Origin of the sequence: Flavobacterium soyangense, from assembly GCF_015277675.1 — a bacterium.
GTDB classification, from domain to species: domain Bacteria; phylum Bacteroidota; class Bacteroidia; order Flavobacteriales; family Flavobacteriaceae; genus Flavobacterium; species Flavobacterium soyangense.
Genome location: NZ_JADHEC010000004.1, coordinates 1 through 115343 on the forward strand (window position 1 = coordinate 1; position 115343 = coordinate 115343).

The 115343-nt window shown below is 34.1% G+C and carries 112 protein-coding genes, 4 tRNA genes and 2 pseudogenes (1 of these 118 running past the window's edge); 63 read left to right on the plus strand and 55 right to left on the minus strand.

The genetic code is table 11. The features are described from left to right. The first annotated feature begins 434 nt into the window (after positions 1–434). The 5 genes from IR213_RS02685 to IR213_RS02705 all read left to right on the plus strand — a co-directional run bounded on the left by IR213_RS02685 (position 435) and on the right by IR213_RS02705 (position 2428). Complete coding sequence (locus IR213_RS02685) at positions 435–1094, plus strand: BRO-N domain-containing protein (RefSeq protein ID WP_194310772.1); 660 nt, start codon at positions 435–437, stop codon at positions 1092–1094. Then, complete coding sequence (locus tag IR213_RS02690) at positions 1091–1366, plus strand: hypothetical protein (RefSeq protein ID WP_194310773.1); 276 nt, start codon at positions 1091–1093, stop codon at positions 1364–1366. Before IR213_RS02685 ends, IR213_RS02690 begins: the two co-directional genes overlap by 4 nt. After that, entirely contained in the window at positions 1363–1611 is a 249-nt protein-coding gene (locus tag IR213_RS02695) for a hypothetical protein (RefSeq protein ID WP_194310774.1), read from the plus strand. The genes IR213_RS02690 and IR213_RS02695 overlap by 4 nt, the downstream gene beginning before the upstream one ends. Positions 1612–1683: 72 nt before the next feature. Beyond that, a complete protein-coding gene (locus IR213_RS02700) occupies positions 1684–2145 on the plus strand; it encodes a hypothetical protein (protein WP_194310775.1) in 462 nt (153 codons plus the stop codon). 64 nt (positions 2146–2209) lie between these two features. Further along, a complete protein-coding gene (locus IR213_RS02705) occupies positions 2210–2428 on the plus strand; it encodes a hypothetical protein (RefSeq protein ID WP_194310776.1) in 219 nt (72 codons plus the stop codon). A 124-nt stretch (positions 2429–2552) separates the two neighbouring features. Here IR213_RS02705 and IR213_RS02710 read toward each other — a convergent pair whose 3' ends face one another. From IR213_RS02710 to IR213_RS02745, 8 genes are all read right to left on the minus strand, one after another. After that, the gene (locus tag IR213_RS02710) at positions 2553–3719 is read right to left on the minus strand and encodes a phage head morphogenesis protein (RefSeq protein ID WP_194310777.1); all 1167 of its coding nucleotides are present in this window, start codon (positions 3717–3719) and stop codon (positions 2553–2555) included. Positions 3720–3838: 119 nt separating this feature from the next. Beyond that, complete coding sequence (locus tag IR213_RS02715; RefSeq protein ID WP_194310778.1) at positions 3839–5104, minus strand: phage portal protein family protein; 1266 nt, start codon at positions 5102–5104, stop codon at positions 3839–3841. A 1-nt stretch (position 5105) separates the two neighbouring features. Then, positions 5106–5603 (minus strand): phage morphogenesis protein, encoded by a 498-nt coding sequence (locus IR213_RS02720; RefSeq protein WP_194310779.1) that lies wholly within the window; start codon positions 5601–5603, stop codon positions 5106–5108. Beyond that, complete coding sequence (locus IR213_RS02725; protein ID WP_194310780.1) at positions 5593–6024, minus strand: phage protein Gp36 family protein; 432 nt, start codon at positions 6022–6024, stop codon at positions 5593–5595. The genes IR213_RS02720 and IR213_RS02725 overlap by 11 nt, the downstream gene beginning before the upstream one ends. Positions 6025–6026: 2 nt before the next feature. After that, positions 6027–6512, minus strand: a complete 486-nt coding sequence (locus IR213_RS02730; protein ID WP_194310781.1) for a hypothetical protein — start codon at positions 6510–6512, stop codon at positions 6027–6029. Next, the gene (locus tag IR213_RS02735) at positions 6509–8065 is read right to left on the minus strand and encodes a hypothetical protein (RefSeq protein WP_194310782.1); all 1557 of its coding nucleotides are present in this window, start codon (positions 8063–8065) and stop codon (positions 6509–6511) included. Before IR213_RS02735 ends, IR213_RS02730 begins: the two co-directional genes overlap by 4 nt. Continuing rightward, on the minus strand, positions 8058–8546 hold the full coding sequence (locus IR213_RS02740; protein ID WP_228479072.1) for a terminase gpP N-terminus-related DNA-binding protein: 489 nt from the start codon (positions 8544–8546) through the stop codon (positions 8058–8060). The genes IR213_RS02735 and IR213_RS02740 overlap by 8 nt, the downstream gene beginning before the upstream one ends. Continuing rightward, positions 8530–8817 (minus strand): oxidase, encoded by a 288-nt coding sequence (locus tag IR213_RS02745; protein WP_194310783.1) that lies wholly within the window; start codon positions 8815–8817, stop codon positions 8530–8532. The genes IR213_RS02740 and IR213_RS02745 overlap by 17 nt, the downstream gene beginning before the upstream one ends. A gap of 176 nt (positions 8818–8993) precedes the next feature. On the opposite strand from IR213_RS02745, the gene IR213_RS02750 reads away from it, so the two are divergent. The 20 genes from IR213_RS02750 to IR213_RS02845 all read left to right on the plus strand — a co-directional run bounded on the left by IR213_RS02750 (position 8994) and on the right by IR213_RS02845 (position 27914). Next, positions 8994–9983: an HK97 family phage prohead protease gene (locus IR213_RS02750; RefSeq protein ID WP_194310784.1), complete on the plus strand. Its 990-nt coding sequence runs from the start codon at positions 8994–8996 to the stop codon at positions 9981–9983. 29 nt (positions 9984–10012) lie between these two features. Then, positions 10013–10855: a hypothetical protein gene (locus tag IR213_RS02755; RefSeq protein ID WP_194310785.1), complete on the plus strand. Its 843-nt coding sequence runs from the start codon at positions 10013–10015 to the stop codon at positions 10853–10855. Between the two features lies 1 nt (position 10856). Next, the gene (locus tag IR213_RS02760) at positions 10857–11096 is read left to right on the plus strand and encodes a hypothetical protein (protein WP_194310786.1); all 240 of its coding nucleotides are present in this window, start codon (positions 10857–10859) and stop codon (positions 11094–11096) included. Beyond that, positions 11096–11506: an N-acetylmuramoyl-L-alanine amidase gene (locus IR213_RS02765; RefSeq protein WP_194310787.1), complete on the plus strand. Its 411-nt coding sequence runs from the start codon at positions 11096–11098 to the stop codon at positions 11504–11506. The genes IR213_RS02760 and IR213_RS02765 overlap by 1 nt, the downstream gene beginning before the upstream one ends. After that, positions 11499–11996: a hypothetical protein gene (locus tag IR213_RS02770; RefSeq protein WP_194310788.1), complete on the plus strand. Its 498-nt coding sequence runs from the start codon at positions 11499–11501 to the stop codon at positions 11994–11996. The genes IR213_RS02765 and IR213_RS02770 overlap by 8 nt, the downstream gene beginning before the upstream one ends. A gap of 1 nt (position 11997) precedes the next feature. Continuing rightward, the gene (locus IR213_RS02775; protein ID WP_194310789.1) at positions 11998–13173 is read left to right on the plus strand and encodes a DUF2586 family protein; all 1176 of its coding nucleotides are present in this window, start codon (positions 11998–12000) and stop codon (positions 13171–13173) included. Position 13174: 1 nt separating this feature from the next. Next, positions 13175–13591: a hypothetical protein gene (locus IR213_RS02780; RefSeq protein ID WP_194310790.1), complete on the plus strand. Its 417-nt coding sequence runs from the start codon at positions 13175–13177 to the stop codon at positions 13589–13591. Positions 13592–13681: 90 nt separating this feature from the next. Continuing rightward, the gene (locus tag IR213_RS02785) at positions 13682–14227 is read left to right on the plus strand and encodes a hypothetical protein (RefSeq protein ID WP_194310791.1); all 546 of its coding nucleotides are present in this window, start codon (positions 13682–13684) and stop codon (positions 14225–14227) included. A gap of 219 nt (positions 14228–14446) precedes the next feature. Continuing rightward, complete coding sequence (locus tag IR213_RS02790) at positions 14447–16198, plus strand: tape measure protein (protein ID WP_194310792.1); 1752 nt, start codon at positions 14447–14449, stop codon at positions 16196–16198. After that, a complete protein-coding gene (locus tag IR213_RS02795; RefSeq protein WP_194310793.1) occupies positions 16198–16797 on the plus strand; it encodes a DUF6046 domain-containing protein in 600 nt (199 codons plus the stop codon). Before IR213_RS02790 ends, IR213_RS02795 begins: the two co-directional genes overlap by 1 nt. Then, entirely contained in the window at positions 16797–17771 is a 975-nt protein-coding gene (locus IR213_RS02800; protein ID WP_194310794.1) for a late control protein, read from the plus strand. Before IR213_RS02795 ends, IR213_RS02800 begins: the two co-directional genes overlap by 1 nt. Beyond that, on the plus strand, positions 17771–18283 hold the full coding sequence (locus IR213_RS02805; RefSeq protein ID WP_194310795.1) for a hypothetical protein: 513 nt from the start codon (positions 17771–17773) through the stop codon (positions 18281–18283). The genes IR213_RS02800 and IR213_RS02805 overlap by 1 nt, the downstream gene beginning before the upstream one ends. Continuing rightward, positions 18284–18652: a hypothetical protein gene (locus IR213_RS02810; RefSeq protein WP_194310796.1), complete on the plus strand. Its 369-nt coding sequence runs from the start codon at positions 18284–18286 to the stop codon at positions 18650–18652. Next, positions 18630–18923 (plus strand): hypothetical protein, encoded by a 294-nt coding sequence (locus tag IR213_RS02815; RefSeq protein WP_194310797.1) that lies wholly within the window; start codon positions 18630–18632, stop codon positions 18921–18923. Before IR213_RS02810 ends, IR213_RS02815 begins: the two co-directional genes overlap by 23 nt. Next, complete coding sequence (locus IR213_RS02820) at positions 18923–19756, plus strand: nucleotidyltransferase (RefSeq protein WP_194310798.1); 834 nt, start codon at positions 18923–18925, stop codon at positions 19754–19756. The genes IR213_RS02815 and IR213_RS02820 overlap by 1 nt, the downstream gene beginning before the upstream one ends. Beyond that, positions 19746–20222: a hypothetical protein gene (locus tag IR213_RS02825; RefSeq protein ID WP_194310799.1), complete on the plus strand. Its 477-nt coding sequence runs from the start codon at positions 19746–19748 to the stop codon at positions 20220–20222. Before IR213_RS02820 ends, IR213_RS02825 begins: the two co-directional genes overlap by 11 nt. Further along, complete coding sequence (locus IR213_RS02830) at positions 20219–21004, plus strand: phage baseplate protein (protein WP_194310800.1); 786 nt, start codon at positions 20219–20221, stop codon at positions 21002–21004. The genes IR213_RS02825 and IR213_RS02830 overlap by 4 nt, the downstream gene beginning before the upstream one ends. Then, positions 21004–23544, plus strand: a complete 2541-nt coding sequence (locus IR213_RS02835; RefSeq protein WP_194310801.1) for a hypothetical protein — start codon at positions 21004–21006, stop codon at positions 23542–23544. Before IR213_RS02830 ends, IR213_RS02835 begins: the two co-directional genes overlap by 1 nt. Before the next feature lie 4 nt (positions 23545–23548). Beyond that, positions 23549–26395 carry a hypothetical protein gene (locus IR213_RS02840; RefSeq protein WP_194310802.1) on the plus strand — a complete coding sequence of 949 codons (2847 nt, stop codon included), beginning with the start codon at positions 23549–23551 and terminating at the stop codon, positions 26393–26395. A 181-nt stretch (positions 26396–26576) separates the two neighbouring features. After that, on the plus strand, positions 26577–27914 hold the full coding sequence (locus IR213_RS02845; RefSeq protein ID WP_194310803.1) for an aminotransferase family protein: 1338 nt from the start codon (positions 26577–26579) through the stop codon (positions 27912–27914). A 72-nt stretch (positions 27915–27986) separates the two neighbouring features. On the opposite strand, the gene IR213_RS02850 is transcribed toward IR213_RS02845, so the two are convergent. Next, complete coding sequence (locus IR213_RS02850) at positions 27987–28844, minus strand: T9SS type A sorting domain-containing protein (RefSeq protein ID WP_194310804.1); 858 nt, start codon at positions 28842–28844, stop codon at positions 27987–27989. A gap of 214 nt (positions 28845–29058) precedes the next feature. On the opposite strand from IR213_RS02850, the gene IR213_RS02855 reads away from it, so the two are divergent. Then, on the plus strand, positions 29059–30063 hold the full coding sequence (locus tag IR213_RS02855) for an FAD:protein FMN transferase (RefSeq protein ID WP_194310805.1): 1005 nt from the start codon (positions 29059–29061) through the stop codon (positions 30061–30063). Positions 30064–30416: 353 nt separating this feature from the next. On the opposite strand, the gene IR213_RS02860 is transcribed toward IR213_RS02855, so the two are convergent. From IR213_RS02860 to IR213_RS02880, 5 genes are all read right to left on the minus strand, one after another. Next, positions 30417–31958 (minus strand): acyl-CoA carboxylase subunit beta, encoded by a 1542-nt coding sequence (locus IR213_RS02860; protein ID WP_194310806.1) that lies wholly within the window; start codon positions 31956–31958, stop codon positions 30417–30419. A gap of 3 nt (positions 31959–31961) precedes the next feature. After that, entirely contained in the window at positions 31962–33404 is a 1443-nt protein-coding gene (locus IR213_RS02865) for an acetyl-CoA carboxylase biotin carboxylase subunit (RefSeq protein ID WP_194310807.1), read from the minus strand. A 4-nt stretch (positions 33405–33408) separates the two neighbouring features. After that, entirely contained in the window at positions 33409–33894 is a 486-nt protein-coding gene (locus tag IR213_RS02870) for an acetyl-CoA carboxylase biotin carboxyl carrier protein subunit (RefSeq protein WP_194310808.1), read from the minus strand. 233 nt (positions 33895–34127) lie between these two features. After that, positions 34128–36245: an ATP-binding protein gene (locus tag IR213_RS02875; protein WP_194310809.1), complete on the minus strand. Its 2118-nt coding sequence runs from the start codon at positions 36243–36245 to the stop codon at positions 34128–34130. Positions 36246–36399: 154 nt separating this feature from the next. Further along, a complete protein-coding gene (locus IR213_RS02880) occupies positions 36400–38592 on the minus strand; it encodes a B12-binding domain-containing radical SAM protein (protein WP_194310810.1) in 2193 nt (730 codons plus the stop codon). Positions 38593–38688: 96 nt separating this feature from the next. On the opposite strand from IR213_RS02880, the gene IR213_RS02885 reads away from it, so the two are divergent. Further along, positions 38689–41961, plus strand: a complete 3273-nt coding sequence (locus IR213_RS02885; RefSeq protein ID WP_194310811.1) for an Ig-like domain-containing protein — start codon at positions 38689–38691, stop codon at positions 41959–41961. Between the two features lie 8 nt (positions 41962–41969). Here IR213_RS02885 and IR213_RS02890 read toward each other — a convergent pair whose 3' ends face one another. After that, positions 41970–43253 (minus strand): MFS transporter, encoded by a 1284-nt coding sequence (locus IR213_RS02890; RefSeq protein WP_194310812.1) that lies wholly within the window; start codon positions 43251–43253, stop codon positions 41970–41972. 102 nt (positions 43254–43355) lie between these two features. Here IR213_RS02890 and bshC point away from each other — a divergent pair, with 102 nt between their 5' ends. The 5 genes from bshC to IR213_RS02905 all read left to right on the plus strand — a co-directional run bounded on the left by bshC (position 43356) and on the right by IR213_RS02905 (position 46375). After that, entirely contained in the window at positions 43356–44948 is a 1593-nt protein-coding gene (gene bshC, locus IR213_RS02895; RefSeq protein ID WP_194310813.1) for a bacillithiol biosynthesis cysteine-adding enzyme BshC, read from the plus strand. Positions 44949–45009: 61 nt separating this feature from the next. After that, a complete protein-coding gene (locus tag IR213_RS16530; protein ID WP_317173112.1) occupies positions 45010–45240 on the plus strand; it encodes a DUF5009 domain-containing protein in 231 nt (76 codons plus the stop codon). Next, the gene (locus tag IR213_RS16535; protein ID WP_317173108.1) at positions 45237–45509 is read left to right on the plus strand and encodes a hypothetical protein; all 273 of its coding nucleotides are present in this window, start codon (positions 45237–45239) and stop codon (positions 45507–45509) included. The genes IR213_RS16530 and IR213_RS16535 overlap by 4 nt, the downstream gene beginning before the upstream one ends. Before the next feature lie 142 nt (positions 45510–45651). Continuing rightward, the gene (locus IR213_RS16540) at positions 45652–45780 is read left to right on the plus strand and encodes a hypothetical protein (protein ID WP_317173109.1); all 129 of its coding nucleotides are present in this window, start codon (positions 45652–45654) and stop codon (positions 45778–45780) included. Between the two features lie 175 nt (positions 45781–45955). Continuing rightward, positions 45956–46375, plus strand: a complete 420-nt coding sequence (locus IR213_RS02905; protein ID WP_194310814.1) for a nucleoside-diphosphate kinase — start codon at positions 45956–45958, stop codon at positions 46373–46375. Between the two features lie 129 nt (positions 46376–46504). Here the strand turns inward: IR213_RS02905 and IR213_RS02910 are convergent, their stop codons facing one another. Beyond that, positions 46505–46801: a DUF721 domain-containing protein gene (locus IR213_RS02910; RefSeq protein ID WP_194310815.1), complete on the minus strand. Its 297-nt coding sequence runs from the start codon at positions 46799–46801 to the stop codon at positions 46505–46507. Beyond that, complete coding sequence (locus IR213_RS02915; protein ID WP_194310816.1) at positions 46782–47225, minus strand: lipocalin family protein; 444 nt, start codon at positions 47223–47225, stop codon at positions 46782–46784. The genes IR213_RS02910 and IR213_RS02915 overlap by 20 nt, the downstream gene beginning before the upstream one ends. A 191-nt stretch (positions 47226–47416) precedes the next feature. Here IR213_RS02915 and IR213_RS02920 point away from each other — a divergent pair, with 191 nt between their 5' ends. After that, complete coding sequence (locus tag IR213_RS02920) at positions 47417–48487, plus strand: serine hydrolase domain-containing protein (protein ID WP_194310817.1); 1071 nt, start codon at positions 47417–47419, stop codon at positions 48485–48487. 189 nt (positions 48488–48676) lie between these two features. Here IR213_RS02920 and ftsY read toward each other — a convergent pair whose 3' ends face one another. The 12 genes from ftsY to IR213_RS02980 form a co-directional block, all read right to left on the minus strand. Next, complete coding sequence (gene ftsY, locus IR213_RS02925; RefSeq protein WP_194310818.1) at positions 48677–49630, minus strand: signal recognition particle-docking protein FtsY; 954 nt, start codon at positions 49628–49630, stop codon at positions 48677–48679. Positions 49631–49789: 159 nt separating this feature from the next. Further along, positions 49790–49942, minus strand: coding sequence for a DUF4295 domain-containing protein (locus IR213_RS02930; protein ID WP_194310819.1), 153 nt, complete (start codon positions 49940–49942; stop codon positions 49790–49792). Positions 49943–50012: 70 nt separating this feature from the next. Beyond that, positions 50013–50201 carry a 50S ribosomal protein L33 gene (rpmG, locus tag IR213_RS02935; RefSeq protein WP_194310820.1) on the minus strand — a complete coding sequence of 63 codons (189 nt, stop codon included), beginning with the start codon at positions 50199–50201 and terminating at the stop codon, positions 50013–50015. A 23-nt stretch (positions 50202–50224) separates the two neighbouring features. Continuing rightward, on the minus strand, positions 50225–50461 hold the full coding sequence (gene rpmB / locus IR213_RS02940) for a 50S ribosomal protein L28 (RefSeq protein ID WP_103806174.1): 237 nt from the start codon (positions 50459–50461) through the stop codon (positions 50225–50227). A gap of 71 nt (positions 50462–50532) precedes the next feature. Further along, on the minus strand, positions 50533–51786 hold the full coding sequence (locus IR213_RS02945; RefSeq protein ID WP_194310821.1) for a competence/damage-inducible protein A: 1254 nt from the start codon (positions 51784–51786) through the stop codon (positions 50533–50535). A gap of 89 nt (positions 51787–51875) precedes the next feature. Beyond that, the gene (locus IR213_RS02950; protein WP_194310822.1) at positions 51876–52220 is read right to left on the minus strand and encodes an Hpt domain-containing protein; all 345 of its coding nucleotides are present in this window, start codon (positions 52218–52220) and stop codon (positions 51876–51878) included. Continuing rightward, positions 52220–52831, minus strand: a complete 612-nt coding sequence (locus IR213_RS02955; protein WP_194310823.1) for a fumarylacetoacetate hydrolase family protein — start codon at positions 52829–52831, stop codon at positions 52220–52222. Before IR213_RS02955 ends, IR213_RS02950 begins: the two co-directional genes overlap by 1 nt. Positions 52832–52900: 69 nt before the next feature. Beyond that, the gene (locus tag IR213_RS02960) at positions 52901–53671 is read right to left on the minus strand and encodes a 3'-5' exonuclease (protein ID WP_194310824.1); all 771 of its coding nucleotides are present in this window, start codon (positions 53669–53671) and stop codon (positions 52901–52903) included. 135 nt (positions 53672–53806) lie between these two features. Continuing rightward, the gene (locus tag IR213_RS02965; RefSeq protein ID WP_194310825.1) at positions 53807–55117 is read right to left on the minus strand and encodes a dihydrolipoamide acetyltransferase family protein; all 1311 of its coding nucleotides are present in this window, start codon (positions 55115–55117) and stop codon (positions 53807–53809) included. A gap of 146 nt (positions 55118–55263) precedes the next feature. Continuing rightward, positions 55264–56397, minus strand: a complete 1134-nt coding sequence (locus tag IR213_RS02970; RefSeq protein WP_194310826.1) for a glycosyltransferase family 2 protein — start codon at positions 56395–56397, stop codon at positions 55264–55266. A gap of 85 nt (positions 56398–56482) precedes the next feature. Further along, a complete protein-coding gene (locus IR213_RS02975; RefSeq protein ID WP_194310827.1) occupies positions 56483–57172 on the minus strand; it encodes an OmpA family protein in 690 nt (229 codons plus the stop codon). Positions 57173–57185: 13 nt separating this feature from the next. Beyond that, on the minus strand, positions 57186–57677 hold the full coding sequence (locus IR213_RS02980; RefSeq protein WP_194310828.1) for a lipocalin family protein: 492 nt from the start codon (positions 57675–57677) through the stop codon (positions 57186–57188). A gap of 180 nt (positions 57678–57857) precedes the next feature. Between IR213_RS02980 and htpG the strand changes: the two genes are divergently transcribed. Next, positions 57858–59759: a molecular chaperone HtpG gene (gene htpG, locus IR213_RS02985; RefSeq protein WP_194310829.1), complete on the plus strand. Its 1902-nt coding sequence runs from the start codon at positions 57858–57860 to the stop codon at positions 59757–59759. Between the two features lie 170 nt (positions 59760–59929). Here htpG and IR213_RS02990 read toward each other — a convergent pair. The 5 genes and pseudogenes from IR213_RS02990 to IR213_RS03010 all read right to left on the minus strand — a co-directional run. Next, positions 59930–60219 (minus strand): annotated as a pseudogene (locus IR213_RS02990) (hypothetical protein); the annotation flags it as partial. A 196-nt stretch (positions 60220–60415) separates the two neighbouring features. Continuing rightward, the gene (locus IR213_RS02995) at positions 60416–63523 is read right to left on the minus strand and encodes a PAS domain S-box protein (protein WP_194310830.1); all 3108 of its coding nucleotides are present in this window, start codon (positions 63521–63523) and stop codon (positions 60416–60418) included. 3 nt (positions 63524–63526) lie between these two features. Further along, positions 63527–64069, minus strand: a complete 543-nt coding sequence (locus IR213_RS03000; protein WP_194310831.1) for a heme NO-binding domain-containing protein — start codon at positions 64067–64069, stop codon at positions 63527–63529. 321 nt (positions 64070–64390) lie between these two features. Further along, positions 64391–69010: a PAS domain S-box protein gene (locus IR213_RS03005; protein ID WP_194310832.1), complete on the minus strand. Its 4620-nt coding sequence runs from the start codon at positions 69008–69010 to the stop codon at positions 64391–64393. Then, positions 69007–70149, minus strand: coding sequence for an FIST signal transduction protein (locus IR213_RS03010; protein WP_194310833.1), 1143 nt, complete (start codon positions 70147–70149; stop codon positions 69007–69009). Before IR213_RS03010 ends, IR213_RS03005 begins: the two co-directional genes overlap by 4 nt. Positions 70150–70948: 799 nt before the next feature. On the opposite strand from IR213_RS03010, the gene IR213_RS03015 reads away from it, so the two are divergent. From IR213_RS03015 to IR213_RS03150, 27 genes and pseudogenes are all read left to right on the plus strand, one after another. Then, positions 70949–72301, plus strand: coding sequence for a UDP-glucose dehydrogenase family protein (locus tag IR213_RS03015; RefSeq protein WP_194310834.1), 1353 nt, complete (start codon positions 70949–70951; stop codon positions 72299–72301). A gap of 46 nt (positions 72302–72347) precedes the next feature. After that, on the plus strand, positions 72348–73289 hold the full coding sequence (locus IR213_RS03020; protein ID WP_194310835.1) for a UDP-glucuronic acid decarboxylase family protein: 942 nt from the start codon (positions 72348–72350) through the stop codon (positions 73287–73289). Positions 73290–73424: 135 nt separating this feature from the next. Continuing rightward, a complete protein-coding gene (locus tag IR213_RS03025) occupies positions 73425–73805 on the plus strand; it encodes an Hpt domain-containing protein (protein ID WP_194310836.1) in 381 nt (126 codons plus the stop codon). 26 nt (positions 73806–73831) lie between these two features. Then, positions 73832–74200, plus strand: a complete 369-nt coding sequence (locus IR213_RS03030; protein ID WP_317173110.1) for a response regulator — start codon at positions 73832–73834, stop codon at positions 74198–74200. A gap of 54 nt (positions 74201–74254) precedes the next feature. Further along, on the plus strand, positions 74255–75454 hold the full coding sequence (locus IR213_RS03035; RefSeq protein ID WP_194310837.1) for a sugar transferase: 1200 nt from the start codon (positions 74255–74257) through the stop codon (positions 75452–75454). 12 nt (positions 75455–75466) lie between these two features. Next, positions 75467–76219, plus strand: coding sequence for a TolC family protein (locus IR213_RS03040; RefSeq protein ID WP_194310838.1), 753 nt, complete (start codon positions 75467–75469; stop codon positions 76217–76219). A 4-nt stretch (positions 76220–76223) separates the two neighbouring features. Then, entirely contained in the window at positions 76224–78602 is a 2379-nt protein-coding gene (locus IR213_RS03045; RefSeq protein ID WP_194310839.1) for a GumC family protein, read from the plus strand. Positions 78603–78614: 12 nt separating this feature from the next. Next, complete coding sequence (locus IR213_RS03050) at positions 78615–80003, plus strand: lipopolysaccharide biosynthesis protein (RefSeq protein ID WP_194310840.1); 1389 nt, start codon at positions 78615–78617, stop codon at positions 80001–80003. Next, positions 80003–81481: an O-antigen ligase family protein gene (locus IR213_RS03055; RefSeq protein WP_194310841.1), complete on the plus strand. Its 1479-nt coding sequence runs from the start codon at positions 80003–80005 to the stop codon at positions 81479–81481. Before IR213_RS03050 ends, IR213_RS03055 begins: the two co-directional genes overlap by 1 nt. Before the next feature lie 461 nt (positions 81482–81942). Next, positions 81943–82863: a glycosyltransferase family 2 protein gene (locus IR213_RS03060; protein WP_194310842.1), complete on the plus strand. Its 921-nt coding sequence runs from the start codon at positions 81943–81945 to the stop codon at positions 82861–82863. Positions 82864–82981: 118 nt separating this feature from the next. Then, entirely contained in the window at positions 82982–84166 is a 1185-nt protein-coding gene (locus tag IR213_RS03065; RefSeq protein ID WP_194310843.1) for a glycosyltransferase, read from the plus strand. Positions 84167–84232: 66 nt separating this feature from the next. Next, a complete protein-coding gene (locus IR213_RS03070) occupies positions 84233–85390 on the plus strand; it encodes a glycosyltransferase family 4 protein (protein WP_194310844.1) in 1158 nt (385 codons plus the stop codon). Further along, the gene (locus IR213_RS03075; protein WP_194310845.1) at positions 85383–86597 is read left to right on the plus strand and encodes a glycosyltransferase; all 1215 of its coding nucleotides are present in this window, start codon (positions 85383–85385) and stop codon (positions 86595–86597) included. The genes IR213_RS03070 and IR213_RS03075 overlap by 8 nt, the downstream gene beginning before the upstream one ends. After that, positions 86588–87202, plus strand: a complete 615-nt coding sequence (locus IR213_RS03080; protein WP_194310846.1) for an acyltransferase — start codon at positions 86588–86590, stop codon at positions 87200–87202. The genes IR213_RS03075 and IR213_RS03080 overlap by 10 nt, the downstream gene beginning before the upstream one ends. Before the next feature lie 33 nt (positions 87203–87235). Next, positions 87236–88246 (plus strand): acyltransferase family protein, encoded by a 1011-nt coding sequence (locus IR213_RS03085; RefSeq protein WP_194310847.1) that lies wholly within the window; start codon positions 87236–87238, stop codon positions 88244–88246. Positions 88247–88296: 50 nt separating this feature from the next. Next, positions 88297–89487 carry a glycosyltransferase family 2 protein gene (locus tag IR213_RS03090; protein WP_194310848.1) on the plus strand — a complete coding sequence of 397 codons (1191 nt, stop codon included), beginning with the start codon at positions 88297–88299 and terminating at the stop codon, positions 89485–89487. 40 nt (positions 89488–89527) lie between these two features. Continuing rightward, positions 89528–90100 carry a gluconate 2-dehydrogenase subunit 3 family protein gene (locus tag IR213_RS03095; protein WP_194310849.1) on the plus strand — a complete coding sequence of 191 codons (573 nt, stop codon included), beginning with the start codon at positions 89528–89530 and terminating at the stop codon, positions 90098–90100. Between the two features lie 7 nt (positions 90101–90107). Beyond that, the gene (locus IR213_RS03100) at positions 90108–91793 is read left to right on the plus strand and encodes a GMC oxidoreductase (RefSeq protein WP_194310850.1); all 1686 of its coding nucleotides are present in this window, start codon (positions 90108–90110) and stop codon (positions 91791–91793) included. Further along, positions 91790–92836 (plus strand): YncE family protein, encoded by a 1047-nt coding sequence (locus tag IR213_RS03105; RefSeq protein WP_194310851.1) that lies wholly within the window; start codon positions 91790–91792, stop codon positions 92834–92836. Before IR213_RS03100 ends, IR213_RS03105 begins: the two co-directional genes overlap by 4 nt. 252 nt (positions 92837–93088) lie before the next feature. Continuing rightward, positions 93089–93493 carry a DUF2721 domain-containing protein gene (locus IR213_RS03110; protein WP_194310852.1) on the plus strand — a complete coding sequence of 135 codons (405 nt, stop codon included), beginning with the start codon at positions 93089–93091 and terminating at the stop codon, positions 93491–93493. A 12-nt stretch (positions 93494–93505) separates the two neighbouring features. Then, positions 93506–94156 carry a cation transporter gene (locus tag IR213_RS03115; protein ID WP_194310853.1) on the plus strand — a complete coding sequence of 217 codons (651 nt, stop codon included), beginning with the start codon at positions 93506–93508 and terminating at the stop codon, positions 94154–94156. Between the two features lie 485 nt (positions 94157–94641). Next, positions 94642–95349: an aquaporin Z gene (gene aqpZ / locus IR213_RS03125; protein WP_194310855.1), complete on the plus strand. Its 708-nt coding sequence runs from the start codon at positions 94642–94644 to the stop codon at positions 95347–95349. Between the two features lie 271 nt (positions 95350–95620). Then, positions 95621–95734: pseudogene (locus IR213_RS16220) on the plus strand (alpha-ketoglutarate-dependent dioxygenase AlkB); the annotation flags it as partial. Positions 95735–95781: 47 nt separating this feature from the next. Further along, on the plus strand, positions 95782–96609 hold the full coding sequence (locus IR213_RS03135; protein ID WP_194310856.1) for a sterol desaturase family protein: 828 nt from the start codon (positions 95782–95784) through the stop codon (positions 96607–96609). A 125-nt stretch (positions 96610–96734) separates the two neighbouring features. Then, positions 96735–97013: a DUF2805 domain-containing protein gene (locus tag IR213_RS03140; RefSeq protein ID WP_194310857.1), complete on the plus strand. Its 279-nt coding sequence runs from the start codon at positions 96735–96737 to the stop codon at positions 97011–97013. Positions 97014–97137: 124 nt separating this feature from the next. Beyond that, positions 97138–98997, plus strand: a complete 1860-nt coding sequence (locus IR213_RS03145; protein ID WP_194310858.1) for a M61 family metallopeptidase — start codon at positions 97138–97140, stop codon at positions 98995–98997. Positions 98998–99211: 214 nt separating this feature from the next. Next, entirely contained in the window at positions 99212–99922 is a 711-nt protein-coding gene (locus tag IR213_RS03150; protein ID WP_194310859.1) for a DUF4369 domain-containing protein, read from the plus strand. A gap of 76 nt (positions 99923–99998) precedes the next feature. Here IR213_RS03150 and IR213_RS03155 read toward each other — a convergent pair whose 3' ends face one another. The 5 genes from IR213_RS03155 to IR213_RS03175 form a co-directional block, all read right to left on the minus strand. Further along, on the minus strand, positions 99999–100481 hold the full coding sequence (locus IR213_RS03155; RefSeq protein ID WP_194310860.1) for a hypothetical protein: 483 nt from the start codon (positions 100479–100481) through the stop codon (positions 99999–100001). 122 nt (positions 100482–100603) lie between these two features. Next, positions 100604–100686: transfer RNA gene (locus tag IR213_RS03160), tRNA-Leu, on the minus strand. Between the two features lie 49 nt (positions 100687–100735). After that, positions 100736–100808, minus strand: a tRNA-Lys gene (locus IR213_RS03165). A 42-nt stretch (positions 100809–100850) separates the two neighbouring features. After that, positions 100851–100923, minus strand: a tRNA-Lys gene (locus tag IR213_RS03170). 37 nt (positions 100924–100960) lie between these two features. Next, a tRNA-Lys gene (locus tag IR213_RS03175) sits at positions 100961–101033 on the minus strand. A gap of 126 nt (positions 101034–101159) precedes the next feature. Here IR213_RS03175 and IR213_RS03180 point away from each other — a divergent pair. Next, a complete protein-coding gene (locus tag IR213_RS03180) occupies positions 101160–101678 on the plus strand; it encodes a shikimate kinase (protein ID WP_194310861.1) in 519 nt (172 codons plus the stop codon). On the opposite strand, the gene IR213_RS03185 is transcribed toward IR213_RS03180, so the two are convergent. Next, a complete protein-coding gene (locus IR213_RS03185) occupies positions 101670–102170 on the minus strand; it encodes a phosphoribosyltransferase family protein (RefSeq protein ID WP_194310862.1) in 501 nt (166 codons plus the stop codon). The two genes, IR213_RS03180 and IR213_RS03185, sit on opposite strands and share 9 nt — an antisense overlap. 98 nt (positions 102171–102268) lie before the next feature. After that, a complete protein-coding gene (locus tag IR213_RS03190; protein ID WP_194310863.1) occupies positions 102269–102661 on the minus strand; it encodes an RNA-binding S4 domain-containing protein in 393 nt (130 codons plus the stop codon). A gap of 78 nt (positions 102662–102739) precedes the next feature. On the opposite strand from IR213_RS03190, the gene IR213_RS03195 reads away from it, so the two are divergent. Further along, positions 102740–103816, plus strand: coding sequence for an FKBP-type peptidyl-prolyl cis-trans isomerase (locus IR213_RS03195; RefSeq protein WP_194310864.1), 1077 nt, complete (start codon positions 102740–102742; stop codon positions 103814–103816). 84 nt (positions 103817–103900) lie between these two features. Here IR213_RS03195 and IR213_RS03200 read toward each other — a convergent pair whose 3' ends face one another. The 14 genes from IR213_RS03200 to glgA form a co-directional block, all read right to left on the minus strand. Continuing rightward, the gene (locus tag IR213_RS03200) at positions 103901–104854 is read right to left on the minus strand and encodes a transketolase family protein (protein WP_194310865.1); all 954 of its coding nucleotides are present in this window, start codon (positions 104852–104854) and stop codon (positions 103901–103903) included. 87 nt (positions 104855–104941) lie between these two features. Continuing rightward, the gene (locus tag IR213_RS03205; protein ID WP_194310866.1) at positions 104942–105793 is read right to left on the minus strand and encodes a transketolase; all 852 of its coding nucleotides are present in this window, start codon (positions 105791–105793) and stop codon (positions 104942–104944) included. A 198-nt stretch (positions 105794–105991) separates the two neighbouring features. Further along, positions 105992–106306 carry a rhodanese-like domain-containing protein gene (locus IR213_RS03210; RefSeq protein WP_194310867.1) on the minus strand — a complete coding sequence of 105 codons (315 nt, stop codon included), beginning with the start codon at positions 106304–106306 and terminating at the stop codon, positions 105992–105994. Positions 106307–106313: 7 nt separating this feature from the next. After that, positions 106314–106598, minus strand: a complete 285-nt coding sequence (locus tag IR213_RS03215) for a rhodanese-like domain-containing protein (protein ID WP_194310868.1) — start codon at positions 106596–106598, stop codon at positions 106314–106316. A 220-nt stretch (positions 106599–106818) separates the two neighbouring features. Next, a complete protein-coding gene (locus tag IR213_RS03220; RefSeq protein ID WP_194310869.1) occupies positions 106819–107370 on the minus strand; it encodes a YciE/YciF ferroxidase family protein in 552 nt (183 codons plus the stop codon). A 210-nt stretch (positions 107371–107580) separates the two neighbouring features. Beyond that, complete coding sequence (locus IR213_RS03225; protein WP_194310870.1) at positions 107581–108750, minus strand: hypothetical protein; 1170 nt, start codon at positions 108748–108750, stop codon at positions 107581–107583. Positions 108751–108773: 23 nt separating this feature from the next. Further along, positions 108774–109481: an ABC transporter ATP-binding protein gene (locus IR213_RS03230; protein ID WP_194310871.1), complete on the minus strand. Its 708-nt coding sequence runs from the start codon at positions 109479–109481 to the stop codon at positions 108774–108776. 5 nt (positions 109482–109486) lie between these two features. Further along, positions 109487–110698: an ABC transporter permease gene (locus IR213_RS03235; RefSeq protein WP_194310872.1), complete on the minus strand. Its 1212-nt coding sequence runs from the start codon at positions 110696–110698 to the stop codon at positions 109487–109489. Between the two features lie 13 nt (positions 110699–110711). Further along, positions 110712–111926, minus strand: coding sequence for an ABC transporter permease (locus IR213_RS03240; protein WP_194310873.1), 1215 nt, complete (start codon positions 111924–111926; stop codon positions 110712–110714). Then, entirely contained in the window at positions 111923–112669 is a 747-nt protein-coding gene (locus IR213_RS03245) for an outer membrane lipoprotein-sorting protein (protein WP_194310874.1), read from the minus strand. The genes IR213_RS03240 and IR213_RS03245 overlap by 4 nt, the downstream gene beginning before the upstream one ends. Positions 112670–112816: 147 nt before the next feature. Next, entirely contained in the window at positions 112817–113392 is a 576-nt protein-coding gene (locus IR213_RS03250) for a peptidylprolyl isomerase (protein WP_194310875.1), read from the minus strand. Between the two features lie 14 nt (positions 113393–113406). Then, positions 113407–113763, minus strand: coding sequence for a bleomycin resistance protein (locus IR213_RS03255; protein WP_194310876.1), 357 nt, complete (start codon positions 113761–113763; stop codon positions 113407–113409). A gap of 107 nt (positions 113764–113870) precedes the next feature. Next, positions 113871–114791, minus strand: coding sequence for a sulfurtransferase (locus tag IR213_RS03260; protein ID WP_194310877.1), 921 nt, complete (start codon positions 114789–114791; stop codon positions 113871–113873). Between the two features lie 309 nt (positions 114792–115100). Beyond that, positions 115101–115343 carry the end of a glycogen synthase gene (gene glgA / locus IR213_RS03265; protein ID WP_194310878.1) on the minus strand. It continues 984 nt past the right edge of the window, so only the last 243 of its 1227 coding nucleotides appear in the window; the start codon falls outside the window, past its right edge; it ends in the stop codon at positions 115101–115103.

Here is a 115343-nt window from a genome sequence, read left to right on the forward strand (position 1 = left end):
TGTAAATCATAAAGGTTGTGCATTGAAAGCTGTGGTTTCTTGTTCGGTCTCCCTCTTCGGGCTGGTCGTTGAACAATGTCGATAACTGGAACACGAATACGAACTGCAGCTCCCACCTGAGCTAAAAAATTTTAAGCGCCACAGACCTTGCCAACACGGCAAAAAATCACAAAATTAATAGGTTCGCTAGTAGAGCAATCGAAAGCGAGCCAATCAAAGCAAAGAAAAAAATAGATACAAATTTGTTTTTAAATTAAAAATCTTTTGTACGTTTGTCGTGCAAACACAGTTAAAGGACAATTCCTTTACAAATATTTATTTAACAATAAGCGAAAGCCTCGCCACGGTGCTCTGTAGGAAACGATCAGAGAATCCAGTCCTTGACTGTGTTTGCACACCTAACGTGGGGCTTTCGTGTGTAAAATATTTTCGATATGCAAACAGAAAATTTAACACCAATTGCGTTTCAGTTCAGCGCAACACGTCAAGACTTAAATAGTATCTTGATTGAAAATGAACCTTGGTTTGTCGCAAAAGATATTTGCGATATTTTAGAACTTGGTAATGTTACTAAAGCATTGTATGCTTTAGACGAAGACGAAAAGCTAACCTTACCAATTGTAAGGGCAGGTCAAAATCGAAAAGTTAATTGCATAAGTGAAAGCGGTTTATTTGCTTTGATTATGCGAAGCAACAAACCTGAAGCCAAAGCTTTTCGCAAATGGGTAACTAGTGAGGTTCTGCCAGCACTACGAAAAAATGGTTTTTATGGTAATTCCAAGAAATCAATTGATTTTATTGATGCTCGTGACATTCCTTACACGCAGGTATTGTTCAATGAAACTCCCGTGAGAACCATCACGATCAAGGAAATTCCGTATTATTCCCTCAACGATTATCACGCCGCCATCAAGTCCAGAACCGAAAGCAGTCAAGCAGCCAAAAAACTCAACAAAGTACAGCCGTTAGCGGTTAAAATATGGTTGTTTGGCAACACGCATCCTGCTTGGTTCACTACTTTACAAGGACTTCAACTTATCGCCTCGGGTTCTCGTGTGTTCCATTCGTCTAACCAATTATCTTTAGTATTATGAGAGCCACAAAATATTTCAAAAACAGTACAGATATGACTGCTTATGCAGAATTCTTTTGCAACACTCATAAAGATCGTTGGCTTATAAGAACTACACTGCGCTGCGACCACGTTTTAAACGAAAATCGCAAAGCAATTATACTCGCCAATAAAGAAACTATGGTACAGCGGCTTATAGTTTGCAAAGTGTGTAACAAGCACGGCAATAGTTATGAGACCGATTTAACACTAAAAGCGATAAATAATGTTGAACCTAAAAATGAAACGTTATGATTTGGCTAGATGAAACTGGACACATAGTAATGCGCTCTAATAGTAACTATAAAAGCGCTGACGATATTGTAGATTATCAAAAAGCAATTATTCATTTGTTACAAACTCAAGACAAAGAATGTACTAATGAAAATACCACATACAACGCATTAGATTTGCTTGAAATGATGCTTTTTGAACCCTCACAATTAAATATTGAGAATAGTATGAACGAAAAAATAAAAGAACAATTTGTAAAACAATAATTAATTTGAAAGAAAACCGCTCAAATTGGGCGGTTTTTTTTTACTTTTGAAAACAACTTAAAAAATGAAATTATGAAAAGAATATTATTGCTCACGTTAGTGTTAATTACTTCGTTATTGCAGGCGCAAAAAGCAAGTTATCAAAAATTAGATTCCCTTCAATTTATTAAAAAATGTGATAAAATTATTTTAGATACTGGAAAAGACTTTAAAGTTGTAGGTCAGGATATTTCAGAGTGGAGAAAGTATATACAATATAATAATAGCAATAACGAGATACTTTATATTGTTTATAATATTAACAGTGAGGGTGCAAATGCTGATTTAGAAATCAAAGGAGTTAAGAAATGGAATATTGATAGCGTTGCGAGTAAATATTTAACCGTTTTTGACCTGTATCAAAAGGAGTTTGACTCCAAAGCTGATAAGGTCTCTATACAAAAAAACGGAATGCCTTGGGGTGCTGCCGATACTGGAGCACGATTACGTAAAACATCTCAAGAGGGACTATGGGAAATGAAAATATCTAATTAATACAGCAAAAGCCCAGCTAAAAACTGGGCTTTTTTTGTAATAAAAAGTTTTATATTTTTGTCTTATGACACGTAAGGAACGCCTAACCGAAAGAAATAACCAAGTGCGAAAATTATTCTATGAGCTTCACGCCAAGAATAAGAAGTGGCGCATTGATGCCGTTATTGATGAAGTGGCAAACAAAATGTTTCTTGCCAGCAGAACTGTTGAAGCGATCTTAAATTATGAGGGTATTTACGGAGACACTGCACCGCCCCAAAAAGTTCAATTACAATTATTTTAAACACTTTTTAAATTGTAATTAAAAAATGTTTGTATATTTGCAGTGTATTACGTAAGTAATATAAGGGATGTGTTACCTTGGTAACTCGTACCGCCTGTTCATCCCCGCAAGGGGATGTCCCATTTTAAAACGTTTTGTATATCGTTTTTTCTCTTCCTGTAAAGAAATACAGTGCCTTTATTTTCTTTGTTTTAAGCTTTTCGATTTCCTTATAAATATCTTTCGTCTCTTTTTCGAATTCAAACAAAATCATTTCAGCTCCTTGCTCTGTTGTTGCTTTTTTAGCATATTTCAGAATATTGTTATGACTGGCCGTTTTCTTTAAGTCTGCAAAAGCTCCATCTACGAGAGCATCTGAGCTACTCACTCCAGCCACTTCTTTAAGCAGTTTTATTTGATGTCCCGCTTTGGCATACACCATACTCATTGCCTCCTCCTTTAGGAATTTTACAGTTTCATTTTTATTAATTTTTGAAGCCAAAATACGTTCTTTGTCAATGGCTAAATATCCGCCATTTTCTTTATTAAAATATTTTTTTGCGTAGGTTTTACCAAGCGATTCGTATTCTTTTTTAGAAGTAATAGTTTTCATTTCGGCGTTATAACCCGCTTGCATTTCTTTAGCGAATTTTTCGGCTTCATTTCCTGCTATTGCGCTCATTGCGCTAGCATAAGGCATTTCGCCAAACACTTTTCCGCTCAAAGCAGCATTATTTTTGAAAATGCCTTTTACTAGAATATCGGGAACTGTCTTTGTTGGCTCTTCGTCTGTTTGTTCCAATTTGCAACGACATCCCCAATCTAACGGTACGTTGTGGGTTTTCCAAAATACGTGATTGATGGGTAGAATCAAGCCATCTAATGCTTGGTGTTTTTCACGTGTCCTGGCATCGTTTACGGCGTTGTATCTTAGGTTTGGATACAAGTCTGCATCAGCTTCAAAACTTTTCCATTGTTCCACGCTATTGGCAGTTGCTACAGTGTGGTGGTATTCTGTTTTTAGCCAACGTTGGTTGTATTCTACGCTTAATTCGGTAGCTTTCTTTTTGAAATCTGACCACGATACTACTTTGCCATCTTCGGTCAATGCGCTTTCGAGTTGTGCTCTAAAACTAGTCTCTTTGAAAGCCGAAAATTTCGCAATGTCATTTTTTAAAGATTGTGCTAAATCTGCATCGTAAAACTCGGAATCACTATTGTATCCCAAATCAAATGCTTTGCCTAAATGGGTATTGTAATACTCCCAAAGAGCTTGTTTGTTTTCTTCAGAAACATTCCTGTCATCAAACAATTGTCTAAAATAATTTTCAATAAGCCCGCTTAAAATGTCGTCCTGTTTGTCTAACTGTACAACGTTGTGTTCGTGGTCGTGGTCGCAACAATGAGAACGATACGCTAATTTAAGCAGGCTTAATGCTTTTTTGCGTTGTCGGGTTTTGTTGGTGGCGGTGTCTGACTGGATGGCATTGTCTCAATTTCAACACCATAAACCTCCTCGACATATTGCTGTTTTAAGATGTAACCGTTTGTCATTAACTGGCTATCGATTTTAATTTGCTTTTCTGGGTCTTTAGTTTTTTCAATTGTAATTTTGGCATTGTCAGGAATCGAATAACCTAGCTTACGCATCGCAGGAACTAAACGTTTATTTAGGAAAGAAAGCATTTTCTTTTTATCACTTTTAATTACCTCTTCCAAAGTGTTTTCGTGTACATTTCCTTGTGCTTTAGATGCTCCGTTTTCCGTGGTCATCGTTTGGTGCAAAATTAACTTCGAAAGCTCTTTATCTAGAGCTTGAATTTTCATATAGAAAACATTGAAAGAATCTGATTTGCTGTTTTCTTTAATATCAATTTCAGTACCTAACGGAAATACTCCATAAGGTGCGCTTCCCATTTCCTCCAACCAACCCGCAACCTCATTTTTTACGGTTTCACTTTGACTGGCTACTTTGGCGATACGAATCGGAACACCAAATAACTCTTCAAATTCATCCCACGAACCCCACGAATGACGTTTCAAAATGGTGTAAACGGCTGCCTTTTCTAATATCCCAATATTACTGTAAAACTTAGCATACAGTAAAATATCATCCACTTCGGAAACATCTAAACCTTTATTACCGTTGATGTCATACAATAATATTTTTTGTCCAGGAACAAGCAAGCCACGGTCAATCATTTCAACCTCTTTTATATTGCCTTTTTCAAAATCTTTAATCCATAAAAGCCCTTCGCCCTTGTAGGTGGTTTTGTGCGCTTCCTCTAAAGTATAATCAAACCACTCTTGGTCTTCAATTAAAGCGGTCAATTTATCGTCCTTAATACCATCAATCGAAAAAATGTAATCTTCGTTGATGGTTCTCAAGGTTCTATCCTCGGTTACGGCAGTCAAATGTCCATCGAGCATAATATCGTCATAGACTTCCTGCATCGGAAAGAAGCGAGGGATTTCCGACTGATAATAAGCATATCTTGCCGCTTGCCAATCGTTGATCTCTTTCCGCCATAATCTACGTTGACGGCGGATAACGTCCACCATTAAATTGGTTATTTTGGTAATGTCTCCAGCATCTACATTGGATAAGCTTACTTTTTTGCCAATGGCATTTCCCGAAAGATTGACTTTGCTCACTTGCCTTTTTGCGTTTGCTATGTTTCTATTTTTTAAACTCATTTTATCGTAGTGTTTTATCTAATTCTCTTTTTATTTTATCCGCAATTTGTCGGTTTAAATACTCTGATTTTCCAATAAATTGACGTTTCGGCATTCCGTCTAGTCCTTCATTGTGTCGTGCCGCATAAGGCTTGTAGGTTCTAAAAACTACCGTTTTACTTCCTTGGCTTACGCTGTATTTAAAGGAGTTTTTAAGTTTGTCGCCCCCTGTATTGAAACCTACTAATATGGCACGGTCTGCGTTTCGACTACCGTATCGGTTTAGGCTTCCTGCACGTCCTACACGGTTTGTTTTATATCGGGTAATGTCGTTGCCAAAGCTGTCGGTTGTTTTTCGAGCATCCCACTTTTTGGTAGAAGTATCAGTAAAGCCCTGGTCTCTGAAATTTTTATCAATAAACTTTTTGCCTTCCACTCCCATAACTCGCAAAGCTTTGTCGGGAATATCTTTGGAAGCTCGAATTAAAAGCCTTTGTAAATCATTGAAACTACCAGCCATTTTGGTAGGTTTTGCGACTTCCGAGCTTCATAAACGGCACTTCGCTGTCGGGCGTTCCGTCACCATCCGAATCAATCAATTTAGGTGGCAAATCGGGTTTTATTTTGCCAGTCGAAACCTTTTCGAGCCATAACATTGCTTCATCATATCGAAGCTTCGCAACCTCATTCAGTTGCTTGGTTCTACGGGTGTAAATTTCAAATAAGACAATCCCTTTAAGGTGTTTTAATACTGTAAGATTTCGTGCGTCTCCTGTAGCTCCAAAAACAGCCGCAGTATCAAAATACTGAAATAGATAGCCACCCATTACATCGATACTTTCCGCAATGATTTCCTCGACAATAGAATCATCATTATTGATTATTTTATTGATGATTTCGTCTAGCCCTACGGTTTTTAATTCTGATTTTTCTAAAAACATATCTATGGTGTTTGAGTTTGAAAGCCTATTTTTTGTTTTGTATATTTTCCGTTGATGGGGCGATATATGAGGGTTGAAAATGAAATCTTGTAACTCATCATTTCGTCGGCTTCGTCAACGGTTTCCTCGTTGGATAAATCCAATTGTTTGAAAGTATCGCCTCTTAATCCTTGTAATTTTTCTACAATAGAATCAATTACATCAATTTCCATTAATCCGTGTTCGGGGTCGGTAGTTCCGTTATGCTGATCCATCCATCCATCTTTACAATAAAAAGTAATATCGACTGTGGCTTTTCCTTCCTGCTTTTGTTCTACCATTGTTTGCCACGTTATCGCTTTGATTTCAATTAAAGCCGCTGTAAAATAACTAGGATAGTTTTCCTTTGGATTAGTAAATTGTTTGCGCTGTAAATCGACCAACTCCAAGACTGGTAATTCGGCTAAAGCTTCTTTTACTTTTATAAATAGTTCTTTTCTGGGCGTCATACTCTTCGGGTGGTTTTACGTTTCCCGATTACGGGTTTTTGGTTGCTTTCCTCTTTTTGGCTGTAGCCAAATAATAGCCGTCCTTTTCGAACACATTGTTCTAAAACGTCCAAAATGTCATCGGGTGTTTTGCACCCTTTTTCAAAAGCGACAATATGCTCAATGGCTTTGTCCATATCCATAGTATCTTTTAATCGCTCGTCAAATGTGATTAAACCACGCATAAACGTACTGGTCAAAGTGGCATCAATTCGGTCGTGTTTGTCTCCTGATGCGTGGTCAGGAAATGGAATGTCAACCGCATTGTTTTCTTCACAGGCAATTAGCCAATCGGTTTCATAAACAATTTCTTGTGCTGCTGTCGCATCGTAATAAGAGATAATTGACATTCCTTTGGCGTTATATTTTTTCTGCCATTCGTAGTGCATATTCATTGCCGTTGGTCGGTCAATTTGTTGGTTGAAGATTTCTAAAACGTGCGCTCTTCCTTTCTCGATAGAAACAACTCCACCCGCTTTATAATCGCCGCCGTCCTTATATGATAAATCCCAAAACTCAATCAATCCTTCAAAGATTTGATTGCCGTGTGTTTTCTTAAACCTGATCCATTCTGCTTTTATGCGTTTTCCCTCCTCAACAGGATTATTAAAATCCTCTCTTTGGCTGGTGTGATAATCGGTATCGGCAATGATGTCTTTACAATCCTGTACGCTGTAGCGTTCTGGCCAACTCGGTTTAAAGTTGGCATCGCAAAGGTTAACCGTACTAATTTTAAGGTTTGGCGACTTCTTATTTTTTTCGGCATAGCCGTCAACGATTCCGTTTTTTACGATGTAGTTGTTTGCCATCACTTGGCGAAAGCGTCCTTTTTGTCCTGCCTTACCTAAATCGCCCGTGAGCTTCTGAACGTTCTCTTTGGTAATATCAATGTTCTTGGCTTGTTTTCGGTCTTCTAAGTCGTCCATTGAGGCAAAGTCTGGACGGTTGGCATTGTTACGCAAACCTCTAAATGGTTGGTTCAATCCCAAGGCTTTGAACATTTTTTTGTCGTTGGTTTCAAACTGACCGTCTGCCCAAGAACCGTATTGCATTTGCATTCCAAAATCTTTGATGTACCGCTCATTACTTTCCAAATGCAGTTGCACATCCGAAAGTAAAAGTTTACCAGCATCTAGCGTACGCCCGATGATTAAACCAAAATTAACCTCATTGTTTTCTTTGAGGTGGCACAAGTTACCTACATTAGTATGTATCGACTTGGCAGCACCACGAAACCAACGGCGTTGCTGTTTGATTAAAGGATTTTTAAATAGTTCGATATAACTCGTTAAATGAAACTTGGCACAAGGTGCATCTGCTAAAGCTAAAAGAGAATTCACGCCATAGTAATATTCAAAAAACTCCAAATAATTTTCGGGTTTTAAAAGGCGTTTAATTCGGGCTTCCTGTTCAGCTGTGGTTTCCTTAAATAAGGATGCACTCGAAAGCAACTGGATTCTTTTGGATTCCAAGTTGTATTTTTCAAGGGCTTGTTTGAGTTCCGTTTTAGTCATTGCTCACGAGTTCGTTGATATATTTGTCAAAATGTATCCTAATGGTCTGCAATAGTTCTAAAATTTCATCACGCTTTTTGCCCGTGTTGTTACCCGCTTGCACGACCATAAATTGGCTAAAGCTGTCAAAACTTTCCATTGTGTGAACTGCCTTTTTTCGGTCATCATCCATACGGTCAAAAGCGGCTGAGATTTTAGCTAAATCATCGGCTTTGTGCGCTGGTTTTTTACCGTCACGAATATCAAGAACATACTGAAGGATCAATTTTTTAATTTCGCTAGGACGTATGGCAAAAAGTTCTTTTTCATTATCCCAACAATGAAGCTCACGCCAGTTCCCGAGTGTTTTGACACCAACACCCAGTATTTCAGAAATGTTGGTTAATGAAAATCCTTTTACAAACAAATCTTTTGCCTGTAATTTTTTGTAGTCGCTTTGAGCGGCAGTCATTCTGCCTTTGACTTTACTTGTAGTATCCATCGATGTTCAGGTTTCCGTTTTCCTCAAACTTTATGTTATTGATTTTCATTCCATCATACTCTAGGTTCTTTTTGGCATCAATCAAAAAAGGTGTGAAGTCGTCGTCGCTTAACATTCGATTAATACCCACGCCAAGTTCAGGGAATTCTTTGAATTCGCCTTTAGTTGCCATTAAGATGTGTTCTTGGTGTTGGTTGTCAGAATACCCCAAAACGAAGTCACCATTTTGCAACTTCAAATCGCCGTTGTTGTCTAAAATTATATCCGTCATAAGGGCAAAGTTCTACATATAAAGCGCATTGAAAAAAAGCAATACCAAAGCTTGTATTTATTTAATACAAAGCTTGTAGTTATTGAGTACAAGGCTTGGAAACTGGTTTTTTTTTACTTCAAAACCTCCCCAATTTTGCCTTCGAAACGTTACCAAAACCAAATTAAAAACAGCCAATGCAACACGACTTCATTATTAATACCGAAAACGTAAACGGCTATAATTACCGCATTTTGACGGATGGTATTGACTACACTCAATATGAGCGCAACCCTGTTGTCTTATACCTACACGATAGGGATAGTTACAGAAATAAAGGCACTGAGGTTATTGGTCGTTGTTTGAAGTTGTTTAAAAAAGACAGCCAATTAATAGCGACAATTGAATTTGACGAAAACGAACCTTTTGCCAAAACAATAGCCGATAAGGTAGCTGGTGGATTCATTAGAATGGCATCTATGTATGCGGAAGTAATAGCCGCATCCTCAGAACCCGAATTGGTATTACCTGGACAACTCTATGAAACGGTGACCAAATGTAAACTAGTGGAAATTTCGATAGTTCCCATAGGCGGAAATGATGACGCTTTGAAATTATCCAAAAATGACGGAAACGTGAAACTGAATAAATTGAACATAAAAAAAGAAGATATGTCTGAATTAAAAACAATTGCCCTAGCCTTAGGGAAATCGGCGGATGCGTCCGAAAGTGTGTTACTTGACACGATTACCCAAGTAAAATTGGAAGCCTCGGAAGCGGCGACTGCCAAAGCGAAGGTTTTAGAACTGGAAGCAGAAATCAAAGGAATTCGTTTGAGCGGTGCAACGGTACTGGTGGATCAAGCCATTAAATTAGGATTGATTCCAGAAGCTTTGAAAGCCTCACAATTGGGTGCTTTTGAAAATGACTTTGAAGGTCAAACTGCCATTTTATCTAAATTGATTACGGATAAAGAAGCGGCAAACGGTGGCACTCAAACCAAAGTGAAAGAAGTGGTTTTGGCGGGTAAATCGACAACTGGTATTACTACCGATGATGTTAAAGAATCGTTTGATTATTTGCAAAAACACGACACCGTGAAACTGGCAAAAATCCGAGAAGAAGATCCGACAAAATATGCGGAATTAGCCAAGGCATACGCTAACGGTGTACGATACACTAAGTAATAATAAAAATTAATCCCAAAAAATAGATTATGGCAGGTTTACAAAAAGAAGTATGGATTGCAGGTATTCAGGAAAACCCAATCCCAGATAACAGTTTTGTTTTTGCATCTACGGACAAATCCGAGTATGTAGAAAACAACAAATTACACCTAGCGGAAGCGGGTATTGAACCAGGAGTTCACGAGAACTACTTTGCAGGTTCTGAAACGGATTTGCCATTGGCAACCATCACAGACATTCCTAATGAAGTGGTGTTGAATACCTACTCTACGGATAGAACTCGTCATAGAGATTTGCAGGAAGTGGAATTGCAGTACAACAAACGTGCTTCAGTTACCAATCGTCACAAAACGGCTTTGGCTAAAAATATGGGTATTCGTGCCGCATTCGCTTGGTCTCCAGCTACGGACGATACAAACAACAAAATTGCGGTTGTTGGTGGTGGAAAGTTCTTAGATGCTATCATCGATATGCAAGCCTTTTACAATGGTTTGGACATCTATGATGGTTTGAACATTTGTTTGACTGCCGAGCATATGGCGATTATCAAAAAAGAGGACAAAGTCTTGTACAAAGAAATCTTGAACACGTCAGAAATGTACGGTTTCAAAGTGTACCGTTACAACAAAACGGCTCTTTACACGTCTGCTAACGCTAAAAAACCTTTTGGTACAGTAAAAGCAGCGGGTGACAAAAATTGTTCTTTCACTTGGTGTACTAACGAAGTGTTCAGATGTTTTGGTGATACTGAAATGTATGAAACGATTCGTTCTGCAGCTTCACAAGCTGACGAAATATCTTTTGCTCAAAGAGCTCTTGTGGGTAACATTCGTGCAACCAATCCTAAGTATTTAGGAGCAATCTTGAGCTAGTATGGCAAAAGCAAAAGAAGTAGCAACGGCATCCCAAGCGGATGCCATTGCTAAAACCGTATCGGACTATTTTGACCAAGTAGGCTCAAAAGATGAAGTCTATTCTACAGCAGACGGAAATGTGTTTGAAAACTTCGGTTTTGCACAAAATCACGCCACGACTTTGGAGGATAAGAACGTAACGCCACATACTAAAGCAACTGCGATAGAAGTGATTGACGAAGAAGAAGTAAAAGAGTAATGAGAGCAATAAAGTACATAGCCATTCATTGCACAGCCACTTCTCAAAATACGAGCATTAGCGCAATTCAAAGCTATTGGAAAAATCAGTTGGGCTGGAAAATGCCAGGCTATCACTTTATTGTCAAGCCTGATGGTGAGACGGTTAATTTATTACCAATAGAGCAGGTTTCTAACGGTGTAAAGGGCTTTAACAGCCAAACAATCAATATTTCTTATATAGGAGGAATTGATTTGAATAACGCACCTAAAGACACACGCACACCAGCACAAAAGGCTTCTATTTTGAAATTGCTAAAAGACTTCAAACAAAAATTTCCAACCGCAACAATTCAAGGGCATCGGGATTTTCCTAATGTGCATAAAGCTTGCCCAAGTTTTGACGCTAAAAAAGAGTACAAAGATGTATAAAACACTAGTTCTTTTAGTTTGTTTTTGTTGTTTTTTGACTTCCTGTCGTACTACACGGCAGGACGTTCAAAAAAGTACATCGACAACTGAAAGTATCGTTCAGGAGAAAGAAACATATCGGGATACGGTTCTTTACACTCCAAAGGCTGAAACCAGTCTTAAAATTCCCGTCGCTGAATTGGTAATTAAATCGGGTTTAAATACGGTTTCAAAGCCTAAAATATTTAGCCAAAAAAACGGCAACGCTACCGCTAAAATTATAATTCAACACGACACAATAACGGTATCGGCAACCTGCGATAGTCTCGCAATGGTAGCCAAAATAAAAAAAGAAATTTACAGATCAGTGAGTGAAACTGCTCGATCTGATGTCGAGAATAACAAGAGTAAAACTGGATATACGGTTTTTGATATTGTTCTCTGGTTTATTGTCGGTTTATTCATTGGAGCTGTAGTGGCTTTCATTTTAAAAACATTGAAAATAGTATAGTATGGGTTTACCAAATATTACATTCAACATTTCAAGCAATGGCTTGGGATTGCCACAGGCAGAAATTCAGAAGATACCAGGATTCGTATTATCGGGTGTAACCGTTGCGGGAGCTAATAAAGTAACCGTTGGCACATCTTATCAAATATTTTCTTTGGAAGAGGCTGTTAACCTTGGTATTACTGAAGGCGGAACTAATGACTTTGCCTATCAACAAATCGCCCAATTTTACGGCGAAGCCAAAAAAGGAGCTGAATTGTGGTTTATGCTTGTTCTTGCTGCGACAACAATGGAAGATCAAGCGGATTTAACTAAAGACTTTGCTCGAAAATTATTGAGTGATGCCAAAGGTAAGATTCGCATTTTAGGACTTTTGAAAAAATCAGGAGCTGGCGAAACAATAACCGAGGGCTTAGATGCCGATGTGCATTTGGCGGTAGTCAAAGCTCAAGCTTTGGCGCAAGATTTTGCAGACCGTTTCTATCCTGTTCGTGTCTTAATTTCGGGTAATAAGTTTAGCGGTGTGGTAGCTGATTTGAAAGATTATGCCACAACAAACTATAACAAAGTGTCTATTTTGTTAGCCAATACGGACGGTTCAAAAGATGCATCTATCGGCTTGGCTTTAGGACGTTTGGCGAGTACACCAACACAAAGAAAATTGAGCCGTGTAAAAGACGGTGCTGTAGAGCCTTTTGCAGCTTATTTTACAAATGGAGCTACCGTAGCTACTTTGGACACTGCTTGGGATGCCATCGATAATAAGAACTACACCTTTATGCGAAGCTTTGCCAATTTATCAGGCTTTTACTTCACTGGAGATAAAACCTTGACTTTGCCAACAGACGACTTTAATAGTTTGGCTAGAGGCTTGGTAATGGACGAAGGCGTTTTAATAGCATACACGACTTTGGTACAAGAGCTATCTGACGAAGTTCCAGTAACCGAAGCGGGTACGATTCATCCCGCCATTATCAAAGGTTGGCAAAATGCCATCGAAAGCCAAATTAAATCCAATATGGTAGAGGTTGGCAAACTTTCGGGTGTGAGAGCATTTATTGATGAAAATCAAAATGTTCTGCAAACAAATAACGTCAATGTGGCTTTGCAATTATTGCCTGTTGGCTATTCTGATTTCATAACGGTAAACATTGGTTTTACCACAACACTAGAATAGTATGAGCGATTATAGTAGTAAAAATTATTCTTGGAATGACATTTCGATTGCCATAGGTGGTCGCATCATCGAGGGAATTGAAGACGTAGAATACTCAGCTAAACAAGAAAAATCTGTTTTGCGTGGTCGTGGCGGGAAAGGTCATAAGATTACTAGAGGAAACAAGGACTTTGAGGGCAAAATTAATTTGTGGCAATCCGAAGTGGAAGCGATGATTAAGGACGCACCAAACAAAGATATTTTAGCCTTGAGCTTTGATATTATTTGGTCTTTTATTCCAGACGATGGCGGTGCAACCGTTACGGACGTGCTAACAACTTGTGAAATTACCGAGTACAAAAAAGCAATGAAACAAGGCGATAAGAATATGCTTGTAGAGCTACCTTTTATTTTCTTGGACGTTAAAAACCAACAATAGTCCTTCGTCTCCGCTCAGGGTGACATAAAAATGTGAAAAGCCATCCAGCTGATGGATGGCTTTTTTTTACAAAAACAAACAACAAACAAAATGAAAAATTACGACGAACAAATTAAAGTGTGGAAAGAACAATACGGTACTATTTACGCCTTACCGATTGAAGACAAAACTGCCTTTTTGCGTGAACCTAAAATGAAAGATTTTAAGCGTGCTTTTACGGTAATGCAAAACGATGGCGATTTAGCTTTTGGTGAGCAAATGATAAATCTATTGTTTATCGGAGGTGATGAGGAAATCAAAACCAATGATGAGTATTTCTTTCCTGCTCGAAAAGAAATTAAAGAATTCTTCAATTTTGAAGAGGCTGAATTCACAAAAGAAAAAAACAACACGATCATAACCATTGGCGAAGCTCGTTGCAAAGTTCGAATCATTACTCGTGATGATTTGAAGATAGCAGAAAAGGAAAATCCAAGCGGAAAACCTTTTGTTACCCAAGAAAAATTATTTGATCGGGTTTGCATCGAAAAAGATGAAGCTTTCAAAGATAGAGATAACGCTTCGTTGCGTTTCCCGCTTTATCAAGCTATTGAAAAATTACAAAATCAAAAAATTGCCATCATAAAAAAGCTTTAGACAGGGCTGTCATTGATAGGAATGATAAGTCCGCTTTTGATTGGGTTACTCAAACAAAAGAAAAGTTATACATTGATTTTAGGCTGTTAGATGCCTATTTAAAATATTATATGCACATCAAAAAACCGCACAAATTGAGCGATGTTGATTGGTGTGAAGAGGTGCAAAACCTCCATTTTATCCGAACTAAAGAAAAAGAATCCTCACAAGCCTAAACGTATGAACGCCTACGAATTTATATTACAAATGAAAGATTATGCCAGCTCCTCGCTTAGAAATATAGCGGCTAGTGTGGGTATGACTGACAGTAAAACAAAGAGTTTGAACGATACTTTTAAAAGTACCGAAAAGGCGTCTAGTTCTTTCAGTTCCACGATGGGATCAGGTTTTAAAAGTTTGATAGGTTTGGTTGGTGCTTTAGGAATATCACTCGGGGTTATCGGCTCGATAGGTGCTGTTTTTAATATGGGTGTCCAGATGGAACAAACCAATATCAAGTTCGAGGTTCTACTCGGTTCTGTCGAAAAAGCCACGGGTATGCTCAAGGAGTTAAACGGTTATGCCGATGCCACGCCCTACAGTAATGAAGGAATTATAAAAGGAGCTGAAACGATGCTTGCTTTTGGAATTGCTCACGAAAAAGTGATGCCCAATATGAAAATGCTGGGCGATATCGCTATGGGTAACGAGGAAAAACTTTCCTCTTTGTCTTTGTCTTTTTCGCAAGTCCAGGCAACTGGTCGATTGATGGGGCAAGATTTATTACAAATGGTTGGTCAGGGTTTTAATCCACTTCAAATAATATCCGAAAACACGGGTATTTCAATGGGGAAATTAAAAGAGAAAATGGAAGCTGGAGCAATTTCTTCTGAAATGGTTTCGGAAGCTTTTCGACTTGCTACTTCCGAGGGTGGAAGATACCACGATATGGCTAAAAGAATGGCTGAATCTGCGGGAGGAAAATTCACGACAATGATTGGAACATTTAAAAATCAAATTAGTCAGGTTGGAATGGCGTTTGCCGAATGGATTAAACCCCTATTTGATATTGGTACAGCTGTAGCTTCAAATATCATTCCTTTTGTTAATTCAATTATTGACGTAGTTAACTGGGTAGCTCAAGCTAAACCGTTGCTATTTTTATTTGCTTCAGTAATTGCCACCCTAGGGATTAATTTCATTGCCACTAATGCCGCCTTCTGGTTATTCTCTGTTCAATTCTACGCATACAGTGCGGCGGTTTGGCTTGCAACTGCCGCAACATCTGCCTTTAATTTTGTTATGAATATGAATCCAATTGCAAAAGTAGCACTGGTAATCGGCATTTTAATAACGGCTGTTATGGCATTATGGAATCATTGGGAAGGCTTACGAGGTGTCGTAATGGGAACCTGGGAAGTGTTGAAAGGCTTTGGAACGGCGATTAAAAATTATGTGATTAATCGAATTCAAGAGCTGCTTTCAGGAATTACCGGAATGGGTAGCGCATTAAAAGCATTCTTTAGCGGTGACTTTAAAGGAGCTTTTGAAATTGGCAAAAAAGCCGTGGGTAATTTGATGGGCGTTGATTCTAAAAAGAAATTGCTGGACGATGGTATGAAAGCCGCCAAGTCTTTTTCTAAAGGATATAATGACGGGGTTAAAATGAAAGCAGTGGAGGCTGGAGTAGATGTTAAAACAGGAAAGCCGAAACCAAAAGATGTTTTAAAACAAGATAAGTCTGCGGTTTTTGCCGATTTGATGAATGATACTGGCAAAGGAAAGGGCAAAAAAGGTAAAGGCGATAAATCGGATAACATCGTTTCGGGGGGCTCTAAAATGACTCATATCACGGTCAATATTCAAAAGCTTCAGGACGACACAAAAATATTTGTGGATAGTACCGAAAAAGGTATTGAACAATTGGGCGAAAAAGTACAAGAAATATTATTGCGTGCCGTGAATAGTGTGAACCAAATGCAAACGAACTAATGGCAGAATTTAACATCAAAGAAATATTGGTTCGTGCATCGCTTGACTATATCGGGCCTCAATTTCCGTTATGGTGGAAAAAGAATGCCTCCAGATATAAGTTGCCCGATTTATTAGGTATTAACGCCAAGCATTTAGCAGGGTATAAATATTTTATGACGCTGAAAGTGTCGCACAAAGGTCAGGAATTCACGTTTCCAAATGAGCCGATAGTTTCCATTGGAATGTCTAAAACCATTGTTAAAACGGCTACGGTTGGAAAGAAAAAGAAACGTTCGGTTAAGGAATACATTACTACGGACGACGAAGTGATTACAATTAAAGGGGTTTGCATTGATTTGACCGACCCTGAAAAATATCCAGCCGATCAAGTAAAATTGCTGAATGATCTATTTGAAATAAATGAAGCGGTTGATATTGAAGATAACGCCTTTTTTGAACTCTTTGGTATTCGAAAAATTGTTTTAGAAAGTTTGGACTGGGACGAGATGATAGGCGAAAGCGGAATGCAAAAATACACCATCAAAGCCCTTGGCGATGATGATTTCTTTGCAGACTTAAACGAAAAAGATAAAAACAAAACCAATCTATTGAGCTAATGTACATACTGGATGGAAAGGTAGAAATAGGTGACTACATCTTTAATGCCGTTCACGGTATTGAAATTACCAAGTCCGTTGAGGAATTGAGTGACACGGCAGTTATTAAGTTACCTAGTCGTTTTAAAATCCGCCAGAATGGGGAGCGAAAATTTACGGAAGAGGCGATAAAAGTAGGCGACAAAGTAGTAATTACACTGGCTTATGAAGGTGTTTATTCAGGAGTTGAATTTACAGGTTATGTAAAAAAGATAAGTCCAAAAATACCCATTGAAATTCATTGCGAAGATGCTATTTGGCTGTTGAGACGAAAAAACATTAATAAAGTTTGGGGCAAAACATCGATAAAAGAGGTTTTGCAGGAAGTGATAAAAGACACTCCGATTGAATTGTCACGGTTTATGAAAGGTCAGGACATTCCCCTGGACAAATGGATAGTTCGAAACGCCAACGGCGCACAAATATTGGAAAGTTTTAGAAAGGATTTGGCTCAAACTGTTTTCATAGATGACGAAGGTAAATTGTACGTAGGATTACAACAGTTGACCAATATTGGAGAAACGGTGGTGTATGATTTGAATTATAATTTGGTTGAGAATAATCTTGAGTTTAAAAGTGCCAACGAAAGGCGCATTAAGATAAAGTACAATTATATGAATCCTGCCACGAACAAAAAGGAGAGCTTTGAGTTTGGCGATATGGATGGCGAACAAAGAGAATACACAACCTCAGTTGTCTCCGATAAAAAGCAACTGGAAGCGATGGCAAATACTGAACTTAAAAAACTAAAGTATGACGGTTTTGACGGTGATGTGGTTAGTTTTTTAGTACCATTCGCCACCAGAGGAATGAAAGCTAAACTAATCGACGAAGATCATTTGAACCGTGAAGGGAATTATTTTATTAAAAAAGTAGTCACAAGTTTTGATACTGGTGGAGCTAGACGAAAATCAACATTAGGCAATAGATTATAATGGACGAATTAACCGAGGCATTTAGAAAACTAAAAAAAAGGGATGTCGATACGTTCCCCGCTGTTGTGCTTTCGGTCGATAAAGAAAAGGGCACTTGCACGGTTAAGGCGGACGATTTGGAGTTTGAAGATGTGCAACTATCGGCGATACTGGACGGGAATAATAAAAAGTTTTATTTGTTTCCTGCTGTTGAAAGCTCGGTGTTGGTTAGCCCCATAAATGAAGATTTACACCGATTGTATGTTGAATCTTATTCTGAAATAGAAAGCTTGGATTTGACTATTAAAACGGTTCAATTTCGAGTAGATGAAACGGGTTTTTTGTTGAAAAAACAAAATGAGTCCCTCAAAAAGTTGATGAGTGATTTGATAGATGCCATCAAGGCAATGAGTTTTACAGTTAACGTAACTGGTTCTGCGACCGCTCAAGCGGGTTCGACAACCGCATTAAGTAATACAGCTCAATTTACAGCTGTTGAAAATAGATTTAATCAGTTTTTAAAGGATAATTAAATGGAGTTAATTTTTAGCAATATCGGAATATTATTGAGTGCCATTGGTGGAACTGGCTTGTTTACTTTTTTGTTTACCAAAAGGAAATACCAAGTTGACGTTTTACAGGCGCAAGAAAATGCGGAAACAACCGCAATCGAAAACGACATTAAGTTGTCTGGGCATTATAAAGAGATTTTAGACGATTTGAAAGTCCGATACGAAACCCGTTACAAGGAGTTCGAGGATTTGATGAAACGTAAAATTGATATGCTGGAAGAGGAATTGGTTTTAAAAGACCGAAAAATAAAATTGCAACAACAGGAAATCAACGAGCTGAAGAAAGAAAATAGAACATTAAGAGCCAATGCAACTAGTCGTAAATCATAATCAATCGCTTTTAGACCTAGTGATTCAAGAAAACGGCAATGTTGCTACTGCTTTTGAATTGGCACTATTGAACGGTATTTCATTAACCGATCCATTGATTCCTGGACAAGAATTGAACTTTGTGAAAAGCATATTGGCAGACGATGAGATAGTATCTTATTTTAAAAACAAAAAAGTAAAAATAGCAACAGGCTTTCAAAACAACGAAACTCTATTGCCACAATTAGGCATAGGACAAATGGCAATAGGCTCAACATTTATAGTAAGATAATGGCACGAAAAATAGAGGTAATACAACAGGAAATTTTTGACAATATCGCTGCAAATGAAAATTTAGCGGTACTGACATCAACTAGTAAAGTGTCAGTGTATCGCCTAATTGTGTTTATAGTGGCATTTTCTATTTGGACACTTGAAAATCTTTTCGATACTCACTTAAAAGAAGTGAAAGAAGTTATTAAAAACGATAAATCGCATCGCCCGAGTTGGTACATCACCAAGGCGAAATCTTTTCAATATGGATTTCCATTGATATTTGACACCGATAAATACGATAATACTGGCTATACGGATGCACAGGTCGAAGCTTCAAAAATTATAAAATATGCGGCTGCTACACCCAATGCAGGACAGGTATTGATTAAAATAGCAACGGAAACGGGTGGGGTTTTGTCCCCAGTATCGAATGCCCAAAAAATAGCATTCGATGCTTATTTTAAAGAGATTGCTGATATGGGTGTGAAATATATCGTCGTAAATCACTTGCCGGATATTCTTTTGTTGAACATTCAGATATTTCGGGATCCACTGGTTTTGGATGCCAATGGAATGAGTATTTTAAATGCCAATTATCCCGTTCAAGATGCCATAAACGAGTATATGAAGGAATTGCCATTTAATGGCGAATTGGTTTTAGCTCACCTCATTGATAAGTTACAGCTTGCTGACGGCGTGGTTATTCCGAATCTTGTTAATGCCGAATCCCAGTCGATTGACATTAACACGGGAGTTTATAATGCGGCCGTTCCGATTACCGTAAAAACAATCCCGGAAAGCGGGTATTTCTCGATTCCTGATTTTAACAACATAACGTATGTGGTATAAAGTAGATTTTGACAAACTCATTCTTTTACTGCTTCCCACTTTTTTAAGGAAGCCGGTACTTTTTGGTTATCTCAAGGCTTTGATTTTGCCATTGTCAGGAAGTGAAAAAAGCTTGTACTATCGATGGTCGAATGTGCGAGACGATAATTTAAAAAAGCTGTCCTACAACTGCCAACGCTGTTATTTTCGTGGTGCATTGAATGACAAATTTGACCCCGTTTTGAGGCGAATCACATTTGAAGATACTTTGAGCTTGGAGCAAGATTATATCTATACACAAGCCGAAAATTTGGACGTGTATTTGGGCACGATGTGGCTAGAACAAGATTTTAATTATGCCGGTTCAACGGTTGATTATTTAGTGATGGTACCAAGGGACATAATGAATACCAAACTAAACGAAATAGTGGCTTTGATTGAATTTTACAACCTAGCCGGTAAACAATATCAAATAATTTCAATATGAATAAATTAGAGGTAAATCAAGTAGGTGGCTTCCCGATGACCACCAGAATTTTGGACGAAATCCAGAAGGCGCACGCCGTTTTTAACTCGCTTGGAGGCTTGGCCGGAAACTTTACCATTATTGCGGGATGTGTCACTGTTGGCTCAACAGTTGGCGATGGCTTTGTTTTTATTAACGGAGAAGTGTTTGACTTTAAAGGTGGTTTGGCTCAAAGCAAAGTAATCATAAAAGAAGTTGTAGAAAATTTGACGTTCCAAAATGGAAATGCCAATCCGGTTATTAAAACCCGTTACGTGACTTTTGGAACTGGTGTAGGTGCTTTTAATTGGGCTGATTTTAAGCGGCCAATTGAGACAAAAGAAATAAGCGCCTTGATCCAGAGAATTGAAGATTTGGAAGCACGTCCGTTGGTGGGTAATATTCCTATTGGTTTGATCGCAATCTGGGGTCAAGCTGCTAATTTGATTCCTGTTGGTTGGGAAGAATATACAGAATTGTCCGGAAGAGTTCCGATTGGTTTTAGTAATGATGCAGAATTTGACGTGGTTGGAAAAACTGGAGGGGCAAAAAGCAAAACCTTATCAGTTTCCGAAATGCCAGAACACGACCATGCTATTGGAAATTCAAGAAGAAATACAGGCGGTGGTAGCGGAGGTGACGAAAACCACCCTACATCATTTGCAGGTACAAGAGACCATATAACGGATAAGCAAGGCAGTGGTACCGCCTTTTCTATAATGAATCCATTTAGAGTAGTTCATTTTATAAAATATAAAGGATAATGGCAACAGATAAAAACACGATTAAAAGCTGGTTTGAAAAAGACGACAGGCCTACACAAGCGCAATTTTGGGCTTGGATAGATTCTATTTGGCACAAGGATGAAAAGATACCCATCACGGCTATTGACGACATTGAAAATATTTTGCAGCCCAATGCGAAAACTATTCTTATATCAGATACTTATTCTAAAAGTAATTATGAATGGAATGTAGTTCCTGGAGATAACTTAGAAGAAGGAATTGGTAAACTAGCACACGCATTAGATTTATTGCTACTAAAAAACTCAGGATTTTTAAACGTGTTTGTGAAGTCAAATAATTTACCTATACACGGAGAAATAGAAGTAAGAAATGCGGGTACAAATACCATTGTATTTTCTGGAGGTACTTCTTTCGGAACATTAAGCAACGAGTTACCTATTGGAAAGTATGATGTTACTATAATTGCTCCTGGTTATGATTTAATTTCAACCACAGTTGTCGATGGTAGTTTGGTAGATAATATTACACAAGGCACTACTTGCAAAAACATTGATATTAATGCTTTTGACTCCAATGTGACTTTCAACATTAAGCCTAGTTTTGCTCCAACAATAAATACATTCACTATTAACGAAGGAGCTGTATCTACAAGTAATAGCGCATTACGTTTGAATATAGGCACTGTTGGAGTTGTTAGTGAAATTAGTGTTTCTAGGCTTGAGTCTATGGTAGGAACTACTTGGCTACCATACACTGGTGGCGATTACAGTTATAATTTTCCTTACGTTGATAACATTCAATTAATTTTATTTATAAAAGTTAGAAACGTTACCGGGCAAAGTAATACAATGACTGCATCTATTAATGTAGTCAACGGACTTGTAAGAAGTGACAGTGCTAAAACTTATAATTCTATAGCAAATTGTATAGATGACATTCTTGCTGAATACCCTACAGGACTGACGAAAGACGTTACCATTACAGCTACAGATGAAGTTGTGAATGTGAATACAGCTAGTCTTACAGGAATGATACGCTATATAGAAAGTTGGAATGCTGGATCAAATTATTATTTACACATCAAAGGCCAGAAAAAGTTTACCATAGATTGTCAAACTGGAGGAGCGTTTAGGATGTTGAAAGTTGATAATATTATCTTTTCTGGTATTAATTTTATAAACGTTTGTAATTATCACGAGTATTCTAAGCCAGAAGTTCTATCGGCATTATATATCCAAAGTTGCAATAATATAGCAATAGACAATTGTACTTTTGACGGTGTTTACCCTAAAAATCCAGCCTTAGAACACGGAAGATACGGCATAGTAGCTATAGATTGCAACTCGATAAATGTAACAGAGTGTGCTTTTAGTAAGTTTGGATTGAGAGCATTAGACATTCAGTTTGTCAAAGTGTTTTCTCTTCTTAAGACAACAATTTCTAATTGTACAATTATTCGTGACAGGATCGGTCAACCCGCTATTATAGAACTAAAAGAAGTTGATATTATCAAGATCGAAGATTGTGTACTCGACGGTGCATTGGCCGATACGGTTATATCTGGACTTAATGTAAAAAGAGTGTTTATTAATAGAACGAAATTAATAAATTGCCCTGGAGAAATTATATCGCTTTTTAACACAAAAAAGTCTGAAATTCTATCCATTAAAAATTGCCTCATAAAAAACAATCTTTATCAAGTTTATTATCCTTGGACAAAACAAAACGTTGAAATAGACAACATTGAAGTTGTAGAGGTAATTAATTGCAACGTGAAGTTATCTCCTGTTAACGGAAATAATATGTATGCTAAATTTATACGAGCGAATCAAAGAATAGGAACGTTGAATTCTTTTAACAATGTATTTGAAATTAGCATGCCTAGCTTTACTAATAATGTGGCTGACGCTGGTTTGTTTGAAATGCCCGTATTAGATGCTTTAAATTCAAACTATAATATTTACAAAGACTATAGCACGAATGCAGATGCTATTTCTAATAATATCTTGAACGTAACTAGTACAAGTTCAATTGTTAAATTATCAAGAAGTAATTCATTGACAAAACTAAGGGCAGCACCATATCTTCAAGATATTAATTCTATAGTTGTGTCAACTACTATTTCATTATACACTAATGATGATGAAAGTTTGCCGCTTCCTGTTATAACTAATGCTGGGATAAATTCATTGATACTGCCAAAGTTCGATATAAAAAGATTTGTTAAAACTGGAAACGGAAATCCGGGAGCGTATTATTTTAATGGAGTTGTAGGAACCAATCAAGTTGCGATAGAATATGCAGGAATATATACTCCTACGAACTCCAATTTTCAGGAAACTGATTTGAACTACATTGTAAACTCAGCAGCTCTTACGCTATTGTCTGTCGATAAGTATGATGATTACGGACTATACAAGTGGACATTTTCTTCAGCTGGAAGCCCTGATATAGTAGCAATTGGGCATGATATTTCGGTTGCTTTATTTTCGAATAACAATTCAAATGGAACTTACATAGCTAACAGATCTTATGCTCTTAACATAGAAAAAATTTAATTAAATGACACTATATTCTCAAGCTTTTTTAGTAAAACAAGCACTACCAGTGCCGGGTTTTGATGTATCAAATTATTTCCCTGTTGTAGGCGACACAGTTTCATTGACAAATAAATCGATAGATAATGACGTGAATTTATGGACGATCAAAGACGGAGTGAATACTAATAGAACCAGCGCAACATTAAATGAAACCGTTACAATTTTAGCACCTGGAGGTAATATTCAATCATTAAAAATCAGTAACACGGTAAAAAGTCTGGTTGAATCTACTGAAACTGTGTACGGACTTTTATCGCCAACCGAGCCTTATTATACCATATCGGTTTCAAACAAGGTATGTAGAGTTGGAGATTCTGTTACTATAACCCCGACTAGAATTTATCCACAAGTTATCGCTAATGCGCACACTGTTAAGTTAGAGTTGTATGACGCTAATACAGGCGCATTGTATCAGACAATAAACAATGTTGTCGCTCCGGTAAGCGTTAATTTTGCTTATAGAGGGGCCTTTAACATAGTATTGACGGCGACTGAAACAAGTAACTCAAGAACGACAGTGAATAAGCAGTTTCGAATAATAACTGTCACTCCAGCATTAGCACTTAGAGCATCAGCTATTGAGTTTACGCTAAAAAGTATCGAAACTTTTACTATAGAAGATCCGTTAGGAACTACTATAAATACAATTTCAGGGACAAATGTTCCCGCAGGTTCTACAGTTGTATTAAAATTTCCTTCGAGTCATGACCCTAATCATAGGTATAGGATACAGGGATTGAACCTAAAAGGTACGCTCGCCAATCCTATTATAATTACTATTGATTCCACTACACAAATGCTGATAAAATACTCTTCGTACTGGGGTATAATTTTACAAGGGTGCGAACATGTTGTAATTGATGGCAAAGGGTATCAAAACATAGATTTAGGAATTCACGTTACAAAGCATGATAATTATGAGCAAGGCAACACAGCAATTCAGATTACAAGTTTAAGTAATTTTATTGAATTGCATAATCTTGAAGTTAGTAAACCAAGTTTTGCTGGTATTTTTTGCAAAACAGATCCTGACGTGAATAATCCAGCTACTTTACGAGGAAATTTCACTATGCAAGACACTAGGCTTCACAATAGCTATGTTCACGATACCGCAGGCGAGGGTATGTATTGGGGCTATTTTGATAATTCTGAACACACAAAGAAAAACTCAGCTGGAGTTGATGTGACGTATAGACCGCATAATTTGAACGACACGAAAGTTTATCGAAACCGTTTTGAAAGAACGGGTTGGGATGGCTTACAATTAAACAACGCTACAGGAGCTACTGAAATTCACGACAATGTTTTATTAGATTGCGGAAAAGCTAGTGAGCCCGACCAAAACACAGGAATGTCTTTAGGACTTGAAGGTAAAGTTTTTAACAATTACATCAATAAAGTTGGAGGGGCTGGAATTCAGTTTGGAGCTTTAGGCCCAGTAGACATTTATAATAATGTCATTGTAAACATTCCAGAAGGCTCAGCAGCTTTGTATTTACTGAATAGCAAAGACGTGCCTGAGCAAAATGTTGGTATAAATTCTAATGGAAATTTTTACAATAACATACCTATTAATGTATATAATAATAATCTAATTACAACTGGGAATAAAGCAACAGTTGGAGCTTACAATGTTTGTCAGCATCAAGGATTTGTTTTTAGAAACAATGTAGTATCCTGCGCTAATGTTTCAAGTAAATTTGCGGGTCAAGAAGCCACAACTTTAGCCGTTTGGGAAGCTAACGCATTGAATAACGTAGTTTTGAATTTGTTAGATACAACTGCCCAAAAGTTTGGTTCAATATCAAAAGGCAATTTTAATATCTATTCCGACTCATCTATTGCATCTGGAGGTTCTGTTTTAGGGGAAATTTATGATTTCAGAGGCTTTAAAAATTGGACAGACAACGATAAGTTTATAGGTGCTTACTCAGGAGTAGTTAGAGTTTCGAGTTTCTTCTTGCAGTTATCATCTATAGCTATTAATTCAGGTGCTTTGCTTACAGATGCAACAGCCGTGAATGTAGTTATGACTTTTTTAGGAAACCCTACTCATTATATGATTTCTGAGAGTTCTACGTTTGTTGGAGCTTCGTGGGTAGGCTACACAAGTAGTACTGTACCATTCACGTTGTCGTCTACTCAAGGATTGAAAACAGTTTATGTTAAAATTAAAAACAATAATGTGACAACGGATGGAGTAAGCGATACAATTACCTATCAGGCAGGGAGACAATTTTTAATAGACTTTGCTTCAATTACAGTTTATTCAAAAGCAACTACCTATTTAGGCGCAGCGGCAACTTGGAACACTTTTAACTCGCCTGTAAATTTAATATCAGCCAGCTCAATTCCTGTTGGTCAGTCACTTTCAAATTTGAAGGACACGAAAAATGTAGCGTCAACTTACGGGTTAATTGTTACTGACGCATTTGACGGGGTCGATAGTAACATTACCTTACCTGGTACGCAATTTCCTTATGAATATAACGCTGTTAGATTTAACTGGCTTGTTTCGGAAACTCTTGGTAATAAAGGTAGTTTTAACATTACAGGGCTTGACGATACTAAAGACTACGACATTATACTTTATGCACATCGTAATGCACTTACTTCAACTTATAATTTTGTAGTAAAAGGTGTAGCGCAAGCGTTTTCATCTAGGCATACCGATGGTACTGGCGTAGTTGATAATCAAGCTATTTACAACAATGTCAAGTCAGTAGGTGGAATAATAGGTATTGATGTAATTACTACAGCTGCTACCAGAGGCTTCCTTGGAATTTTAGATATAAGAGAGAAGGTGTGAATAATTTAAACGTGGTTTAAAGTGTGATTAAAAAGGCTTCGCGATATGTGAAGCCTTTTGTTATATTTGTCAAAAAAATGGAAATTTTGATTTACAAAAATGGAAATTTTGATTTTTCGATTATATTTAGTATACACTTATCATCTCGACGTAAAATAAAAAAACTAAAATTTTAAAAATAATGTTAAGTAAAGAACAAATTATTTCCGACAGTAAAGAATTCAGTTTATTCTCCTGGTCAGCCCAAGCAAGTGTAAATCCAATTGCTATCGAAAGAGCTGAAGGTGTTTATTTATATGAAATTGGAGGAAAAAGAATCATTGATTTCTCCAGCGGATTAATGTCGGTAAATATTGGTCACGGAGATCAGCGCGTTACCGATGCTGTTGTGGAACAAATGCAAAAAGTAAGTTTTGTAACACCAACCTGCACCACGGAAATTCGTGCCAAATTATCAAAAAAATTATCAGAAATCTGCCCCGGTGATTTGAATAAAGCTTTTTTTACTTTATGCGGGACTTCTTCAGTAGATAATGCCATCAAATTAGCAAGACTTTATACCGGAAGACATAAAATTATTGGAAGATATAGAGCATTTCACGGTGGTTCCATTGGCGGAATGTCCGTAGGTGGAGATCCAAGAAAACTGGCCAACGATTCGCAACAAATGCCAAATGCAGTTTTATTGGACGATCCCTACTATTTCTTTGGAATGAAGGATTTAGACGATGCGACAAAATTAAATTTGAGTTTGGAATATGTAGAAAGAGTCATCCATTTTGAAGGCAAGGCAAATATTGCAGCCTTTATTTTTGAAGGTGAAAGCGGTTCTTCGGGTTGTTTACATTATCCAAGCGGCTATTTAAAAGGGATAAAAGCACTTTGTGAAAAATACGGAATCTTATTTATTGCCGACGAAGTGATGAGCGGTTTTTGCAGAACCGGAAAATGGTTCGGATTTGAAAATCATGGTATTATTCCGGATATGGTTTGTATGGCAAAAGGTTTGACGTCTTCATACTTGCCTTTGGGCTGTTTGATGGTTTCAGATAAAATTGCGGCCAAATTTGAAAACACACCAATGATGATTGGATTAACTTACAATGCTCATCCAGTATCATTGGCAGCATCATTGGCAGTAATTAACATTTATGAAAGCGATAAATTGATAGAAAACACCCGAAAAATGAGTGCTTATCTGGAGTCTAAAATAGAGGAAATGAGAAGTAAACATCCAAGCATGGGAGCTTTTAGAAACACAGGACTTCTGGGTTGTTTGGATATTTTAAAAAATAAAACCACAGGGGAATTAATTGCTCCGTACAATGCAGCTGGAGAAGATTTGAAAGTTACCAATCTAATTGCGACCAAAGTAAGAGAATTGGGATTATATACTTTTGTTCGTTGGGGTTATATTTTTATCGCTCCACCATTGTGTATCAACGAAAAGGAAATAGACGAAGGATTGGCGATTATCTCACAAGCATTAAGTATTGCTGATGAACATTTAGTACATTAATGTAATTATGTTTTTATAAAAAAGCTCTAAATCATTTAAGATTTGGAGCTTTTTTTAATTTGAAAATATAAACTATTTATCTAAAACCACTTTATAACTTGAAGAAGTTTCGTTTGTTGAAACATTAATAATATAAAGACCATTTGCATTTCCTGATAAATCAATACTTTGGCTAGTTTCTGATTTTGAAGAATCTATTTTTAATGATTTCACTATTTGACCCAAAACGTTTACTACATCAATATTACTCACGGGAATATCATTGTACTGAACATTAATAATCCCATTACTCGGGTTAGGATAAATAGCTATTTTTGTTTTGTAAACACTATCAAGACTCAAAGCTGATGGAGTCCAAGTAAGAGTCATAGCAGATAATGGCCCGGCATTAGCAGGATTAGTGGTGGCTATTGAAGCACCTTTCGTAAAAGAATAGCCCGTATTTATAAAATCATGAGTATCTGGGGTACCATCAATCCAAGCCATTTCTACCCATACTTTATAACTACCGTCTGGTACTAAAACTGGAGTTGTTGCACCCGTTTTTCCATCCCAAGAAACCGAATATGGCCCCCAAGCTAATGGAGCAGTACTTGAAGTACGTGTAGCTCCAGTAATTGCATTTATTGTATTGCCAGTGGTAGCATCTTGAACACCACCATTACCATTAGTGGCGATTCCATTTGCGCCAGATTTAAGACTAAACTGAGGTAAATGGTCACTTGTACCGTCTCCAATATAAAGTAAGTTCGTTTTTATGAATATACCTACAGCATTTTCTATCCATACTGCATCAACCTGCTTTGTCGCTGAACCTTGTTTTACTGTTGTAAAATTAAAAGTCATTGAACCTGCTGTTTGTGCAAATAAACTTGCTGAGAAGAATAAAGCAAAAGCAAAAAGTGCTAGAGAGAGTAATTTTGTTTTCATAATATTATGGTTTATATGTATTCAACACGCAATGATTAATAAACAAATTTATTGACTATTAGACCTTTATACAATGATATTTATCATATTTTAAAGTTTTAAGCAAACATTAATTATCGCAACTAATTAATAATTTGTTAAGTTTTTTAAATTGAGCTATTCTTAATCTCCATAGAAAATTCTATATTTACCATCAACCAAAATTGGAGCCATTATGAAAAAAATTGGAGGCTTACTAAGCCTATATTTCTTTTATTCGGTATCGATATATTCTCAACAAGAACCAATTAAAATTGAAGGCGAAGCGCAAGGTACGACCTATCACATTACCTATTTTGACAATCAAAACAGGGATTATCAGCCAGAAATAGTAAAGATTCTAAAAGATTTCGACTTGTCGGTTTCTACTTACATCCCTAATTCCATAATTTCGAGAATTAATTCCAATGAAAAGAATGTCATTGTTGACAAATATTTTATGGCTTGTTTTAATAAAGCCAAGGAAGTATGGAAAAATACTAATGGTGCTTTTGACCCAACTATCTATCCACTGAGCAATGCTTATGGTTTTGGACCTGGTAAAAAGCAAAAAATCGAAAAAGTCAAAATTGATAGCATGCTTCAATTTGTTGGATTTCAATTAATCAAATTAAAAGGCAATAAAGTTGTCAAAAAAGATCCGCGAGTTGCCTTGGATTTTAATGCTTTTGCCCAAGGATATTCTGTTGATGTGGTTTCGGATTTTTTAAATTCTAAAGGAATCTTGGCTTACATTGTTGAAATTGGCGGAGAAGTATATGCCAAAGGCCGAAATTCAAATGGCGAGAATTGGAAAATTGGCATCGAAAAACCCATTGAGAACAAAGAAACCGGAAACTCATTAAAAGCAATTGTGAAACTCGAAAATTTGGCTATTGCCACCTCTGGAAATTATCGTAGATTCATTATTGAGGATGGTGTGAAATATGTGCATCATATAGATCCAAAAACTGGTTATCCCACTAAAAATAATTTATTGAGTGCTTCAATATTTGCAAAAGAATGCATTACATCAGATGCGAATGCCACAGGGGTTTTAGTTCTTGGACTTGAAAAAGCAAAAGTGTTTTTGAAAAAACATCCAGAATTACAGGCTTATTTGATTTATTCTGATGAGAATGGAAATTATCAAGTTTATGAAACACCCAGTTTAAAATCTATTATTACTGAAACAAAATAATAAAAAAGCTTCAATAAAAACTGACCAATACTTTTTTTCCTTAAATAAAAAAAACAATTATTTGTCTAAAACAATTTTTTAGTTAGAAGCCCCTTTATTATTAGAAACATTAACCCGTTGGGTGTAATTATTAAAACCGTTAGTTCAAGTGTTTTTTGTGAAGTAAAACGGAACAAAAAATGTATCGAGAACCGTTTTTAATAAAATTTGTTTTGTTTCCGATACGATTTTCTATCAAAAATCACTCGAACTGACGATAAATTATTATTAAAAACTAATTACACCCAACGGGTTAACTTATACAAATTTTACGAAAAATAAAAACGAAAAATTTAGTCTCTTCAATTTAAAAATTACAAGGGAATATTTCCGTGTTTTCTGATAGGCGTTACACTTACTTTATTTTCAAGCATACTAAAAGCTTTTATCAATTTGCGTCTGGTGTCTTGCGGCAGGATTACCTCATCGACAAAACCGCGTTGAGCCGCCGTATATGGATTGGCAAACAAATGAGCATATTCGCCTTCTTTTTCTAAAAGTTTTGCACCTGGATCTTCGGCTTCGTTGATTTCTTTTTTGAAGATGATTTCTGAAGCTCCTTTTGCTCCCATAACTGCGATTTCAGCCGTTGGCCAAGCAAAATTCATATCAGCGCCAATGTGTTTTGAATTCATTACATCATAAGCTCCACCATATGCTTTTCTTGTAATTACTGTAACTCTTGGTACAGTAGCTTCGCTTAGAGCATACAATAATTTTGCTCCGTGAACAATGATTCCTTCCCATTCTTGGTCTGTTCCGGGTAAAAATCCTGGGACATCTACCAAGACCAGCAATGGAATATTAAAACAATCACAAAACCGAATAAAACGTGCTGCTTTTCTAGAACTTTTTACTCCTAATACGCCAGCCAAAAATATAGGTTGGTTCGCAATAATTCCGATGCTTCTTCCTGCAATTCTGGCAAATCCCACAATGATATTTTCGGCATAATTTTTATGAATTTCAAAAAAGGAATCTTCATCGATAATCCCTGAAATTACTTCGTGCATATCATACGGTTTGTTTGTACTATCTGGAATAATAGTTGCTAATTTCATTCTCAGTTCATCCCCTAAAACATAAGGCAATTGTTTTGGAGTTTCTTTATTGCTTTGTGGCAAATAACTCAACAAACGCTTCAAATCTTCTAAACATTCTACATCATTACTCGATGTAATATGTGCCACACCTGACTTGGTCGAATGTGCACTAGCTCCACCTAATTCTTCCGAAGTTACAGTTTCGTTGGTTACGGTTTTCACCACATTTGGTCCGGTTACAAACATATAACTGGTGCCTTCAACCATCATCGTAAAATCAGTCATCGCAGGAGAATAAACAGCTCCACCGGCGCAAGGTCCCATTATAGCTGAGATCTGAGGAATTACTCCAGATGCTTGTACGTTTCTGTAAAAAATATCGGCATAACCGCCAAGAGAACGAACGCCTTCCTGAATACGCGCCCCGCCTGAATCATTGAGTCCAATAATAGGCGCACCCATTTTGACTGCCATATCCATAACTTTACATATTTTTTCGGCATGTGTTTCTGACAAAGCGCCTCCAAAAACTGTAAAATCCTGAGCAAAAACATACACTAATCTTCCGTTTATGGTTCCGTATCCTGTAATTACTCCGTCGCCATAATAGAGTTCTTTTTCCATTCCAAAATCAGTAGTTCGGTGGGTAACCAACATACCAATTTCTTCAAATGAACCTTCATCCAATAAATAATCTACCCGTTCTCTTGCTGTTAATTTTTTCTTTTCGTGTTGCTTTTCTATACGTTTTAAACCTCCACCCAAAAAAGCCTGGGCAATTTTATCGTTTAACACTTTAATTTTATCTTCCATGGCTTATTGAATTGGTAAGCGTAAAACTTTTTGATCTTCAAAATACTGTTTCAGTGCTATAAGAGCCGCTATTTCAGCTTCTTTAGCCTTTTGAATTTTTAATATTTCTGGGGAATAATATTTTTTTACAAAGTTGGTGTCAAATTTACCCGAACGGAAAGCTTCATGTTCGAAAACAAATTTCCCGAAAGGCAAAGTGGTTTCCACCCCTTCAATTTTGTAGTTTTCAATCGCTTTCAACATTAATGCAATCGATTCTTCTCTGGTTTTTCCATAGGTAATCAATTTAGACAACATTGGATCATAATAAATGGGAATGTTCATTCCTTGCTCAAAACCATTATCTACACGAATTCCTTCACCCACTGGCAATTGATACACATCTAAATGCCCAACGCTTGGCAAAAAGTCATTCAGAGTATCTTCGGCATACACACGCAATTCCATGGCATGACCTTTTATCACTAAATCTTCTTGCTTGATTGTTAATGCTTCTCCTCGAGCTACCCGGATTTGTAGTTCAACCAAATCAACACCTGAAATCCATTCGGTTACAGGATGTTCCACTTGCAAACGAGTGTTCATTTCCAGAAAATAAAAATTGTCATTTTCATCGTATAAAAATTCTACGGTTCCGGCTCCAAGATAATCGCAAGATTTAGCAACAAGTACTGCCGCTTCTCCCATTTGTTTTCTTTTTTCCGGAGTCAATACTGAAGAAGGTGCTTCTTCAATTACTTTTTGATGGCGACGCTGAATACTGCATTCTCTTTCGAATAAATACAATACATTGCCGTGACTGTCTGCCATAATCTGAATTTCGATATGCCGTGAAGAGGCTACATATTTTTCTATAAAAACCGAACCATCTCCAAAAGCTGCAACCGCTTCACTAATGGCTCTATTCATTTGGGATTCGAAATCACTTTCCTTTTCTACCACGCGCATTCCTTTTCCTCCACCACCGGCAGAGGCTTTAATCAAAATAGGAAAACCTATGGAAGTTGCCGTTTTTTTGGCTTCATCAATATCAATAATAGCGTGATCAACTCCCGGAACCATTGGAATATTATATTTCATAACTGCATCTTTAGCGGCTAGTTTACTTCCCATTATTTCGATGGCTTTTGATTTAGGACCAATAAAAATAATATTATTCAATTCACATTCTTGGGCAAATTCAGCATTTTCGCTAAGAAATCCATAACCTGGATGGATCGCATCTACGTTTAGAGCTTTAGCAACTTCAATAATTTTACTTCCTAATAAATACGATTGATTGGATGGTGATTCTCCAATCCAAACGGCTTCATCGGCAAATTTTACGTGAGGTGCATTTCTGTCGACAGTTGAATAAACTGCAACAGTTTTTATTCCCATTATCTGGGCAGTTTTCATTACCCTGATGGCAATTTCTCCCCTATTGGCAACTAATATCTTTTTCATACAACTATTCAAATTCAATTAATAAATCCCCTTTTACCACTGAATCACCAACGCTAATTGCAATTTGTTTTATAACTCCTTCGCGTGGCGAAAGGAAACTATTTTCCATTTTCATAGCAGTAAGAATCAATAAATTATCGTTCTCTTTTACTGTCTGTCCAATGACAACGTTAATTTCAAGTATTAATCCTGGCATAGGAGCTTTAATAACATTAATTTGTTTAGTAATTCCTACCTCAAAACCCATTTCTTTAATTAAGTTGTCCAATGGATTTGAAATAGCAACATGATAAGTGTTGTTATTTACCTTGACTTTGTATTTTTTTTGATTGAAATAAGAAGAGACAATTTCAGCTTTGTAAGGGAGATTTTGATGCAGAATATGAAATTTATTAGTTTCTACACTCACTGCATCTAATTGTGAGATACTTTCTTTCTCAAAATCAAAAGAAAAAGCATCATTAACATTTACTTTATAACGAATACTCATTTGCATCTATTTTATAGTGCAAAATTAGTCAAAGAAAACGTTTTCGTAACTGAAAAATAAAAGATTTTTGAAAAATTAATATAGTTTTTTGAAAAAAAATTAACAAAACTAATAATCCATATTCACTCAAAGTATTCACATGTTTTGAATTTCAAAATGATTCGAAATCTTCATATGAATATTTTATTCAAAGACAGGATATAAAATTTGGTTCTTTTAATTTAAAAATATTTTTAGAAAGAATTATTCTTATTTCTAAAAACGTTGTCAACCAATTCAAATAATTTTTCTCTATCAATGGGTTTGGTTATGTAACCATAGAATCCGGCATTATAAATTCTAGCTTCATCTTCAGTTGATGAATAAGCAGTTTGGGCAACTACAATCAATTCTGGTCGGATCACTTTTATTTTTTCTAATGCCTCAAAACCGTTCATAATAGGCATTTTTATATCCATAAAAACTAAATCAATATTTGGATTAGCACTACAGATGTCTACAGCTTCTTGTCCGTTTTCGGCTCTGAGAATAGTATAATTACTGGGTTCTATGATTTTTTGAAATAACATGAAATTAAAAATATCATCTTCAGCGATTAAGATGGTTTTCTCTTCGTTCCCTTTTGAATCAATAGTAATTATTGTGGATTTTTTTATAATTCTTTGCTCTTTATCGTATTCCAAAGGAATCGAAAATAAAAAAGTAGAACCTACATTAACTTTAGATTCTAAGGTGATTGTTCCTCCCATCATCTCAACATAAGCTTTAGAAATTGCCAATCCTAACCCTAAACCTCCGGCCTGAACAGATAAGTCGCTATCCACTCTTTTGAAACGATCAAAAACATATTCATGATTATTTATATCAATGCCAATCCCAGTGTCTTGTATTTTAAATAGGATTTTGGCATTTTTTTCGTCAATTTCATAACCAAAAGCAACATAACCTTTATCGGTAAATTTAATGGCATTATTAACCAAATTAACAAGAATTTGTTTTAATTTTATTTCATCAGCAATAATATTATGAGGCACAGATTTGAGATCTTCAATTATTCTGAAATCTATTTCTTTAGACTTTGGAATAGTAATTTTTATAGTTTCATATAATTCATTGATGCAAGTTTCTAAATTTATAGTAGTCAAATTAGGCGTAACTTGATTCGATTCAATTTTTGATATTTCAATAAGGTCATCAATTATTAAAACCAAATTATTTCCGCTTTTTTGGATTATTTTTAAAAATTCTAATCGTTCTTCTTTTTTTAATTTAGTATTAATTAGTAAATCCGTAAAACCATTAATGGCATTCATTGGCGTTCTAATCTCGTGTGATAAATTTGCCAGAAAAGAGGATTTAAGTCTATCACTTTCTTCCGCTTTTAGTTTTGCTTTAATTAACTCTGTTTTTTGCTCATTGTTTTGTTCAAAAAGGTTGCCTATATACCTAAACTCACCAGTTGTTGATTTTAATTCTTGTATTGCTTTTTTATTTCCGGTTTCTAGAATATTTTTTATTAATTTGAGTGGAGAATAAACCCATTTTCTTGTGTAAATAAAACTAACTATAAAATTTATAAAAAAACCAGCGAATATCATATAAAGGATCGTTACCACGTTTTCAAAGTAGACATCATGATTTCGCTTGAAAAATAACTTAGTTACCATATTCCCTTCACAGTCATTTAATACAATTGTGGCAAAAATGTGATGCTTATCATTTTCAGATTTCTGAACATTTTCAATAAAATTAATACTCGAATTAGTTAAACTTTCTAAATTTAATAGGAAATTTTTATCCATAAGTCTGGCCACAAAAAAATAGCCTGACGGTCTTGTTTTATTTTTAAAAGGGTCATTCGATGGATGGATGGATGCCCCAAAAACTTCAATGATTCCCTCTGGAATTCTCATGTAAAACCTACTTAACCCAGATTTATTGAGATTTAGCATTGCTTGTTTGGGAACAAAATCAATCGATTTTATTTTTGAAGAGGCTGTTCTAATAATAAATTTTCCATCTTGGTCGTAAGCACCTAAATAATCTACCTTATATATTTCTTGTTCATTTCCTATGGTTTCATTAAACCAATTTGCATCTCTAGTCTTTATAAAATTTAGAAACTCGTCCCAATTGGTATCATTATTTATGGCTACCGTTATGGGTTTTGACTCTAAAATTAACAAACTTTTTACTTCACTATAAAATTGATTATTTGAAGCAGTATAAACTTGCTTTTCAACTTTCCCAGTATAGAAATAAAGAGCAGAATATAGGATTATAAAAAAAACACTTGATGAAAGAAACAAGAATAAAATTTTGGGGTAGGTTTTCTTTAATAGGGTTCTCATTAGAATTTGGGCATTAAAAATGAAATTTATCTAAAATAATAGATTAGTAATCTTCGACAAATCTAATTTAAAAAAAACATTTAGCCTAAATTATCTTTAAATTAGTTTTATTACAATTAATTATGCTTAAAGACTCTTAATTAATCGTTTTTTTTTACAAAACTAATAATCCAAATTCCCTCAAAGTATTCACAGGTTTCGAATACCAAAACAATTCAAAATCTTCCAAATGTGTTTCAAAATCAGATTTTATTTCTTGAAATGTGTATGTTTTAGATCTGGAAACCGAAATTTTTTCAAGGATTTGAACCAGCCATTCTCCTTCTTTTTTATTGGTTTGAATGGTAAAACTTTCTTTCTTGTCGTGAAGAGTTAAAGTCATCATTTCCCAAGAATTTCCTTTTTTGGATTTCGTGAAATAATCTACAAATGGCTTTCCTCCCAGCCAAACGATTTTGGCAGTCGATTTGATATTAAAATCCTCTTCTTCCTCTAAAGCATTGGCAATAAAATCAACATGAATTTTTGTTTTCGGAATTTTAAAATCGAACCACTCCTGCAATTCATATTCAAAACAAATGCCGTGCATAAAATTGAACAATGATTTTTTTAATCCAAAACTGAATTTATCGTGGTCGATTCCTGTTTTATCAACATAATTAATGTCGTTATTGGCAAAAGTTCCAATGGTTTCTGTTTCCTTCACAACACCAAATTTCTCTGGATACATTCCCACAGGACTGTGTGCCGTCATTGCAAATTGATGCCAAAAACCCGATTGTAAAACTCCAACTTCAAACAATTGTCTAACCATTTCTAAGCTGTCAACTGTTTCCTGAACTGTTTGCGTAGGATAACCGTACATTAAATAAGAATGTACCATGATTCCCGCTTCGGTAAAATTTCGGGTAACTTTTGCCACTTGTTCCACCGTTACGCCTTTGTCTATCAGTTCCAATAATCGGTCCGAAGCTACTTCGAGCCCACCCGAAACAGCAATACAACCGGACGCCTTGAGCAACAAACACAAATCTCCAGAGAAACTTTTTTCGAATCGAATGTTGGTCCACCAAGTCACAACTAATTTTCTACGAAGGATTTCAAGTGCCAAAGCTCGCATCAATTTAGGCGGAGCAGCTTCGTCTACAAAATGGAATCCGTTTTCGCCAGTTTGGGCAATCATTTCCTCCATTCGATCACACAATAAATTGGCAGCAATGGGTTCGTAAATCTTAATATAATCCAATGAAATATCACAGAAAGTGCATTTTCCCCAATAACAACCGTGCGCCATCGTGAGTTTGTTCCATCTTCCGTCGCTCCACATTCGGTGCATTGGATTAACGATTTCGATAACCGAAATATAGTTGTCCAAAAACAAATCTGAATAATCTGGCGTACCAACTCCGGATTGTTTGTAATCAGGTTTTAGGGAATTATTTTTATACGCTACTTTTCCATTTTCAAGAAGAAAAGTTCTTTTAAAAAAGACTTCGACAGGCTCAGTCTGACAAACTGCTTCAACCAGTAATTCCACTGGTAATTCGCCATCATCCAAAGTAATATAATCGAAAAACTCAAAAACACGAACATCCGAAAGCGAACGCAATTCGGTATTTGCAAAACCGCCGCCCATTGAAATCTTGATATTTGGATGGTATTTTTTTACATATTGAGCGGAACGAAAAGCCGAGTATAAATTTCCAGGGAAAGGAACGGAAATCAAGAATAATTCAGGTTGGATGGTTTCGATTCTTTCCTTCAAAATCGAAATTAAAATATCGTCAATATAAGTGGGTTCCTTTTGTAAAGCTTCATATAATTCGTCAAAAGAATTAGCACTTCTTCCTAAACGTTCAGCGTAACGACTAAAACCAAAATTTTCATCGACACATTCGACTATAAAATCCGAAATATCTTCGAGGTATAATGTCGCCAAGTGTTTGGCTTTATCCTGCGTTCCCATCGTTCCAAAAGCCCAATCGAGTTCCTCCAATTGTGCAAAACGGGATGCTTCCGGCAAATAATCTTCTTGACAAATTTGCAATGCCAATGTTGGATTTTTTCCTTGCAAAAAAGCAATAACCGAATCGATGGTCTTAATGTATTCGCCTTGTAAAGCTAGGATTCGTTTGCAGTTTTCGGTGGTTGGTTGTTGTCTGTTGGATTGAAATAAATTTTGTAATCCATCTTTCGAAAACAATTTCAAAATCACTTCAATGCCCAAATCCGCTTGAGTTGCCTGAATGTTTTTAGTATTCAAAAACCCTTTGATATATGCCGTTGCTGGATAGGGTGTATTCAGTTGGGTAAAGGGTGGCGTGATGAGAAATACTTTGGTTTTCAAAAGGGAATTGTTTTGTGCAAAAGTAAACGAAATTTAAAACTATCACATCTTAATTTGTCAATTGAGATTTATATATTTGTTTAACTATACAACCTTATGAGAAAAACCTTCTTTTTGATTATAATTTGCTTGAATTTCTCTATTAATGGATTTTGTCAGGATTTTCAATGGGCAAGACAGATAAAAGGAATAACTTATGATTATAATGATTTAGCAAATTCGACCGATGTTGATGCTAACGGAAATAGTTATACTGTAGGACGAACTGAATCACCATTATTTGACATTGACCCAACAGTTTCTGGAGTTGAAATTATTGACAATTTCAATATTCAAAATTTTGCTGGAACTTATTTAGTTAAAGTTGATAGTAATGGCAACTATTTATGGGGGAAAACATTTGGAACTATTAAAAGAGGAGATAATGCATATGATGTTAAGATTGGTAAAGATGGTAATATTTATGTTCTATTAACTTTAGAAGAACTCAGCATTAGTAATCCAAACATTATAAATTCTTTCATCACAATAATCAAAATAGATCCAAATGGCAATGTTTTATCAACAAAAAAAATTCAACAAAATTATGGATACAACAATGTAATTTATATTTCCTCTTTTGATTTAGACAATCAAAACAACATTTTTATAAGCGGTAAGTTTCTTGGAAATATTGCTATTGATTCAAATAATCCGAGCTTAAATTTAAGCTCAAATGGCATTGGCAGCTATCTTATTAAAATAAATAATAATGGAAATTTTGATTGGGTAAAGCAGTTTAGTGACGATGCTATTAGTAAAGTTATTGTTAGACCAGATGGAAATGTTAATTTGTTTTTAATGAAATCGGGGAATTCTACTCTAACTAATATAGACAATTTAAATAACTCGATAATCTGGCAAAAAACCTTTATTAATCAAGGATTTCGTTCTTTTCACATTTTTGAAAAAGGCATTGTTATTCTTGGTGTTAAAAATTATTATGACACAGTCGATGTTGATCCTTCGTCAAGCGTTTTAAATATTTCAGGAAATAGTACCAATTCTATAATTTTTTTAAATTTAAATGGCGATTTTATTGATGTAAAGCAATTTTTTGACCCCCCAAACGGAATGATAATATTTACCGCAGTTACAACTGATAGTAATGGCAACTATTTTTTTGCTGGAGGTTTTAAAGATACTATTGATTTAGATCCATCTAATAATATATTTGATTTGACGTCTGAAAAAGGAGTGTTTTACTTAAAACTAGATGCAAATAGGGATTTTGACACTGCAATTAAAATAGAGTCTAGTTATAGTATTTACGTTAAAGGGATTAAAGTTGTAAATGAAAATAATTATATAATTGGAGATTTTCAAGGGTGGTGTGACTTTGATCCTTCGACTACCACACAATATCCATTAGAAACCATAAATAGTAGCACTATAAATAGCGACGGTTTCATCCTAAAACTTGGTCCTTGTGACAATAGTAAAGTCGTTGGAGACAACAATCAATATTTTTGTTCGGCTTCAAATCCAACGATTAGCTCTATTAGTCCAAACTCAAGTTCAATAAAATGGTATGATTCTTTAAATTCTACTACGCCATTATCAAAGACTTCACTTTTATTAGATAATAAAAAATATTACGCCACTCGAAAAAACGGAAACTGCCCTGAAAGCACTGATCGATTAGAAGTTACAGTTCACATTACATCAAGTCCACAAGCTCCATTATCATTAAGCCCTAAATTTTGCCTAAGTGATAATGCAAAATTAGTAGACGTTACTATTTTAGGTCAAAATATAAAATGGTATGCAAACGTAACAGATGTAACAATTATTCCAATTACGACCTTGTTACAAAATGGCATTACTTATTACGCATCTCAAACTATAAATGGTTGCGAAAGTGAAAGAACTCCAATTATTGTCATTGTAAATAACTTAGGAACTCCAACCACAACTTCCCCACAAACTTTCTGCATTCAGCAAAATGCTACTTTAAGTTCAATTGCAATCACAGGACAAAACATAAAATGGTATGATGTCTTGACAAACGGAAATTTATTAGCAAACACCACTTTATTACAAAATGGAATTACCTATTACGCCTCACAAACCGTAAACGGTTGCGAAAGTGAAAGAATTCCTGTTTTAATAAATATTCAAAATACACTTGCTCCTACTGGAGATTCAAATCAATCCTTTTGTACATCACAAAACCCGACAATTGCCAATATAATCGTTACAGGAAATATAATTAAATGGTATGATTCTCTAAGCAATGGTTCTTTGTTAACTCAAACCACAAATCTTGTTAATGGAAAAACATATTACGCATCACAAACTACTACTAATTGTGAAAGTGAAAGATTTGGAGTCAGCATTTCAATAGTAAACACACCTTCAGCTCCAACAGCAAATACAAATCAATCCTTTTGTAAAAAGGAAAATGCATCATTAAATACGATACAAATATCAGGACAAAACATAAAATGGTACGATACAAATCTTACCGTAGCTACTTTGCCCAACACCACATTATTAGAAAACAATAAAACCTATTATGCTTCACAAACAATAGGTTGTGAAAGTGACAGAACTGCAATTATAATTCAAGTGTATGATACCCCATTACCAACACATAACACTAATCAACAATTTTGCATTGATGAAAATGCAACTCTTTCGAATTTTAATATTGCAGGTTCGAACATTAAATGGTATGATGAATCAACGAATGTAAATATTTTAGCTGAAACCACTTTATTACAAAATGGTAAAACCTATTACGCTACACAAACACTTAACGATTGCGAAAGTGAAAGATTGGCTATTACTGTAAAAATTCAAGATACACAAAGACCAATTGCAAATTCACCCCAAACATTCTGCATTCAAAAAAATGCAAAAATTAGCGATATTGCCATTTCAGGACAAAATGTAAATTGGTTTGAAAGTGCTTATTCTTCAATACATTTATCAGAATCAACTTTGCTTGAAAACGGAATTACCTATTATGCTTTACAAACTATAAACAATTGTAAAAGTGATAGAATTCCTGTTTCAATTATTATTCTCGATGCCACCTCTGCTGACTGTATTAATTTTGTAGATGAACTTCCATATCCAAAATTCTTCACACCAAATAATGATGGATACAATGATAATTGGACAATTGATTTTGCGTACTTAGCCCCAAACACAGAAATTAAAATATTCGACCGTTATGGAAAACTGATCAAAATTTTAGTCTCTAATACGAACAAATGGAACGGAACTTTCAACGGAGCCGAACTTCCTGCAACCGATTATTGGTTTGTTGTAACAAGAGCCAACGGTGTGGAATATAATGGACACTTTAGCTTGAAACGTTAGTATTTTTATTAAAACAGATGATCCTTTTTTCTTATCAACAAAAGCGAGAAGAAAGTCATCACCGCAGCAGCAGATAAATAATAACCCACATAGGTAATTCCAAAATTTTTGGCAATCCAAATAGCGATTATGGGAGCAAAAGCAGCGCCAAATATTCCTGCAAAATTAAACGTGAGCGAAGCTCCTGAATATCGCACTTCTGTTGGAAAAAGTTCCGAAAGAAAAGTCCCTAGCGGTCCGTAAGTCATTCCCATCAATGCCATTCCCAAACATAAAAACAGCGTGATTAAAGTCGTATTTCCGGAACCAAGAAGCGAAGAAAAAAACAATCCAAAAATAGCAATGGCAATTGAAATAATAATTAACACCAATCTTCGACCAAATTTATCTGCAAAAACGGCTGAGATTGGAATTGAAATTCCAAAAAACACAACCGAAAAAAGTTGCATAATCAGGAAATCACGTCTTGTAAATCCCAAATCTGTGGTAGCCCAACTTAAGGAAAAAACAGTCATTAAATAAAAAGTCACAAAAGTGGTAACTGCAGCCAAAGTTCCAAAAACAAGTTCGCGTTTATATGAGTTCAGCAGGGTAATCATTGGGATTTTAACTTGTTTCTTAGTTTCTAAAGTCGCCAGAAAAGAAGGAGTTTCGGTGATTTTTAATCGGATATAAAATCCAATCACAACTAAAATAGCACTTGATATAAAAGGAATTCTCCAACCGTAATCAAAGAATTGTTCGTTTGTCAAAGTATCACTCAACAAAAGGAAAGTTCCGCCGGAAAGTAATAAACCAATAGGTGCTCCAAGCTGAGGAAACATTCCATACCAAGCACGTTTTCCCGGAGGCGCATTTTCTATTGCCAATAAAACAGCTCCACCCCATTCTCCGCCAAGTCCCAATCCCTGTCCAAATCTGAAAAGCATCAATAATAAAGGCGCAGCGATTCCTATACTGGCATACGTTGGTAAAAACCCAATGACAACAGTTGAAATTCCCATCGTCAATAAGGCAACAACCAAGGTGGTTTTTCGTCCAATTTTATCTCCATAATGTCCAAAAACAGCAGAACCAATAGGACGAGCAAAAAAAGCAATAGAAAAAGTAGCCAGAGATTCTATCGTAGAAATAGTAGGGCTTGACCCCGGAAAAAACAATTGCGGAAAAACTAAAACAGCAGCATTAGCATAAATATAGAAATCAAAAAACTCAATGGTGGTTCCAATTAAACTGCCAAAAAGTACGTGTTTTAATGAATTTACCTTATCAGGATTAGAATTTTCTTTCATAAGAGTATTGTAATATTTTGATAAAAATGATGCTAATTTTCGAAAGTAACAAATATTTAGTTCCAATAATTTGTGGTAATTTAGCATAAAATAAATTTCAATATGCCAACCGACTGTATTAACTATCAAAATTCCGGGTATTTCTCGTCTTTGATGAATGATTATTTAGATCAAAAACCTAATTTGCAATCCCTTTACAATCGATTTCCCAATCTTGAAAATTTTGAAGCACAAATTCAGGAAAAACAAGAAAATTTTAATGCCAAAAACAGAACTGTATTAGTTTCGGTTTTGCAAGAGCAATATTCAAAAATTGCAACTTCAGATTTGACCAAGCAAAACATTGAAGCTTTGGCCAATTCCAATACTTTCACCATTACAACCGGTCACCAGTTAAATTTGTTCACTGGTCCTTTGTATTTTTTGTACAAAATAATTTCGACCATCAATTTAACCAAGCAACTCAAAACCAAATATCCATCGCAAAACTTTGTTCCCATTTATTGGATGGCAACCGAAGATCACGATTTTGAAGAAATCAATTATTTCAATTTCAAAGGTCGAAAGTTTCGCTGGAGCAAGGGAAGCAAAGGACCCGTTGGACGATTATCCACTGAAGGTTTAGCTGATTTTTTTGAAGTGTATGCGAGTGAGTTGGGCTCGGGGAAGAATGCTGATGATTTAAAAAAAATGTTTCAAGAAGCTTATCTCAATCATTCCAATTTGGCGGAAGCCACACGCCATTTGGCAAATACCTTATTTGGAAAATATGGATTGGTCATTCTTGATGCTGATAATCAAGGATTAAAACAAATTTTTATTCCTTATATAAAAGAAGAATTAATTCACCTAACGTCGTATAAACACGTTCTGGAAGCTGCAGAAAAATTAAAAAACTACACTATTCAAGTCAATCCCCGTGAAATTAATTTGTTTTATCTAGAAAACGATTTGCGGGAACGCATCATTCTTGAAAACGAAAAATACAAGGTAAATAATACCCAAATAGAATTCACGGAAAGCGAAATTCTCTTGGTATTAGAAAACCATCCCGAAAAATTTAGTCCCAATGTGATTATGCGTCCGTTATACCAAGAGGTGATTTTACCCAATTTATGCTACATTGGCGGAGGCGGAGAAATCGCATATTGGCTAGAACTGAAATCTTTTTTCGATGCCGTGAAAGTTACTTTTCCAATACTTTTATTAAGGAATTCTGTTTTATTAACAACCGAAAAACAAGTTGCAAAAGCAGATAAATTAGGATTAAGTTGGAAAGATTTATTTTCCAAACAAAATGATTTGGTTAATGTAAAAACAGCTCAATTATCTGAATTTCCAATTGATTTTTCAATTCAAAAAGAAAACCTAAAAAAACAATTTGAAAACTTATATGAAATAGCACGTCAAACCGACAAATCCTTTCTTGGCGCAGTAAAAGCCCAGGAAGCTAAACAAATAAAAGGCTTGGGAAATCTTGAAAAAAGATTGCTAAAAGCCCAAAAAAGAAAATATTCTGAAACATTAGAAAGAATTATAGATTTGCAAAACGAATTGTTTCCCAACCTAAGTTTACAGGAACGCCAAGCTAATTTTTCGGAATTTTACTTAGCGGATGGTGAAAATTTAATTGAAAAGTTGATTCAAAAATTGAAACCTTTGGAAGCTAATTTTGAAATACTAACACTCCATTAAAAACAGAAAAAAAACATTCTATTTCAATCAAAAACTAATAATTAAAGAGCGTTTAACTTCACTGGATGTATTCAGAGGATTTACTATAATGATGATGACGATTGTCAATAATACTGGAAGTTGGGCGTCAATTTATCCACCATTAGATCACGCCGAGTTGAACGGCTGCCCCCTTACAGATTTAGTTATTCCCATCTTTATTTTTATAATGGGAACAGCTATTCCTTTTGCAATGCAAACAAAAACTTTCAGTCCTGTTACGTTCAATAAAATAATAGTACGTTCACTGTGAATATTTTGTTTGGGATTATTCCTGAATTTTTTAGCAAAATAGAACTTTTTGGGTTGGAAGGAATTGCGTTATCAATAGGTAAATTAGTGCTGACTTTTGCAGTCGCTTATGCATTGCTGGGAAACTTTAGTACAAAAATTAAAACGGTTTTAGTTTTTTCTGTTCTTGGTATTTTACTCTTTTTAGCATATAGCAGATGGACTTGCTTTAGTAATTCTAGGATTAATATGGAATATTGTGTTTCCTATAAACAAATCACTTTGGACTAGTTCTTATGCCTTATTTACAGCGGGATTAACAAGCCTTAGTCTTTTATATTATTGAAATTGCTGATTATAAAAAATGGGGTAAGCTATTCTTAATTTGGGGATTGTGTTCTTCTTTTTAGGGATAATTCCAAGAGTGCTAACGATGATAAAAGTAAAACATCCTGAAATTCCGAATGAACCATTAGGGTTTCAAAGCTATTTTTATAATTATGGCATTACCCCTTTATTCGAAAACCCAATGAATGCCTCATTGGCTTATGCATTAATATAAGCTCATTTTTGGTCCTTTATTTTATGGATTTTATATAAAAACAAGCTGATATTCAAAGTCTAATATTTAGAAATATCCACGTTAAAACCAAATAACAACCATTTTAATTATTGATTTATTAAAATCAATTCATAAAAAAGTCTATTTTTGCACAAAAATTAAAAAACTAAAAAAAATGGCAACAAATAGAACTTTTACAATGATTAAACCTGATGCGGTTGAAAATGGACACATCGGAAATATATTGGCAATGATTACAAATGCTGGTTTCAAAATAGTTTCATTGAAACTAACACAATTAACTATTGCTGATGCACAAGCCTTTTATGCTGTTCACGCTGCAAGACCTTTCTACGGAGAATTAGTAGAATTTATGACTCGTGGACCAATCGTTGCCGCAATTTTAGAAAAAGAAAATGCTGTTGAAGATTTCAGAATTTTGATTGGAGCAACAAATCCAGCTGAAGCTGCTGAAGGAACTATCCGTAAAGCATACGCTACTTCTATTGGCGAAAATGCAGTTCATGGTTCTGACAGTGATGAAAATGCAGGTATTGAAGGTACTTTTCATTTTGCAGGAAGAGAGCAATTTTAGTATTCAGATAGCAGATTTCAGATAGCAGAACGCAGTTGGAAATCTATAAAATACAAATCCCATCCTGATTTTTTTATCTGGATGGGATTTTTTATTTCTGAAATCTGCAAACTGAAACCTGCAAACTGATTATCTCAAAACAACATCTTTAACAACATCACGTTGCAATTCTTCGTTAATCATGGCAACAATCTTTGACTTGCCATGACTTAATTCTTCTCTCAAAACCGCCGAAGAAAGCTCCACATACAAAGTGCTTCCTTTCAAAACCACGTTCTTGGTATAATGATTTACGCCATTGCCCATAAGGTTTTTCCAGGCATCTTTGACATCGATTCGGTCAATTCCGGGTTGCAGTTTGTTTACTTGGATAATTTGTTTCAAAACATCACCAACAGTGCTTTGATTATTTAGTCTTTTTGCCATCGCCTTCTAAATTTATTGGTGCTGCTTTTTTATAATGATATTCCTTATTTTCGGCATTTTTAAAAACTAATTTATCCTTTGAAACCGTAATTAATTCCTCAGACCATTTTGCATAAGGCGTCGCATAATCAAAGAAAACTTTATCATTTTTAAAATGTACAGCTACAGCTTCTTGTGAATCATTCACTAAAAAAGTGCCATCCAGTTGCGGCATTACTTTCTTCCTGAAACCGGTGTTGTTTTTACCGATTTCGAAATAATCATAACTCTCGTTTATTGTGTAATTTTTATCTTTTCCTTGATCAAAAACAACCTTCTCAATTTCCCAATAACCATTAATTTTGGATATATCCGACGGCAAAATCTTTTGCTGACAAGAGACTAAAAGAAATGAAACAAATAAAAACCCAACTATATTCTTCATCTTTGATATATTATTTTCTGATTGTTATTCCGAGAAATGAAACGATCTACTTTGATTTTAGAATCAAAAAAACTTATTATTTTCTTCTACAAAGTTAAGCTTCTTAAACTCAAATAAAAGAAAAATAAATAAAACTCATTAAACTATTTTATATATTTTTGGTCTTACCATTCAAAACAATTCACTAGAATATGTCTAAGATAAACTATAGTTTCTTAATTACATTATTGTATATCAGCTGTAGTTCTGAAAACGTACAACTGACATCTCCTTCAACAGAATCAATGTATTTTCCTCCATTAACTGGCAATGTATGGGAAACAAAATCAATTGCAAGTCTGGGTTGGAAACAAACGGCTGTTCAACCACTTTTGGATTATTTGGAACTCAAACATTCTAAAGGCTTTATCATTTTGGTCAACGGACGAATCGTTTTGGAAAATTATTTCAACGGGCATTCTGCTTCGACTAGTTGGTATTGGGCAAGTGCCGGCAAAACTTTAACTTCAACTATGACCGGAATTGCTCAACAGGAAGGTTTAATAAACATAAACAACAAGGTTTCTGATTATATAGGAACAAGTTGGACAAGTCTACCATTGGCAAAAGAAAATTTAATTACAAATAAGCATTTGCTCACCATGACTTCTGGTTTAGAAGATATTGCCAATGGTGATGCAGTTGATCCTGCCAGTCTAACTTACAAAGTTGATGCAGGAACCCGTTGGGCTTATCATAACGTATATGTAAAACTGCAAGATGTTATTGCTCATGCAAGTGGTCAAAGTTTTGAAAACTATTTCAATGCAAAACTAAAAACAAAAATAGGAATGGATGGATTGTGGTTTACTTCCGGTAACAACTCAGTTTTTGCCAGTACAACACGAAGTATGGCCCGTTTTGGCTTACTTATGCTGAACAAGGGAAAATGGGAAAACAACATAATTTTAAATGAAAATTATTTCGATGAAGCTACAAACACCTCCCAAAACATCAATCTCTCTTATGGCTATTTATGGTGGTTGAACGGTAAAACGAGTTATCATTTACCTCAATCTCAACTACAATTATCAGGAAGTATTATTCCATCCGGCCCAAATGATATGTTTATGGCTTTGGGTAAAAACGATCAGAAAATTTATGTGATTCCAAGTAAAAAAATGGTAGTCATCAGAATGGGAGATCCAGCTGACAGTGTAAATCTGGCTTTGTCTGATTTTGATGAAGTGCTTTGGCAAAAAATAAATGCTTTATACCAATAGAAATATTATCTATTTTTTTTGCTTATAAAAAAACCAACAATAAAGAAAAAAGCTCCAAAAAAGAGCAAAATATAATACAACACCATGTTTTTGTCCCTAACTAAATTAGACAAAACAAAGCATATAACACTTATTAAATAAAGGTAAATGGGACTGATACTTTTGAAGGAAGAAAAATTCATTGAACTATTATTTAAAAAAACTATCTACGAATTCATATTTATTAAACACCTGCAAATCTTCGATACCCTCGCCAACTCCAATGTATTTTACAGGAATTTTGAATTGGTCTGAAATCCCGATAACAACACCGCCTTTGGCAGTTCCGTCGAGTTTTGTAACTGCAAGTGAAGTCACTTCGGTAGCAGCAGTAAATTGTTTGGCCTGTTCAAAAGCGTTTTGTCCAGTTGAACCATCAATAACCAATAATACATCGTGTGGAGCATCGGCAACCACCTTTTGCATTACACGTTTTACTTTTGTCAATTCGTTCATCAGATTGACTTTATTGTGCAAACGACCCGCTGTATCTATGATAACAATGTCGGCATTATGCGCAACCGCTGATTGTAGGGTATCAAAAGCCACGGAAGCCGGATCGCTTCCCATATTTTGCCTTACGATGGGAACGCCAACTCTGTCAGCCCAAATTTGCAATTGATCTATAGCTGCGGCACGAAAAGTATCGGCTGCACCAAGAACAACTTTATAACCTGCTTTTTTGAATTGGAATGCTAGTTTACCAATAGTAGTAGTTTTTCCAACACCATTAACGCCAACAACCATCAAAACATAAGGTTTTGTATTGATTGGAATTACAAATTCAGTAGCTTCTCCGGAATTAGTTTCTGAGAGTAAACCTGCTATTTCTTCATGAAGAATTCTATTGAGTTCTTCAGTTCCAAGGAATTTATCTTCAGAAACACGTTTTTCTATTCGGGTGATGATTTTTAGAGTTGTATTCACACCAACATCTGAAGAAACAAGGATTTCTTCGAGATTATCCAGAACCTCATCATCAACCTTTGATTTTCCTGCCACGGCTTTGGTTAACTTGGAAAAGAAAGATGTTTTTGATTTCTCTAGGCCTTTGTCTAAAGTTTCTTTTTTCTCAGAAGAAAATATTTTTTTAAAAAAACTCATTATGGTATACGGTTTGCGATTTACGAATGGGCATTCAAAATGATTAATCTATTGTAATTTAGACAATAAGTTGATAGGAATCCATTTCGACGGTAAATATAAAAAATAAAAAAGCTACTTCCGAATGAAAGTAGCTTTTCTATATAATGCTATCGTTAATTATTTCTTTTTCAAGAATTCATCAACTGCTTCAGGAGCCATAATAGATTCTACGAATGTATATGCGCCAGATTTTGGAGATTTTACCATTTTAATGGCTTTTGATAATCTCTTAGAAGATGTCTGTAAGGATGCTACGGTTTTCTTTGCCATGATTCTATGTTATTTGTATTTTAATAAATCTCAAATGTAACATCTAAGATTATCTTAAAATCTCTAATTATTATTTAATTTCTTTGTGAACTGTTACACGTTTCAAGATTGGATTAAATTTTTTAATCTCTAATCTGTCTGGAGTATTTTTCTTGTTCTTTGTTGTGATGTATCTAGAAGTCCCTGCAACACCTGATGTTTTGTGTTCAGTACATTCTAAAATTACCTGTATTCTATTACCTTTACTTTTCTTTGCCATCTTGATATATATTTAGGAATGGATTATTTAATAAATCCGCCTGCTTGTGCTTTTTTCAAAACTGCAGCGATTCCATTTTTATTAATTGTTTTTACCGTAGATGCAGCTACTCTAAGAGTAATCCATCTATCTTCTTCTGGAAGATAAAAACGCTTTTTAACTAAGTTTACTGAAAATTTTCTCTTAGTTTTATTCATAGCGTGAGAAACGTTATTTCCTACCATCGCTCTTTTACCTGTAAGGTCGCAAACTCTTGACATTATCTTATCTTTTATCGTTATTCAAATCGAGGGTGCAAAGAAAAGAAAAATAAACCTATTTAGCAAAAAAATTATTGCACATTTTTTAAAATTTCTTTCCGTAACATTTCTAAACTCTTCATCACGGTTCTATCTACCACTTTTTCACGGGGTTGACCAAAATTAAATTCTTCAATTATTACTTCATTTGGTGTTGCCAGTGCAATGAAAACAGACCCTAGCTCAGCATTTGAATCCCCTTTTGATGGTCCAGCATTTCCCGTGGTGGCAATTGCATAGTCAGTTTTCATCATCTCTTTCACATGAATTGCCATTTGCTTTGCCACTTCAGCACTTACAACGGAATGTTCTTTGATCAAATCTTCAGAAATTCCTAAAACAGCAATTTTAGTTTCGGTAGCATAAGAAACTACGCTTCCTTTAAAATAATTTGAAGCACCTGAAACTGAGGTTAAAACCTGAGCGATTTTTCCTCCTGTACAACTTTCAGCGGTCGAAACAGTTTTGTTTTGTTGCGTCAAAAGCCTTCCTAAAACCGCTTCAAGGGTTTCATCATCATCAAAACCCACAATAAAATCCCCAATTATTTTAGATAAAGAAATTACATTTTCTTCAATAGATTTTTCCAAAATGTCTTTATCAGTTCCACGGGCAGATAGTCGCAAACGCACACTTCCAAGACTTGGCAAATAAGCAAATTTCACAAACTCGGGCAAATTATTTTCCCAATTCTCGATGGTTTCAGACAACAAACTTTCACCAATTCCATAGGTCAAAATTGTTTTATGGACGATGTAAGGTCTTTTATATTCAGTTACAATCTTTGGAATAATCTTATTTTCGACCAAATATTTCATTTCAAAAGGAACTCCCGGAAGCGAAATAAAGACAGTGTTTTCTTTTTTCATCCACATTCCTGGTGCTGTTCCCACTTGATTGTGAAGTACAGTACATTTTGAAGGTACTAAGGCTTGGTCTTTATTGATTTGAGTAATTTTACGTTTGTAAAAACCTTCGATAAGTTGTGTAACATGTTGGAGAACCTTATCATTAACAACAAGCTCATCTTCAAAATAATCACAAAAAGTTTTTTTGGTTATATCATCCTTTGTAGGTCCAAGTCCGCCAGTAATTATAATTAAGTCGACTCTATTTTGAAACTTTGCAAAGGTATCCAGAATGTGTTGCTTATTGTCACTAATAGAAATCATTTCGTGAATTTCAACACCAATTCTGTCTAATGATTTAGCAATAAAAGCTGAATTTGTATCGACAATTTGTCCTATTAAAATTTCATCGCCTATAGTAATTATGGCTGCTTTCATTTTCTATACTGATTTAATATATAATTATGGGAATAGGTAAAAACTTCAAAAGTTTTGGTTTTAAAGAAATAAAACAGTGAAGAATCTATCTACAGGTCAAAGTCTTTTTTTAACTCTTTTACAGCATCTTCAACTTGATGTTTAATGCTCTTAAACGTTTCTTTTATTTCTTTCTTTTCACCTTCAACTTTAGTCCAAGCTTCGACTTGAAGAATTTCTTCAAAAGCTACTTTTAAACCAAGTAAATCAAGTGTTGGTTTAACCTTATGAGCATAAGCATAAGCGTGCTTATGATCTTTCTTCTTGATTCCTTCCTTGATTTCTGCTAAATCTTCCGGAACTTCGGTAACAAATAATGTTACGATTTGCTGAACAAATTCAGGGTCGTTATCTGAAAGTGCGTACACTTTTGCTAGGTTGTAATGTAGTGCCATTATTTTATTTGTATTCTAAATAGTTTATGTCCTTCTAAAAATCCTTCTAAAACATCTTCCGGTTTTACAACTGCAACTCCTTCAGGAGTTCCAGTAAAAATAATATCACCAATTTTCAAAGTAAAATATCGAGAAATAAAAGAAATTAGTTCGTCAATTTTCCACAACATATTACTGGAATTACTTTTTTGAACGGTTTTATTGTTGTTCGTCAATTCAAATGTAATATTTTCTAATGAATTAAATTTATTTTTTGGTAAAAACTCTCCTATGACTGCTGAACCATCAAACGATTTTGCTTTTTCCCATGGCAATCCTTTGGTTTTTAATTGCTCTTGCACATCACGAGCTGTAAAGTCAATTCCCACACTAATTTCATCATAATACTTATGAGCAAACTTTGCATCAATGTGTTTACCAACTTTATTTATTCGAACAATTAGTTCGATTTCGTGATGAATATCATTTGAAAAGTCTGGAATTACAAAGGGATGTTGCTTTAATAAAACTGCCGAATCGGGTTTCATAAAAATAACAGGTTCCGTTGGTCTTTCATTTCTCAACTCTTCAATATGGTTGACGTAATTTCTCCCGATGCAGATAATTTTCATAATTTGGGTTTTGGGTTTTGTGTTCTGTGTTTTGGGAATTTCTTGCTCCCAATTCCTAAAACCTAACGCCTATTTTGTGTTTAATTTTCTCAACTTGATGGCTGTCAGAACTTTTTTGGTGTATAAAGGAAAATCAGCATTTTGTATCCAACTGAAATAACCCGGCTCTGCTTCTAGAACCTTATCTACTTTAACTCCTTTGTGTTTTCCAAAGGCAAAAATTTCACTGCCATCTTCATCAAACGCAATCATTCCAGCAAAATCTGCAATTTTTTTTCTGGTGGTGAATTCTGACAAAGATTTTATGTCGTTTTCAAGTTCCGGATAACGGTCTAATTGGGCTAACATAATTTCATAAGTCGCCATGGTATCGGCTTCTGCAGAATGCGCATTTTCGATTTTTTTGTTACAATAAAATTTCAAAGCCGCACTCAATGTCCTTTCTTCCATTTTATGAAAAATAGTCTGAACGTCTACGGAAACTCGATTTTTCATATCAAAATCAACTCCAGCACGAAGCAATTCTTCGGCCAATAATGGAATATCAAAACGATCCGAATTGTAACCCGCCAAATCCGAGTCTTTAATCATATTGTAAACCTGCGAAGACAAGGCTGCGAATGTTGGTTCGTTAGCTACTTTATCATTGCTGATTCCATGAATGGCTGTTGATTGTGGAGGAATTGGAATAGTTGGGTTGACCAACCACGTTTTACTTTCTTTATTTCCGTTTGGAAAAACTTTAAAGATTGAAATTTCAACAATTCGATCTTTGGCGACATCAATTCCGGTTGTTTCTAAGTCGAAAAAACAAATTGGTTTGTTAAGCTTGAGCTCCATTTATAAATTTTAGAATGACAAATATATCTTTTTGAACTTACCGTTCATCGATTAATTAAAAAAGTTTTGGACAAAAATTAAAAACCCGACAAGTCCAAAAACGATCGGGTTTATACATTAAAAACTCACATTTAACTAAAAATCCCTGTCAATATCAAAAGCCTCAAGATAATCAGCAACGCGTTTCACAAAACTTCCACCAAGTGCTCCATCAACAACGCGATGGTCGTAACTGTGAGACAGAAACATTTTTTGGCGAATGCCAATAAAATCACCTTCGGGAGTTTCGATAACGGCTGGCACTTTTCTAATGGCTCCAAGAGCAAGAATTCCTACTTGTGGTTGGTTGATAATTGGAGTTCCAAAAACGCTTCCAAAAGTCCCCACATTGGTAACCGTATAAGTACCTCCTTGTGTATCATCTGGCTTTAATTTTCCTGCTTTTGCTCTGCCTCCTAAATCATTCACGGCTTTTGCCATTCCAACTAAATTCAATTGATCCGCATTTTTAATAACTGGAACAATTAAGTTTCCATTTGGTAATGAGGCCGCCATTCCTAGGTTTATATTTTTTCTTTTGATGATAGTATCGCCATCGACAGAAATATTCATCATCGGAAAATCTTTCAAAGCTTTGGCAACAGCCTCCATAAAAATGGGAGTATAAGTCAGCTTCTCGCCCTCTCTTTTTTCGAAAGCCGTTTTCACTTTTTCTCTCCATTTTACAATATTCGTCACATCGACTTCGATAAACGATTGTACGTGAGCAGAAGTTTGCACCGATGCCACCATATAACCCGCAATCAGCTTGCGCATTCTGTCCATCTCGATAATTTCGTCGCCTCCGTTTATGGAAACCGGCGTGGCCGTCCGTGGTGTATTGATTATAGTTTGCGGCTGAAGAGCTGGTTTTACAGACTCAACTGCACTTGGTGTTTCAGAACCCTTATTTTTAATATAATTTAAAACATCTTCTTTAGTAACTCTTCCGTCTTTTCCTGAACCTGAAATATTTTCTAATTCAGCAACCGAAATACCTTCTTCTTTGGCAATATTTTTTACCAATGGAGAAAAGAATTTTTCAGACGATGAGAAATTAATTGGAGTTGATACAGTTTCTTTGGCAACTTCAATGCTTTTTTCAATTGCCACAACTTCTACCGGAGCAGCAACCTCTTGTTTCGCTATTTCTGATACTAAATCGCCTTCGGTTTCGATAATAGCAATAGTTTGTCCTACTTGAACCAAATCATCTTTGCTAAATAATTGTTCCACTAAGACACCTGAAACTTCGCTTGGTACTTCGCTGTCGACTTTATCAGTTGCAATTTCGAGCACCGCTTCGTCGGCTTCAATTTTGTCACCCACTTGTTTTAACCAATTTGTAATGGTTGCTTCTGCAACGCTTTCTCCCATTTTAGGAAGTTTCAATTCAAATCTTGCCATATTATTAACCTAAAAGGTGATTTTGATTTTATGAATGCAAAATTAGTAATTATTTTTAGTTTAAGTCACGAATTTAGCTCATCGAATATTATTTAATTTGGGATTCGCTAATTTACAATTTACAAATTTACAAGAATCCAAAAATACTAAATATTAATTACTTCACCTCTATCAAAACTACTGTTGCTACCAGTCACAAAATCAGATGATTTAGAAAGAATTTTAAAAGTATAACCCATGTTTTTATTGGCTTCGAAAGCATTAATTATGGTCTTAAAATCGAGATAATTTTGATCGAAAATAATTTCCGCAGTAGATTCTCCCGAAAACGATTGCGTAATATTTTGAAGTTCCACCAATTTTTTAAAATGATTTCCTAATTTTTCTCTCAAAATTTCATTGTCAGAAACAAGAATATACTTTTCCGGATTTGGCTTTCTTTTGGGTTTTCCTTGAAACATCTTGACCATTGAAAAGAAAACAATTCCCATTTTCATAAAAACCGAAAACAAAAAAGAAACTCTGAAATGCTTTTTATAGAAGAAATTCATAGCTTGCTGATTCCGTTTCATATAGGTTCCATCTTTTACGGTACTTTCGCCCTTATAATGTATGACTGAAGTTTCGTGAAAATAATAATTTGATTTCCCTTTTTTTAACACCATGTATGATAAATCTACATCATCAGAATACATAAAACAATTTTCGTCAAAACCACCAATTTTATTATATAAATCCCGTTTCATCAACATAAATGCACCCACTAGAATCTCAACTTTTCCAGTTTCATTTTCTGATAAATGTTGGGCGTAATAAGTGCCAAAAGCCTTTTGAAAAAGTTTATACAACCCTGTAATTTTTGTAAAAGCTACAAATGGCGTTGGAATTCCGCGTTTGCTTTCTGGGAGAAAATTTCCTGTTCCATCGATGAGTTTTACACCAACAATTCCTAATTTTTTTTGTTCTTTGGCAAAAGCCAATACTTTCGAAAAAGTATCTTCGGCAACAACGGTATCGGGATTAAGGATGCAAATGTATTCCCCTTTTGCTTGGCTTACGCCAATGTTATTCCCCATTGGAAAACCTAAATTTTCCTTGTTTTCGATGAGTTTCACGTTTGGAAAACGTTGCTTCATCATTGTACAGCTATCGTCTTGAGAATTGTTGTCGATAACAATAATTTCAGCATCAATGTTTTCAATAGCCCTTACAACGCTGGAAACACAAAGCTCCAAAAAGTGGCGCACATTATAATTGAGAATAATGATGGATAGTTGCATAAGGCAAATATAATTGAAATATAATAAACAAAAAAAGCTGTTTCAAAAAGAAACAGCTTCAATGTATTTAAAAATTGTAGGAATTTTAATTTCCGGCCTCTTTTTTGGCGTCATGCACCATCTTGTCATTTGCCAAAATTGCAAATTCAACACGACGGTTTTGAGTTCTTCCTTCTGCATTGTCGTTTGATGCAATAGGATTAGCAATTCCCAATCCAGTTGTTTTAAAACGTGTACTAGCCAATCCGTTTGAAATTAAATAATTTTTAACCGATTCAGCTCTTTTTTGAGAAAGAGTAAGATTAAATTCTGGACTTCCAGTACTGTCAGTATAACCATAAATTTCGATATTGGTATCGGCATATTCCTTAAACACTGGGACCAATTTATTCAAATTTGCTTTTGCAGTTGTTGTTAAAGTAGCTTTACCGGTGTCAAAACGAACTGCATTTTCATTTAAAACCAAACGAATACCTTCTCCAACTCTTTCAACATCTGCTCCCGGCAATGCTTGGTCAATTTCTCTGGCTTGTTTGTCCATTTTATTACCAATCAAAGCGCCTGCTCCGCCTCCAACGGCAGCTCCAATAAGCGCACCACCAGCAGTGCCAATACGGGTATTATTTCCTATTATTGCTCCAATTAAAGCTCCTGCTCCTGCTCCAATTCCTGCACCTTTTTGTGTGTTATTTGCGTTTTTAACCGAGTCACAACTTGTAAAAAGTGTGGTCAACAAAAAAAAAGTGACTATTCCTAAAATTGATATTTTTCTCATAATTATTTTAATTTTAATTTGTTTTTATAAATTGGTATGTGACTTCTTTATTTTGACCACCAACATTGATAGTATCTACTAATTGAAATGAAGTTTCTGTTTGATTTGCCACTCGCAATAAATAACCCTGAGTGACTTTTTTAGATTTTGTCCCTGCTTCTACAATTTTAAGCACAAAAATACCCTCTTTGTTAATACTCCAAACAATTGGAGAACTGAAAGCTGGACAACCTGCTTTTGTCAAAGCCATATTTCCTTTATTATTGTTCGAAATAAAATGCCAAGTACTTCCAACAAAACATTTAGAATCAGCTATTTGAAAAGAATTTACCACAATATAATCGGAACCGGGATAAGTAACGCTAGTGATTTTCCAATCTCCTTTAATACCAACTTGAGAACTTTTATCCAATTTTGTACTTGTAACTGGCGTGCTTGTTCCTGATGTACTTTTACAAGCAAAGAGCAAAATAGCCACTACTACTAATGTAATTGTTTTTTTCATTTTTTTAAGCTTTTTAAGATTAAACTAGATACAAATTTACAATGTCGATGGCTAAAAAAGTTACAAAATAAAAGTATTTTATATCAAAATTAACGTTTCCGACATTTTGTCACTTTAGCCTTAATTGGTATCTTATTTGAGTAACTAATTTGAAATTGTAAAACTAAAAAATTAATAAATATGGCAACTGGACAAATTAACGTTTCGGTAGAGAACATCTTCCCTTTAATCAAGAAATTCTTGTACAGCGATCACGAAATATTTTTGCGTGAATTGATTTCGAATGGAACAGATGCTACCTTAAAATTAAAACATTTAACAAGCATTGGCGAAGCAAAAGTAGAATATGGCAACCCTATTATTGAAGTAAAAATCGACAAAGAAGGCAAGAAATTGCATATTATCGACCAAGGTTTGGGAATGTCTGCCGATGAAGTAGAAAAATACATCAACCAAATCGCTTTTTCCGGTGCTGAAGAATTCTTGGAAAAATACAAAGATTCTGCTAAAGACTCAGGAATAATTGGACATTTTGGTCTTGGATTTTATTCTGCATTTATGGTGGCTTCAAAAGTGGAAATCATTACTAAATCTTATAAAGACGAACCCGCAGCACATTGGATTTGTGACGGAAGTCCCGAATTTACTTTAGAACCTTCAGATAAAACCACTCGTGGAACTGAAATTGTTTTGCATATCGCTGAAGATTCATTAGAATTTTTAGAAGAGTACAAAATCAAGGAATTATTAAATCGCTACAACAAGTTTATGCCTATTCCAATTAAATTTGGAACCAGAAAAGAAAAAATCGAACAAAAGAAAGGCGAATTTGTTGAATCAGAAAATAAAGAAGAAATTTTTACTGAAGTTGAAGTAGACAACATCATCAACAATCCAAATCCGGCGTGGACAAAACAACCTACAGAGTTATCGGACGAAGATTATAAAAGTTTCTACCACGAATTGTATCCAATGCAATTTGAAGAACCTTTATTCCACATACATTTAAATGTAGATTATCCTTTTAACTTGACCGGAATTTTGTATTTCCCAAAATTGGGTTCCGATTTACAAATCCAGAAAGACAAAATACAATTGTACCAAAATCAGGTTTATGTTACCGATAATGTCGAAGGAATTGTACCTGAATTCTTGACGATGTTAAAAGGGGTTATTGATTCTCCAGACATTCCTTTGAATGTGTCTCGTTCCAGCTTGCAAGCCGATGCCGCGGTGAAGAAAATTTCAAATTACATTACCCGTAAAGTAGCTGATAAATTGAAATCCTTGTTCACAGAAAATCGGGAAGAATTCGAGAAAAAATGGAATGATATCAAAATCGTTTTAGAATACGGAATGCTTTCTGAAGAGAAATTTTATGAAAAAGCAGGCGCTTTCGTTTTGTACCCAACAGTTGACGATAAATACTTTACTTTAGATGAATTGAAAGAAAATTTAAAGGAAACACAAACTGACAAAGACGGAAAATTGGTTGTTCTATATGCCGGAAATAAAGAAGCGCAACACTCTTATATAGAAATCGCCAAGGAAAAAGGATACGAAGTATTGCTTCTAGATTCGCCAATTATCCCGCATTTAATTCAAAAAATTGAAGGCGATAATCAAAATTTAACTTTTGTCAGAGTCGATTCAGATCATATTGATAATTTGATCAGAAAAGAAGAAACTACCATTTCTAAATTATCAGATGAAGAAAAAGAAAGTTTGAAAACAGTCTTGGAAGGTTTTGTTCCAAAGCAAAAATATTCGGTTCAACTGGAAGCGATGGACAGCCAAGCAGCACCTTTCATCATCACGCAACCAGAGTTTATGCGTAGAATGAAAGAAATGAGCAAATCAGGCGGTGGCGGAATGTTTGGAATGGGAAATATGCCGGAAATGTATAATTTGGTGGTAAACACTAATTCAGATTTGGCTTCCAATATCTTAACAACCGAAGACAAAACAGTGCAAGAAAGTTTGGTGAAACAGGCATTAGACTTGGCAAAACTATCCCAAAATTTATTAAAAGGCGAAGAACTTACGGCTTTTGTAAAAAGAAGTTTTGAAATGATTAAATAAGAAATTTATATTTAATTGAATAAGCTAACCTGCGAGTGAAAACTTGCAGGTTTTTTCATTTATAAGAATTGTACGCTTTTCAAAAAAAAGACACTATCCTAAAATGAGTCTAAATATTCAGATTTCTAGATTATTTATTGAAAAAATTCCAAAAAAAATCCTAGTAAATATTCAGGTTTTGCACTATCTAATGTATGAAAAGCAACTGATATAGAACAAACTCCGAGAAGTTTATATCCATAAAACCAATTGTTTTGTGAAGTACAATATCCTTTTGATGGAGCTATTTCAAACTCATTTTTACATATTTTAATTCTTTGATGACGAGAAAATTTGCAAATCCCTAAAGGTATACTGTCAACAATAAAATATTAAACCAAGCACAACTACTTCTAAATCAGACTTTTTTATTTCTACCAACATCTGATTTATATTCTAATTCACAATTCAAAGAACTTATAACTTATAAATAATTTTTAACTATATTTGTTATAGATACTGGTTAGCTTTACAACTTCAATGTGCTTATTTTTAGTATTTTGACTAACACTTAGTCAATTTATTTTATTTAAATAATTCTAACTAACGGGTTAGTGTTTGTTAAATTATAGCATCCTATTAAGTAAAAACTAAAGTTTTAACCCCCTTAGATTATCTTACTTTTCTAAATACTTTTCTAACCATTTTGAAATTATCCCGAGAAATTGCACTTCATCAAAGGGTTTTGATAAATAGTCATTCATTCCAACTTTAAAACACTTTTCCTTTTCTCCTTTTATAACGTTGGCGGTTAAAGCGATAATTGGTATATCTAATTTTAATCTTTGTCTAATAATTTCTGTTGCATTATAACCGTTCGATACCGGCATTTGTAAATCCATTAGAACAAGATCACAGTCATTATTTTTTAAAAAATTTATCGCCTCTTCACCATCTTCAGCTTCTGAAACAAGAACCCCAAATTCATTTAAAATCAGTGCCGCTACCATCCTATTCATCACATTATCATCAACTATCAATACTTTTTTATTTCTAAAATTTTTAGTAGTTACAACAACGGTATCTTTTTTTGGCACATCTAATTCCGTTCCTTTTTCCAAAGTAAACCTAACAAATATTGTTGTTCCTTTACCTTTTTCACTTTCTACCAAAATCTCACCTCCCATACTATCTATTAAGTTCTTAGTAATACCCATCCCTAGTCCTGTTCCTCCAAATTTTCTGGAAGTGGATTCATATTCCTGACTGAATTTTTTAAATAAATCTTTCAAAAAGGATTGATCCATACCTATACCAGAGTCTATTACCTTTAGTTCAAATTCTTGAGAAGTATCATTGTCTTTTATAACATTACAGCTAATATCGACACTTCCAACAGTTGTGAATTTTATTGAATTAGAAACAAGATTTAGCATTATTTGGTTTATCCTAAATGGGTCCCCTATTAGTATGGGAGACAATCGTTTATCATAAAAAGAATTTGTTAATAAAAGACCTTTTTCTTCAGCCTTGTACGCCATTACTTTCATGACATTTTCTAAAACCTGTTTAGGTGCAAATCCTATTTTTTCAAAGGATAGCTTACCTGCTTCGAGCTTTGCAATATCTAGAACGTCGTTAATAATCACTAATAGATTTTCGGATGCATTTGTAATATTGCCAAGATAAATCCGCTGTTCATCATTTAAATTTGATTTTAGTAATTGACGACTCATTCCCATAATGGCATTCATTGGAGTTCTTATTTCATGACTCATATTTGCTAAAAAATTATGTTTAGTTTTAGCTAATTCTTCTGAAACCTTTTTTTCTTTCTTTAGTTCTTTTTCTGCCAAAATACGTTTAGTTATATCTACAGCAAAACCTATAACATAAGGATCTTTTCCAGGTTCCTCTTTTAAGTAATTATTATATAAAGTATAAACAATGTGTCCGTTTTTGTGTAAAACCCTGAAAATTCCGGTAGCTTCTTTGTTGATTTTAATTTTATTTAAATAAGTTTTTTTAAATAATAGTTTATCTTCATCAAGCATGAAATCCGTTAAGGAATGTCCAATAAATTCCGTATCGGTATATCCAAATATTTTACAAATCATAGGGTTTGCATTTAGGAATCTACCCTGCAAATCGTGCGTAGTTATGATGGCAAGACTGTTATCAATTATCTCTCTGTATCTTTTTTCACTTTCTTCTATTTGCTGTTGAATATTTTTAATATCGGTGATATCTACTCCATAACCAATTATTAGTTCTACTTCATTATTGCTATTAATTACAGGATACATATTTCGTAATATATATTTGCTTGTCCCGTCTGGTTGTTTTAATTCTTCCTCCCAAGTTTTTAGCTCTTTGCATTTCATAATACTATCAAATAGTTTTCTTCTTCCTTCAAGTATACTTATGGGTTTATTTCTCTCTTTAATATAATCTTCATCTTTTTTGCCAATAATCCATTTTCTCAATTTTGTATCACTGATACCCATCGAATTAACATATAAGTAACGATGTTCCTTGTCAAACACGGCAATATCTGAAGGAATATTATCTAAAATCTTTTCATAGAAATCACGAAGTTTCTCTAGTTTTGTTTCTGCTTCCTTTTCTAATGTAATATCTTCTTCGATAGCAAAAAAATTAGTCACATTTCCTTTTTTATCAAAAATTGGCTGTCCCTTGATTCTTATCCAGTAACCTTCTCCTGATTTAGTATAATTATAGACTTCACAAGCAAAAGGCATTGAATTCATTATCTGACGCCTCATATAAGCTACTGTTTCATTATCCGTTTCTGCACCCTGTACAAAAAGGCCTGGTTTCATGCCTTTCATCTCAGATAAATTATAGCCCGTTAATTTTTCATAGGCCCTATTTACCCAATCTATATTTCCTTCAGAGTTTGTAATAATAACAGCATTCACTGTTTCTTGAACAATAATTGATAGCTTTTCTAATTCTTGTTTATATTTTTTTTCTTTCGTAATATCCCTTCCGTAAATATTTATATATTCTTCATCAAGCATTGCCACACAATCAAAAGAATAATCTATTTTATTTGAACTCGCTTCAAAGCTCCATCTTTTCGTTTCCTTATCAATTCCTGCTACAATTAATTTAAAAAAATCATCATTACGATAGATTTCTCCTTCATATTCAATAAAATCCAGATTCGAAGCTGCCGGATTATTTTGCAATAAATCTCCTTGATAATTAATTCTTATATTGGGATCTGGGTTTTGTTTAGGAAATAAAGCAATATCATAAACCTCCTTATTTGCTTTCTTTAATTCATTTTTTTGATTAGAAATTGTGGCAATTAACTCCTTTAAGTCTTCATTTGTAATTTCAACCGTTTTTAGTACGTGAAGTAAATCAATAAGTGGATCATTCATTGCGAAATCATTAATCATCAAATTATTTTCTCTTAATTGTTCCATAGAATCAAACCAAGGTGAACCTAAAAAGAGTATTTCTTGTGTTTCTTCCATATATTCAAACTGACCTCTTAACTTCAATTTTTTGTCCGAACTTAATTCCATCACTACCAATTGATTTTGTAATGCGATCAAATCTTCAAATGAATTTATAAGGGTAAGCGGCCTAGGGATTGAGAAAAACTGATTGAAATTAATTATTTTTTGTATATCACATAATTTGCCTAAAGATTTACCTGTAGACACAATCTTCAAATCCCGATTTATTAAAAAATAAAAAGGAAAAAGTCGATTAAATTGGGTTTCGCTAAAAGAAAAAGGAATTTTCATGGTTTACCAGCTTACTTTAAATATTTCGTGGGTATTTCCATCATCACGACTCTGCATTAATTCTATCTTGGAATCTATCATATACATTTTAGACAATCCAACAAGCAATCCTCTTACAAATTCCTGTAATCCTTCACGTTTAGAATGGTAATGTATATAAATAGAGTTTTCTTCTATATTGCTTACTTTAAATTCGGGCGGAGTTAATTTTGGATACATTAACATAATCCTGTTATGGAATAAAGGAAGATTTATTAAGAATTCTTTCAAATTATTTCCTCCCGCTTCCATTAAACCTCCATATTTTTCTTTACCCGTTTTTAACACCCACCATTCACCAAAAGCATTTAAAACCTCACCGACCGAAATATTCAATACTTCTGCAGCAGCCCCAGCTAGTTTATAGGTTATATCATCGTCGTACGGTTCGTTACTCAGAAAAAAATCAACATCAACCCCACTTTTCTCTCTTACTTCTTCCCATTTTTCAGCCCCAAAATTATCAGTTACCAGATCTTGAATGGCTTTGTTTACAATCCCGTACATAATATGTTTTTTTATAATTTATAAATTAATTTTCATTAAGATTGTTTCTAATTTACAGTTAGAAATATAATTGTATATTTTCAGACAAACATCTTTTGTCTTCAAGTTACATGCAATCAAATACTTGTCATTTTATATTTTTAAAAATTGATGTTGCGAATTTCTGCTTTTGCAATATCTAATGAATAGATTCGGAATTTCACTAGTAAGAATCCGTTTATTTTTCGAATTTAGAATATTGAATTTCACTGTTTTGATAAAGATCTAATCATTTCTTTTTTATTCTAAATAATTATGCCCAATACGTTATTATAATGCGAATTATAAATTCAATTCATTTTCTCTAAGTTGAATTACGGCCTTTTCTAAGACCTCTTTTATGACACTAAAAAGAGTTGTTATTTGTTCTTTATCTTTTGTTTCTTTAGCAATTTTTTCAAGAAGTTTTATATCTTTAATTATACTTGTTATTCCTAGACTTTCTACGCTGGGTTTTATTTTATGAATCAAACGATTTACTTCCATAAAATCATCTACAGGTATTGCTGCTGAAATTTTTTCTATAACTTCTGTTGTTTGTTCTACAAAAACACCTATCATTTTACCAACAAATTCATTGTTTCCTCTGCTTAAATTAAGTAATGAAGTCAAATTATAGAGTTGATCAGATGTTGATGACCCTTGTGGTAGAACTGTTTTAGGAATGGATGTTTTTTTATTCGTAGTATGTTTTGCAATTGTTTCTATTAAAATATCTTCCTCAAATGGTTTTGTGACATAATCATCCATTCCTGCTTTACGACATTTGTCGATTTCGGTTTTAAAGGCATTAGCAGTAAGTGCAATAATAGGTGTAGAAAGATTTAGTTGATTTCTTATGATTCCTGTTGCTTCAATACCTCCCATTTCAGGCATTTGTATATCCATAAGAATGACATCGAATTTGTTATTTTTCAATATTTCAATAGCTTCAACCCCATTTTCAGCTTCGGTTACTTTACAGTTGTAATATTGCAAGGAATTTTGAGCTACCATTCGGTTTAAATAATTGTCTTCAACCAAAAGAATTGATATATTATCTATACTCGAAACGGGGTCGTCAATATCCATATCATCCATGAACTGATTACTCCCTTTTGGATACTTGATATAAATATGAAAAGTTGTTCCAACATTTTTTTTACTTTCAATTTCAATTCGTCCGTCCATTAATTTAACAAGCTCGTAAGTTATTGACAGACCTAAACCTGTTCCTCCATATTTTCTGGTGACTGCTTTATCTTCTTGAGAAAATTTATTAAAAATAGTTGCCATATAACTATCTTCCATTCCTATTCCTGTATCCGATATTGAAATTTGTATTTCTTGGGAATGAGCACTATCATCAACGACTTCACAATTTATTGAAATGCTGCCCTTACTGGTAAATTTTATGGAATTTCCAACAAGGTTAAATAGAATTTGTTGCAATCTAAGTGCGTCACCTTTTAATACTTTTTCAATTTTATTCGAAATGCTAATGTTATAATCCAATCCTTTTTGTTCCAACAATGGTTGAAGCACCGTTACTACATTTGAAATGGATTTTTCAAAGATAAAATCTTCAGATTCAAGCGACATTTCACCTGCTTCAATTTTTGAAATATCTAAAATATTATTGATAATTGCCAATAAATGTTTAGAAGCAATAGAACTGTTATCAACGTATTTCTTTTGAAGTTCTGTAAATTCTTGCTTGTCTAATTCTCTTAAAAATCCAATAATCGCATTTAGCGGCGTTCTTATTTCGTGACTCATATTTGCCAAGAATGTTTCCTTGGCTTTTGAAGATTCTAGTGCTTTTGTTTTTTCCTTTTCAAGATCTAACTCCAATTGTTTTTGTTCGGTAATATCTAAATGAATTCCTATAGATCCAATTACATTTCCTTTGCTGTCAAAATTGGGCGCTCCACTAATTGCCCACCATCTTAGTTCTCCTTTCTTATTTTTAATAGGGAGTTGACAAATTCCTAAAGCCCCTTGTTTTTTGAGTTTATTTTTAGTTTTAACAGCGTCAAAATCATCTCCAAAAACAAAAAAATCTGATGAATTTTTACCCATAAGTTCAATCATTTCATAACCGGAAATGTTAGCAAAACTCTGGTTTACATATTGAATGATCTCATTATTATCCACTTCAAGCAATCCAAGGTTCATATGGGCAATAACATTTTTATATTTTTCTTCTTGAATTTTGCGGATATTCTCTGCTTCCTTTTTTTCAGTAATATCTTGAATAAACAAACAAAAAAAGTTTCCTCCATTTTGATTGATGGGAATAATTGAGCAATCCATTGTTAGCTCTTCTCCATCTTGTTTTATACCAATTAATTCAATATGTTTTTTTAAAGTTGCATCGTCGTCTTTTCTTATTCGGTTTCTGTTTTCAGCATCATAAATGTTTTTGTTCTGATAAGGGAGTATGGTTTCAATTAATAGTTTTCCCATAATATCTTCTGATTTCCAGCCAAAAACATTTGTCGCCTGACGATTCCAAAAAGTTATTTTTCCTTCATTGTCAACATTAACTATTGCATTGAGTGAAGAATTCATTATTAAACTATTTCGCTGCTCACTTTGTTCTAAAAGTTTTTGATTTTGCATCCTTTGTGTAATATCTGAATATTTCCAGAGGTGTCCTTTGTATTCATTGTTTAGAAAAATGGGGATATAATCTCTTTCAAGAAATCGATTATCTACCGTTTCCATAAGCTCACTTATAACAGGCTGTTTAAGATTCATTAATTCATTTATTCTGGGAACAAAACTTTCAGAATCTTTAAATAAATATTTATCCTCTTCAAAAGATTTTGAAAAATCTACTCCTTCCATACTTTCAGCAGAAAAGGATTTATTTTTTAACTCCCAAAAAAGTTGATTAGAAAAAAGTATATTCTGGTTTTCATCTTCTACAAGAACACCTGAGTTAAGGTTTGCCAATAGGGTTTTAAATAACTCCGCAGTCTCATAAATTTGAATTTCGGCTTCTTTCCTTTTGGAAATATCCTGAAGAAAAGCACAAAAAAATGTTTCCCCATTTTTAGTAATTGGTGTGATAGTAATCTCAGCAATAAATTCTTCTCCAGCCTTGTTCACCCCAAAAAGCTCTACCTGTCTATTCAGGAAATCACTATGCCCCTCAACTAAATACTCATAAATGGATTGATCCCAAAGATCTTTGTTACGAACTGGAACCATGAAGTCAGTAAATACTTTACCTAATACTTCTTCTTTTTTCCAACCAAAAACAGATTCTGCCTGATCATTCCAGAAAGTTACTTTCCCTCTATCATCAACAGTAACTATGGCGTTCAATGCCGAATTCATTATGATTTGAGTACGCTCTTCACTTTGTTCTAAAAGTTTGTAATTTTGTATCCTTTGCGTTACATCGGTATATTTCCAAAGATGTCCTTTGTATTCATCGTTGATAAAAATCGGGACATAATCCCTTGATAAAAATTTATTGTCAAATGTTTCAAGAAGTTCGTCAGTCACTAATTTTTTTTCCCTTAAAATGGTTTCGATTCTGGGACTAAAAGATTCTGCATCTTTAAATGATTCATTTGATAGTTCTGCCGAATCATTATTGTCAATGCCTATCATTTTTTCAGGAGATAGTGGAATTGAAAAAACATCGCAAAAAAACTGGTTTGTAAACATTATTTTTCGGTTTTCATCCTCAACCAAAACACCGGATTGGAGATTGGCTAATAGGGTTTTCAATAATTCAACCGTTTGTAAAAGACTTTTTTCGGCTTTTTTTCTTTTGGAAATATCCTGAAGAAATCCACAGAAAAAGGTTTCTCCATCTTGTGAAATTGGAATTACAGATGCTTCACTAAAGAACTCATTACCGCTTTTGTTGAGTAAAATAAATTCTACTTGTTGATTAAAATAGGTTTCCTGACCGTTTATTAAATAGTTTTCTATTACAGAATCCCATTTCTCTTTGTTACGTATAGGAATAATTAAATCAATCAGGTTTTTTCCTAATACTTCCTCTTCTTTCCATCCAAAAATAGTTTCGGCTTGGGGATTCCAAAAAATAATTTTTTTATTACTATCAATTGTAATTATTGAATTCAGCGAAGAATTCATTATTAAACGATTACGCTCCTCACTTTGTTCTGCAAGTTCTTTACCTTTTACAATTTCAGCTTCGGCATTTTTAATTTCAGTAACATCAAAGCGAACTGCTAAATATTGAAATGGCTTTTTATTGGCGTCTAAAAAAGGGACAATTGTAGTGTCTACCCAATAAAAATCTCCATTTTTCTTTTTATTTTTAATTAATCCTCTCCATATATTACCAGTTGAAATGGTTTTCCATAGGTCTTTAAAAAAGGCTTTCGAATGAAATTTTGAATTAACAAGCTGATGTGTATTTCCTACCAATTCTTCTCTGTTAAACTCTGATGTTTCGCAAAATTTATCGTTTACGGCTTTTATAATTCCCTTTTCATCAGTAAGAGCAACAAGAGCAGATTGATCAAGGGCAGACTTGTAATCTTCAAGCTCCTTCATGTTTTCCAAAAGCGCTGTTTCTGTTTCTTTTCTTTTTTCAATTTGAGCCCTTAAATATTCTGAAACAAAAAGCAAATCATCATTATGGTCATACCTTATATCGTAATCTAAATCATCCTTATTAATGCTTTTGTATAAATTATTTGCTGCTATTTGTTTAAATTCAATTTCTTTTTTTAATTGGTTATTTACTTCGTGATATTCTTTTTCACTTTCTATAAAGGAGTTATCCATTATTTCTTTATCTCTTTCAAAGGCTAAATACGAATCATTAACAGATTCAAAAAAGGCCTTAAAAGATGGGTTTTCAAAACATTCAATTGTTAAATGTTTTTTTATTTGTTTTTGTAAAAGCTTGTGATATTTGTTGTTCATACTATTTCATTTATGCCAGTAATGGTCATCGTTTGATTTTGAAGTTCGCAATTTGCCATTGGATTAAGCGGAGAAATTTCGCCATAAGAATAAAACCCTGTGAGCATTGTACCAGTTCCAAATATTTCTGAAATGGCTTCAATTTCTTCATCGATTCTATTAGGCATAATTAGTTTTCTGCCCACACAACTAATTAGGATTGCAATTTTTGGTTTGCTTTTTACCATTTCTATACAGGAATCTGCGGCATCACTAGCCGCGTCAATTAGTCTATCTAAATTAGCTTTCATAAACCGGACTTTGCTTCCTTCAGGAATATCTCCGGCAAAGGTTATTGATTGGTTCTCATTGTCAATAGAAAGTATGGTTCTAACGACGGTTATATTATCGTCATCAAACTTAACCGACAATGGAAAAAGAAGGGCTGAACCAGGCAGTTCGTCTGCATATTTTCCTAAATACGTTTTGTATAAAGTAAGTGCATTATTATTGTCTATTTCAAATAATGTGTTTGCTTTCGATTTTGTAACGGTTTTTTCCAGTCCAAAGGATTCCCAACCTCCAAAAGAACCGTGAGACAACACTAACTTATCACCATAAAAACCAATGGCTATTATTTTGCCAATTTGTGGAACTTGATTCAAACCAACAAAAGTTTTTTCAAATTTACTTCCGTCTCCAGCTAAACCACCGGTAATAAGGACATCTTTCTTTTTTGAAAAATTCATCCCTTTTACCAGCTCGCTGCCATTTACTTTTCCTCCATCAGAAAGCACGAAAATTAATCTTAAATTTTCTTGAGGCAAATTCTTTATCAAGGTTTTACCTGCTTCATAACTGGATTCGAAATCTTCAATGCTTATTTCCGAAGTTTTTAAGGTAGTAGTTTGAAACTGGATTGCCACAAGTGAAATGGTATCGTCTAAAACCTCATTTTCATATATCTCTCCTGCCGAAGAACACAAAGCAATTTCGGCATTTGGAAATTTATTTTTTATATCAAAAAAGGATTTTTCTTGAGACACTAATACACTTGAACCAAATCCAATTACCAATTGGACTTCTTCAAAAATTAGACTTTCATCATTCTTTTCCTTACAGAACGAATGGTTTTTATATAAGGCAGATGCTGTTTTCATAGTAGTTTAGGATTCTCGGAAGATTGGGTTTAATTGTAGAGGTTGACTTGCCAATGTCAAGTTTTTTTTGGTTTTTAAAATATCATTTTTGATTCTTATTGAGATAATTCAAAATGATTTCGGCAGTATATTCTTTTATGTTTTTCCTTTGAAAGAAAAAAAGTATTGTTAATATTGTTAAAAATATGGTTGTCTTCTATCAAGAAAATTTTTAAGAAATTCATAGGTTAATTTTGATTAAAGTGGCAATTCAATAGTTTACTAAATTACAAAAAAAATAAATAGAAAATATTTTTTTATTTAAAACAAAATTCTATTAAAATAGAAACTAAAAAAGGCACCATTTTTAAGGATATATATTTTTATTGGATTAGTTCAAAAAATTAGAATCCATTCTTAGTTAATACCTTGTTTATAATCGATTTATGCTTTTTTTAATGTAGTGTATTTTGTTTATACAGAAAAACGAATTCTATTTATTTACATTAACCTTTTTTAATTAATTGGATTTTAAAACTCATGAAATCTTTCAATTTTATAAATGGAAAATTTTTGAACTTCAAAGTTGTTTTGATTCTCAGTCCACATCAAAACGACATAAAAACAGCCATCATTTACTTTTTTTTTAACCATAATTTAACTAGTATTAATTCAAATATAGGCTTTTCATCGATAAAAAACATCTCTTTAACGATTATTAAATCATCAAACAACTGTCTATCAGTGTATTAAAAAAAACCATTGTATTAAAAAAAAATGTATATTTAAAAACAAAATAACCCCATAAAAGTTTATAATTATGAAAGTAACAATTGTTGGAAGCGGATATGTTGGACTTGTCACAGGCGCTTGCTTTTCTGAAGTAGGTATTAATGTTGTTTGTGTTGATATTGACAGTAAAAAAATTGACAATCTCAATAAAGGCATAATACCTATTTATGAACCTGGACTTGAAGAAATGTTAATGCGAAACATGAAAAAAGGTCGTTTGAGTTTTACTACAAATATTGCAGAAGCCATAAAAGACTCTGAAGTACTTTTCATATCAGTGGGTACACCACCTGATGAAGATGGAAGTGCCGATTTGAAGTATGTACTGGCAGTAGCCCGTGATTGCGGTAAAAACATGGATGATTATTTGCTTGTAGTTACAAAAAGTACTGTGCCAGTTGGTACTTCTGAAAAAGTAAAAAATGCTATTCAAGAGGAATTGAATAAGCGAAAAGTAAATATTGCATTTAATGTTGCTTCTAATCCTGAGTTTCTTAAAGAAGGAGCTGCGATTGCTGATTTCTTGAAACCCGACAGAATTGTAATTGGATTAGATAGTCAAAGAGCTGAGGATCTCATGAAAAGCTTATACAAACCTTTTACCCTTAATGGTCATCCACTAATTTTTATGGATATTGTTTCGGCCGAGATGACAAAATATGCTGCAAATGCAATGCTTGCCACTAAAATTAGTTTTATAAATGATATTGCAAATCTTTGCGAAATAGTTGGAGCTGACATTAACTTGGTAAGAAATGGTATTGGTTCCGATTCTCGGATTGGAAACAAATTTATCTACCCAGGAATTGGTTATGGAGGGTCCTGTTTTCCAAAAGATGTACAAGCATTAATTAGAACCGGAAGTGAATACAAATATGAACTTCGAATTCTTAAAGCTGTAGAAGACGTAAACAATGATCAAAAGTTAGTGATTTTTAATAAGATTAATAAATATTTTAATGGAAATTTAAACGATAAAACAATTGCAATATGGGGTCTATCTTTTAAACCTCAAACAGATGATATGCGCGAAGCACCAGCTTTAAAAATAGTTAAAAAACTACTGGAAGCCGGCGCAAAAGTTAAGGTATATGATCCAGTGGCTATGGAAGAAGCTAAACATCATTTTGGTGACAGTATTTCTTATTATGATGATCAACATGAAACTTTAATTGATGCTGATTGTTTGGCTATCCTTACAGAATGGCCAGAATTTAAATTTCCTAATTTTAAAATCGTAAGCAAGTTGTTAAATTCTCCTGCTATATTTGACGGTCGTAATATTTATGACAAAAATGAAATGAGAGAACATGGTTTTGATTATTTCTGTATAGGAGTTGACACAACAAAAAATCTCATTGCTTCTTCTTCCATTAATTAAACAATGGCAAGAAATCTTAAAAAAAACAATTAAATTTCTAAAAGAAATGATTACACCTAAAAAAATTCTTGTTACCGGTGGTGCTGGTTTTGTTGGCTCCCACCTATGCGAACGCTTATTAAAAGAAGGTAATGAAGTTTATTGTCTGGATAATTTTTTTACAGGACAAAAACAGAATATTTTGCATCTGTTAGACAATCCATATTTTGAATTGATTAGACACGATGTTACCGCTCCTTATTTTATTGAAGCCGATGAAATTTACAACCTTGCATGTCCTGCTTCGCCAATACATTACCAGCATAACCCCATTAAAACTATTAAGACTTCGGTTATGGGTGCTATCAATATGTTAGGACTTGCTAAACGAATAAACGCAAAAATACTGCAAGCATCTACAAGTGAAGTATATGGCGACCCTCATATTCATCCTCAACCAGAATCCTATTGGGGAAATGTTAATCCAATAGGAGAACGCTCTTGTTATGATGAGGGAAAACGCTGTGCAGAAACTTTGTTCATGGATTATCATAAACAAAATAATGTTAAAATTAAGATTATTCGGATATTCAATACATATGGTCCAAAAATGCATCCTGATGATGGAAGAGTCGTTTCTAACTTTATCGTTCAAGCTTTAAAAAACCAAGATATTACTGTTTATGGCAAAGGTCAACAAACAAGAAGTTTTCAATATGTTGATGACTTGGTAGAAGGAATGATAAGAATGATGGCATCGCCAGATCAGTTTACAGGCCCAGTAAATATGGGGAATCCCAATGAATTTACAATTCTTGAACTTGCTGAAAAAGTAATAGAACTTACAGGGTCAAATTCGAAAATTATTTATAAACCGTTACCTTCTGATGACCCAATGATGCGACAACCAGACATTTCTCAGGCAAAAAAAGAACTAAAATGGTCACCGAAAATAGAATTAGATGAAGGCCTAATAAAAACTATAGAATTTTTTAAATCAGTCATATAAGTTAATGTATCTTTAGCTTTAGTATGATAAATTTGTAATTAAATCCATAATCTTAAAAAAAGAATTGTAGACTTTATTATTAGTTTCATTAAAGTCAATTTAAAAAAAAAGTGTAAATCTAATATTAAAATAATTATGCAATTATCTGAAAACCCAAACCCGCAATCAATCAAATTATATGATCTTAAATTGATTCATAAAATGTGCCGTGGAGATGAAGAAAAGATTTTAAAAATGGTTGAAGTTTTTATTAACCAAATTTCACAATCTATTCAAGAAATCATGACCGCTTATTCTGAAAAAGATTTTTTAAGAATTGAAAAATTGGCACATAAAATAAAACCAACACTAACTTATTTTGGCACTACAATATTAGAAAATGAATTACTAAGTTTAGAAGAATTGGCAATAAAAAAATCTGAACTATCTGAATTAGAGTTGAAAATTCTAAGTTTTAAAAACCTTACAAAGGAAGTTGTCGACAAAATGAAGAATGATTTTAATATAATTAATTAAGAAAATTATGAAGAAAAAAAATATTAGTGGTGGATGATGAAAAAAGCATCTGTCTTTTATTAGAAAATTTCCTTTCTCAAGACTATGATGTTGTTTCAATTAATGACGGTCTAGAAGCTTTAGAGTGGCTTGAAGAAAACCTTCCTGATTTAATAATAAGTGATATTCAAATGACTAACATGGATGGTTATGAGTTTTTGACTAACGTTCGTCAGCGAGGTTTTACAAGACACACTCCCTTTATAATGTTGTCTGGTAGATCCGAAAGTAAAGAACGCATAAAGTGTTACAAACTAGGTGCCCAAGATTATTTAACAAAACCTTTTAATCCCGAAGAATTAGAAGAATTGGTCAAAAAAAATCTTTTCCCAATTCACTTTGCCATAGAATGGTAATGCTGTAAAAATCGATATTCCCAAACTATCTTAACCGAACATACTTAAATAATTATGGATCCAATTTTAAATATACTATACATTGGCAACTCTCCAGAGTATTTTCAAGTTATAAATCATAATGAGAAAATGTCGCTGATAGCCATAGAAAATAGCATTCAAGCTACCAATTATCTTAGTTCGAATACGCCACCCGATGCTATAATTTGCAATTATAATTTACCCGGAAATAATGGGTTGTTTCTATTTGATTGGATAAAAGAACAAACAGAATACAATGCAATTCCATTCCTTCTTTTGGCAAAGGAATTTAATAGTGATATTTACAAACTAGCATTCAAAAAACAAGTTGACGATTATTATGTGACCTCGGTTACAAATCCAGAAGACATCTTACATAGGATCGAATTTCTTAAGCTTAACAAAAAGGCTGCGAAAACATTAAAAATGCCTACGACAAAAGAAGATACTTATCGAATGCCTGTTTCAAAACGTGTTTTCGATATTTTTGTGGCATCATCTGTATTGTTAGTGGCCTCCCCTTTTTTATTGCTAATATTACTTGCCATAAAATTAGAATCAAAGGGTAAAGTCTATTACATTTCGAAAAGAGTAGGTAGAAAAACTTTTGATTTTTACAAATTACGCTCTATGCGAACCGGTTCAGATGAACTCTTGAAAAAGCTAGCCAAAGAAAAAAATCAATACAATACAGAGCAAAAGCCTACCACCAATTTAGCAAACATGTTATGCCCAAGATGCAGCAAATTACCCAAAGGAGAAACTTGCTCACCTGCAATGTATATTGACACGCATGAAATTTGTGATTACTGGTTTAATGTCCAAAAAATTGAAGCTGCAAAAAACAATTCTACATTTGTTAAAATCGTTGATGATCCTCGAGTGACAAGAGTTGGTAAATTTATAAGAAATACCAGTATCGATGAGTTACCGCAACTTATTAATGTACTAAAAGGTGATATGTCTATAGTAGGCAATAGACCTTTACCCGTTTATGAAGCAGAAATGCTTACAGCTGACACATTATCAAAACGATTTCTAGCTCCTGCCGGAATTACTGGTTTATGGCAGGTGGAATTGAGAGGAAAAGGTGGCAATATGTCTGAAGAGGAACGAATGCGTCTTGACAATGAATATGCTGAACATTTTAGAGGTGATAATTTCTCCTTTTGGTATGATATCAAACTCATTCTACGTACTATACCTGCCTTACTGCAAAAAGATTCTGTTTAAAATAACAAAAAAATGAAACTACTATTAAAATCTATCTTTATATTATACCTAAATATTTTCTGTATTGAGTATACATTGGCACAAACAACTTCACAAGAAATTATGCCAACAAGTACAAATGAATTCAACTTACCTCCAATTAAAGCTGTAATAGATTCAGTCCTAAAACGTAATGGAATGGTGCGATTTAGAAAACAGCATGTAGAAGTGGAAGCCAATAAGCTTAAATCGGAAAGGATTTATTGGACGAGAAACTTGGGTATACAAGCCGACAGCCGTTATGGCACTTTTGATAATACTTCATTAAGTGCTGATGGAAGTACTTCTACTACTTATATAAACACAAGCACAAAACAATGGAATTATGGTGTTGGACTCTATCTTAAATTTCCCGTATTCGATATATTAAACAGAAAAAATCAAATAAATCTTGCCAAAATGGAGCTTGAAGAATCCAAAAGTATGGTGCAATTTCAAGAAGATGAGATCAGACAAACTACTATAAAATTATATCAAGACTTAATTTTAAAGCAAAAATTACTTCAAATAAAATCCGAAAGTTTAGGCAATGGAAAGGTCAATATGCAAATGGTCGAAAAGGAATTTAGGAACGGTTTAGTTCCTGTGGCAGAATATGTTAGAATAACTAGTATGTCTTCTAATATGGAGTCAGACTATGAATCAGCTAAATCGGAATATTTAGTCGCCAAACAAATATTAGAAGATATGGCAGGATTTGTATTTAATGTAACACCTTCAAAATAAAATAATGAAAATAATTGAATTTATACGACTAATATTGAAGCATTTGAGGCTATTGCTAATTGTGCCACTATTACTTGCTTCATTAGTAATACTACTTACCCTTAAGCCACATTTCGAATTTTCATCCCAAACGCTTTTATATACTGGGCTTGCTTCGGGTTCTTCTATTGAAATGGATAAAACATTTAATTATCAGGCAACCAATACTGCTTTTGATAATTTAATCAATATTATCCAATCAAGAGAAACTCAAGAAGAAGTAGCCATTAGATTATTAGCACAACACTTAATGCTGCCTAAGGCAAACCCAAAATACATTTCGTCTGCCAATTTTGATAAATTAAAAGTAAAAATCCCCCACGAACTTTATGCTTATGTAGAAAAAGGCAAGAATTCAGGTGGTAATTCAATCGCACTAAATACTTCAGAAGGGTTGTTATTTCCTCCAGAAATAAATCAAATCAATTATGAAAAAACCGTAAAAAACCTAACTGCCTTAAAAAATAGTAGCAACACCAATTTTGTGTACGAATTACTAAATTTTGAAGATCCTCATTATTCAATTAACGCAATATCTTCGGTAAAATCTTTAAGAATAGCTAATAGTGATTTAATAAAGTTGACTTATCAAGTTGACGATCCCGGTATTTGCCAACAAACACTAGCCATATATAATGAAGTTTGTATCAAAAATTATAGAAATATTAAAGAAAATAGATCTGATGCCGTCGTAAAATACTTTGAAGGCCAACTCGCAAACGCCAATGAAAAATTAAAAAATGCCGAAGACAAACTCCTTGAATTCAATAAATCGTACAACATCATCAACTATTATGAGCAAAGTAAAGCGGTTGCGAATGTGAAGGAAGATATGGAAGTGGAATACAACAATAAAAAAGCAGATTTAGCAGGAATTGAAGCAGCAACTAAAAGATTAGAAAAAAAATTAAACATTCAAGATGCCATACAACTAAAGAGCAACAGCGTTCTTGAAAAAAAGAAACAATTAGGCGATCTTAATTATAAAATTGCCCTAACGCAAGCCGAAATAGAATCCAGTAATGACGAATTAAGTAAAGTTAGAATGATTGGATTAAAAAAACAATCCGAAAGTTTGAGCAATGATATTAAACAAAGTATAAATGAATTGTATTCCTATCAAAACACAGTCGATGGATTGCCTGTAAGCAAAGTACTCCCAGATTGGATGGCCAATACGGTCGAATCTGAAAACATCAAAGCGAAGCTTAAAGTGATGGATGTGGACAATAAAAATTTTCAAAAACAATACGAAATATATGCTCCAGCAGGTGCAAATATCACCCGAATTGAAAGAGAGATTTCGGTTTCAGAACAAGGTTACATAGAAATTCTTCACGGTTTAAATTTGGCTAAACTTAAATTACAAGACAATGCATTATCTTCTAACGTAAAAGCAATTGATCCTCCTTTTTATCCCTTATCGCCAATGCCTACCAAAAGAAAAATACTCATTATCGCAGCAGCGTTTTTGGGATTTATTCTAACTTTTGGAATTATAATAATAATGGAATATTTTGATGACACCCTAAAAAATGCTAAAAAGGCTGGTGAAATATTGAAATTGCCTTCTTTAGGAATGATGCCTAAAATTTTACTCCATCCAAAAACCATCAATTTACCATTCATTCAAAACCGATTAATTGAAATTATTACTCAAAAAATAACACAATTTTTAAGTAAACAAAGCTCTGAAAATGCTGTAAAAACAATAGTTCTTTTTAGCACGCAGAAAATGGAAGGCAAAACTGTTTTTGCAGGTAATATTGCCCGAGAACTAAAAAAAGAAGGAAAAAGAATACTGTTTCTAAATTATTCTATTGAGCAACAAAATAGTAAAAAGGAAAGAAAATTTCCTTTTTTGAATAGACTTTTAGGCTATCCAGATCCAACAATTGATTTTGATAATTCTTTTCTATCAGATGTAACAACTTATCTGGAGCCTTCTGAATATTGTACTTATACAATAGATGAGAGCTTTTATAAAGCAAAAAACTATAAAGATCTTCTTGAGCAAAATAATATAAAACTTGATTTTACTCCCGATTATGTTATCATTGAATTACCGCCAATAATCTATAACAATTATCCATCAGAGTTATTTACGCATTCTGATATTGACATTCTTGTTTGTCGTTCCAACAGATTGTGGTCTGAAGCCGATCAATCAGCATTAAATGATTTACTCCCTATTTCGGGTTCTAAAATGCATTTTGCAATTAATGGCGTTGAACTTAAGGAAGTTGAGTCGCTATTAGGTGAGTTACCTAAAAAAAGAAGTGAATTTAGAAACAAAATAAAAACGATGTTCCAGTTTCAATTTTTTACTAAAAATCAAATATAATTAAGTACCCTAATGAAGAAACTTAAAAAAATTGTACGGGAGGATAATTTTCTGTCTTTGACAGGAAATATGGTTATCGCAATTTTGGGTATTGCAGGATTTGCATTGCTTACCAGAAGTTTGTCTTTGGAAGTTTTTGGACAATGGGTTTTGTTTATCACCGCAGGTTCCTTTGTCGAAATGTTTCGATTTGGTATTACCAATACGGGTTTAATTCGCTATTTGTCTGGTGCAGATGATGCTTCTAGAGTTAAACTAATTGGCTCTAATGCTTTGATAGGTTTTGGAGCAACGGTTTTAATTGCAATTGTTTTAATCGTATGTAATCTCATTTTTAAAGAAGCCATTGGCAATTCGGGTTATAGTCTGTTTTTCAAATGGTATCCATTATTAGCGTTTTTAAATCTGCCTTGGAATAATGCCCTCGTAGTTTTGCAAGCCGATAGAAAGTATGGAAAAATATTAGTAATCAAAGCGATAAATAGTGGGGCCTTTTTTCTGGTACTTTTAGTGAATTTCTTTTTTCTAGATATGACTTTAACACAATTAGTTTTTGCACTTCTAATTATCAATGCTTTCACCTCATTTATCAGTATAATTGCTGGTTGGGATGGAACAAAACACATAACAAGTGCCACTGCAGAAACCAATAAAACCTTATTGCATTTTGGAAAATACACCACTTTTACACTAATAGGAACCAATCTTTTGCGCAGTGCCGATGTCTTGATTATTAGCCTTAGTCCATTAGGTAATGCAGCTGTAGCACTTTATAGCATCCCATTAAAACTGACAGAATTGCAACAAATTCCTTTGCGAAGCTTTGTAGCTACAGCATTTCCAAAAATGTCTAAAGCAAGTGTTCATCATCAAATTGAAGAGGTAAAAGATTTGTTTTACTCCTATGCTGGTGCGCTTACTTATTTGTTCGTTTTTATAAGTTTATTCACTTTTGTTTTTGCCGAATTTTTTGTGTTTTTACTTTCAGGGAATCAATATTTAAAAACAGATCCAATTACAGGATTTAATGTAGTCAATATTGTTCGGGTATTTTCAATTTATGGCTTATTATTACCCATTGATAGAATGACAGGCATCGGTTTAGACAGTATTAATAAACCTAAAATTAATGCTTTGAAAGTGTTTTTTATGGTTCTTGCCAATGTCATTGGAGACCTCATTGCCATTTTTATATTCAAATCATTACTCCTTGTTGCGGTTGCATCCATACTATTCACAGTAATTGGTATTTGGATGGGAATGTACTTTTTAGATAAAGAATTGACATTATCGTATAGAGAAATTTTTTCGAGCGGATTAGATTTTTATTCCACTCTAATTAATAAAGCAACCAATAACCGCTACGAAAGTTATTTTAAGGTGCATAAAAAAGTGAACTAATGATAAGTTTTAATTCAAACCCTTTTGATAAAAATTCTGGTTCAGCTAGTATCACTAAACCACGGACATTGCTACTATTATTAATAGCAGCAGTCCTATTTGCTGTAATTATAGCTAAATTAGAAATTGTTGGTCTAGGTATTTTGTTTGCACTAATACTAGGAGGTATTTATTTGTACAAATTATTTACAAATCCTATACTAGGTTTTTTTACAGCAATTGGACTTAATTTTATAGTACTGGGCATCGCGCGCTATATTCCAGGATTACCATTAGGTTTTGGCATAGATGGCATTCTTATTTTGACCTATTTAGCTTTGTTTTTTTCAAGATTCAAAGAAAGAATTGATTGGTCTCCAGCTAATAAAGACCTTACCTTTTTAGCAGCAATATGGTTGTTGTATTGCATATTTCAATTAGCAAATCCGGAGGCTCGAAGTGTAGAAGCTTGGATTGCTGGTAGAGGTATTGGGTTTTATTTCTTTTTGTTTATTCCACTAACTTTTATGCTTATTAATACCAATAAAAAATTAGACTTATTCCTTTACGTTTGGGGTGTTTTTTCGATTCTTGCCTCAATGAAAGGAATGATTCAATTGTTTGTTGGAGTGGATGCAGCGGAGCAAGCCTGGCTCAATGGTGGGGCAGCCCAAACGCATATTTTATTTGGTAAGTTAAGGATTTTTTCCTTTATGAGTGATGCAGGACAATTTGGTGCAAACGAAGGATTGGCTGGGGTAGTTTTTATTATTTATTCTATGACTAAAAAGGGATTGTCTAAAATGTTTTTCCTAACGGTTGGGATTTTAGGAATATATGGAATGATGATTTCGGGCACAAGAGGTTCAATAAGTGTGCCTATGGCAGGATTTATGACCTATTTTATTTTGAGCAAAAATTTGCGTGTAGTCAGTTTGGGCTTTACTCTAATACTTTTTTTATTTGTTTTTTTCAAATTTACTATGATCGCTAATGGAAATGATCAAATAAGAAGAATGAGATCTGCTTTTGACCCCAACGAGCCTTCTTTGCAAGTACGACTTAAGAATCAAGAAATTCTGAAAGGATATTTAGCCTCAAGACCTTTTGGAGGTGGTATTGGTCACGCTGGAGACAAAGCACAACGGTTTTTGCCTAATGCATTTCTTTCTCATGTAGCTACAGACAGTTGGTATGTTATGATATGGGCCGAGATGGGCATTGTTGGATTAACAATTCATTTATGTATTTTGTTTTTTGTTATTGGAAAAGCGTCATACAAAGTAATGTTTAAAATTCGAGACCCTATAGCAAAACAAAAACTTAGTGCACTTATTGCTGGACTGATGGGAATATTGGCGGCGTCTTATGGAAATGCTGTATTTGGCACGATGCCTACCGCTTTATTAATGTATGCCACGATTGCCATTATTTCTAATCCAGAAACCTTTGACACACCACTGATTGAAGAAGGTGATGCGCAATTAATTAAAAGTTAGAAAATAAAAAAATAAAGCTACTGCGAAAAAAACAAAATTTAAAACTGTAAAACCCCAAATCATGAACTACAGAAACATTAATAATTTGAATAATATCATCATCAAAAGATTAAATACTATTCCTCTAGATTTCGACTTAATCATTGGAGTCCCATGAAGTGGCATGCTGACAGTAAATTTGTTGTCGCTATACTCAGTAAGCCATACACTAATATTTATTCCTTTGTATAAAGTAATATTTATAAGGATGGCGCAAGAAGTAAATTATTAGATATTTAATAATTTAAAAAAAAATTGGCGATAGATGATAGTATAGCAGCGGGGTCAAACGTACCGGCATGTGCCAATATGTATTCTATTAATATCTATTTGCCCACTGCCGATAAACTTGATTAAGGTTTTTTTGATTTAGAAACAAAGAAAAAATTAAATTTAGAACAATCGAAATTAGTAGCTTAAGTATGAGAGAACTTCCATTAGTATCTATTATAACAGTTAATTATAATGGAACAGAAATTACAGATCATTTTTTAAACTCATTGTTGCAAATTTCATATAAAAACATAGAAGTTTTTGTTGTTGATAATGCTTCGAAGGTTTTACCCGATGAACTTAAAATAAAATACCCATTTATCAAATTAATTAAAAGTAAAACCAATGTAGGTTTTGCAGCAGGTAATAATTTAGGAATGCGAGCAGCAAAAGGTAAATATTTTTTTCTTTTAAATAATGATACTGAGGTTGCACCAAATTTTTTGGAACCAATTGTTGAGTTAATGGAAACCAATGAAAACATTGGTATCGCATCATCTAAATTGCTATATTACAGCAAACCAAATACCATTCAATACGCAGGTCATAATGGAATAAATGTATATACAGGAAGAGGTTTTGTAGTTGGTTATTTGAATACAAATTCTGAAAAATATAATACTTCATACAAAACGGAATTAGCACACGGTGCAGCCATGATGATTAGTAGAAAGGCATTGAATAAAATAGGTTTAATGGCAGAACTGTTCTTTTTATATTACGAAGAAATTGATTTTTGCGAAAGGGTAAAACAAGCCGGTTTTGAAATATGGTTTTGTGGTCGTTCAGTGGTTTATCATAAAGAATCAATGTCAACGGGTAAGTCAAGTCCACTAAAAACATATTATTTAACGCGCAATCGATTAATTTATTCAAGGCGAAATACAAAAGCATTTCAACATTACGCGTGCGTTTTATTCTTCTTATTTATTTCATTTCCAAAAGGAGTTTTGGAATTATTTTTTAAAGGCGAATTTACATTACTAAGCGCTTTTACAAGAGGGGTAATTTGGCATTTTAAAGGAAATGACATTTACAATAATGAAGGAATTATTTACGATGACTTTTAATTATTTATTGTTCAAAGTAACCGTTATCACCACAAAATTTAACAAGTTTGCCATATTAATTTCAACCAATTATTAGACCTTTAGAAATAGTAAAAAATAAAAATTTAATTGATGTATTATGATATTATTTAATTTGATAGAAACCGTTTTTCTTCTCCTGTTTGGATTGGCTACGTTGTATATTTTTGTGTTTTCAATCGCAGGTCTGTTTTACAAACAACCTACTTTTATATCAAAAGGAAAACTGAAAAAAATTGCAGTGCTCATTCCGGGATACAAAGAAGATGAAGTCATTATTGAGGTAGCCAATTCGGCATTATTACAGGATTATCCCTCCAATCTTTTTGATGTAATTATCATCGCAGATTCTTTTTTAGAAGAAACGCTCCAAGAATTAAGAGCATTACCCATAAAACTGATTGAAGTTAGTTTTGACAAAAGTACCAAATCCAAAGCGTTGAATAAAGCGATGGCTTCCCTCAACGAAAATTATGAGATTGCCGTGATTTTAGATGCCGATAATTTAATGGCTCGTGATTTTTTAGGGAAAATAAATGCCGTTTTTGAACACGGTTATATTGCTGTACAAGGGCATCGAACAGCAAAAAACACAAATAATTCTTGGGCAATTCTAGACGCAGTTAGTGAAGAAATAAACAATCATATTTTTAGAAAAGGCCACATAGCCTTGGGACTTTCGTCAGCTATAATTGGTTCGGGAATGGCTTTTAAATATGATTATTTTAAATCGCTGATGTCAACAGTTACAGCAGTAGGTGGTTTTGATAAAGAAATTGAATTGAAAATGCTAAAGGCTGGCCACAGAATTATTTACCTTGACGATGCTTTAGTTTATGATGAAAAAATACAAAAAGCAGACGTTTTTGGAAATCAAAGAAGACGTTGGCTGTCTGCACAATTGCATTACTTCAGAAAAGATTTTTTGAATGCGCTAAAAGACCTTCTATTAAAAGGAAATATTGATTATTTTGACAAAGCAATTCAATTTATTCAGCCACCAAGAGTTTTATTATTGGGTGGCGTCATTGTTTTTGGAGGATTATTTGTGGTAAGCAATTATTTATTTGACAATGATATCATATTTACTTACAGTTGGGGTATAATTGCAATAGCCTGTGTTTTGTCATTCCTTTTTTCAATACCAAAATCATTTTACAATTTAAAAACACTTCAAGCTTTGCTGAGTTTACCAAAAGGAATGCTTATGATGTTGTTGTCTTTACTAAAAATAAAAGGAGCGAACAAAAAATTTATTCATACCAAACATGGCACTACCATTTAAAAAAAATATTGGATTAGCTTCAATTTTTATGTACAAAGTATAATTTTCCACAAAAACTAAAATAGTATGAAAATAGGAATTGAAGGTCAACGTCTTTTTCGCAAGAAAAAACATGGCATGGATATGGTGGCTTTGGAATTGATAAGAAACCTACAACTTATTGATACCGAAAATGAGTATTTCATCTTCGTAAAACCCGATGAAGACAATACCGTTTTAAAGGAAACCCCAAATTTTAAAATTATTGAACTTGATGGCGGTTCTTATCCAATGTGGGAACAAATAGCATTGCCTAAGGCGGCCAAAAAATACGGTTGCGAGATTTTGCATTGCACCAGTAATACAGCTCCCATTTTTACTGACATTCCATTGATTACCATACTGCACGACATCATATATATGGAGAGTAGCTATTATAAAATATTGACCGGAAGTGCAACACCTTATCAAAAATTTGGCAATGCTTATCGTAAATTAATTGTGCCGTGGGTCGTGAAGAAAAGCGACAAAATAGTTACCGTTTCCCACTTTGAAAAAAATAGAATTGGGGAATTTTTTGGAATGAAAGACGACATACGCCTTACTGCAATTTATAATGGTGTTAGCACGCATTTCAAACCAATTACTGATGCATCCGAATTGAAGAGAGTTAAAGAAAAGTATCACCTACCGGATCAGTTTTTCTTTTTTCTTGGCAATACAGATCCTAAAAAAAACACCATTGGCACCTTAAAAGCTTTTTCAGATTTTTTAAAGCAAAGCAAAACCGATTATAAGCTGGTGATGCTGGATTATGACACACACGAACTCGAGAAATTATTAATCGAAATTGGCGACAAAGACTTCATCAAAAACATTGTGTTAACAGGATATGTAATCAATACCGATTTGCCGGCCATTTATTCTTTGTGTACCATTTTTCTATACCCCTCTTTAAGGGAAAGTTTTGGTATTCCAATGCTTGAAGCGATGGGTTGTGGTGTTCCTGTAATCACCTCCAATACTTCCTCGATGCCAGAAGTTGCTGGTGATGCTGCCCACATTATCAATCCCTACAATCCAGAAGAAATCACGCAGGCCATTATCAAAATTCTTGGGGATAAAAGCTATTATGACACACTTTGCAAAAAAGGAATTGAGCGAAATAAATTATTTTCTTGGAAAAATATGGCAGAGCAAGTTCTTGTATTGTATAATGAAATAAATACACAACATCATGATTAAGGGTCAAGACATTATTGTAATAGGAATACAGGCTTGGGACATAGAAATAGGCAGTAATTGCAAAAATATTGCCGTAGAATTTGCCAAAAACAATCGGGTGCTTTATGTAAATCCGCCGATGATGAAATCGACGGAACGCAACGACAAACACAAAGAAAGTATTCAAAAAAGAATCCGAATCAAAGAAGGTTTAGAACCCGATTTAGTCAAAATTAGTCCAAACTTGTGGAATTTGTATCCAAAGCATACGATTGAATCTATTAATTGGCTTCCATCTCATTCCCTTTTTAAGATTTTAAACAAACGAAATTCACGACGGTTTGCCAATGATATTCTAACTGCGATTTCCCAATTAAATTTTAAAGACGCTATACTATTTAATGATAGTTCAATGTTTTTAGGACAGCATTTAGGGGAGTTTTTGGAGCCAAAAGTGTATGTTTATTATATGCGCGATTATCTTGTAAAAGTACCGTATTGGCAAAAACATGGTGAGCGTTTAGAACCTGAAATTATCAAAAAAGCCGATGTATTGACCACCAATTCTGAATTTTTCTCCGACTTTGGTTTGCAGCACAATCCGAATAGTTTTATGGTCGGTCAAGGATGCGATGTTTCGCATTTTAGTGACGAAGATGATGCTATAAAAATCCCAGATGCATTCAAAGACATTCCAAAACCTGTAATTGGCTATGTTGGCTTTTTGACTTCGCTTAGACTAGATATTGATCTGATAGAACACATTGCTAACCAAAGACAAAACTGGAGTGTTGTTTTAGTAGGTCCAGAAGACATACATTTCAAAAATTCAAATTTGCATAATTTACCTAATGTTTATTTTTTAGGAAGTAAAAATGAATCAGAATTGCCAGCTTATGTAAAAGGGTTTGATGTAGCCATGAATCCACAGTTAATCAACGACTTAACTGTAGGGAATTATCCTCGAAAAATAGACGAGTATTTAGCGATGGGGAAACCTGTAATCGCAACCAAAACAAAAGGTATGGAGATGTTCAAAGAGTTTGTGTACCTTGGTTCGACAAAAGAAGAATATATTGTTTTAACCGAAAAAGCTTTAACTGAAAATTCTGAAGAACTAGTGTCAAAAAGAATTCACTTTGCAAAAAGCCATACTTGGGAGAACAATGTTAAAGCCATTTACAACGCAATTATAACAGCCACTAAACACAAAATAAAATGGGATTAAAAGAAAAAATAAAATCGAATGAATCATTAAAAAAACTTGTTCATTGGTCTATTATGATTCCAAAACAAGCCAGACCAAGATTATGGGTCAAATGGTTTGTGAATCCATTTTTTCATAAAAAAGGGAAAGGTGCTCGTGTTAGACCAAGAACGAGAATGGATGTTGTGCCTTGGAATAAATTTGAATTAGGAATAGATTCTACAATTGAAGATTTTTCGGCAATAAACAATGGCGTTGGCGATGTTATTATTGGCGATAGAACAAGAATTGGTTTAAGCAATACCATTATTGGTCCAGTAACGATAGGGAATGATGTTAGACTAGCTCAAAATATAACACTATCTGGCTTAAATCATAACTACGAAGATGTTAGCCTTCCCATTCATGTGCAGGGAGTTTATACTTCTCCCATCATCGTTGAAGATGACTGCTGGATTGGAGCCAATGTTGTTGTCGTAGCCGGAGTTACTATTGGCAAACATTCGATTGTGGCTGCAGGATGCATTGTTACCAAAAATATTCCGCCGTTTTCAGTTGCTGTGGGCAATCCAGCAAGAGTTATAAAAACGTATAATCCTGAAACGAAGACTTGGGAAAAAGTTTAGAAAGCAATTATAAAAGAATCAAAATTTAATTACATGAAAGCACAAAAAGATACAACTATAGAAACGCTGAGAGGTGCTGTTATCATTTTGGTAGTTATAGGTCACGTTATTGGATCGGCCTCAGATGGTGGTATGAAGGTTAGCGATGATTCTTTTTTACGTTATTTCTACTACACATTTATAGACCCCATACAAATGCCACTTTTTACTGTCATTGCTGGCTGGGTTTATACACTAAGACCTGTTGTTCGTGAAAAAATAAATGATTTTATACAAAAAAAAGTATTGCGAGTCTTGGTTCCAATGCTAGTGGTTGGAATCTGTTACTTTTTGCTACAATATTTTACACCAGGTACCAATAACAAAGGAAATCTATTAGATATTTGGAAATTATTGATATTCCCTTACACCTTGTTTTGGTATTTATACTCACTTTTTCTGGTTTTCGTTATCATCGCTTTTATCGATTCTTTTCATAAAATGAATACCATAAATAATTGGCTTATTATTTTTTGTATATCCTTTTTTATGTTATTATTAAGAGATACTATTATTCCTTCCGAACAACCTAATTATTTCAGTTATAAAGGTACGATCTATCTCTTGCCTTGTTTTGTTTTAGGAGTTGGATTAAATAGATTTAAAGCCTTTTTCCAAGGACGAATTATGAAATATTCCATTCCTATAATTTTAGTACTTTGTGTTATCATCCAACAATTATCTTGGTTCAAAGTCATCGATTATTCGGTTCATAAAGATACTATTGTTGGCTTACTTATCGGACTTTTAGGAACTATGATGCTACTGCGATTTCATCTAAAAACAAACTGGTTAATCTGGTTTGGAGGATTTGCCTATTCCATTTATTTATTTCACGCCTTTGGAACTGCCGGCGGAAGAATTATTCTAAAGAGATTTGACATCCATTCATCGGCTTTGATTTTTATAGTTTCTTTAACTGCTGGCTTATTATTACCTATTGTAGCAGAAAAAATTCTAGATAAATTTAAAATAACAAGGATGCTATTTCTTGGAAAAAGTTAATATCCAAATATGACTTAAAAAATAATACTAACCTACTAAACTAAACTGCTATGCAAATATTACAAATTACCTTTTGGATACTACTTTTTATAATCGTATACACTTATGTGGGTTATGGTATTTTATTGTACCTCATTATTAAAATCCGTAGGGCTTTTAAAATTGGACAAAAACCAATTCTTAATCCAGATTATGAACCAGAAGTTACCTTATTTATAGCCGCATATAATGAGAAAGACTATGTTGAGGCAAAGATGAAAAATTCATTAGAACTAGATTATCCAAAAGAAAAATTAAATATCATTTGGGTTACCGATGGTTCCGATGATGGCACACCAGATTTATTGCGCCAATATCCCAATACAACTGTTCATCATCTAGACGCAAGAAATGGAAAAATTGGTGCTATGAACCGCGGAATGGCATTTGTTAAAACGCCTATAGTAATTTTTAGTGATGCCAATACGGGACTTGGTAAAGAATCCATACGACGTATTGTGAATCTATTTGCTTCGCCAAAAGTAGGTTGTGTTTCTGGCGAAAAAAGAATCATCAGTAAAGAAACTGATGTTGCTTCTGGTGCTGGTGAAGGTTTATATTGGAAATACGAATCTACTCTAAAAAAATGGGATGCTGAACTATATTCCGTTGTAGGAGCAGCGGGCGAATTGTTTGCCATTCGAACCGAATTATACCGTCATGTAGAGCCTGATACTTTGCTGGATGATTTTATAATTTCATTAAGAGTCGCACAAGATGGCTATACAATTCAATACGATCCAGAAGCTTATGCTATTGAAACGGCTTCTGCGAATGTAAAAGAAGAATTAAAACGAAAAATCCGAATTTCTGCAGGTGGAATTCAAGCTATTGTGCGGTTGCGCTCTTTGCTCAACATTTTTAAATATGGTACACTTTCATTCCAATACATTTCTCATCGTGTGTTGCGTTGGACATTAACGCCGCTTTGTTTGGTTATTTTAATTCCGTTACTGTCTATTTTAGCATTTAATGAAGGTGTTTTTAGTTTTGGACTCTATGCCACCTTATTCTGGTTGCAATTGCTTTTCTATGTTGCGGCTTTAACCGGTTGGTTCTTGGAAAATAGAGAAACTAGGATAAAAATGCTATTTGTTCCTTACTACTTTTTCATTATGAATTTATCGGTTGTTTTAGGGTTTTTCCGCTATATGAAAAAATCGCAATCGGTAAACTGGGAACGATCAAAACGAGCTAGCTAAATAAAAACACCCTTAATCTAAATATAAAAAAATACTAAAGATGAACAGAAGAAGTGCCATCAAAGGAATTTTAGCAGTAGCAGGACTTGGTTATGCTTCTGTAATTGGTGTAAAATATTTCATTGGACAATCGAACAAAGACAGAAGAAAATTAAAAGCGCAAGCGGCGCTAATTGCCGAATTAACAAACGTCATCATCCCTCCAACAACAACTCCGGGTGCAAAAGAAGCATTGGTACACGAATTCATCATTAGTTATATGGAAGACTGTTCTTCCATGAAAGAATACAATAATTTTACAAATGGATTGACCGAGTTGCAGGAGAATTGTGTTAGCAATTACAACAAATATTTTGAAAACTGTACTGCCGTTCAAAAAAATGAAATTGTTAAAGATTTAGACAGCGACTCGGGCTCCACAGGAATAATATCTAAAATTAGTAATAAGTTACAAGGACGCTCTTTTTATGATATTTTAAAATCTCTGACCATCGAAGGCTATTGCACCTCCGAAATGGGCGCAACACAACACCTTGTTTACCAACTCATACCGGGTAAATACAATGCGATTACGCAATTAAGTAAAAATCAAAAATCCTGGGCAACAAAATAATTAGACTATGATAAATCAAACACCAAAAAACACCTTCGATGCTATAGTGGTTGGCTCAGGAATAAGCGGAGGTTGGGCTGCCAAAGAGCTCACCGAAGGAGGTTTAAAAACTTTGCTATTAGAAAGAGGTCGCAATGTGCAGCATATCATCGATTATACAACTGCTTTAAAAAGTCCTTGGGATTTTAAAAATAGAGGGCATTTGTCCGAAAAAGAATTAGAAGAAAGACCTGTTCAAAGCAGTCACTGTGATGACACCAACAAACATTTTTATGTTAACGATAAAGAGCATCCTTATACTCAAGTTAATCCTTATAAATGGATACGAGGTTACCAGGTTGGTGGTCGTTCCTTAACTTGGGGACGCCAATGCTATCGTCTTTCGGATTTGGATTTTGAAGCCAATAAAAAAGATGGACACGGCGTTGATTGGCCTATTCGATACAATGATTTGGCCAAATGGTACGATTATGTTGAAGAATATGTAGGCATTAGTGGTCGTGCAGAATCATTGCCACAATTGCCCGATGGTGTTTTCTTGCCACCAATTCCGATGAACGCGGTAGAATTACATTTACAAGAAAAAATAAAAGCAGCATATTCAGATCGGGTTATTATAAATGGTCGAGTTGCTAATTTAACCGAGGCCAAAAACGGCAGAGGTCCGTGTCAATATCGCAATTTATGTAGCAGAGGTTGTCCGTTTTCTGGTTATTTTAGCAGTAATTCATCAACATTATTGGATGCTCAGGAAACTGGTAATTTAACCCTTCGAGCAGATTCTATTGTAAAAGAAGTGATCTACGATGAAACGCAAAAAAAAGCAATTGGTGTTGTGGTCATTGACGCCATAACTAAAGTTGAAACTAGTTATTATGCAAAAATAATTTTCTTGAATGCTTCAGCCATTGCGACAGCCGCCATTTTACTGAATTCTGTTTCGCCTTCTTTTCCTAATGGATTGGGCAATTCTAGTTTACAAGTTGGACATAATCTAATGGATCACGTTGTAAATGAAGGTTCTTATGGAACATTTGACGGTTTACAAGATAAATATTATGAAGGCAGATCTCCAGGGACAATTTACATACCAAGATTCCAAAATTTAGATACTAAAACTAAAAAAACCGACTTTGTCAGAGGTTATGGTATTCAAGGAAAAGGTGATAGAGAAAACTGGCAATCAGTAGATACAGTTGGTTTTGGAGCTTCTTTGAAAGCTTCGTTGGCAACTCCAGGAAAATGGGAGATTACTTTAGGCGGACGAGGAGAATCGCTTCCCAATTACGACAATAAAATCACATTAGATCCTGAAAATGTAGATCAATGGGGACTTCCAATAATCAAGGTTGACTTTAAATACCGAGAAAATGAACTGGCGATGTTGGAAGACATGACCAAAGCCAGCGAGGAAATGCTTACAAAAGCAGGGTTTAAAAATGTTGGAAGTTATAGAACGTATCCTGCTCCAGGTTCTGCAGTACACGAAATGGGAACTGCCAGAATGGGACACGATCCCAAAACATCGGTTTTAAATAAAAACAACCAAATGCACGATGTCAAAAATGTTTTTATTACTGATGGAAGTTTTATGGCATCGTCAGGTTGTCAAAATCCTTCACTAACTTACATGGCCATTACAGCTAGAGCATGCAAATATGCACTTGAACTTTTCAAATCAGACAAATTATGAAAAAAATAAAATTATTACTGTTCTTTGGCATCGTTTGCTTTACCATTTTACTAATAACCTCCTATATAATTAAACGTCCTTCTTATACTATTAAAACCGCTGGAAAGCTATATATTGTTAATAAACGTAGCAGCAGCATTACTGTTTTCGATTTGAATCAAGGCAAAGAAATCACAGAAATTCCTATTGACGAAGAACCTCACGAAACAACAACTTTGAACGACAAAAGTAAAGTTGTAGTGACAAATTATGGAACGCTCGAAGTTTTAGGAAAAAGCATAACGGTTATTAATGCAAAAACCAACACAGTAGAAAAAAAGATTGAGCTCGCGGGAAGTATTGCGCCACACGGAATTGCTGCTTTTCCAAAATCCAATAAAGTCGCAGTTGTAACAGATATTGGCAATAACTTATTGGTGGTTGATGTACAAAAAGGAATAATCGAAAAAAATATTCCTACGCAACAAGTTGTCAGCCATCTTTTAGTGCTAGATCCTACAAAACCTTTGGCGTATGTAAGCAACATAAATTCAGGCTCTGTAAGTGTTATAGACCTTGAACTCGAAAAAGTAATTAAAATAATTTCTTGTGGCCAAGGCACAGAAGGGATTGATATTACACCCGATGGAACCGAACTATGGGTAACGAATGGTAAAGACAATACTGTCTCAGTTATTAGCACCGACAGCTACAAAACAACACATATTTTAAGAACTGGAAAACAATCTTTACGTTTAAAATTTACAATTAATGGCAAACAATGTCTGGTAACGAACGCTCAAGACGGCACTATAACGGTTTATGATCAAAAGTCTAAAAAACAAATTAAAAAAATAATGCTTCATGGAAAAGCCAATCTTGTCGAAAAAATATTTTATCATACGCCACGTCCGGTTGGTATTTTGATGCATCCCAATGGATTTTATGCTTTTATTGCCAATTCTAACGCAAATAAAATTGAAGTAATTGACATGCGAACGCTAACCGTAGTAAGTAATATTGGTACAGATAAAATTCCAGATGGAATGACATTTGTGAAATAGAATAAGCATTAAAATGAAGATATTCTGCTTTGAATTATGCAACTATTGAAGAATTTAACAATCAAATTAATTACAAAAATGTAGCCTAACTTAATCTGCTCTTCTTATTTGCATATCCAATAAGAAATTCATATTTAATTGAATAAGCTAACCCGCGAGTGAAAACTTGCAGGTTTTTTCATTTATAAGAATTGCATTTTTGAAATAAAAAATGCCGAACTTTGAATGTATAACAATAAAAATTTTAACAGCATGACCCTACACATAGAAACTCCCGCGCTACTTTTCTCCGCAACTTCATTGATTTTATTGGCTTACACGAATCGATTTCTTACGATTGCCTCTATTGTGAGAGAACTTAAAAAAACTTACGATAAAGAAGAAGATAAGAGTATTTTACTTGAAATAAAAAATCTAAACCTGCGATTGACACTGATTCGAAATATGCAATTGTATGGTGTTCTGTGTTTGTTTTTCTCCGTTTTCGCCATGCTTTTGCTATTTTTGGAACAACAATTATTCAGTATTTATCTTTTTGGATTAAGTTTACTTACGTTGCTTATCTCTTTAGGAATATCGTTTTGGGAAATCAGTATCTCTATCAATGCCTTGCGTTTGCATTTGAGCGATTTGATGGATAAAAAAGAAATGAAATAATGAATCAGAATAATGAAAAAAAAGAATTCTACAGATAAAAAATACCTTTACAAGTTGGCTTTTGGGTTAGCTTTTTTCACGATTATATACAACATCATAGAAGGACTTGTTGCTGCTTATTTTGGTTACGAAGACGAAAGTCTAGCATTATTTGGTTTTGGAATAGACAGTTTTATAGAAGTAATTTCCGGATTGGGTATTGCTCATATGGTGCTCCGCATTCAGTCAAATCCTAATAGTAATAGAGACAGTTTTGAAAAAACTGCATTACGAATTACTGGTTTTTCATTTTATGCACTAGTCATAGGAATGGTAATATCTGCTATTTATAACATTTTGACAGGAAACAAACCTGAGACCACTTTTTGGGGAGTCATAATTGCTCTTGCTTCCATCATAATAATGTGGATTTTAATTATTGAGAAGAAAAAAGTGGGAAAACTATTAGATTCTGATGCCATCCTCGCTGATGCTGAATGTACAAAAGTTTGCATTTATATGTCTATCGTTTTACTTATAAGCAGCGGAATATATGAACTGACAAACTTCGCTTATATTGACAGTTTTGGGACACTAGGACTCGCTTATTTTGCATTTAAAGAAGGTAAAGAATGTTTCGAAAAAGCGAAACACAACAAATATTGCTCTTGCGAAAATGACTGAAATTTGAATAAGGATCAGTTAAAAGTTTTGTTCTAAAAAACTGAAACCGGTACTATACAACTCATAACTATACCCTATTTTTACACCTCATTAAATAAAATAAAAATGTCTGATATTTCTTTAACAGAATGGGTAGGTTACTTAGCTTCATTAGTATTAATGATTTCATTTCTAATGAAAAATATTAATACATTACGAATAATAAATTCAATTGGCGCAATATTATTTGTGGTTTATGGCATTTTGTTAGTAACATCATGGCCTATAATTATCACCAATACTTTCATATTAGGAGTAAATATTTATTACTTAACAAAACACTACCGAAGCAACTGATTTCAATTATCATCGAGATAATTAATATTAATCGGCTACGATTAAAAAAGATGATTAACTGTGTTTTGCTTAATAATTTAACAAATAATTTTTGTTTAGATAATTTTTTAACTTAATTTCGTTTTAATTAACAATCTAAATTTAACATTATGAGAAAATTATCAGCAGAATTTTTTGGAACGTATTGGTTGGTGTTTGGAGGTTGTGGCAGTGCTATTTTTGCTGCCGGAATTCCTAATTTAGGAATTGGATTCGTAGGGGTTTCTCTTGCATTTGGCTTAACAGTTTTGACAATGGCTTATGCAGTGGGCCATATTTCTGGAGGTCATTTTAATCCAGCAGTTTCTTTCGGATTATGGGCAGGAGGCCGTTTTTCTGCCAAAGAATTAGTGCCTTACATTATTGCACAATGTATTGGAGCTCTTGCAGCTGCTGGGACATTATTCGCTATCGCTTCTGGAAAAGCCGGTTTTGCAATTGATGCTACTAAAGCTGGTGCTTTTGCCTCCAATGGTTTTGGTGCGTTTTCTCCTGATGGTTATTCTATGCAATCGGCTTTTATAGCAGAATTTATGTTGACACTATTTTTTCTTCTTGTAATTCTTGGCGCAACTGATAAATTTGCTAACGGAAAATTTGCTGGGATTGTCATTGGATTAGCTTTAACATTAATCCACTTAATCAGTATTCCTATTACTAATACCTCTGTAAATCCTGCCCGTTCTTTGTCTCAGGCATTATTTGTAGGCGGCGAGCCATTATCTCAAGTTTGGTTATTCTGGCTTGCGCCAATATTGGGTGCTATTGTTGCTGGTTTGATATATAAAAATCTACTCCAAGATCAGGCTGTAGCATAGATTCAAAATAATGCTTTTTTTTAAGAGAAAAGCAAAGTTAAAATCTTCGCTTTTCTCTTTATTTTTGCAATATGAATTCAATTTTTCAATCAAAACCGACAACTCTAAATATATTAATGCTGAAATCATTTATTATCGTCATTTTTTTTGACAAAAAAGAGGCGGATGCCATTTTTGCTCAATTAACAACAGATATTCCTTGGCAACAAAACAAGATGAGATAAAAGTTTATGGAGAAATCCATCAACAACCACGTTTGACAGCTTTATTTGGAAGTTTATTACTAATGAAAGGAACAACCCAGCATTTCTGGAAACACCAAATTCCGAAAACGTCAAAACCAATCGGTTCCAGAATAAATCTAACATTCCGAATAATTGAATAATTAAGCTGTAATAAAAATCATTAGATTTGAAACCAAATATTTGAATTATGAATGAAATCGTTTCTTACTTTTCCGCTATTCCGTCATCCCATAGAAGTCTAATTCTAGTAGGCGGAATAACTATTTTTTGGTTGATAGAAAATGCTTTTCCTCTTTTTAAGTTTACTTATAAAAAATGGCATCATGCAGGAATAAATTTTTTCTTGACTTTTACAACCATCCTTATTAATTTTTCTTTGGCTTTTATTTTATTAAAAACTTCAGATTGGACTATTGCCAATAATTTTGGCGTTTTACAATGGCTACCAACAATGCCTTTATGGCTTTACGCCTTGATTGGCTTGCTTTTGTTAGATTTAATCGGAGCTTATTTGGTTCATTTAATGGAACATAAAGTCAAATTCCTTTGGCGATTTCACTTGATTCATCATACTGATACCTGGGTCGATACAACTTCGGGAAACAGACATCATCCTGGAGAAAGTGTCATCCGTTTTGTGTTTACAACTCTTGGCATTTTAATAGTTGGTGCACCAATGTGGCTCGTTTTTATGTATCAAACAATATCCGTTGTTTCCACACAATTTACTCATGCAAATATTGCGTTACCTAAAAAATTTGATGATTTTTTGAGTTATTTTATCGTTTCACCGGATATGCACAAAGTACACCATCATTACGCATTGCCATATACTGATAGTAATTACGGAAATATTTTTTCGGTTTGGGATCGGATATTTGGAACATTTATGACACTTTCAAAAGATAAAGTCATTTACGGAATTGATACTTATATAAAGCCCGAAGAGAACAATCAATTGAATAATTTATTAAAAATACCATTCCAAGAACAACGTTCTGCAGAAAATAGCTAAAAACCATAAAAAAAATTGGTTTAAGATAAAAAGTAATTATTTTTTTTATTAATATTGGTCAATAATTTGAAAAAAAAATCTATTAATCATTAACCCTTATAAATAATTGAATTAATTTTCACCTAATGAAAAAGAGTAACCGCACAGAATTAAATTGGGAACAAACAGAAAAACTTGTTACGTTTGCCTTAGAGGAAAAAAACCCTTTTGAAATCATCAAAAAAGAATTTGGCTTAGCCGAAAAAGAGGTTCTTGAGATCATGAAAAAAAAGATGCCCGCAGAAAAATTTGAAATGTGGAAAAAGAAAGCTTTAGCAAGTAAACCTAAACCTAAACCTGCTAAAATTGATGATTTTGATGAAGATTTAGACGGCAAATATTATATAAAAAACAAACTTGATTAAAAATCAAACTCCTGAATCACAGGAGTTTTTTTTATTAATCCTTTTTTATGCCCATAAACACTTTTATGGGTTGTAACAATTTTATCCTTTCAAAGTCATATAGACAAACTAACAATCAAAATAAATGAAAAAAATAATTTTTGCATTTGCATTCGCTTCAGTTATATGGAGCTGTAAAACGACAAGTTCTACTGTTGCTACTTCTGTGAAAGAAGAAGTTCAGATTAACATTAATCTAAATGACATCAAAGACGACAAAGTTTTGGTTACTGTAAAAACTCCAAAAATTAAAACAGATGAAATTACTTATCATATTCCAAAGACCGTCCCAGGAACCTATTCAGAAGATAATTTTGGAAGATATATTGATAATTTAAAAGCCTTTGATAAAAAAGGAAATCTATTGACTGTAAAAAAAACAGACGAGAATTCGTGGACTATCACCAATGCAAAAAACTTGGATAAAATCACTTATTGGGTAAACGACACTTTCGATACAGAAAAAGGCAAAGGTTTTGGCAGTGAAGATATATTTTCCCCTTGTGGTTCAAATATCGATGCTGGCAAAAATGTAATGCTCAACACACATTGTTTTATTGGTTATTTTACGGATTTTATGTCAGTTCCGTATCAATTAACCGTTTTGCATCCAGCAGGGCTTTGGGGCGCAACGTCAATGATTGATAAGGATTCAACTGACACAAATGATCTGTTTGTAACCTCGCGTTATGCCGAATTGGTTGAAAATCCAATTATGTATTCAAAACCGAACTACACCACTTTTGCCGTTGATAATATGGAAATTCAAATTGCTGTGTATTCTCCCAACGGAAAAATAACTGCCGAAAATATTACGCCTGAAATGAAAAAGGTAATGACAGCCCAAAAACATTTTTTAGGTTCGATAAATACTACCAAAAAATACAGCGTATTGTTGTATCTGTCTACAATGAAAAATGATGCTCAGGGTTTTGGAGCACTGGAACACCCTACTGCAACCACTGTTGTTTTACCTGAAATAATGCCTGCAGAAGCATTGACCAAAGAGTTAAAAGATATTGTTTCGCATGAGTTTTTTCATATTCTGACCCCTTTAACCGTTCATTCTAAGGAAATTCAAAATTTTGATTACAACGCTCCAAAAATGTCAGAGCATCTATGGATGTATGAAGGTGTAACGGAATATTTTGCCAATCTTTTTCAAATAAATCAAGGATTAATTGACGAGAGTGAATTTTATACCCGAATAGCAGAAAAAATCCATAGAGCCAATACAATGAATGACACAATGCCATTTACAACAATGAGTCGCAATGTGTTGATTTCACCATATAAAGAACAGTATTTAAATGTTTATGAAAAAGGGACATTGATTGGAATGTGCATAGATATAATCATCCGAGAGAAAAGTAATGGAAAAAGAGGAATTCTTGATTTAATGCAAAAATTATCAAATGAATACGGGGTTTCAAAAGCATTCAATGATGATGAACTTTTTGCGAAAATCACGGAATTGACTTATCCGGAAGTTGGTGATTTCCTGAAGACTTATGTTTCAGGACCAACACCTATTCCATACGCCACTTATTTGGCAAAAGTTGGATTAACAAACTTAACTTTAAAAAAACCAGCCAGTATATTTTCGAAAGGAAGAACAAGATATATCTCCGTTGATAAACAAACTAAGGAAATTATTGTTGTTCCAAATATTGAATTAAACGAATTCTTTACAAACCTAAATCTTAAAGGTGGCGATGTTTTGATGGCTGTCAATGAAAAACCATATTCACTTGATAATATCTATGAATTAATAGGTGACAGTTCAAAATGGAAAGAAAACGACGCAATTTCCGTAAAAATAAAACGTGATGGAAAAGAACAAACCATAAAAGGAATAGTAAAACTTCCATATGAAGAAATAGAAAGCCTTGAAGCAACTGACAAAACAAAATCAGCACTAAAAGAAACTTGGTTAAAAGGATAAAGAAAATCATTAATACATAAAATCCCAATTTATTACAAATAGATTGGGATTTTTTATGAAATCACCATTAATAAGTCGTTTGCGCAAGCAAACACAAAAAAAGCAATACCATATATGACCGCTAAAAAATAACTTATACATATATGAAATTCCAAGAGCACAATAGTTACTATTTCCAACAATTTGCTTTATTTTGCAAAAAACAAAAAAAACAATGAAAAAATTCATTCTTGCCTTCTTTACACTTCTAATTTTAGCTTCTTGTAATAAGGAAGTCTCAAAAACAAATCTACATCTTACCGGAAATATCAAAGGTTTAAAAAAAGGAACTTTATACATACAAAGAGTGGTTGATACAAGTCTTGTTGCAATTGACACTATCAACATTGATGGAAATTCAAAATTTGAAACTGATGTAGACTTAAAATCATCCGAAATGCTGTATTTATTTTTAGACAGAGGTGTCACGAATTCAAAGGACAATAATATTCTATTTTTTGCCGAACCCGGAAAAATGAATGTTGATACCAATCTGGATTCTTATCTTTCCAGTGCAAAAATAACTGGCTCAAAAAATCAAGAAAAATATGAAGAGTATCTAAAAATAAACACTCGTTTTAGAGATGAAAATCTTGATCTAATAGAAAAAAAATTCAATGCTATCAAAAGCAATAACTCGAAAGCTTTAGATAGTATAAATGCAAAACAGGATAACAACACCAAACGTAAATATTTGTTTGCCACTAATTTTGCCATCAATAATAGAGGATATGAAGTGGCTCCGTATATTGCCTTGACAGATATTTATGATATCAATATCAAATATTTAGATACCATTCAAAAATCAATGTCACCAAAAGTGGCACAATCACTTTATGGTAAAAAGTTGACCCAGTATGTGGCAAAAATTAAAGCCCAGAAATAAACATAATTTAGCTCTATAAATTCAAAACCCGTCTTGTTTCAAACAACAAGACGGGTTTTATTATTAACAGGAATATTTATCTAAGACCAACCGTAATAGCGGCAATAATCACACCTGCAAAAATTAAGGCATAGAAACATAACATAATTACTGCCAAAACTCCAATAAACTTATAATGAGATTTCAAATACCCGAATGATTTAGCTAGTTTTTCCGAATCATTATTGCGAAAAGCAAACCTTAAATTAGAAGCAAACCTATTCAAATAATATATTGGAAAGAAATAAAGTGTGGCAATTATCAAATATAAAGCTGTTATAAATGAACCTCCCATAGACATCATATTGCCCATTTCCCTACTCATATTACTCATAAATGAAAACAGTGTTCCTGCAAAAATTGCAGCCAAAACAATGAAGCTAATTCCTATGTAACCTAGAATGGATAAAAAATAAGCCCATTTTGCTGCTTCTTTCAGAAATCCTTTTGCAGATTCATTTAACTTCAATTCAAAATCATCAATCGTAGATTCTTCTGATGGTACAAGCATTTCTTTCATATCAATTTTATTTGAGTTAGATTTCAAATTTAATGAAAATACAAAAACAATATAGATTTAAAATTAAAAAACCCTAATTACTTGCAAAATAAGTAGTTAGGATTTAATTTTAAACTTAAATGTGACCACGGCGGGATTTGAACCCGCACGCCCTTGCGAGCACCAGCCCCTCAAGCTGGCAAGTCTACCGTTTCTCCACGTGGCCTAAAAAAATATAGAGACGTCTGCCTCAGCGAACGTCTCTATATTTTTTGTGACTCGACTGGGGCTCGAACCCAGGACCCCAACATTAAGAGTGATGTGCTCTACCAACTGAGCTATCAAGTCTTTAGACTATCAAGATTCTTTTAATGTATGCGTATTATATTGTGACCCGACTGGGGCTCGAACCCAGGACCCCATCATTAAAAGTGATGTGCTCTACCAACTGAGCTATCGAGTCAATGATTCAAAAAACGTATGCTATAATCACAAATTTGTGACCCGACTGGGGCTCGAACCCAGGACCCCATCATTAAAAGTGATGTGCTCTACCAACTGAGCTATCGAGTCATTTCGTTTCTTGAATGCGGGTGCAAATATAAGGTCTTATTTTTAATTTTTCAAAGCTATTTTATTATAAATTTGTCTTTTTTAAACAAAACTACTTAACGCCTTAGTATATAAGGTTTTATTCAAATGAGAAAAATTATTTTATTAGGTTATATGGGTTGTGGAAAGTCTACAATTGCCAATAGATTGTCAAATAGTACTAATATTCCTTACATAGATTTGGATAAAATGATCGAAGAGCGAGTAAACTTATCCATAAAAGAAATTTTTGAACAGCGAGGTGAAATTTATTTCAGAAAACTGGAGCGAGACGTTTTTATTGAATTATTGAATGCTCCCGAAAATTTAATTATTGGTTTGGGAGGTGGAACTCCTTGCTATGCCAATAATCATGAATTATTAAAAGGTGAAAACATTTTATCTATTTATTTAAAAGCTTCGGTTGAAACTTTATTTGAAAGATTGATTTCCAATAAAAGCAAACGACCGATAATAGCAGATAAAAACGATGAGGAAATGAAGGAATTTATAGCCATACACCTTTTTGAAAGAAGTTTTTATTACAACCAAGCACAATATAAAGTGAATATAGATGGCAGAACGAAGGACGAAACTACCCAGGATATTCTAGCTATTTTAGCTTAAATAAGCATAATTATCGCCATTTTCATCAAAAACAACCTGAACATGTTCTAATGAAGAGGTAGAAAGTGAAATTCCTTTAAAATCAGCTTTTACTGGGTATTTTTTGTGATTTCTATCCACAAGGACAGCCGTCTTGAATTTCTTTAAAGGCACGTCAAGAAAATGTCTGACGGCATATATTAGGGTGGTTCCGGAATTCAGCACATCATCCACAAGAATCAAACCTTTATTGGTGTATTCTTCTTTTGTTAACGAAGTGTTTATTGGTAATTCAGGATTTTGTTTATTGATTCGAACCTCACAAAGTGAAACTTTCAGAGTTGAAATTTTATTTAATGCATCCGCAATTTTTTTTGCAAACGTAAATCCATTCGAAGCAATTCCTGCGATAACAATTTCTTCTTCATCTACGAATGTTTCATAGATCTGGTAAGCAATTCTTTTTATGGTATGCTCAATTTCCTGATTCGATAAGATGATATTCTTACTCATTGCAATATTTTTTTCAAAGATAAAAAGAGTTCTTTCTATTTTATTAGTTTAACCGAATTAAATGTGGTTTATGTTTTTTTTAAATGAAATTGAATGCTTCATTCTGTTTCTTCAGCGTCAGTTTTAATTTCATTGCCAAACTCATCAATATCGCGTCTGTCTTTTTTGGTAGGTCTTCCTGTCCCGTTTTTCCGATAATGTTCTTTCGATAATTTCAGTAATTCTAAATGCTCATACACTTCAGCCGGCGTTTCATTTTTTCTATAAATATCAACTAGTTTAGCACCCACGCGATTATCCGGAATGTCCAGCACAGTAATTATTTGTGTGATTTGGTCTTTTCTAAAAGTGATCTTATCGGTAGGAAAAACCTCTTTCGAGGGTTTAGCAACCAGGCCATTTACAGTGACATGATTTTTTTTACAGGCCTCTGTAACCATATTACGGGTCTTATAATATCGCACACACCATAAATATTTGTCTATTCTCATAAATTTTCCAAAATCGAAGTTAAATTGTTTACAAAAATAAATCAAAATTGTATCTTGCGCACTTAAAAATTAGCAATAATGAACAAATTTAAGTTTTATTTTATTCTATTAATTACAACGGTTTCTTTATTTTCTTGTTCTAAGAATGATCCTAATACACCCGTCGAGCCACCGAGAGATTATGCTACACAATATGCCGTTGATATTGTTGACATTGAGGAATACTTAAACAAAAATTATATAACCGTTGTAAATCATCCTGGTTTTGTAGATGATCAGAATGTAACGATAACAAAAATTGACGCTGCACAACCATCCATTATGTCCTATTTGAATTCCGCCACTTATCCTAAACTTTTGACTAAGGATATAAGCCAAAATAACATAATTTATAAATTATATTATTTAGTTTTAAGACCCGGAGTAGGGCATTCTCCTTGTAATGCTGATGGTGTAATGACATCTTATAGAGGGGATTATTTAGAACGTACGGGGTCTACAGGGTCTACTGTTACAACACTTACCGCTACTAAATTTGAAGAAGTAATTTACCCTCAGGCCATGATAAGTTTGTTTACCACAATATCAGGATGGAGTGAAACTTTTCCAATCTTTAAAACAGGAACATATACAGCAAATGCCGACGGAACTATAACACGCAACGATTTTGGTGCTGGTGTGATGTTTCTTCCTTCTGGATTAGCCTATTATAATTCCGGATCGGGTTCAATTCCTGCTTATTCGCCTTTAGTATTTAGTTTTAAATTATATGAATTACAAAGATTAGATCAGGATAATGATGGAATTCCATCATATCAAGAAGATCTTAATGGAGATGGTTATGTTCGAACTTTGGCTACTGGTGTTGTAAATCCTGATGACACTGATGGAGATGGAATCCCTAATTTTTTAGACGTTGACGATGATGGAGACAATTATACCACAAAATTGGAAATTACAAAACCAGCAGGAACTAATTCTGGTTTAAGTGCTTATTTTCCTTATGATCCAATTGTAGATAACCCTCTGACAACGGCTATTGAAACCGAAACAAAAGGTATTCCTGAATATTCAGCAGCAGGAACTCCGGATTATACAACTCCTACAAGATTAAGAATACATCTTGACAAAGCGCATCACACTGCAAAACCATAATTTTTTGGTGAAGTTGAATCAAATAAAAAACCTCGAGAGACTAAACTTTCGAGGTTTTTTTATGGTGAAAAATAAGCAAAAATCTTATTTTCTCTTAATCACTTTTTCTACAGCAGCTACAATCGCCTGATTGTTTAACTTGTATTTCTCCATTAATTGTTCTGGAGTTCCGCTTTCGCCAAAACTGTCCTGAACAGCAACAAACTCTTGCGGAGATGGATTGTTCAAAGCTAATACTCTGGCAATGCTTTCGCCAAGACCACCAAGAATATTATGTTCTTCGGCAGTAACCACACATTTGGTTTTTGCCAATGATTTCAAAATCGCTTCTTCGTCTAATGGTTTGATGGTATGAATATTGATTACTTCGGCAGAAATTCCTTTTGCTTCCAAAGCTTCGGCTGCAACAAGCGCTTCCCAAACTAAATGTCCTGTAGCAATAATCGTTACATCTGTTCCTTCGTTTAATAGAATGGCTTTTCCAATAATAAATGGTTCGTCAGCAGGCATAAAATTTGGCACCACCGGACGACCAAAACGCAAATAAGCAGGGCCGTGATGATCTGCTAGAGCTATTGTTGCAGCTTTTGTCTGATTGTGATCACAAGTATTGATTACAGTCATACCCGGCAACATTTTCATTAGTCCAATGTCTTCTAATATTTGGTGAGTTGCACCATCTTCACCCAAGGTTAATCCCGCATGAGAGGCACAAATTTTTACGTTTTTATCAGAATATGCCACTGATTGACGAATTTGGTCGTAAACTCTTCCTGTAGAAAAGTTAGCAAAAGTTCCCGTGAATGGAATTTTTCCGCCAATGGTTAATCCCGCTGCAATCCCAATCATATTGGCTTCGGCAATCCCAATTTGGAAAAAACGCTCCGGATGATTTTTCTTGAAATCGTCAAATTTTAACGAACCAATTAAATCAGCACAAAGTGCCACCACTTTTTCATTTTTTTGACCTAATTCAGTCATTCCCACTCCAAAACCGGAACGAGTATCTTTACTTCCTGTATTTATATATTTTTTCATTTTTCTTAATTGAAAGATTTAAAGATTTTAAAATTGAAAGATTTAGTGTTGAATCTGAAATCTATAATCTAAAATCTACAATCTGATTTAGTAATCGCTTTCGCCTTCAGTATAGTTTTGACCCAAAGCATTTTCGAGTTGTGCATCATTTGGTGCTTTTCCGTGCCATGCGTGACTGTACATCATAAAATCTACTCCGTTACCCATTTCTGTATGCAATAAAACACAAACAGGTTTTCCTTTTCCGGTTCTAGATTTGGCATCAGCCATTCCGGCGATAATCGCTTCAATGTCGTTTCCTTTTTCAATTTCCAAAACATCCCAATCAAATGCTTCGAATTTAGCTTTCAAACTTCCCATTGCCAAAACTTCGTCCGTTGTTCCGTCAATTTGTTTTCCGTTTACATCGACTGTTGCAATCAGATTATCCACTTTTTTAGCAGAAGCATACATTATGGCTTCCCAGTTTTGACCTTCCTGCAATTCGCCATCTCCGTGCAAGGTGTAAACCAAATGGTTGTCTTTGTTCAATTTTTTTGCTTGAGCAGCACCAATGGCAACTGATAATCCTTGTCCCAAAGAACCTGAAGCAATTCTCACACCTGGTAATCCATCGTGAGTTGTTGGGTGACCTTGTAATCTAGAATTTATTAGACGGAAAGTAGCTAATTCCGATACTGGAAAATAACCACTTCTTGCCAATACGCTGTAAAAAAGCGGAGAGATATGACCATTAGATAGGAAGAATAAATCTTCACCAATTCCATCCATATCAAAACCTGGTTTTCTGTCCATTATGTTTTGGTACAAGGTGACCATAAACTCAGTGCAACCAAGAGAACCTCCAGGATGACCTGAATTAACAGCGTGAACCATACGAAGAATATCTCTTCTGACTTGGATAGTTAAATCGTTTAATTGTTGTGTGTTAGGCTTCATTTTATATGTAAAAGTTAAACTGTTGCAAATGTAATTTTTATTTTGCCGTAAGACAAATGATTTTCGGAATAGTTATTATGGGTTATGAGCATAAAAAAAAGTCCTAAATAAGGACTTTTCAATGGGAAAGAGGACATTTAAAAACTATATTTTTGCCTTTTCGAGGGCAGTATATTTTTTATTTAATTTCTTTGTTCGTTATAATTTACTTTGAAGACTATACCAGCCTCCGCCATTGTATACCTGAGTGAAACCATTAGCCTTTAAAATTCCTTTTGCAGATGCACTTCTCATTCCCGAAGCACAACAAGTAATTACGGGTTTATTTTTGTCTTTCAGTTTGTCCAAGTTGTTTCTTAAAGTATCAACTGAAATATTGATAGATCCTTTTATGTGACCGCCGGCAAATTCGGCTTTGGAACGAACGTCCAAAATTATTGCCCCATTTTTTACCAATTCGGCATAGTTTACTCCTGATCCAATTCCGAATAATTTTTTTAATGTGTTGATCATTTTTTGATTATTTGCTTAAAGATTTATAATAATTTACGTTTAGCCATGAACCGCCATTATAACATTCGATGCCATATTGTGAAAGGAAATGATGCGCTTGACCACTTCTTCCGCCTGATACACAGCACAATATTAATGGGGCTTTCAGTGCTTTTAATTCTTCTATTCTTTCCGGGATTTCACTCAGGGGAATGTTGATGGAATTGGCTACATTGCCACCCATAAATTCTCCATAAGTTCGTACATCCACTATTGTACCTAGATTTTCTTTTATTAATTTTTCTATATCCATTTTTTCAACTTTCAATTATTTTACACTTTATAAAGTGTCTTCTGCATTATTATAATGCAAAATAAATGCAACGATTATACTTTGATAGTAACTTTAGTTACACAAGTTGAAATTTGTTTTGTTACAATAGAAATGTTTTTACAAAAACAATAAATTTTTTAAGAATATTCATAAAAAAAGCCCGTAAAACAGGCTTTATTTAAAACAGTATATAGCGAAATTACCACTCATCATCTAAATCTGCTGCATCAATATTGATGTTTGATAAGGCAATTTTAGTTAAAGCCGCATCTACTTTTTTCTCTTCGGCTAGTGTCATTGCAATCAATTCTTCTGCTTTTTCTTCTCCAAGTGTTACTGCATAAGCGTGCAAAGTCCCGTAAGTGGCAATTTCATAGTGTTCAACTTTTTGTGCAGCAGCTATGATTCCTGCATCACGAACATCGCCCAATTCAGTTTCACTCATCATAATTTCACATTCTTTTATCAATCCTTCCATGGCTTTACATTTTTTTTCATCCGCTTTATTTCCAATGGAATCAAATGTTCTTTCTAAACGTGTTATGTGTTCTTCCGTTTCGGTCAAATGTTTTTTTAAGGCTCGAATTAGTTCTGGGGAGGAAGCATTTTTTGTCATTTTTTTCAATGCCGGAATCATTGATTTTTCTGCCCAAAACATTTCTTTCAATTCAGCTTCAAATAAATCTCTTAAACCTTGTGCAGCATTCGATTTTGCTTTTACAATTCCTTGTTTTTTGATAATCGTTTCCATAATAGTTAATTTAAAGATTAATTTTTCTGTTTGTAATATCGATTAGATACCAAATCTGATTCGGATATTAACGATTTTTAATTTTATAAAATTACCAATATTATTTTTAAATACCTGTTAATTAACTAATTATAATTAAGAATTCTTTTAGAAATGAAAAAAATAATTTTTGAATTGTGTTTTTAGATTAATAATTTTCCCTTTTTTGAATTAAAAACTCCATCTGCTTCTTATAAAAATATTGGTTTCTAAATTTTTATAAGAGTTCGCTTGGTCTGCAAAAAAAGATTGCGCCATAAAATCCAAATCAAAATTTGTTGCAACATTCCAAGCAAAAGAGGGAATTAGAATCAGTGTATTCTTCACAGGAGAATAAATAAAAGAGAAGTTAAATGAGGAAATAGGTGAGATTGTTTTCAGGGCCATGAAATGAAAATTATATTCGAACGGAAAAAGCATTTTGGCAGATACATTAAAGTTATAAATGCCTTTACCAATCATAAAATCATTCGTGTGATTGCTGTTGTAAAGCATTGTGAGCGCTAGATACCAATCGTTTTTGTAGGTTTGGTCAACCATTAATGACAAGCAGAAATTTTCGGATGAATCCAATGAGTTCTGTTTTGGAATAAAATAACTCATCTCCCCTTTAAATCCTGCCTCTTTGATACTTCCTGCCCAACCTCCGCCAACTACAAAATCGGTTTGGTAAATTCCGCTTAAAAGTTGGAAGTCATACTTTTTTCTATTCCATTTGTAGAGTACCGCCGCAATTTGCTCCTCACTGTTTTTGCTGGCTTTGTAAGCCAATTCGAATGAAGTATTATGCTGCAAATTATGTTGGATTCTAACAGCATCGCTTCCCGGTCGTTCTTCATAATCGAATTCCAACAGATTAAAGGCATTGAAAAGGTCATTTGGATTCCAGACGTTGTTAATTCCCCAATTGATGCGCTGTCTTCCAATAATAACTTCCCATTTTTCATCGGAATATTGCAGCAACATCCGGTCAACTGTCGATTGTGCCACGAAGGATTTTTCGTTTACCCATAAATGCGAAAGATCAAAAAAGCCGTTATCTTGGTTGATGAGGCCTCCAAAATTTGGTGTTTGTTCTATTTGTTCACCATAAAAAATTCGGTTGCGAACTTCTAATCGTCCAGAAAATTTAGGTGCAATATTGAATTTAAAATTCAGCCGATTATGAATAAGATTTGTCGAAGCATTGGAATCAATTTTCTGGACGAAAGTCGTGTTTTGAATGTACTTGATATAGCCTTGAAGTTCTACCCACGATGGTTTTGAATCATTGGTTTGAGCATTAATTAGGATGCTTGAGAAGGATAAAAATAGTGTGAATATGTATTTAGTATAGTTCACGATTTATTCTTAAAATAGTATGGTTATATATGCTCGACAGTCGTTGGTGCAGTATCGGAAACAATTTTCCCGTCTTCGAGCGTGATGACTCTTCGGGCGCGGTTGATAACTCTTTGATCGTGAGTCGAAAAAACGAAAGTCATATTTTCTTCCTGATTGAGTTTTAGCATCATATCCAATAAATTTTCAGCCGAAACCGAATCAAGATTTGCTGTAGGCTCGTCGGCCAAAATAAACTGCGGCTTTGGTGCCAATGCTCTTGCCACGGCCACTCTTTGTTGCTGACCACCCGATAATTCTCTGGGTCTTTTATTGATTTTATCTTCCATTCCAATTTGTTTCAGCAATTCTAAAACCCGTTGTTCTCTCTCTTTTTCAGGTCTTTTCTGCAAAAGCATTATGAATTCAATATTTTCCTTGGCGGTAAGCACCGGAATTAAATTGTAGGATTGAAACACAAACCCAATGTTATTCAATCGGAAATCTACCAATTCATTGCCTTTCAAAGCGGTAATATTGGTTCCGTTAATCTCGACAAAACCTTCGGAAGGAATATCCAAACCACCAAGCATATTCAGCAAAGTCGTTTTTCCGGAGCCCGAAGGTCCTTTGATGGCCGTGAATTCTCCCCGTGAAATATGCAGGTGAACCTTGTTTAACGCATAAACTGGAATGGTTTTTTCATCGTATATTTTCGATAAATTGTGCGCATCAATTACTGTTTCTCTCATCGCAATTATTTTTTTAAGGATTCGGCGGGTTTTAATTTCAAGGCTCTTTTTGCAGGAAATAAGGCCGAAAAGAGCGCAGTCAGTATTATTAAAATCACAATATTTCCAAATTGGTTCCAAGTCAAAGTAGGATAAATAATGGAGCTGTATCCAAAGCTGGAATACACTTCCGAAAATTCGCTAAAGTTGATTCCTGTTTGATTTGTTATTCCAATAGTGGCAAAGGCAAGTAAAATTCCTATTGGGCAGCCGGCAAGAATCAGGAAAAAAGTTTCTAGAATAATCATCATAAAAATTTTGAACTTATTCATTCCCAAAGCAAGCAGCATTCCAATTTCTCGTGTTCTTTCCAAAACCGACATCATCATCGTGTTGACTATCCCAAAAGCCAAGGCAAGCAAAATAATTCCCATAAAAATATAAACCATTTGGTCTCCAACAGAAACCGTTAATCCAAGTTCTGGCGAAATTTCCATCCAGTTTTTGATTTCTGATTTAGGAAATTGTTGGGACAAGTTTTTTTGAATTTCTAGTACAGATTTACTCGAATGTAGCAAGACTGCAATTTCATTGATGGCTTTCGGAATTCCGGCTAGCGAATCCACATCGGTGATTTTCACAAAAACATTGGCATCATCATAAGGACCGTTTATGGTTTTGTAAATGGCACAAATCCGGAACGCAGCCGATGCGAGATTGCCCTCTCTATCCTGAAAAGTCAGAATAGTTTTCTTGTTTAAATTGAGTTTTAGTTTCTTGCGGAGCTTTTCGCTGATGAGTATTTCATTCTCTTTTTTTGGATTAAAATAACTCCCTTTTATTATTTTTCCTTTGAGGTTGGTTAGCAATTGTTCTTCGGCTGGCATCACTCCGTTTATAGTTATTCCGCTGCTTCCCGAGGCTGATGCTATCATTCCCTTGATAATAACTCGCCCGGCTACAGCTTTTATTTCTTGCTTATTGGCAATTTTTTCAAGCATTTTCCTGCCTTCGGGCAAATAATATTTTATTTCATAATCCTTTCTGAACTCGGGATGATGCAACTGAATATGGGATAATTCACTGCTAATAGCTGAATTGATGCGTTGTTCAATCATTCCGTTATAAAAAGCCATCATAAAAATTCCGGTCCATAATCCAATGCTTACCGCTGTGATGATAATGAGGCTTCTTTTTCTGCTCCTCCAGATGTTTCTGCTCGCTATTTTGGTCAACATTTTCATTTTACTTTTATTTTTTCATTGCATTAACAGGATTTAAACTACTCACAAACCACAATGGATACAAGCCAATAAGAGTTGCCATAAATAAAACAATCAACGATTGGGTAAAAAATATACGCAAATCAAATTCAGCCGGGAATAAGGCTTCGAAGCCAAATTGCTCGTACGCTTTTGCAATTTCACCGCTAAAACGGATTGGTTTTTCCTGTAAATAAATCACTGATGGCATACTGAGCAGTATTCCTAAAACAACGCCAAGCAGCGTAATCAGAAAGGTTTCGCCCAAAAGAATCATTTTTAATTTGCTTTTTTTCATTCCAATGGCGATGAGCATTCCAAATTCATACATCCGTTCGACGGTCATCATTAAAATGGTTCCAAAAAGTCCAAAACCGATGATGAGATACAATATTCCCGAAAAAATGTAAAATGAAAAACCATCTGCTTTGATGTGGTTCGAGATTTCGGGCATCATTTCCTGCCAAGGCATTACTTCGTAATTTTTTCCAATCGATGGCTGCAGGTTTTGGACAATGGCATTCATTCTTTCTGGATTGTCAATTCCCAAAGACAAGGAAGTGAGCCTATTTTCGGCACTCAAATAATATTGAGTTGCTGACAATGGCAAATAGACAAAAGCATCATTCATTTGTGGCGAAGCCAGATGCACAATGCCTTTTATCTTGAATTTCCCCGCAGCCATTACACCGTGATACCCTTGACCAAACAATACAATGGTGTCGTTTACAGAAGCATTAATCCTTTTTGCCAGACCTTCTGCAAGAATCACAACCTCTTCCCTATTTTGAAAATAAGCCCCTTTTATGATTTTGTTTTTTAGTTGTGTCAACTCATTTTCCTTTACGGCATCTGTGCCCACGAGCATACATCCTTTGGTTGAATTTCCTTTTGAAATCAGGACAAAAGTTTCCAATCTAGGAACGATTACATTTATTTGGGGATTTTGTTTGAGTTTTTTAATTAGGGAATTATCCAAAGCAAAGCAATTGTCGAGCACTTGTTCGTCCCAATATCCTTTTTGATGTATTTGGACATAACCCGAATAATAACCCACGACGTTTTTGATTAAATTGTTGAAAACGCCATTCTGGAATGATTTCATTATAATGGCAAACAAAACGGCAAACGCAATCGAAGCCATTGTGATTAGCGTTCGGCGGCTGTTGCGCCAAAGGTTTCTCCAGATTAGTTTCAGTATCATTTTACTCTGGTGATGTTTTGGGTCGTGAAAAACAAATCCTCTATTGGAGTGTCAAAAACAATCGAATTGTAGATTAATACGGTTTTGTTCCCTTTTTTGTTGGCAGGAACCATTTCCATTTTTCCGGGCAATAATCGTCCGCCAAACATTTTTATGTCACTACAATTCATGGTGTTTATCAACACTTTGTCTTCGTCAAAATACTCAACGTGAAGCATCATAAAATCCTTTTTGTCAATCGCCATAATGACTTTTCCCCAGACGACTGCTGATTTTGGTTTTGGTATCAACTGAATTTTATAGCATTCCCTTCCATCAATAACGACTTCTTCTAAAAACGAATGATTGTAATCTTCCAGAATGGAGGCTTCTTTGACCAAATCATCATTGGTAAAATCAGTTCCCATCCAGCTTTGGCTCATCATCGATGGTGGCATTTTGATGTTCCGTTCAATGGAGGGAATCCAGTTCCAGACTTCTTTGTTTCTTTTTAAAAAGACCACTCCTTTTTCTTTGGCCGGAGCCAAAACCAATGCTAAACTCAGATTATTGCCCTTTGTCCAGCTTTTTACTGTCATTTCCCGAGACCAAGTGGGACGAATGATTTGAATGGTGATGTTGGCAATTGAGGTTTTACCTTTTGCCTTTTCGTCAGCTTTTTTTACAATGTCTTTTGCGTCTTGGCCAAAGGCTGAAAGGATAAACAGTAAATGAAAAAACAGAAGAAATAGCGTCTTTTTCATAACTAACTTTTTTAAAGGTAAAAATGCTAGATTGTCACTCTCTCAAAGGTAATTATATATCCAATAAAACACAACCAAAAGCAGCATTTATTTGTTAATAAATACTGATTTACAGTTTGTTACGATGCGCTTCTGTTTTGAATTTTTTTATTTTCGAGTAATAGATAAAATTAATATTTCAGGTTTGAAATATTGTTCCTGTTCCGGATGAAGTTGTTGAATTTTTTTGACCACATCCATTCCTTTGGTAACTTTTCCGAAAGCGGCAAAACCTTGTCCGTCTTTGTTTCTTTTGCCTCCAAAATCTAAAGAAGGTTGGTCATTGATGCAAATAAAAAAACTGCAAGTAGCCGAATCGGGTATGTCTCTCGCCATAGAAATCGCTCCGTTTTTATGAAGAACTCCTGTTTTTGAAGTTCTTTCGAGTGGAATCGCTGCAAAGACTTTTGTAGAATCGACTTCACCTCCTTGAATCACCTCAATTTTTACAGAATCTTTAGCCTGATTGTTTAAAGTTACCGAACGAAAAAAAGTCGTGCTGTCATACAAATGGGCATCGACATATTTCAAAAAATTGGCTACAGTAATGGGAGCTTTTTTTGGATATAATTCGACGGTAATGTCGCCCAAAGATGTTTTAATGATACAAGTTTCCTTTTTTTGTGCGGAAGCATTCGTGATTGTAAAAAGTAAAACTATTAATGTTAGGAAGAATTTTTTCATCGTTTTGTCAGCTATTAGATACTTTGCCCGAAAGTGAGCAAGTTGTTGTCTGGGTCAAGAACTGAAAATTCCTTTTGTCCCCAAGGTTTTATTTCTAATTGCCCATTGGGATGGATGCTTGTTTTATTGTCCAATACCGTTTGGTAAAAGTTGTCAATATCATTTGTTCTGATATAAACTTGTCCGTAGTTTTCTTTTGGATCCAGCGTTTTGAACTCAAAAAAATGAATTTGAATGCTTTCTTTTTGCATCATTAAATAGCCATCATAGTCAGCATTTCCAAAATCTTGAAAGCCTAGCTTGTCACTATAAAAGTTTCTTGTTGCCTTTTTGTCGCGCATTGGTAACTTTGGATGAATGGCTGTAAGCATTTTTATTGCTGTTTTTGTTGTATGTAATTGAAGAGTTGGAGTGGGCACGGATTGCAAATCCGCGCTATCGGGGTAAGCATATTTGATGAATTGAATTTTTATTTCAGTTATTGTTTTTTATTTGTTTTTGTAACAATTAATAATTGAGGAGTTAGAGCGGGCATTGACTGCAAATCCGTTCTATTGGCATGTATTGCTTTATTATTTCTACTCCATTCACTCCAAGAACCAACATATAGTTTTGGAATTTCCAAGCCAGCATATGCGATTGCTAAAAGGGAATGACAAGCTGTAACGCCCGAACCGCAATGAACAATTATATTTTCGGCTTCAACATTTCCAAATATCTTTTCATACTTCTCTTTTAGCAAATTCGGAGATAAAAACAGTCCGTTTTCGTCTAAATTTTCAGTAAAAGGGACATTTATTGCCCCTGGGATATGTCCTGCAATTAAATCAATTGGTTCAATTTCGCCATTATATCGCTCAGCGTCACGAACATCAATTACAATATGATTTTCGTTTTGTGAAACTTTTTCAACTTCTTCAATTTCGGCAATTTTTAATTTCCAATTAGTAACTTTATATGTTTCGGTTTTATTAATAATTTCTGTTTTTGAACTGATTGGAAAGTTATTCTTTTCAGCTTCTTGAATTCCACCATTAAGAACTTGGACTTTTTCATGACCGATAGATTTCAACATCCACCAAAATCTTGCCGATGCATTTGAGCCATTTTTGTCATCATAAATTATGATGTGACTTTTTGGTGAAATTCCAAGATTTGATACTGTTTTTGCAAAATTTTCAATTTTCGGTAACGGATGCCTTCCGCCAATTGACAAATCATCATTAATTTCGGCAAGTTGCGTGTTCAAATCTATAAATATTGCCCCTTCTAAATGTTTTGCTTCATAATTTAATTTCGCGTTTTTTCCATTACTAACATCTACAATAATTAAGTTTTCAGATTTATATAATGTCAGCAATTCTTGTGCTTGAATAATTGGAGAAATATTTATAGTCATTTTTTTTATTTTATATTTAAATGAAAATGTATCATTTTTTACAAATTATTGAGTGAGTTTTTTTCTTATTCCATTTAATCTTTGAATTTACTGGAATATTGTTGTTTTAATTGCCGTTGACTTTAGTCAACGGAATTTATAGTAAATATTGAATTGGCTTTAGCCAAAACAGTTATGCAATTTTGGCTAAAACCAATAAATGCAGCTTCTAAAAGACCTTTGGCTAAAGCCAAAGGCAATTGAATCCAAAAGAATTGACTCTCTTTATAATAGTGTTTTCAAAGATTAAATGGTATTATTCCAATTCTTTTATGCCTTCTCCTTCACAAAACCATCAATCACTTTTTGGTAATAATCATAGGTAGTTTTAGCGATAGATTCCCAACTGAAAATTTTCAAAACACGTTCTCTTCCAGCTTTTCCCATTTGGGTTGCCAAGGTTTCGTCTTCTAGCAAAATATTAATTTTGGCTGCAAAAGCTTTCTGAAAAGCTTCTGGATTTACAGGATTAAAATCAGTTCTGGAAACACTTTCGAGTGTTACTAAATAACC

Bases quoted from the DNA above. Each gene is read 5' to 3' on its own strand.
- IR213_RS03050 (WP_194310840.1), top strand. From the start codon at position 78,615: ATGAAGAAACTTAAAAAAATTGTACGGGAGGATAATTTTCTGTCTTTG.
- IR213_RS03180 (WP_194310861.1), top strand. From the start codon at position 101,160: ATGAGAAAAATTATTTTATTAGGTTATATGGGTTGTGGAAAGTCTACA.
- IR213_RS02745 (WP_194310783.1), bottom strand. From the start codon at position 8,817: ATGACGGATATAATTTTAGACAACAACGGCGATTTGAAGTTGCAAAAT.
- IR213_RS02810 (WP_194310796.1), top strand. From the start codon at position 18,284: ATGGAGTTAATTTTTAGCAATATCGGAATATTATTGAGTGCCATTGGT.
- IR213_RS02755 (WP_194310785.1), top strand. From the start codon at position 10,013: ATGGCAGGTTTACAAAAAGAAGTATGGATTGCAGGTATTCAGGAAAAC.
- rpmG (WP_194310820.1), bottom strand. From the start codon at position 50,201: ATGGCAAAGAAAAGTAAAGGTAATAGAATACAGGTAATTTTAGAATGT.
- IR213_RS02910 (WP_194310815.1), bottom strand. From the start codon at position 46,801: ATGGCAAAAAGACTAAATAATCAAAGCACTGTTGGTGATGTTTTGAAA.
- IR213_RS02995 (WP_194310830.1), bottom strand. From the start codon at position 63,523: ATGAAAATTCCTTTTTCTTTTAGCGAAACCCAATTTAATCGACTTTTT.
- IR213_RS02965 (WP_194310825.1), bottom strand. From the start codon at position 55,117: ATGGCAAGATTTGAATTGAAACTTCCTAAAATGGGAGAAAGCGTTGCA.
- IR213_RS03220 (WP_194310869.1), bottom strand. From the start codon at position 107,370: ATGGAAACGATTATCAAAAAACAAGGAATTGTAAAAGCAAAATCGAAT.
- IR213_RS02915 (WP_194310816.1), bottom strand. From the start codon at position 47,225: ATGAAGAATATAGTTGGGTTTTTATTTGTTTCATTTCTTTTAGTCTCT.
- IR213_RS03075 (WP_194310845.1), top strand. From the start codon at position 85,383: ATGATTAAGGGTCAAGACATTATTGTAATAGGAATACAGGCTTGGGAC.
- IR213_RS02835 (WP_194310801.1), top strand. From the start codon at position 21,004: ATGGCAACAGATAAAAACACGATTAAAAGCTGGTTTGAAAAAGACGAC.
- IR213_RS02685 (WP_194310772.1), top strand. From the start codon at position 435: ATGCAAACAGAAAATTTAACACCAATTGCGTTTCAGTTCAGCGCAACA.
- IR213_RS03245 (WP_194310874.1), bottom strand. From the start codon at position 112,669: ATGAAAAAGACGCTATTTCTTCTGTTTTTTCATTTACTGTTTATCCTT.
- IR213_RS02960 (WP_194310824.1), bottom strand. From the start codon at position 53,671: ATGGAGCTCAAGCTTAACAAACCAATTTGTTTTTTCGACTTAGAAACA.
- IR213_RS02845 (WP_194310803.1), top strand. From the start codon at position 26,577: ATGTTAAGTAAAGAACAAATTATTTCCGACAGTAAAGAATTCAGTTTA.
- IR213_RS02875 (WP_194310809.1), bottom strand. From the start codon at position 36,245: ATGAGAACCCTATTAAAGAAAACCTACCCCAAAATTTTATTCTTGTTT.
- IR213_RS02840 (WP_194310802.1), top strand. From the start codon at position 23,549: ATGACACTATATTCTCAAGCTTTTTTAGTAAAACAAGCACTACCAGTG.
- IR213_RS02855 (WP_194310805.1), top strand. From the start codon at position 29,059: ATGAAAAAAATTGGAGGCTTACTAAGCCTATATTTCTTTTATTCGGTA.
- IR213_RS02775 (WP_194310789.1), top strand. From the start codon at position 11,998: ATGGGTTTACCAAATATTACATTCAACATTTCAAGCAATGGCTTGGGA.
- IR213_RS02740 (WP_228479072.1), bottom strand. From the start codon at position 8,546: ATGGATACTACAAGTAAAGTCAAAGGCAGAATGACTGCCGCTCAAAGC.
- IR213_RS03010 (WP_194310833.1), bottom strand. From the start codon at position 70,149: ATGAAAACAGCATCTGCCTTATATAAAAACCATTCGTTCTGTAAGGAA.
- IR213_RS02825 (WP_194310799.1), top strand. From the start codon at position 19,746: ATGTGGTATAAAGTAGATTTTGACAAACTCATTCTTTTACTGCTTCCC.
- IR213_RS02815 (WP_194310797.1), top strand. From the start codon at position 18,630: ATGCAACTAGTCGTAAATCATAATCAATCGCTTTTAGACCTAGTGATT.
- IR213_RS02950 (WP_194310822.1), bottom strand. From the start codon at position 52,220: ATGGCACTACATTACAACCTAGCAAAAGTGTACGCACTTTCAGATAAC.
- IR213_RS03095 (WP_194310849.1), top strand. From the start codon at position 89,528: ATGAACAGAAGAAGTGCCATCAAAGGAATTTTAGCAGTAGCAGGACTT.
- IR213_RS02720 (WP_194310779.1), bottom strand. From the start codon at position 5,603: ATGGCTGGTAGTTTCAATGATTTACAAAGGCTTTTAATTCGAGCTTCC.
- IR213_RS03200 (WP_194310865.1), bottom strand. From the start codon at position 104,854: ATGAAAAAATATATAAATACAGGAAGTAAAGATACTCGTTCCGGTTTT.
- IR213_RS02690 (WP_194310773.1), top strand. From the start codon at position 1,091: ATGAGAGCCACAAAATATTTCAAAAACAGTACAGATATGACTGCTTAT.
- htpG (WP_194310829.1), top strand. From the start codon at position 57,858: ATGGCAACTGGACAAATTAACGTTTCGGTAGAGAACATCTTCCCTTTA.
- aqpZ (WP_194310855.1), top strand. From the start codon at position 94,642: ATGAGAAAATTATCAGCAGAATTTTTTGGAACGTATTGGTTGGTGTTT.
- IR213_RS02730 (WP_194310781.1), bottom strand. From the start codon at position 6,512: ATGACGCCCAGAAAAGAACTATTTATAAAAGTAAAAGAAGCTTTAGCC.
- bshC (WP_194310813.1), top strand. From the start codon at position 43,356: ATGCCAACCGACTGTATTAACTATCAAAATTCCGGGTATTTCTCGTCT.
- IR213_RS03205 (WP_194310866.1), bottom strand. From the start codon at position 105,793: ATGAAGCCTAACACACAACAATTAAACGATTTAACTATCCAAGTCAGA.
- IR213_RS03040 (WP_194310838.1), top strand. From the start codon at position 75,467: ATGAAACTACTATTAAAATCTATCTTTATATTATACCTAAATATTTTC.
- IR213_RS02890 (WP_194310812.1), bottom strand. From the start codon at position 43,253: ATGAAAGAAAATTCTAATCCTGATAAGGTAAATTCATTAAAACACGTA.
- IR213_RS02700 (WP_194310775.1), top strand. From the start codon at position 1,684: ATGAAAAGAATATTATTGCTCACGTTAGTGTTAATTACTTCGTTATTG.
- IR213_RS02975 (WP_194310827.1), bottom strand. From the start codon at position 57,172: ATGAGAAAAATATCAATTTTAGGAATAGTCACTTTTTTTTTGTTGACC.
- IR213_RS03150 (WP_194310859.1), top strand. From the start codon at position 99,212: ATGAAAAAATTCATTCTTGCCTTCTTTACACTTCTAATTTTAGCTTCT.
- IR213_RS02850 (WP_194310804.1), bottom strand. From the start codon at position 28,844: ATGAAAACAAAATTACTCTCTCTAGCACTTTTTGCTTTTGCTTTATTC.
- IR213_RS03145 (WP_194310858.1), top strand. From the start codon at position 97,138: ATGAAAAAAATAATTTTTGCATTTGCATTCGCTTCAGTTATATGGAGC.
- IR213_RS03240 (WP_194310873.1), bottom strand. From the start codon at position 111,926: ATGATACTGAAACTAATCTGGAGAAACCTTTGGCGCAACAGCCGCCGA.
- IR213_RS02750 (WP_194310784.1), top strand. From the start codon at position 8,994: ATGCAACACGACTTCATTATTAATACCGAAAACGTAAACGGCTATAAT.
- IR213_RS03100 (WP_194310850.1), top strand. From the start codon at position 90,108: ATGATAAATCAAACACCAAAAAACACCTTCGATGCTATAGTGGTTGGC.
- IR213_RS03105 (WP_194310851.1), top strand. From the start codon at position 91,790: ATGAAAAAAATAAAATTATTACTGTTCTTTGGCATCGTTTGCTTTACC.
- IR213_RS03080 (WP_194310846.1), top strand. From the start codon at position 86,588: ATGGGATTAAAAGAAAAAATAAAATCGAATGAATCATTAAAAAAACTT.
- IR213_RS03260 (WP_194310877.1), bottom strand. From the start codon at position 114,791: ATGACTATAAATATTTCTCCAATTATTCAAGCACAAGAATTGCTGACA.
- IR213_RS02820 (WP_194310798.1), top strand. From the start codon at position 18,923: ATGGCACGAAAAATAGAGGTAATACAACAGGAAATTTTTGACAATATC.
- IR213_RS03015 (WP_194310834.1), top strand. From the start codon at position 70,949: ATGAAAGTAACAATTGTTGGAAGCGGATATGTTGGACTTGTCACAGGC.
- IR213_RS03215 (WP_194310868.1), bottom strand. From the start codon at position 106,598: ATGGATATAGAAAAATTAATAAAAGAAAATCTAGGTACAATAGTGGAT.
- IR213_RS02705 (WP_194310776.1), top strand. From the start codon at position 2,210: ATGACACGTAAGGAACGCCTAACCGAAAGAAATAACCAAGTGCGAAAA.
- IR213_RS02765 (WP_194310787.1), top strand. From the start codon at position 11,096: ATGAGAGCAATAAAGTACATAGCCATTCATTGCACAGCCACTTCTCAA.
- IR213_RS03250 (WP_194310875.1), bottom strand. From the start codon at position 113,392: ATGAAAAAATTCTTCCTAACATTAATAGTTTTACTTTTTACAATCACG.
- IR213_RS02785 (WP_194310791.1), top strand. From the start codon at position 13,682: ATGAAAAATTACGACGAACAAATTAAAGTGTGGAAAGAACAATACGGT.
- IR213_RS03025 (WP_194310836.1), top strand. From the start codon at position 73,425: ATGCAATTATCTGAAAACCCAAACCCGCAATCAATCAAATTATATGAT.
- IR213_RS03195 (WP_194310864.1), top strand. From the start codon at position 102,740: ATGAACAAATTTAAGTTTTATTTTATTCTATTAATTACAACGGTTTCT.
- IR213_RS02790 (WP_194310792.1), top strand. From the start codon at position 14,447: ATGAACGCCTACGAATTTATATTACAAATGAAAGATTATGCCAGCTCC.
- IR213_RS03020 (WP_194310835.1), top strand. From the start codon at position 72,348: ATGATTACACCTAAAAAAATTCTTGTTACCGGTGGTGCTGGTTTTGTT.
- IR213_RS02830 (WP_194310800.1), top strand. From the start codon at position 20,219: ATGAATAAATTAGAGGTAAATCAAGTAGGTGGCTTCCCGATGACCACC.
- IR213_RS02955 (WP_194310823.1), bottom strand. From the start codon at position 52,831: ATGAAAATTATCTGCATCGGGAGAAATTACGTCAACCATATTGAAGAG.
- IR213_RS03115 (WP_194310853.1), top strand. From the start codon at position 93,506: ATGAAAAAAAAGAATTCTACAGATAAAAAATACCTTTACAAGTTGGCT.
- IR213_RS03135 (WP_194310856.1), top strand. From the start codon at position 95,782: ATGAATGAAATCGTTTCTTACTTTTCCGCTATTCCGTCATCCCATAGA.
- IR213_RS02980 (WP_194310828.1), bottom strand. From the start codon at position 57,677: ATGAAAAAAACAATTACATTAGTAGTAGTGGCTATTTTGCTCTTTGCT.
- IR213_RS03110 (WP_194310852.1), top strand. From the start codon at position 93,089: ATGACCCTACACATAGAAACTCCCGCGCTACTTTTCTCCGCAACTTCA.
- IR213_RS03185 (WP_194310862.1), bottom strand. From the start codon at position 102,170: ATGAGTAAGAATATCATCTTATCGAATCAGGAAATTGAGCATACCATA.
- IR213_RS02885 (WP_194310811.1), top strand. From the start codon at position 38,689: ATGAGAAAAACCTTCTTTTTGATTATAATTTGCTTGAATTTCTCTATT.
- IR213_RS03230 (WP_194310871.1), bottom strand. From the start codon at position 109,481: ATGAGAGAAACAGTAATTGATGCGCACAATTTATCGAAAATATACGAT.
- IR213_RS02805 (WP_194310795.1), top strand. From the start codon at position 17,771: ATGGACGAATTAACCGAGGCATTTAGAAAACTAAAAAAAAGGGATGTC.
- IR213_RS02870 (WP_194310808.1), bottom strand. From the start codon at position 33,894: ATGAGTATTCGTTATAAAGTAAATGTTAATGATGCTTTTTCTTTTGAT.
- IR213_RS03035 (WP_194310837.1), top strand. From the start codon at position 74,255: ATGGATCCAATTTTAAATATACTATACATTGGCAACTCTCCAGAGTAT.
- IR213_RS02770 (WP_194310788.1), top strand. From the start codon at position 11,499: ATGTATAAAACACTAGTTCTTTTAGTTTGTTTTTGTTGTTTTTTGACT.
- IR213_RS02795 (WP_194310793.1), top strand. From the start codon at position 16,198: ATGGCAGAATTTAACATCAAAGAAATATTGGTTCGTGCATCGCTTGAC.
- IR213_RS02930 (WP_194310819.1), bottom strand. From the start codon at position 49,942: ATGGCAAAGAAAACCGTAGCATCCTTACAGACATCTTCTAAGAGATTA.
- IR213_RS02760 (WP_194310786.1), top strand. From the start codon at position 10,857: ATGGCAAAAGCAAAAGAAGTAGCAACGGCATCCCAAGCGGATGCCATT.
- IR213_RS03140 (WP_194310857.1), top strand. From the start codon at position 96,735: ATGAAAAAGAGTAACCGCACAGAATTAAATTGGGAACAAACAGAAAAA.
- IR213_RS02860 (WP_194310806.1), bottom strand. From the start codon at position 31,958: ATGGAAGATAAAATTAAAGTGTTAAACGATAAAATTGCCCAGGCTTTT.
- IR213_RS03065 (WP_194310843.1), top strand. From the start codon at position 82,982: ATGATATTATTTAATTTGATAGAAACCGTTTTTCTTCTCCTGTTTGGA.
- IR213_RS02780 (WP_194310790.1), top strand. From the start codon at position 13,175: ATGAGCGATTATAGTAGTAAAAATTATTCTTGGAATGACATTTCGATT.
- IR213_RS03210 (WP_194310867.1), bottom strand. From the start codon at position 106,306: ATGATCAACACATTAAAAAAATTATTCGGAATTGGATCAGGAGTAAAC.
- IR213_RS03000 (WP_194310831.1), bottom strand. From the start codon at position 64,069: ATGTACGGGATTGTAAACAAAGCCATTCAAGATCTGGTAACTGATAAT.
- IR213_RS02725 (WP_194310780.1), bottom strand. From the start codon at position 6,024: ATGTTTTTAGAAAAATCAGAATTAAAAACCGTAGGGCTAGACGAAATC.
- IR213_RS02945 (WP_194310821.1), bottom strand. From the start codon at position 51,786: ATGAAAGCAGCCATAATTACTATAGGCGATGAAATTTTAATAGGACAA.
- IR213_RS03085 (WP_194310847.1), top strand. From the start codon at position 87,236: ATGAAAGCACAAAAAGATACAACTATAGAAACGCTGAGAGGTGCTGTT.
- rpmB (WP_103806174.1), bottom strand. From the start codon at position 50,461: ATGTCAAGAGTTTGCGACCTTACAGGTAAAAGAGCGATGGTAGGAAAT.
- IR213_RS03190 (WP_194310863.1), bottom strand. From the start codon at position 102,661: ATGAGAATAGACAAATATTTATGGTGTGTGCGATATTATAAGACCCGT.
- IR213_RS03090 (WP_194310848.1), top strand. From the start codon at position 88,297: ATGCAAATATTACAAATTACCTTTTGGATACTACTTTTTATAATCGTA.
- IR213_RS03060 (WP_194310842.1), top strand. From the start codon at position 81,943: ATGAGAGAACTTCCATTAGTATCTATTATAACAGTTAATTATAATGGA.
- IR213_RS03155 (WP_194310860.1), bottom strand. From the start codon at position 100,481: ATGAAAGAAATGCTTGTACCATCAGAAGAATCTACGATTGATGATTTT.
- IR213_RS03055 (WP_194310841.1), top strand. From the start codon at position 80,003: ATGATAAGTTTTAATTCAAACCCTTTTGATAAAAATTCTGGTTCAGCT.
- IR213_RS03070 (WP_194310844.1), top strand. From the start codon at position 84,233: ATGAAAATAGGAATTGAAGGTCAACGTCTTTTTCGCAAGAAAAAACAT.
- IR213_RS02735 (WP_194310782.1), bottom strand. From the start codon at position 8,065: ATGACTAAAACGGAACTCAAACAAGCCCTTGAAAAATACAACTTGGAA.
- IR213_RS03255 (WP_194310876.1), bottom strand. From the start codon at position 113,763: ATGCTTACAGCCATTCATCCAAAGTTACCAATGCGCGACAAAAAGGCA.
- IR213_RS03045 (WP_194310839.1), top strand. From the start codon at position 76,224: ATGAAAATAATTGAATTTATACGACTAATATTGAAGCATTTGAGGCTA.
- IR213_RS02970 (WP_194310826.1), bottom strand. From the start codon at position 56,397: ATGCAACTATCCATCATTATTCTCAATTATAATGTGCGCCACTTTTTG.
- IR213_RS02905 (WP_194310814.1), top strand. From the start codon at position 45,956: ATGGCAACAAATAGAACTTTTACAATGATTAAACCTGATGCGGTTGAA.
- ftsY (WP_194310818.1), bottom strand. From the start codon at position 49,630: ATGAGTTTTTTTAAAAAAATATTTTCTTCTGAGAAAAAAGAAACTTTA.
- IR213_RS02920 (WP_194310817.1), top strand. From the start codon at position 47,417: ATGTCTAAGATAAACTATAGTTTCTTAATTACATTATTGTATATCAGC.
- IR213_RS02800 (WP_194310794.1), top strand. From the start codon at position 16,797: ATGTACATACTGGATGGAAAGGTAGAAATAGGTGACTACATCTTTAAT.
- IR213_RS02865 (WP_194310807.1), bottom strand. From the start codon at position 33,404: ATGAAAAAGATATTAGTTGCCAATAGGGGAGAAATTGCCATCAGGGTA.
- IR213_RS02715 (WP_194310778.1), bottom strand. From the start codon at position 5,104: ATGAGTTTAAAAAATAGAAACATAGCAAACGCAAAAAGGCAAGTGAGC.
- IR213_RS16540 (WP_317173109.1), top strand. From the start codon at position 45,652: ATGATAAAAGTAAAACATCCTGAAATTCCGAATGAACCATTAGGGTTT.
- IR213_RS03235 (WP_194310872.1), bottom strand. From the start codon at position 110,698: ATGTTGACCAAAATAGCGAGCAGAAACATCTGGAGGAGCAGAAAAAGA.
- IR213_RS02695 (WP_194310774.1), top strand. From the start codon at position 1,363: ATGATTTGGCTAGATGAAACTGGACACATAGTAATGCGCTCTAATAGT.
- IR213_RS03005 (WP_194310832.1), bottom strand. From the start codon at position 69,010: ATGAACAACAAATATCACAAGCTTTTACAAAAACAAATAAAAAAACAT.